Annotated in this window: 92 protein-coding genes and 1 riboswitch (2 of these 93 cut by a window edge); of the genes, 53 read left to right on the forward strand and 39 right to left on the reverse strand. The window is 59.2% G+C overall.

What is annotated here, in order from left to right; all coding sequences use genetic code 11:
• Positions 1 to 1,860, forward strand: the 3' portion of a protein-coding gene (locus tag ACFFT4_RS31595; protein WP_378053187.1) for a glycoside hydrolase family 43 protein. The gene continues 249 nt to the left of window position 1, outside the view; only the last 1,860 of its 2,109 coding nucleotides appear in the window; the start codon falls outside the window, past its left edge; it ends in the stop codon at positions 1,858 to 1,860.
• Between the two features lie 481 nt (positions 1,861 to 2,341).
• On the opposite strand, the gene ACFFT4_RS31600 is transcribed toward ACFFT4_RS31595, so the two are convergent.
• Positions 2,342 to 3,232, reverse strand: coding sequence for an AraC family transcriptional regulator (locus ACFFT4_RS31600; RefSeq protein WP_378053189.1), 891 nt, complete (start codon positions 3,230 to 3,232; stop codon positions 2,342 to 2,344).
• 204 nt (positions 3,233 to 3,436) lie between these two features.
• Between ACFFT4_RS31600 and ACFFT4_RS31605 the strand changes: the two genes are divergently transcribed.
• From ACFFT4_RS31605 to helD, 6 genes are all read left to right on the forward strand, one after another.
• Positions 3,437 to 4,477 carry an alcohol dehydrogenase catalytic domain-containing protein gene (locus tag ACFFT4_RS31605; protein WP_378053191.1) on the forward strand — a complete coding sequence of 347 codons (1,041 nt, stop codon included), beginning with the start codon at positions 3,437 to 3,439 and terminating at the stop codon, positions 4,475 to 4,477.
• Complete coding sequence (locus ACFFT4_RS31610; protein WP_378053193.1) at positions 4,470 to 5,471, forward strand: Gfo/Idh/MocA family protein; 1,002 nt, start codon at positions 4,470 to 4,472, stop codon at positions 5,469 to 5,471. The genes ACFFT4_RS31605 and ACFFT4_RS31610 overlap by 8 nt, the downstream gene beginning before the upstream one ends.
• A 95-nt stretch (positions 5,472 to 5,566) precedes the next feature.
• A complete protein-coding gene (locus tag ACFFT4_RS31615; RefSeq protein ID WP_378053195.1) occupies positions 5,567 to 5,971 on the forward strand; it encodes a ribosomal maturation YjgA family protein in 405 nt (134 codons plus the stop codon).
• A gap of 283 nt (positions 5,972 to 6,254) precedes the next feature.
• Positions 6,255 to 8,012 carry an ABC transporter ATP-binding protein gene (locus tag ACFFT4_RS31620; RefSeq protein ID WP_378053197.1) on the forward strand — a complete coding sequence of 586 codons (1,758 nt, stop codon included), beginning with the start codon at positions 6,255 to 6,257 and terminating at the stop codon, positions 8,010 to 8,012.
• Positions 8,009 to 9,850 (forward strand): ABC transporter ATP-binding protein, encoded by a 1,842-nt coding sequence (locus ACFFT4_RS31625; RefSeq protein WP_378053199.1) that lies wholly within the window; start codon positions 8,009 to 8,011, stop codon positions 9,848 to 9,850. Before ACFFT4_RS31620 ends, ACFFT4_RS31625 begins: the two co-directional genes overlap by 4 nt.
• Before the next feature lie 324 nt (positions 9,851 to 10,174).
• Positions 10,175 to 12,619, forward strand: coding sequence for an RNA polymerase recycling motor HelD (helD, locus tag ACFFT4_RS31630; protein WP_378053202.1), 2,445 nt, complete (start codon positions 10,175 to 10,177; stop codon positions 12,617 to 12,619).
• Between the two features lie 472 nt (positions 12,620 to 13,091).
• Here helD and ACFFT4_RS31635 read toward each other — a convergent pair whose 3' ends face one another.
• Positions 13,092 to 13,715, reverse strand: a complete 624-nt coding sequence (locus ACFFT4_RS31635) for a MerR family transcriptional regulator (RefSeq protein ID WP_378053204.1) — start codon at positions 13,713 to 13,715, stop codon at positions 13,092 to 13,094.
• Positions 13,716 to 13,942: 227 nt separating this feature from the next.
• Here ACFFT4_RS31635 and ACFFT4_RS31640 point away from each other — a divergent pair, with 227 nt between their 5' ends.
• Together ACFFT4_RS31640 and ACFFT4_RS31645 are read left to right on the forward strand one after the other, a co-directional pair.
• The gene (locus ACFFT4_RS31640) at positions 13,943 to 15,454 is read left to right on the forward strand and encodes a protein adenylyltransferase SelO (protein ID WP_378053206.1); all 1,512 of its coding nucleotides are present in this window, start codon (positions 13,943 to 13,945) and stop codon (positions 15,452 to 15,454) included.
• A gap of 173 nt (positions 15,455 to 15,627) precedes the next feature.
• The gene (locus ACFFT4_RS31645; protein WP_378053208.1) at positions 15,628 to 15,957 is read left to right on the forward strand and encodes an L-rhamnose mutarotase; all 330 of its coding nucleotides are present in this window, start codon (positions 15,628 to 15,630) and stop codon (positions 15,955 to 15,957) included.
• A gap of 29 nt (positions 15,958 to 15,986) precedes the next feature.
• Here the strand turns inward: ACFFT4_RS31645 and ACFFT4_RS31650 are convergent, their stop codons facing one another.
• On the reverse strand, positions 15,987 to 17,090 hold the full coding sequence (locus ACFFT4_RS31650; protein WP_378053210.1) for a LuxR C-terminal-related transcriptional regulator: 1,104 nt from the start codon (positions 17,088 to 17,090) through the stop codon (positions 15,987 to 15,989).
• Between the two features lie 127 nt (positions 17,091 to 17,217).
• Here ACFFT4_RS31650 and ACFFT4_RS31655 point away from each other — a divergent pair, with 127 nt between their 5' ends.
• Positions 17,218 to 18,348: a saccharopine dehydrogenase family protein gene (locus ACFFT4_RS31655; RefSeq protein ID WP_378053212.1), complete on the forward strand. Its 1,131-nt coding sequence runs from the start codon at positions 17,218 to 17,220 to the stop codon at positions 18,346 to 18,348.
• Positions 18,345 to 19,604, forward strand: a complete 1,260-nt coding sequence (locus ACFFT4_RS31660; RefSeq protein WP_378053214.1) for an MFS transporter — start codon at positions 18,345 to 18,347, stop codon at positions 19,602 to 19,604. Before ACFFT4_RS31655 ends, ACFFT4_RS31660 begins: the two co-directional genes overlap by 4 nt.
• On the opposite strand, the gene ACFFT4_RS31665 is transcribed toward ACFFT4_RS31660, so the two are convergent.
• The 4 genes from ACFFT4_RS31665 to ACFFT4_RS31680 all read right to left on the reverse strand — a co-directional run bounded on the left by ACFFT4_RS31665 (position 19,546) and on the right by ACFFT4_RS31680 (position 26,148).
• Positions 19,546 to 22,728: a hybrid sensor histidine kinase/response regulator gene (locus ACFFT4_RS31665; protein ID WP_378053216.1), complete on the reverse strand. Its 3,183-nt coding sequence runs from the start codon at positions 22,726 to 22,728 to the stop codon at positions 19,546 to 19,548. The genes ACFFT4_RS31660 and ACFFT4_RS31665 overlap by 59 nt on opposite strands.
• Before the next feature lie 248 nt (positions 22,729 to 22,976).
• Positions 22,977 to 23,855, reverse strand: a complete 879-nt coding sequence (locus tag ACFFT4_RS31670) for a carbohydrate ABC transporter permease (protein WP_378053218.1) — start codon at positions 23,853 to 23,855, stop codon at positions 22,977 to 22,979.
• A gap of 40 nt (positions 23,856 to 23,895) precedes the next feature.
• A complete protein-coding gene (locus tag ACFFT4_RS31675) occupies positions 23,896 to 24,786 on the reverse strand; it encodes a carbohydrate ABC transporter permease (RefSeq protein ID WP_378053220.1) in 891 nt (296 codons plus the stop codon).
• A gap of 90 nt (positions 24,787 to 24,876) precedes the next feature.
• Complete coding sequence (locus tag ACFFT4_RS31680) at positions 24,877 to 26,148, reverse strand: ABC transporter substrate-binding protein (protein ID WP_378053223.1); 1,272 nt, start codon at positions 26,146 to 26,148, stop codon at positions 24,877 to 24,879.
• A gap of 487 nt (positions 26,149 to 26,635) precedes the next feature.
• On the opposite strand from ACFFT4_RS31680, the gene ACFFT4_RS31685 reads away from it, so the two are divergent.
• Entirely contained in the window at positions 26,636 to 28,426 is a 1,791-nt protein-coding gene (locus ACFFT4_RS31685) for an S-layer homology domain-containing protein (protein WP_378053225.1), read from the forward strand.
• 18 nt (positions 28,427 to 28,444) lie between these two features.
• On the forward strand, positions 28,445 to 31,012 hold the full coding sequence (locus ACFFT4_RS31690) for a hypothetical protein (protein WP_378053227.1): 2,568 nt from the start codon (positions 28,445 to 28,447) through the stop codon (positions 31,010 to 31,012).
• An 83-nt stretch (positions 31,013 to 31,095) separates the two neighbouring features.
• On the opposite strand, the gene ACFFT4_RS31695 is transcribed toward ACFFT4_RS31690, so the two are convergent.
• Positions 31,096 to 31,809, reverse strand: a complete 714-nt coding sequence (locus ACFFT4_RS31695; protein WP_378053229.1) for a GntR family transcriptional regulator — start codon at positions 31,807 to 31,809, stop codon at positions 31,096 to 31,098.
• 342 nt (positions 31,810 to 32,151) lie between these two features.
• On the opposite strand from ACFFT4_RS31695, the gene ACFFT4_RS31700 reads away from it, so the two are divergent.
• Positions 32,152 to 33,471 carry a 6-phospho-beta-glucosidase gene (locus ACFFT4_RS31700; protein WP_378053231.1) on the forward strand — a complete coding sequence of 440 codons (1,320 nt, stop codon included), beginning with the start codon at positions 32,152 to 32,154 and terminating at the stop codon, positions 33,469 to 33,471.
• Positions 33,472 to 33,620: 149 nt separating this feature from the next.
• Here the strand turns inward: ACFFT4_RS31700 and ACFFT4_RS31705 are convergent, their stop codons facing one another.
• From ACFFT4_RS31705 to ACFFT4_RS31745, 9 genes are all read right to left on the reverse strand, one after another.
• Entirely contained in the window at positions 33,621 to 34,439 is an 819-nt protein-coding gene (locus ACFFT4_RS31705; protein ID WP_378053233.1) for a carbohydrate ABC transporter permease, read from the reverse strand.
• Between the two features lie 18 nt (positions 34,440 to 34,457).
• Positions 34,458 to 35,429 (reverse strand): carbohydrate ABC transporter permease, encoded by a 972-nt coding sequence (locus ACFFT4_RS31710; protein ID WP_378053235.1) that lies wholly within the window; start codon positions 35,427 to 35,429, stop codon positions 34,458 to 34,460.
• Between the two features lie 14 nt (positions 35,430 to 35,443).
• A complete protein-coding gene (locus ACFFT4_RS31715) occupies positions 35,444 to 36,760 on the reverse strand; it encodes an ABC transporter substrate-binding protein (protein ID WP_378053237.1) in 1,317 nt (438 codons plus the stop codon).
• 76 nt (positions 36,761 to 36,836) lie between these two features.
• Positions 36,837 to 37,622, reverse strand: coding sequence for a tyrosine-protein phosphatase (locus ACFFT4_RS31720; protein ID WP_378053239.1), 786 nt, complete (start codon positions 37,620 to 37,622; stop codon positions 36,837 to 36,839).
• 25 nt (positions 37,623 to 37,647) lie between these two features.
• Positions 37,648 to 38,472, reverse strand: a complete 825-nt coding sequence (locus tag ACFFT4_RS31725) for a metallophosphoesterase family protein (RefSeq protein WP_378053241.1) — start codon at positions 38,470 to 38,472, stop codon at positions 37,648 to 37,650.
• Positions 38,473 to 38,620: 148 nt separating this feature from the next.
• Entirely contained in the window at positions 38,621 to 39,109 is a 489-nt protein-coding gene (locus ACFFT4_RS31730; protein ID WP_378053243.1) for a hypothetical protein, read from the reverse strand.
• A gap of 2 nt (positions 39,110 to 39,111) precedes the next feature.
• Positions 39,112 to 40,377: an AAA family ATPase gene (locus ACFFT4_RS31735; protein WP_378053245.1), complete on the reverse strand. Its 1,266-nt coding sequence runs from the start codon at positions 40,375 to 40,377 to the stop codon at positions 39,112 to 39,114.
• A gap of 102 nt (positions 40,378 to 40,479) precedes the next feature.
• Entirely contained in the window at positions 40,480 to 41,157 is a 678-nt protein-coding gene (locus tag ACFFT4_RS31740; protein ID WP_378053247.1) for a uracil-DNA glycosylase, read from the reverse strand.
• A gap of 17 nt (positions 41,158 to 41,174) precedes the next feature.
• Entirely contained in the window at positions 41,175 to 41,927 is a 753-nt protein-coding gene (locus tag ACFFT4_RS31745; RefSeq protein ID WP_378053249.1) for an exodeoxyribonuclease III, read from the reverse strand.
• 177 nt (positions 41,928 to 42,104) lie between these two features.
• Here ACFFT4_RS31745 and murI point away from each other — a divergent pair, with 177 nt between their 5' ends.
• Positions 42,105 to 42,881: a glutamate racemase gene (gene murI, locus ACFFT4_RS31750; protein WP_378053252.1), complete on the forward strand. Its 777-nt coding sequence runs from the start codon at positions 42,105 to 42,107 to the stop codon at positions 42,879 to 42,881.
• Between the two features lie 463 nt (positions 42,882 to 43,344).
• Here murI and ACFFT4_RS31755 read toward each other — a convergent pair whose 3' ends face one another.
• Genes ACFFT4_RS31755 through ACFFT4_RS31765 form a run of 3 tightly spaced genes read right to left on the reverse strand, consistent with a single transcriptional unit; the run spans position 43,345 to position 46,208 of the window.
• Positions 43,345 to 43,800 (reverse strand): methyl-accepting chemotaxis protein, encoded by a 456-nt coding sequence (locus tag ACFFT4_RS31755; protein WP_378053254.1) that lies wholly within the window; start codon positions 43,798 to 43,800, stop codon positions 43,345 to 43,347.
• The gene (locus ACFFT4_RS31760; protein ID WP_378053256.1) at positions 43,773 to 45,881 is read right to left on the reverse strand and encodes a sensor domain-containing protein; all 2,109 of its coding nucleotides are present in this window, start codon (positions 45,879 to 45,881) and stop codon (positions 43,773 to 43,775) included. The genes ACFFT4_RS31755 and ACFFT4_RS31760 overlap by 28 nt, the downstream gene beginning before the upstream one ends.
• 39 nt (positions 45,882 to 45,920) lie before the next feature.
• Positions 45,921 to 46,208, reverse strand: coding sequence for an STAS domain-containing protein (locus tag ACFFT4_RS31765; protein ID WP_378053258.1), 288 nt, complete (start codon positions 46,206 to 46,208; stop codon positions 45,921 to 45,923).
• A gap of 264 nt (positions 46,209 to 46,472) precedes the next feature.
• Here ACFFT4_RS31765 and ACFFT4_RS31770 point away from each other — a divergent pair, with 264 nt between their 5' ends.
• The 7 genes from ACFFT4_RS31770 (at position 46,473) to ACFFT4_RS31800 (ending at position 57,020) form a co-directional block, all read left to right on the forward strand.
• Positions 46,473 to 47,366 carry an AraC family transcriptional regulator gene (locus tag ACFFT4_RS31770; protein ID WP_378053260.1) on the forward strand — a complete coding sequence of 298 codons (894 nt, stop codon included), beginning with the start codon at positions 46,473 to 46,475 and terminating at the stop codon, positions 47,364 to 47,366.
• Positions 47,367 to 47,401: 35 nt separating this feature from the next.
• On the forward strand, positions 47,402 to 48,949 hold the full coding sequence (locus ACFFT4_RS31775; protein ID WP_378053262.1) for a response regulator transcription factor: 1,548 nt from the start codon (positions 47,402 to 47,404) through the stop codon (positions 48,947 to 48,949).
• 7 nt (positions 48,950 to 48,956) lie between these two features.
• Positions 48,957 to 50,711, forward strand: a complete 1,755-nt coding sequence (locus ACFFT4_RS31780) for a sensor histidine kinase (RefSeq protein WP_378053264.1) — start codon at positions 48,957 to 48,959, stop codon at positions 50,709 to 50,711.
• A gap of 112 nt (positions 50,712 to 50,823) precedes the next feature.
• Entirely contained in the window at positions 50,824 to 52,200 is a 1,377-nt protein-coding gene (locus ACFFT4_RS31785) for an ABC transporter substrate-binding protein (RefSeq protein WP_378053266.1), read from the forward strand.
• An 18-nt stretch (positions 52,201 to 52,218) separates the two neighbouring features.
• Entirely contained in the window at positions 52,219 to 53,175 is a 957-nt protein-coding gene (locus ACFFT4_RS31790; protein WP_378053268.1) for a carbohydrate ABC transporter permease, read from the forward strand.
• Entirely contained in the window at positions 53,172 to 53,975 is an 804-nt protein-coding gene (locus ACFFT4_RS31795; protein ID WP_378053270.1) for a carbohydrate ABC transporter permease, read from the forward strand. The genes ACFFT4_RS31790 and ACFFT4_RS31795 overlap by 4 nt, the downstream gene beginning before the upstream one ends.
• Before the next feature lie 111 nt (positions 53,976 to 54,086).
• Complete coding sequence (locus ACFFT4_RS31800) at positions 54,087 to 57,020, forward strand: glycoside hydrolase family 2 protein (protein ID WP_378053272.1); 2,934 nt, start codon at positions 54,087 to 54,089, stop codon at positions 57,018 to 57,020.
• 34 nt (positions 57,021 to 57,054) lie between these two features.
• Here the strand turns inward: ACFFT4_RS31800 and ACFFT4_RS31805 are convergent, their stop codons facing one another.
• Positions 57,055 to 57,879: a helix-turn-helix transcriptional regulator gene (locus ACFFT4_RS31805; RefSeq protein WP_378053274.1), complete on the reverse strand. Its 825-nt coding sequence runs from the start codon at positions 57,877 to 57,879 to the stop codon at positions 57,055 to 57,057.
• Between the two features lie 197 nt (positions 57,880 to 58,076).
• Here ACFFT4_RS31805 and ACFFT4_RS31810 point away from each other — a divergent pair, with 197 nt between their 5' ends.
• Positions 58,077 to 59,906, forward strand: a complete 1,830-nt coding sequence (locus ACFFT4_RS31810; protein ID WP_378053276.1) for a hypothetical protein — start codon at positions 58,077 to 58,079, stop codon at positions 59,904 to 59,906.
• Positions 59,907 to 60,016: 110 nt separating this feature from the next.
• Here ACFFT4_RS31810 and fabV read toward each other — a convergent pair whose 3' ends face one another.
• Positions 60,017 to 61,213: an enoyl-ACP reductase FabV gene (gene fabV / locus ACFFT4_RS31815; protein ID WP_378053278.1), complete on the reverse strand. Its 1,197-nt coding sequence runs from the start codon at positions 61,211 to 61,213 to the stop codon at positions 60,017 to 60,019.
• A 360-nt stretch (positions 61,214 to 61,573) separates the two neighbouring features.
• Between fabV and ACFFT4_RS31820 the strand changes: the two genes are divergently transcribed.
• Both ACFFT4_RS31820 and ACFFT4_RS31825 read left to right on the forward strand, forming a co-directional pair.
• Complete coding sequence (locus ACFFT4_RS31820; protein ID WP_378053460.1) at positions 61,574 to 62,059, forward strand: M15 family metallopeptidase; 486 nt, start codon at positions 61,574 to 61,576, stop codon at positions 62,057 to 62,059.
• Positions 62,060 to 62,187: 128 nt separating this feature from the next.
• Entirely contained in the window at positions 62,188 to 62,523 is a 336-nt protein-coding gene (locus ACFFT4_RS31825) for a DUF4190 domain-containing protein (RefSeq protein WP_378053280.1), read from the forward strand.
• A 60-nt stretch (positions 62,524 to 62,583) separates the two neighbouring features.
• On the opposite strand, the gene ACFFT4_RS31830 is transcribed toward ACFFT4_RS31825, so the two are convergent.
• Positions 62,584 to 63,336 carry a 3'-5' exonuclease gene (locus ACFFT4_RS31830; RefSeq protein ID WP_378053282.1) on the reverse strand — a complete coding sequence of 251 codons (753 nt, stop codon included), beginning with the start codon at positions 63,334 to 63,336 and terminating at the stop codon, positions 62,584 to 62,586.
• A gap of 227 nt (positions 63,337 to 63,563) precedes the next feature.
• On the opposite strand from ACFFT4_RS31830, the gene ACFFT4_RS31835 reads away from it, so the two are divergent.
• From ACFFT4_RS31835 to ACFFT4_RS31870, 8 genes are all read left to right on the forward strand, one after another.
• Entirely contained in the window at positions 63,564 to 63,953 is a 390-nt protein-coding gene (locus ACFFT4_RS31835; RefSeq protein WP_378053284.1) for a VOC family protein, read from the forward strand.
• Entirely contained in the window at positions 63,946 to 64,701 is a 756-nt protein-coding gene (locus tag ACFFT4_RS31840; protein WP_378053287.1) for a class I SAM-dependent methyltransferase, read from the forward strand. The genes ACFFT4_RS31835 and ACFFT4_RS31840 overlap by 8 nt, the downstream gene beginning before the upstream one ends.
• Before the next feature lie 275 nt (positions 64,702 to 64,976).
• Positions 64,977 to 66,482 (forward strand): argininosuccinate lyase, encoded by a 1,506-nt coding sequence (gene argH, locus ACFFT4_RS31845; protein ID WP_378053289.1) that lies wholly within the window; start codon positions 64,977 to 64,979, stop codon positions 66,480 to 66,482.
• A gap of 16 nt (positions 66,483 to 66,498) precedes the next feature.
• Positions 66,499 to 67,449: an amidohydrolase family protein gene (locus tag ACFFT4_RS31850; protein ID WP_378053291.1), complete on the forward strand. Its 951-nt coding sequence runs from the start codon at positions 66,499 to 66,501 to the stop codon at positions 67,447 to 67,449.
• On the forward strand, positions 67,446 to 68,804 hold the full coding sequence (locus ACFFT4_RS31855; RefSeq protein WP_378053293.1) for a sugar ABC transporter substrate-binding protein: 1,359 nt from the start codon (positions 67,446 to 67,448) through the stop codon (positions 68,802 to 68,804). Before ACFFT4_RS31850 ends, ACFFT4_RS31855 begins: the two co-directional genes overlap by 4 nt.
• A gap of 68 nt (positions 68,805 to 68,872) precedes the next feature.
• Positions 68,873 to 69,805, forward strand: coding sequence for a carbohydrate ABC transporter permease (locus ACFFT4_RS31860; protein WP_378053295.1), 933 nt, complete (start codon positions 68,873 to 68,875; stop codon positions 69,803 to 69,805).
• A gap of 26 nt (positions 69,806 to 69,831) precedes the next feature.
• On the forward strand, positions 69,832 to 70,695 hold the full coding sequence (locus tag ACFFT4_RS31865; protein ID WP_378053297.1) for a carbohydrate ABC transporter permease: 864 nt from the start codon (positions 69,832 to 69,834) through the stop codon (positions 70,693 to 70,695).
• Positions 70,696 to 70,803: 108 nt separating this feature from the next.
• Positions 70,804 to 71,229, forward strand: a complete 426-nt coding sequence (locus ACFFT4_RS31870) for a DUF6157 family protein (RefSeq protein ID WP_378053299.1) — start codon at positions 70,804 to 70,806, stop codon at positions 71,227 to 71,229.
• A 47-nt stretch (positions 71,230 to 71,276) separates the two neighbouring features.
• Here ACFFT4_RS31870 and ACFFT4_RS31875 read toward each other — a convergent pair whose 3' ends face one another.
• The 5 genes from ACFFT4_RS31875 to ACFFT4_RS31895 form a co-directional block, all read right to left on the reverse strand.
• Positions 71,277 to 71,933 (reverse strand): hypothetical protein, encoded by a 657-nt coding sequence (locus ACFFT4_RS31875; RefSeq protein WP_378053301.1) that lies wholly within the window; start codon positions 71,931 to 71,933, stop codon positions 71,277 to 71,279.
• Between the two features lie 21 nt (positions 71,934 to 71,954).
• Entirely contained in the window at positions 71,955 to 72,737 is a 783-nt protein-coding gene (locus tag ACFFT4_RS31880) for a hypothetical protein (protein ID WP_378053303.1), read from the reverse strand.
• Positions 72,738 to 72,938: 201 nt separating this feature from the next.
• Entirely contained in the window at positions 72,939 to 74,078 is a 1,140-nt protein-coding gene (locus ACFFT4_RS31885) for a winged helix DNA-binding domain-containing protein (protein WP_378053305.1), read from the reverse strand.
• Between the two features lie 93 nt (positions 74,079 to 74,171).
• A complete protein-coding gene (locus ACFFT4_RS31890; protein WP_378053307.1) occupies positions 74,172 to 75,008 on the reverse strand; it encodes an aminoglycoside 6-adenylyltransferase in 837 nt (278 codons plus the stop codon).
• Between the two features lie 236 nt (positions 75,009 to 75,244).
• Entirely contained in the window at positions 75,245 to 75,676 is a 432-nt protein-coding gene (locus ACFFT4_RS31895) for a universal stress protein (protein ID WP_378053309.1), read from the reverse strand.
• Positions 75,677 to 75,895: 219 nt separating this feature from the next.
• On the opposite strand from ACFFT4_RS31895, the gene ACFFT4_RS31900 reads away from it, so the two are divergent.
• Positions 75,896 to 77,830: an ABC-F family ATP-binding cassette domain-containing protein gene (locus tag ACFFT4_RS31900; protein WP_378053462.1), complete on the forward strand. Its 1,935-nt coding sequence runs from the start codon at positions 75,896 to 75,898 to the stop codon at positions 77,828 to 77,830.
• Positions 77,831 to 77,837: 7 nt separating this feature from the next.
• Here the strand turns inward: ACFFT4_RS31900 and ACFFT4_RS31905 are convergent, their stop codons facing one another.
• From ACFFT4_RS31905 to ACFFT4_RS31920, 4 genes are all read right to left on the reverse strand, one after another.
• Positions 77,838 to 78,206 (reverse strand): antibiotic biosynthesis monooxygenase, encoded by a 369-nt coding sequence (locus tag ACFFT4_RS31905; protein WP_378053311.1) that lies wholly within the window; start codon positions 78,204 to 78,206, stop codon positions 77,838 to 77,840.
• 63 nt (positions 78,207 to 78,269) lie between these two features.
• On the reverse strand, positions 78,270 to 79,298 hold the full coding sequence (locus ACFFT4_RS31910; protein WP_378053313.1) for a 2,3-diaminopropionate biosynthesis protein SbnB: 1,029 nt from the start codon (positions 79,296 to 79,298) through the stop codon (positions 78,270 to 78,272).
• Between the two features lie 109 nt (positions 79,299 to 79,407).
• Complete coding sequence (sbnA, locus tag ACFFT4_RS31915) at positions 79,408 to 80,391, reverse strand: 2,3-diaminopropionate biosynthesis protein SbnA (RefSeq protein ID WP_378053315.1); 984 nt, start codon at positions 80,389 to 80,391, stop codon at positions 79,408 to 79,410.
• Between the two features lie 11 nt (positions 80,392 to 80,402).
• A complete protein-coding gene (locus tag ACFFT4_RS31920; protein WP_378053317.1) occupies positions 80,403 to 81,635 on the reverse strand; it encodes a phenylacetate--CoA ligase family protein in 1,233 nt (410 codons plus the stop codon).
• Positions 81,636 to 81,808: 173 nt separating this feature from the next.
• On the opposite strand from ACFFT4_RS31920, the gene ACFFT4_RS31925 reads away from it, so the two are divergent.
• The 16 genes from ACFFT4_RS31925 (at position 81,809) to ACFFT4_RS32000 (ending at position 101,703) form a co-directional block, all read left to right on the forward strand.
• Positions 81,809 to 82,588, forward strand: a complete 780-nt coding sequence (locus ACFFT4_RS31925; RefSeq protein WP_378053319.1) for a YheC/YheD family protein — start codon at positions 81,809 to 81,811, stop codon at positions 82,586 to 82,588.
• 165 nt (positions 82,589 to 82,753) lie between these two features.
• A complete protein-coding gene (locus ACFFT4_RS31930; RefSeq protein WP_378053321.1) occupies positions 82,754 to 85,156 on the forward strand; it encodes an S-layer homology domain-containing protein in 2,403 nt (800 codons plus the stop codon).
• A 79-nt stretch (positions 85,157 to 85,235) separates the two neighbouring features.
• Positions 85,236 to 85,559 carry a TFIIB-type zinc ribbon-containing protein gene (locus ACFFT4_RS31935; protein WP_378053323.1) on the forward strand — a complete coding sequence of 108 codons (324 nt, stop codon included), beginning with the start codon at positions 85,236 to 85,238 and terminating at the stop codon, positions 85,557 to 85,559.
• 145 nt (positions 85,560 to 85,704) lie between these two features.
• On the forward strand, positions 85,705 to 86,604 hold the full coding sequence (locus ACFFT4_RS31940) for a DUF2628 domain-containing protein (protein WP_378053325.1): 900 nt from the start codon (positions 85,705 to 85,707) through the stop codon (positions 86,602 to 86,604).
• A gap of 139 nt (positions 86,605 to 86,743) precedes the next feature.
• Complete coding sequence (locus tag ACFFT4_RS31945; protein ID WP_378053327.1) at positions 86,744 to 87,598, forward strand: ABC transporter ATP-binding protein; 855 nt, start codon at positions 86,744 to 86,746, stop codon at positions 87,596 to 87,598.
• Between the two features lie 89 nt (positions 87,599 to 87,687).
• Positions 87,688 to 88,650, forward strand: coding sequence for an AAA family ATPase (locus tag ACFFT4_RS31950; protein WP_378053329.1), 963 nt, complete (start codon positions 87,688 to 87,690; stop codon positions 88,648 to 88,650).
• A gap of 2 nt (positions 88,651 to 88,652) precedes the next feature.
• The gene (locus ACFFT4_RS31955; protein WP_378053331.1) at positions 88,653 to 89,771 is read left to right on the forward strand and encodes a DUF58 domain-containing protein; all 1,119 of its coding nucleotides are present in this window, start codon (positions 88,653 to 88,655) and stop codon (positions 89,769 to 89,771) included.
• Positions 89,749 to 91,032: a hypothetical protein gene (locus ACFFT4_RS31960; protein WP_378053333.1), complete on the forward strand. Its 1,284-nt coding sequence runs from the start codon at positions 89,749 to 89,751 to the stop codon at positions 91,030 to 91,032. The genes ACFFT4_RS31955 and ACFFT4_RS31960 overlap by 23 nt, the downstream gene beginning before the upstream one ends.
• 33 nt (positions 91,033 to 91,065) lie before the next feature.
• Positions 91,066 to 92,085, forward strand: coding sequence for a helix-turn-helix domain-containing protein (locus ACFFT4_RS31965; RefSeq protein WP_378053335.1), 1,020 nt, complete (start codon positions 91,066 to 91,068; stop codon positions 92,083 to 92,085).
• On the forward strand, positions 92,082 to 93,902 hold the full coding sequence (locus ACFFT4_RS31970; protein WP_378053337.1) for a cache domain-containing sensor histidine kinase: 1,821 nt from the start codon (positions 92,082 to 92,084) through the stop codon (positions 93,900 to 93,902). Before ACFFT4_RS31965 ends, ACFFT4_RS31970 begins: the two co-directional genes overlap by 4 nt.
• Before the next feature lie 87 nt (positions 93,903 to 93,989).
• On the forward strand, positions 93,990 to 95,549 hold the full coding sequence (locus ACFFT4_RS31975) for an extracellular solute-binding protein (protein ID WP_378053339.1): 1,560 nt from the start codon (positions 93,990 to 93,992) through the stop codon (positions 95,547 to 95,549).
• 58 nt (positions 95,550 to 95,607) lie between these two features.
• A complete protein-coding gene (locus tag ACFFT4_RS31980) occupies positions 95,608 to 96,519 on the forward strand; it encodes an ABC transporter permease (RefSeq protein ID WP_378053341.1) in 912 nt (303 codons plus the stop codon).
• Positions 96,520 to 96,524: 5 nt separating this feature from the next.
• Positions 96,525 to 97,382 carry a carbohydrate ABC transporter permease gene (locus ACFFT4_RS31985; protein ID WP_378053464.1) on the forward strand — a complete coding sequence of 286 codons (858 nt, stop codon included), beginning with the start codon at positions 96,525 to 96,527 and terminating at the stop codon, positions 97,380 to 97,382.
• Positions 97,382 to 98,842: a sulfatase family protein gene (locus ACFFT4_RS31990; RefSeq protein ID WP_378053343.1), complete on the forward strand. Its 1,461-nt coding sequence runs from the start codon at positions 97,382 to 97,384 to the stop codon at positions 98,840 to 98,842. Before ACFFT4_RS31985 ends, ACFFT4_RS31990 begins: the two co-directional genes overlap by 1 nt.
• On the forward strand, positions 98,839 to 100,119 hold the full coding sequence (locus tag ACFFT4_RS31995; protein ID WP_378053345.1) for a glycoside hydrolase family 125 protein: 1,281 nt from the start codon (positions 98,839 to 98,841) through the stop codon (positions 100,117 to 100,119). The genes ACFFT4_RS31990 and ACFFT4_RS31995 overlap by 4 nt, the downstream gene beginning before the upstream one ends.
• A 78-nt stretch (positions 100,120 to 100,197) precedes the next feature.
• Positions 100,198 to 101,703 carry a sulfatase family protein gene (locus tag ACFFT4_RS32000; RefSeq protein ID WP_378053347.1) on the forward strand — a complete coding sequence of 502 codons (1,506 nt, stop codon included), beginning with the start codon at positions 100,198 to 100,200 and terminating at the stop codon, positions 101,701 to 101,703.
• A 96-nt stretch (positions 101,704 to 101,799) separates the two neighbouring features.
• Here ACFFT4_RS32000 and ACFFT4_RS32005 read toward each other — a convergent pair whose 3' ends face one another.
• Positions 101,800 to 103,065: an outer membrane protein assembly factor BamB family protein gene (locus tag ACFFT4_RS32005; protein WP_378053349.1), complete on the reverse strand. Its 1,266-nt coding sequence runs from the start codon at positions 103,063 to 103,065 to the stop codon at positions 101,800 to 101,802.
• A gap of 97 nt (positions 103,066 to 103,162) precedes the next feature.
• Positions 103,163 to 104,329: a stage II sporulation protein P gene (gene spoIIP, locus ACFFT4_RS32010; protein ID WP_378053351.1), complete on the reverse strand. Its 1,167-nt coding sequence runs from the start codon at positions 104,327 to 104,329 to the stop codon at positions 103,163 to 103,165.
• 334 nt (positions 104,330 to 104,663) lie between these two features.
• On the opposite strand from spoIIP, the gene ACFFT4_RS32015 reads away from it, so the two are divergent.
• Positions 104,664 to 105,665 (forward strand): Rpn/YhgA-type helix-turn-helix domain-containing protein, encoded by a 1,002-nt coding sequence (locus ACFFT4_RS32015; RefSeq protein WP_378053353.1) that lies wholly within the window; start codon positions 104,664 to 104,666, stop codon positions 105,663 to 105,665.
• Between the two features lie 167 nt (positions 105,666 to 105,832).
• On the opposite strand, the gene ACFFT4_RS32020 is transcribed toward ACFFT4_RS32015, so the two are convergent.
• The 3 genes from ACFFT4_RS32020 to ACFFT4_RS32030 form a co-directional block, all read right to left on the reverse strand.
• Positions 105,833 to 106,306: a C40 family peptidase gene (locus tag ACFFT4_RS32020; RefSeq protein WP_378053355.1), complete on the reverse strand. Its 474-nt coding sequence runs from the start codon at positions 106,304 to 106,306 to the stop codon at positions 105,833 to 105,835.
• Between the two features lie 4 nt (positions 106,307 to 106,310).
• A riboswitch (cyclic di-AMP (ydaO/yuaA leader) is annotated at positions 106,311 to 106,450 on the reverse strand.
• 217 nt (positions 106,451 to 106,667) lie between these two features.
• On the reverse strand, positions 106,668 to 107,483 hold the full coding sequence (locus ACFFT4_RS32025) for a hypothetical protein (RefSeq protein WP_378053357.1): 816 nt from the start codon (positions 107,481 to 107,483) through the stop codon (positions 106,668 to 106,670).
• A 13-nt stretch (positions 107,484 to 107,496) separates the two neighbouring features.
• On the reverse strand, positions 107,497 to 109,488 hold the full coding sequence (locus ACFFT4_RS32030) for a M1 family metallopeptidase (RefSeq protein ID WP_378053359.1): 1,992 nt from the start codon (positions 109,486 to 109,488) through the stop codon (positions 107,497 to 107,499).
• Between the two features lie 268 nt (positions 109,489 to 109,756).
• Between ACFFT4_RS32030 and ACFFT4_RS32035 the strand changes: the two genes are divergently transcribed.
• The gene (locus tag ACFFT4_RS32035) at positions 109,757 to 111,424 is read left to right on the forward strand and encodes a glycoside hydrolase family 13 protein (RefSeq protein ID WP_378053361.1); all 1,668 of its coding nucleotides are present in this window, start codon (positions 109,757 to 109,759) and stop codon (positions 111,422 to 111,424) included.
• Here ACFFT4_RS32035 and ACFFT4_RS32040 read toward each other — a convergent pair.
• A complete protein-coding gene (locus ACFFT4_RS32040; protein ID WP_378053363.1) occupies positions 111,421 to 113,514 on the reverse strand; it encodes a HelD family protein in 2,094 nt (697 codons plus the stop codon). The genes ACFFT4_RS32035 and ACFFT4_RS32040 overlap by 4 nt on opposite strands.
• A gap of 234 nt (positions 113,515 to 113,748) precedes the next feature.
• Between ACFFT4_RS32040 and ACFFT4_RS32045 the strand changes: the two genes are divergently transcribed.
• The gene (locus tag ACFFT4_RS32045; protein ID WP_378053365.1) at positions 113,749 to 114,252 is read left to right on the forward strand and encodes a YwhD family protein; all 504 of its coding nucleotides are present in this window, start codon (positions 113,749 to 113,751) and stop codon (positions 114,250 to 114,252) included.
• Between the two features lie 253 nt (positions 114,253 to 114,505).
• Here the strand turns inward: ACFFT4_RS32045 and ACFFT4_RS32050 are convergent, their stop codons facing one another.
• Positions 114,506 to 115,343 carry the 3' portion of an enolase C-terminal domain-like protein gene (locus ACFFT4_RS32050; RefSeq protein ID WP_378053367.1) on the reverse strand. It continues 365 nt past the right edge of the window, so the window shows 838 of its 1,203 coding nt (coding positions 366-1,203); its start codon lies off the right edge, out of view; its stop codon occupies positions 114,506 to 114,508.

The following is a 115,343-nucleotide window of genomic DNA, read 5'->3' on the forward strand; positions in this document are numbered from 1 at the left end:
AAGAATTACTGGGCTCCGGCGGTCGTCTACGAGAACGGCACTTTCTACCTGTATGTCTCCTCCATGCCGGAGGGCGAGGAGGACGTTCACAAGGAATTTCTGCAAGTCGCGGTATCGGAGCGGGCGGAAGGGCCTTTCAAGTACGTCCGCACGCTGTACGATACGTTCTCGCTGGATGCCCACGTCGTTAAGGACGAAGCCGGGGATTATTATTTGTTCTACTCCAACAACGAGTATTCCGGGGTGGACGCCGAGCGTCCGGGCACCGTCATCCTGGCGGACAAGCTGCTGGACATGGTCACTCCGGCGGGCAAGCCTCAGCTGATCGTCGCCCCTACCCTCGACGAGGAGATCTATGAGGAAAACCGTTTCGGAGACAGACGCGACTGGCATACGATCGAGGGCGCGTTCTACGTTCGCCGGGGCGACAGGCATTATATGATGTACAGCGGGAATGCTTATGTGAGACCGAATTATTTTATCGGCTATTCTTCCGCCCCCGTGCGGGATGAAGCTGGGTTGATCGGACTCGATTGGACGAAGCACCCGTCGGACGACCGCTATGAGCCGCTGCTGCGCAAAAACGACGGAGTCGAAGGCGTCGGGCACAACTCGGTCGTGCGCGGGCCGAACAATGTGGACGAATGGGTATATTACCATGGCCGCAATGCGGCGGACGAACTGGATTTCGGCCGCGAGCAGCGCACGATGCGCGCCGATCCCTTGCTCTGGAGCGGCGAGCGGATGTGGATGCCGGGTCCGACCTATGAGGCGCAGGATGCACCCGCTCTGCCGGCTCTTCGCGAGCTGTTCGACTCGGGGGCGGGCGGCAGGCTGTCCTCGGAGATCTGGGAGGAGCTTGCGGGAGAGTGGGCAGTCGGCGACGGCGAGGTCATGCAACGGGTTCCGGCGCAGACGATGTCCGTCGTGACGGCGCGATCGTTCGGAAGCCTCGTGCTGGAGACGAGCGTCAAGTGGCGCTACGATCATCGCGGAGGGCGTTACGGCGTCTATGCTTGTTATGTGGACGAGCGGAATTTCGTGGCGTGCGTGCTGGACGTCGGACGGCGGCAGTTGGAGGCCTATGCGGTCAGCGGAGGCATCAAGCACGGCGTCGTTCGGTCGGCTCTGCCGTTCGAGTTTCGGTTCGACGTCTATCATACGCTTCGCGTGGAGAAAACCGGGGGCAGCTACGTGTTTAAGCTGGACGAAATCGAGCTTGCGGCCGCGTCGTATCCCCATGAGTCAGGACGGATCGGGCTGGTCACCTTCTTCACCTCCGCTTCGTTCGCAGGCGTGGAGGTAACCGAGCATCTCGCGCTGCGACGCGGGACGGAGTCGGGCTTCGTCGCGGCGATGTCGCTCGCGGAAGGCAGCGGCTCCGCCGAAGCTGCGGAGGGCAAGCTGAGCTGCCGTTCCCGCGACGGACGCACCGCCTGGCTGATCGGCTGGGAGCCTGCGCGACGCGGCGGGGCTTACCGGTTTGCGTTTGATCTGAGGTTGGCGGCCAACGCGGCGTATGCGGGCGCTTATGTCGCGTATGCGGCGGACAGCGGCTCAGCGATCGAGTGCAGGCTCGTTCGTTCGGGCGATAGAGCAGGCAGACGCGCCGAAGTTGTTGTCCGCTCTGTCGGGGGAGAGACAACGCTGGCCGTTGTGTCTCTGTCGGCGGATTTCGACTGGGGCGCGGCTCACACGTTCGATATTACGGTGCGGGCAGGACGTCTGTTCGTTCGCTTGGACAATCTGCTGCTGCTCGACGGCGTTCACGAGCTGGCGAAGGCAGACGGCATTCCGGGCTTCGTCTGCTGCGGCGGCCAGGCGGAGTTCAGCCTTGTCTCCCTGACGGGTATCGAGTAATTTGTGGGGTTTTCCGATTGACCTCTCATGAGTGAGCGTATATTTCCAAGCCTAAGCCCTCGTCTGCGCCTATTGGCGCGAGCGGGGCTTTTTGGGTATCCCCTTCAGTCAGGCCCCCTGCCTGCTGATGGCCGATATGCGATTTTCTAGAGTAACGCGTCCCGCTAGAGCCCCATTCGAGAGCCGATGCACGAATTTTTCGAGTAACGCGCCCCGCTAGAGCCCCATTCGGGAGCCGATGTACGAAATTTTAGAGTAACGCGTCCCGCTAGAGCCCCATTCGAGAGCCGATGTACGAATTTTTCGAGTAACGCGCCCCGCTAGAGCCCCATTCGGGAGCCGCTGTACGAAATTTTAGAGTAACGCGCCCCGCCGAGCCCCATTCGGGAGCCGATGTACGAATTCTTCGAGTAACGCGCCCCGCTAGAGCCCCATTCGGGAGCCGATGTACGAAATTTTAGGATAATGGTACTTTTTCCAGCTACGTCGTTCCCCGTTCTCTCCGGCGGTAATCGCTTGGAGCCAGTCCGGTCTCGCGCTTGAATACTTTGGAGAAGTGGGCGGCGTCCGCGAAGCCGCAGTAGTCGGCGATCAGGTCGAGCTTGAGCGAGGTGGAGGCCAGCAGCTCCTTGGCGCGTTCGATTCGCAGCAGCAGCAGGTGACGGTGCGGGGTCGTGCCGAACGAACGCGCGAACAAGGCGGAGAAATGGGATTCGGAATAGCCCGCGTGCTCGGCCATGTCGCTCACCGAGAGCGGAGCCGACAGCCGGAAGGAGAAGAAGGCGTTCATCTTGGCGCGGAACTGCTGCTCGGCGAAGCCGGCGGATACGGGCAGCTCGTGGTCGCCGATCATGTGCAGCAGCAGCTCGAGGGCGAGCTGCTGAACCTGCAGAGCGCTTCGCAGATCGTTGCCTTTGAAATGCTCGATCATCCGGTACAGCGTGTCCCGGCACTCGACGGGCCGCTTCGGCTTGAACTTGACGGGCACCTCGACGCCGGGGAGATCGTTCAGGCGAGGCTGGAGTAGCCCGGAGTAGCCCTCGAGACTCGTCATGCCCGGGGTCGTGACGAAGCTTTCCTCCCGGCGCGGCCGATAGAAGAAGTCCAGGTGCGCGTTCGGCACGATGCACTGTCCGTACCCTCTCGTCGTGAACAGCCAGCCCGGCTGGATCAGCGCGAATTCTCCTTCGAGCAGCTCGTACTCCGTTCCTTCCACCGTCAGGAGGTAGCGGCCCTGCTCCAAATAAAGCACCAGATAGTCAAGCAGCCGTCGCGGCCCCTGGAAGAACGATTCATTAATAAACCGGTAGCAGAGACGAACGTAAGGCAGGGCAAGCTCTTCGCTCCATTCGAAGTCCAATTGTCGGGGCATGGCGTTATCCTCCGTTGTTTTTGACAAGTTTGTTCGTGGGATTAAACAAGCGGAGGGCAGATTCCGCTTCTATAATACAAGTATATCCCAACGTTCATAACGTGGAAATCGACAAGTGGAAAAGGCGTGCGAACCGCCGTCGCTGCGCTGCATCCCGGCGCACGGCGTCCTTGGCGCCACAAGGTGGAATAAGGAGGGTCTCTGATGAGTTTAGCGAATGTGCCTGCCGTAATGAAGTCCCCCGTTTTCGCCGGTCAAGGCCGGGTGGAATGGGTGGAGAAGAAGGTCCCGAATCCGAGGCCCGGACAGCTGCTACTGCAATCGAAAGCCAACGCGTTATGCGGCTCGGAAAAAGGGTTCTATCTGAACGGCTCGGAGGCGCTCACTCTCGGTCATGAGGCGGCGGGCGTCGTCGTTGCGGCCGGGACGGGCACGACAACCGAGATTGGGGCGCGCGGCGTTGTTTTCCTGATGGACTTCTGCGGCGAATGCCGGAGCTGTCGTCTCGGCTATACGAACCAATGCCTGCATAAGCGGGCGGATATGGGATTCACCCACGATGGGGGATACGGCTCGTATATGCTGGTGCACGAAAATATTTTCTTTCCGATCGACGATGACTTGTCTTTCACCGACGCTACGCTGCTGCTTGACGTGATGGGGACCGGCGGTCACGCCGTTCGTCGCGCCAGGCTGGCGAGACCGGACATCGAATCGGTGCTTGTCGCCGGGGCGGGCCCGATCGGGCTGGCGCTGCTGGCGATGTCGAAGCTCATGCTGGGGAAGGACGTTCCGGTGTTCATGACGGACGTGACGGTCTATCGGCTGGAGCTGGCGCAAAAAATGGGCGGAATTCCGATTCGCGCCGACCGGGCCTCCCTGGCGGAAGAGCTGCGGAAGCACGGGCATTCCGAGGTCGACGCGGCATTCGATTCCAGCGGCAGAACCGAGGCGAGGAGACAGGCGATGGACGTACTCGGCAAAAGAGGCGCGCTGGTGTGCGTCGGCCATGGCGGCGGGCTGTCCCTTGACGTCAGTCCGGACTTGATCGCGGCGGAGAGAGCCGTGCTGGGCAGCGAATATTTCGCTTTCGCGGAGCTCGCCGAGAACGCTGCGCTGCTGAAAGAGCATCTGCAGGCGCTAAGACCGATTATTACGCATCGTTATCCGGCGGGAGAGCTTCAAGCGGCAGCTGAGCTGTTTTTCTCCGGGCAGTGCGGAAAAGTGGTGGTGGAGCATGAGTAAAGCGCGGGGAGAGCGAGTGCGGATCGCGTTAATCGGAGCCGGAGGCTGGGGAGAGCAGCATGCCCGCGTGTTCTCGCAGAGCGAGCTGTCGGAGCTGTGCGCCATCGTCGGCAGGACGCCCGAGCGGACGGCCGAACGCGCGGCGAGGTACGGAGCGCGGGCATACACGAGCATCGGGGAGATGATCGCCAAGGAGAAGCCGGACCTGGTCAGCGTCTGCCTTCCGAATCAGGATCATTACGACGCGACGATGGAGGTAATCGAGGCGGGTGTGCCGCTGTTCGTCGAGAAGCCGCTCGTCTTCGATCTGGGGGAAGCGGAACGGCTGCTGGCCGCGGCCGCGGAGAGCAAGCTGTTCTTCGGCCTCAATTTCAATCATCGCTACGCGAAGCCGATGCGGCTGGCGAAGAGCAAGCTCGACGCCGGAGCGCTGGGTGATCCCATATTCGCGACTTGGCGATTCGGCGGAGAAGGGGACGGCGGTCACCCTTACGCCAATCTGATCGAAACCCAGTGCCACGGCTTCGATTCGCTGGAATATTTGCTGGGGCCGATCTCCTCGGTCATGGCGGAGATGACGGAGATGACCGGCAAGGGCTTCAGCACGATGTCGATCTCGCTGCGTTTTGCCAGCGGCGCGGTAGGCAGTCTGGTCGGCTCCTACGACTCCTCCTACGCCTATCAAGACACGCAGCGGCTCGAGGTGAACGGAACCGCTGGCCGGCTCGTGATCGACGATACGGTCAGGCAATTCCGCTTCCAGCAGGCGGGCAGCGAGCTTGCGGAAACGTGGCAGGCGGGCTACTTCAACGACCGGGACAGGGAGTTTCACCGAACGTTCGACACTCATGCGGACGTGATGCTGAAGGCATTCCTGACCGGAGAGGAACCTCCGGTGCACGCCCGGGCGGGCCATCGCGCGCTGAAGCTTGCTTGCGCGGCGATCGAATCCTGCACGGAAGGAAGAAGGGTCGCCGTGCCGGAAGCGGATTGACCGCTGCGGAGCAATCGGATACAGTCGAATTAACGGCGATAACCCCATATAACGGGCCGGTTATCGCCTTTGTTCGATCCGGGGGGCGAAGACGGATGAAACATCGCTTGCTCTATTTGGCAGCCGCGGCGCTGCTGATCGTTCTGGGGCTCGGCGTCCGCAGGTATTCGTCGGGACTTCCACCGCTGATTGCCGACCATGCCGGAGACGCGCTGTGGGCGGCGATGGTCTACTGCGGCTTCCGGGCGCTATTCGTCGGGAGAAGCAGGCGGGCGGCCTTCTTGGCCGCGCTGATTTTCAGCTTCGCGATCGAGTTCAGTCAGCTGTATCAAGCGAACTGGATCAATGGCGTCCGCGCGACGACGATGGGCGCTTTGATTCTGGGCCGCGGTTTTCTGGGGATCGATCTGGTTCGTTATTTGGCCGGCTGCGCGGCGGCCTTCGCGATCGATAAACTGTGCGCGGGAGGCGTCCGGTCGCCGGCAAACCGGCGGAAGTGAGAGAGCTCCGGCCGGTGCTGCCGCAGCCTGCGAGACGGGGTAGAATACGGCTGCGGAAAAGCGAATACACTTAACGGAAAGATCGGCCGACCGCCGTTATGCAGTGCAGCATCGCGCTCCGAGACGCCAGAACCCGGTCAAGCTCTCGTCATGGTATTCCGGTTGATGCGTTCTGCGGATTGACGGCGGCCAAGGATTCGGATACAGTCAAATAAGCGGCGATAACCCCTCTGAACAGGGCAGGTTGTCGCCTTTGTTACGTCTATGCGGGAGGGGGCAAGCCATGGGCAAGACCGCGAAAACCAATTCGTTAGGCCACTATTACGAGATGCTGGGCCGATACCTGCTTCCGCAGCGGAGCTCGCTGATCGGCCTGACGGCGCTGCTGTTCGCTTCGATCGGCTTGCAGCTCGTCAATCCGCAAATCATTCGTTATTTTATCGATACCGCTCAATCCGACCGTTCGCTGGAGCCGCTCTACTACGCCGCGCTGCTGTTCATCGGCTTCTCGCTTGTGCAGCAGATCGTCTCCGTCATCGCCACTTACGTCAGCGAGAATCTGGCTTGGCGCACGACGAACCGGCTGCGGGGCGATCTGGCCGAGCACGGTCTGAAGCTCGATATGTCGTTCCACAAGTCGAACACGACGGGCTCGATCATCGAACGGGTGGACGGGGACGTGAACGCGCTGGCCAACTTTTTCTCCAGCTTCATCATCCACTTGGCCGGCAACCTGCTGCTGATGGCGGGCGTGATCGTCCTCCTCTTCCGGGAAAATGTATGGATCGGCGCGGGTATGCTGCTGTTCGTGGTCGGCTCCGTGTTCGTCATTCAGTGGATTCGCAAGTTCGCGCTTCCGGTATGGACGAAGTGGCGGCAGGTCAACGCCGAGTTTTACGGCTTTATCGGCGAGCATCTGGAAGGGACGGAGGATACTCGGGCCAACGGGGCGACCGGTTTCGTCATGAACCGGTTCTACGGCCTGCTGCGCCGGATGCTGCCGATTCGCACGAAGGCTTTTCTCGGGTTCGCTTCGATGTGGGTGACGACGATTGTCGTGTTCGCCCTGGGCAACGCAATGGCGTTCGCGATCAGCGCCTATCTCTGGAAGCAGGGCAGCATTACGATCGGTACGGTGTATTTGATTTTCTACTATACGGAGCTGCTTGCCAAGCCGATCGAGAAAATTCGCACCCAGATCGAGGATTTGCAGAAGGCGGACGCCAGCCTCGTGCGCATTCGCGAGCTGTTGGGCATGCGCTCGAAAATCGAGGACGGCCCGGGAGCCGAGCTGCCTTCCGGGCCGCTGGCCGTCGAATTCGACAATGTAACGTTCGGCTACGACGACGAGCCGACTCTGGACGGCATCCGCTTGCGGCTCGCTCCCGGCGAAGTGCTCGGGCTGCTCGGCCGAACAGGCAGCGGCAAGACGACGCTTGCCCGCTTGCTGCTTCGCTTCTACGACCCGAGAGAGGGAAGCGTTCGGCTGGGAGGCGTGGATATCCGCGAATGCAAGCTCGGCGAGCTGCGGACGAAGGTCGCGCTTGTCACGCAGAACATCGAGATCATTCAGGGCAGCGTGCGCGACAATCTGACGTTCTACGACGAGAGCGTGCCGGACGAGCGCATGATCGGCGTGCTTCGCGAGCTGGGCTTGGGCGACTGGTACGATTCGCTGCCGGAGGGGCTGGATACGCCGCTGGCTTCGGGCGGCGGGAGCCTGTCCGCGGGAGAAGGGCAGCTGCTTGCTTTCGCGAGGGTGTTCTTGACCGACCCGGGTCTGGTCATTCTGGACGAAGCTTCGTCGCGGCTCGATCCGCTGACGGAGCATCGGCTGGAGCGGGCCGTCGACAAGCTGCTGAAGGACCGAAGCTGCATCATGATCGCGCACCGGCTCGCGACCGTCGAACGGGCCGACAAGATCGTCATTCTGGAGCAAGGCCGCATCATCGAGAACGGACCGAGGAAGGCGCTGGCGGCCGATCCGGACTCCCGCTTTAGCCGCATGCTGGCGGCCGGGCTCGAGGAGGTGTTGGCATGAGTACGTTCTCGTATATGTGGCGATTGATCCGTTATCGCCCGGGCTGGTATGTGTTCAACGCGCTTGTCTGGACGGCGATCTATCTGATGCCGATCGTACCCGGCCTCGTTACGAAGGAGTTTTTCGATTCCTTGACCGGCGATGCGGCAACAGGGCTCGGCATAGGGGCGCTGATTGCGCTGCTGATCGGCTTCGCTTTGGCCAGAAGCGCGACCGTCTATCTGGGTTTCATTACGGATGTGAGCTTCCGTTTCCGCATGGGGATGCTCCTGCGTCGCAACGTGCTTGCGCACATTTTGCAGCGTCCGGGCGCGCGGGCGATTCCGGGTTCGCCCGGAGAGGCGATCAGTCATTTCCGCGACGATGTCGATCAATCGGAGGAGGCGGTCAGCTGGTCGGTGGACGTCTTCGGCATGACCTGCTTCGCCGTCGTGTCGTGCTTTATTCTTCTGCGGATCGACGCCGAAATGACGACGCTTGTGTTTCTGCCGCTCGTCATCGTGATCGTCGCGGCGCAGCTCGCCACGACCCGGCTGCAGAAATACCGCGCGGCAAGCCGGGAATCGACGGCGAAGGTGACGGAAGCGATCAGCGAAATGTTCGGCAGCGTGCAGGCCATTCAGGTGGCCGGCGCCGAGCATCGCGTGACGGAACGGTTCCGGAAATTAAACGACGACCGCCGCAAATCGATGCTGAAAGACAAACTGATGACGGAAGCGCTCGGCTCGATCTTCTCCAATATGGTGAACCTGGGAACGGGTCTGATCCTGCTGCTGGCCGGGCACAAAATGCGCGGAGGCGAGTTCACGGTCGGCGACTTCTCGTTGTTCGTGTACTACTTGACGTTCGTTACCCAGTTCATCTCCAATTTCGGCAATTTTCTGACCTATTTCAAGCAGATGACGGTCGCCAAGGATCGGCTGACCGGCTTGCTGCAAGGCGCGCCGGCGCAAGTGCTGACGGAGGCGAATACGCTTGGCGAGAAGGAGCCGGAGACACCCGCTGCCGGGAGGCAAACGAACGCTTCAGGCAGGAAGGAGCGGGAATTGGCGGCGAATAGGGGAGCGAACAGTGCCGGAGCGCAGTCTGCAAACGTCGAGGACGAACGGTTGGAAAGACTTGACGTAAGCGGCCTGACCTATCGGTATCCGGAAACGGGAAGGGGCATCGAGGACATCCGGCTGCACCTGCGGCGGGGTTCGTTTACCGTCGTTACGGGACCGGTCGGCTCGGGCAAAACGACGCTTGTGCGCACCCTGCTCGGCCTGCTTCCGCAGGATGCCGGAACGGTTCTCTGGAATGGGAGCGAGGTGGACGACGCGGGCCATTTCTTCGTGCCGCCTCGCAGCGCCTATTCGGCGCAATCGCCAAGGCTGTACAGCGACACGCTGCGCGAAAACATCCTGCTCGGTCTCGAGGACCGGGACGGACAGCTGGAGCGCGCGCTGCATACGGCCGTGCTGGAGGAGGATCTGCGGCATTTCCGCGACGGGCTGGGCACGGTCATCGGTCCGCGCGGCGTGAAGCTGTCCGGAGGCCAGGCCCAGCGGACGGCCGCGGCGAGAATGCTCGTGCGGGATGCGGAGCTATACGTGTTCGACGATCTGTCGAGCGCTCTGGACGTCGAGACCGAGCAGAAGCTGTGGGAGCGGCTGTTCGGCGACCGAGGCGAAGCGACCTGCCTTGTCGTCTCGCATCGCAAAGCCGCTCTGGCCCGCGCCGATCATATCCTCGTGCTGAAGGACGGCCGGATCGAGGCGGAGGGGACGGCGGAGAAGCTGCTGGAGCGAAGCGAATCGTTCCGCAGGCTGTGGCACGGAGACGAGAGCGGCTCCTAGAGCCCGCTGCCGACAGCTCAGCCGTCGATCCTAACAAAGAACCCGGGATGCCTCATCCCGGGTTCTTAACGCGCCGTTATTTTATGAAATCCTGAGGCGGACTCGCCATCGCGGCCAATGACCACGGCATTCGGACACCTCGTTATGTGCAAATAAAAAATTGCATGCCAAAGCATGCTGTGTTATGATGGGAACGTCTGCGATTATGTGTGTAGACATAAGTATAACATTTTATTTACACCTTTATCTTACCATGACTGTCTGCGGCATGTCAAGTGCTTTTATCCCTCCGTAATGAACGGACAAAGGAGCGTATGCGTAACGATGACAAATGAACAGGTATGGCAGGCGGAGCAGGAGCGACTGGATTCCGTTGCGGGCAAACTGAGGGCGAGGATTGCCGAGCTCGAGCCGGAGGCTGCCGGGCTGCGGGAACAGGTCACGGACATACGGAAGCGTTTCTGGGAAGAGGTTACGGTGAACACAAGCACGGAAGAGGACTTCGAGGAAACCTTCTTCACGATTCAGCAGCAGGCGGCGGTGTTGTCCGAACGGGAACGCAGTCATCGGCAGTTGGTGCAGCAGTGGCAAAACTTGAACCGGCTGCTGCCGTCGCCGTATTTCGGACGCATCGACTTCCGGGAGGACGGCTCGGACTTGACGGAGCGAATCTACATCGGGGTGGCGTCGTTCCTCGAGGAGGACGGCATGGATTTCCTCGTGTACGATTGGCGGACGCCGATTGCGAGCATGTACTACGATTGCTTGCCGGGGGCGGCCGCGTACGATACGCCGGGCGGCCTCATTGCCGGAACGATGGAGCTGAAGCGGCAATTCCGAATCGAGGACGGGCAAATCCGCCATCTGTTCGACGCGAACGTGACGATCGGGGACGAACTGCTCCAACAGGTGCTGGGCAAGGGCGCGGATGCGCAAATGAAGAGCATCGTGGCGACGATCCAGAAGGAGCAGAACGAAATTATCCGCAACGACAAAAGCAGACTGCTGGTTGTGCAAGGGGCGGCCGGAAGCGGTAAAACCTCTGCCGCCCTGCAGCGAGCGGCTTATCTGCTATACCGGCATCGCAATACGCTCAGAGCCGATCAGATCGTGCTGTTTTCGCCGAATCCGATGTTTAACAGCTACGTGTCCACCGTTCTGCCGGAGCTGGGCGAAGAGAATATGCAGCAGACGACTTTTCAAGAGTATCTGGAGTATTGGCTGGGTTCCTCGTTAACGCTGGAGGACCCGTTCGACCAGATGGAATACATGCTGGCGGAGCAGGCCGGCTCCGGATACGAGGCCCGTCTGGAAGGCATGAAATACAAGGCGTCGGAGTCTTATCTGAGGGCGCTTGGGCAGTACGCCAAACGGCTGGAGACGACGGGAATGCGGTTTAACGGCATCCGGTTCAGAGATCGCGATTTGATTACCGCCGAGCAGATGACGACGCGATTTTACAGCTGCGATCCGTCCATTCGTCTGGCTAACCGCGTCAACCTGCTGCAGGAATGGCTGCTCCGGGAGTTGAGTCTGCTGGAGCGCAAGGAACGGGAAGCGCTCTGGGTGCAGGAGGAGCTTAATTACCTTGACAACGAGCAGTACGCGGAGGTTCATAGCCAGCTTCACAAGGAACGCAGCGTGTTCGATTTCGGCGAGCGGTATGAGGAGGTCCGGGCGAAGCTGACCCATGAGCGCCGGGGAGACGAGGGGGATTTTGATTATGCCGAGCGGGAGGAGGAGCTTCTGCGAGCCGGGATCGTCAAGGAAAGCTTTAAGCCGCTCAGGCGAAGCGTTCGGAAGCTGGCCTTCCTGGACGTGTACGGAGTGTACGCTCAGCTTTTCGGCGATGCGGCCGCTTATCGCGAGATGGTGGGAGAGCCCGCCGTTCCCGCGCTGTGGCCGGACATCTGCAAGCAAACCAGGGAAAAGCTGGCCCGGTTTGAACTGTTTTACGAGGATGCGACTCCGTATTTGTATTTGAAGGAGCTGATCGAGGGCGTACGGACGAACACGGAGGTGCGGCATGTGTTCGTCGATGAGGGCCAGGATTATTCCCTGTTCCAATACGCGTATCTCAAGAGGCTGTTTCCGCGCGCCCGCATGACGGTGCTCGGGGATTTCGGGCAGGCGATTTTCGCCCAGGCGACCGATTTGCGCGAGTCCGAATCTCCGCTGGTCCGCTTGTACGGGGAGTCCGAGACAACGCTGATCCGCCTGGTTCGGAGCTATCGCTCCACGCGAGAAATCGTGGAATTCACGAAAGGGCTGCTGCCGGACGGCGAGGAGATCGTGCCGTTCGAGAGAAGCGGCGGCAAACCGCTGCTCATGACGGTGCGAAACGAAGAGGAGCGGATCGTCAAGATGACGGCGGCTTTGGCGGAGCTGCGGGAAGAAGGATTCGCGACTCTTGCCGTCATTACGAAAACCGCGGCCGAGAGCGCAGAGGCTTACGAGCGTCTGACGGCCCGAGGATGCGAAAATCTGCGGCTCGTTACGAAGGAGACGCTTTTCTTCGAGAAAGGCGTCATGGTCATTCCCGCTTATTTGGCCAAAGGCGTGGAGTTCGATGCAGTGCTGATCAACGACGCTTCGCCGGGCGCTTACGGTCGGGAGAGCGAGCGGAAGCTGTTTTATACGGCGTGCACTCGCGCCATGCATCGGCTTCAGTTGTATTCGACGGGAGCGTGGACGCCTTTCCTATCGGGGGTAGAAGACTCGCTGTACGAGGCGGAACAACAGGTTGAGGGATACCCCGTCAAGGGATAGGAAGCCTGCCGCCGACCCGGAGCGAGACACGAATCGTTTCCAGGACTGCGCATATGTGGCGATGACTAAAGTTAGGCAGTCTAGAGTGGCCCGTTTTTAACGGGGTGGGCTGATCGTGTTCGTGAAAATGCTTGGTTATCGTCCAATACGACTCAGGGTGATACGAATCATAGTGAAATTTCCAGGTGGACTGAGGGTTTTACGGATTGTACTGCCAGTCGTATTCGAATTGAAGGACACGAGTTGCCTCGCCCTTGCGATCGTGAATATATTCGGAGGCATGAAGAATGCCGTCTCCGTGTCTTATTCGAATCGTCTTTCGCACTTGAGGGTATCTCTCGTGTCCTTCATAATTTCCGCTAACAATTTCACCTTGGATAATATCGTCAAACTTCTCCTGCACATAAGACCAATCGGTGGGGACGATAGGCTCATGGGGGGGAGAGTTTTTCGACATAGTCGCTGTACCGGCTCATGAGAGATCATCAAGCCTCATGCGGTAAAAACGCCAGCGCGAGGCATCCTGCTCTTGCTCGGGGCTCGGATCGTCCAAATTAAAAATATCCTCGTAAGCTCTCCCACCGTATTTTTGCCGTAAAGTTTCAATCTCGTTTAGCAGCATCATTTTCTCGTCATATGAGGCAAAGGATTCGTTTTCCTGTTTCAGGCAACGTTCAATAACATGTCCGAGCGGCTCGATTCGCCCGTCCCGATGTTGAAAAGGGGTGTTATGGGGAATCTTGGCGTGCTTGCGAGGCTCTCTCCGATATCCGATGAACCGGCCTTCATCTATCCAATTATTAATCGCAGTTACGGATACGCCAAAATAATCGGCCAATTGACTTGTCTTGTAGTAATCACTGGTTTGCTGCGGTGTCGAGCTTTCGTTGAGGTCGATAAGATTAATCAGTCGCTCGACGGCTTCCGCGACTTCGGTCTCAGGGTCTGTTGCATGCGTAAGAACGGCGTAATCACGCATCAAATGCATCAATCCCTTGATGGTGCGGGCGTTAACGGATACGATCTCGTGATCGGGCTTTCCCAGAACCTCCAAAGCAAGCTCCTTGGCTTGCCTTCTCGCTTCCGTAGTCGTCATAAGTCTCACCTCGTGTTCCACAGCGGTTTCACCTCCAGTTTAACAAACTGCAAGATAAACTACAACTTACTTATGATCATTTTTTGTCTTTAGACCCAGCATTATACCAATCGCGCAAGGTTCTTCATGCACAACTGCCCTCATCCGGCCGTTTCGGGGGTATAATAAGGCTGCAAGCCATGCTAAAGAACGGCAAAAAATCCTATCGGAATCAAGGTGAAAATACGATGGAAGAAAAAAAGAACGAGCGGCGGGGCGCGGGATGGAATTTCGATAACAGCTACGCCGGACTGCCGGAGACTTTATATACGAAGATGAGCCCGGCGCCGGTGCGCGCGCCGAAGCTGGTTATTCTGAACGAGCGCCTTGCGCAGGAGCTCGGGTTGAACGCGGATGCGCTGCGGGACGGGGATGCCGCGGACGTATTCGCCGGCAACCGGATTCCGGAAGGCGCGGAGCCTCTCGCCCAAGCTTACGCGGGGCATCAGTTCGGGCATTTCAACCGGCTCGGAGACGGAAGGGCTTTGCTACTGGGCGAGCAGATCACGCCCAAGGGAGAACGCTTCGACATTCAGCTCAAGGGCTCCGGCAGAACGCCGTATTCCCGCGGGGGCGACGGGAGGGCGGCTTTGGGGCCGATGCTGCGCGAATATATCATCAGCGAAGCGATGCACGCGCTGGGCATCCCGACGACGCGCAGCCTGGCGGTCGCGATGACCGGACAGCCGATCCAGCGCGAGAAGGAGCTGCCGGGCGCCGTGCTGACCCGCGTCGCCGCCAGTCATATTCGCGTCGGCACGTTTCAGTATGCGGCGGCGTGGGGAGGAGACGAAGAGCTTCGGGCGCTGGTCGATTATACGCTGCGGCGGCATTATCCGGAGGCGGCCGCAACAGTCGAAGCGAACGGGAAGATAAGCGACGATGAAGGGGGGAGCGCCCTTCTGCTTCTGCGGGAGGCCATCCGCCGCCAAGCCAAGCTGATCGCCCAATGGCAGTTGGCCGGTTTTATTCACGGGGTAATGAATACCGACAATATGGCGCTCAGCGGCGAGACGATCGATTACGGTCCGTGCGCTTTCATGGATGTCTACGACCCGGCGACGGTATTCAGCTCGATCGATTCGCAGGGGCGATACGCTTACGGCAATCAGCCGCAGATCGCGCTCTGGAATTTGGCGAGATTGGCGGAAACGCTGCTGCCCCTGCTGGCCGACGAGGAGAAAAAGGCGATCTCTGTCGCCGAAGGCGCGCTTGGCGAGTTCGGCGAGCGATATCACGGCCATTGGTTGACGGGTATGAGAGCGAAGCTGGGAATGTTCGGCGAAGAGGAGCAGGACGAGGAGTTGGTCCAAGACTTGCTCGTTCTGATGCAGAAGCATCGCGCAGACTATACGAATACTTTCCGCGCTCTGACTATGGACGCGCCGGAAGGGACGCCGTTTCATGACGCAGAGGAATTCCGCCATTGGCAGGAACGGTGGCGGCAGAGGCTGGAGAGGCAGCCGGCAAGCCGGGAGGAAGCGCTGCTGCTGATGCGGAGCAGCAATCCGGCCGTCATTCCTCGCAACCATCGGGTGGAGGAGGCGCTGGAGGCCGCATCGGAGCGAGGCGATTACAGCGTGATGGAACGACTGCTCGCCGTGCTGGCTCAGCCTTATGCGTATACGCCCGAGCAGGCTTCGTATTGCGCGCTGCCCGAGCCGGCGGGACGTCCTTACCGAACTTTCTGCGGCACTTGAGGGTTCGGGCGAGCCGCTCCGAATTCTGTTGTCACCCGAGCCGGGACTATGATAATTTAGAGGTGCGGTAGCACCAGTATCCCCGGGCAATCGGTTTTACGGCAAACGCGGCGCAGCGCGGAGCGACGGGAAGCCTGGGGACGGACTCAATTATGGGCGTAGGAGTGAGACGGATGGCAGCGCAGCGATACGGCAGCTTGATTCGCGTTAGAGAGGATAAGCTGGAGGAGTACAAGAGACTGCACGCCGCGGCATGGCCGGGCGTGCTGAGGATGATCAAGGAATGCCATATTCAAAATTATTCGATCTATTACAAAGACGGGTTCCTGTTCAGTTACTTCGAGTACACCGGAACGGATTTCGACGCGGATTCCGCCAAGATGGCCGCCGATCCGGAGACCCAGCGTTGGTGGGAGGTCTGCAAGCCCTGCCAGCAGCCGCTTGAAACCCGGGCGGAAGGCGAATGGTGGGCAAGTATGGAAGAGGTTTTTCATCTGGATTGAACGCTGCCGACCGGTCGCCGTCCGAGCCGTCAGGGCTCCTCCGTTGGACGCTTCACGGCGTTCGGCGGGGAGGCGTAACGGGAGAAGAGCCGCCAGATCAGCTCCCTGCGGCTGGATACCCCCGTCTTGGCGAAGATTGACTTGAGATGATCCTGGACGGTGTGGACCGAAATGTGAAGCTCGCGGGAAATTTCGCGGGTCGACAGTCCGCGCACGACCGTCCCAAGCAGCTGCTTCTCGCGCTCCGACAGTCCGTAGGCTTCGGCGATCAGCGGGAGTCTGTCGGCCGGCTGCGCCAGTTCGAAAACGACGGCAAGCTGTAAGGCCGAAGCTTGGCCGACCAGCTTGTCGGCCCGAATCGTTACATACGAGCCGCCCGAAAGCCTGACGCAGGTACGGGCGGCTTTGCCGTTCGCAAGCTCTTTGCCTGTTCCCGTCTCCCCGGCCAGCGCCCGGGTGCAGACCGCCCGAATCGGCCGGGGCAGGATGCCGGCGCCGATCCCCTCGGCCTCGCGGAGCGCGGCCAGCCAGCGTGCGGCCGCGTCGGTTGCGGACAACTCCGCCAGATGAACGCCGTCCGAGACTACGACTAATACGCCCGGCTCCAGCCCGGGCTCCTCAGCGGCATCGGACAGAGCCAGGCTTGTCCGCCGCAAAGCGGAGGCGATCGTCGGCACGAGCGACGTCAGCAGCACCAGCTCCTCCTCCGTAAATGAAGGCCGATCCTTCCCGCGAAGCAGAGTCAAGAAGCCCCAGCATCGTCCCCCGCTCACTAAAGCCGCTCTCATCTCGTCCCCGAAGCCCGCGGGACGCAGCACTTCCCGGAAGCGGGCGCTTCTCTCCGGGTCGCCTTCCGTCGCTATTCCGAGAGCGGCCGCCGGACGGTCCGCTTCGGCCAACTCCTCGAACCGGTTATAATCCCGATATCCGTATTCGTATTCGAACAGGCGATGGTGAATCGCCTCCACGCCGTCTTCGGTAACGGCGCCCGCCGAGAGAAGCGTGCGCGGATCGACGACGGAGCAGCATGCGCCGTCGAAGGGAAACGCTTCGCGCAGCCGCGCCAGCAGCTCCAGTCTGAATTCCCTGGAGGAGACGGCTTGCTCGGCCAGCCGTTCGATCCGTTGCTTCATGTTATCCATATCGTCTTCCGCGGCGGAAATCCCACCTTTCTGGGATGGCGTCGCAGCTCCTTATTCGTCTAGAGTGGGAATAAACCCGTTACCATCTAGAATAAGCAAGGGAGCTGGCAAGAGCAAGATGAACAAGGATCGGATCGTTGTCGTTGGGGGATATGGAGCGGTTGGCCGCGGCGTATGCGAGGAGCTCGGGCGCCAATTTCCCGGCAAAGTGTATGCGGCGGGCAGAAACCTGGAGCGCGCGGAGCGGTTTTGTCGAGGGACAGAGGGGAGGGTTCTGCCCATGCGGCTGGACATTGGCCGGCCCGTCGACCCCGAAGCGCTGGCCGGAGTCCGCTTGGTCGTCATGTGTCTGGATCAGCGGGGCATCGTCTTTATGCGCGCTTGTCTCCTGAGCGGCATCCATTATATCGACGTGTCGGCCAACCTCTCGTTCCTGGCTCGAGCGGAGGCGCTGCGGGAGCTGGCGGAGCGAGGCGGCTCGACGGCCGTTATGAACGCGGGGCTCGCGCCGGGCGTAACGAATTTGCTGGCGCTGGAAGCCCATCGCCGTCTCGATCGAACCGAGGAGATCGAGATTACGATCCTCCTCGGATTGGGCGACCGGCACGGCAAAGCGGCGGTCGAATGGACCGTGGACAATCTGAGAGCCCGCTTCGAGATTACGCGGCACGGCCGCACGGAACTCGCGGGCAGCTTTACGGATGCGAGGGTGGCGGATTTTCGGGGCGCGATCGGCCGAAAGCGCGCTTATCGATTTCCCTTCTCCGATCAGCGTTCTCTGCCGGTGACGTTGGGCGTCCCCAGCGTGTCGACGAGACTGTGCTTCGACCCGGCCGCCGCGACGACGCTGCTCGCGGCGGCGCGCAAGCTCGGCTTGGGTTCCCTGCTCGGACTGAAGCCGGTCCGTTCAGCGGCGATCGCATGCTTCGGTCGGATGCGTCTCGGCTCGGACCGCTTTGTCGTCCAAGTCGAAGCGATCGGGGAGAAGGATGGCAAAGCGGCCGTCGCCGAATATCGGCTGCAAGGCCGTCGGCAATCCGAGCTGACGGCCCGATGCGCGCTCGACGTCGCCGAGGCCGTCTATCGTACGGCGCTGCCGGGAGGCGTTTTCTCGATCGAGCAGCTGCTGGATTGGCAGGGAATGAGCCGTCTGAAGGAAGAGCCGCTGGAGACGGAAATCCGTTCGTTAGGCGATATGGATCGCGGCAAGGGCGCTGCTGCAATAACCGAACGGGGGAAGAGGCGATGACGGAGAGCAAGATAAAGCGGCTTTACCGCAGGACGCTGATCGTCGTCGTTATTTCTCAGATTTTCGGCGGAGCGGGACTTGCCGCGGGGATAACCGTAGGGGCGCTGCTGGCCGGGGAGATGATAGGCGCGGAGGGCTTTGCGGGCATACCCGTGGCGCTCGTTACGCTGGGCTCCGCGGGATCGGCTTACTTGGTGGGCCGGCTGACGCATCGTTACGGGCGCCGGATCGGCTTGTCGTCGGGATTTCTGGCCGGAGGGCTTGGGGCGATCGGCATCGTGATCGCAGGAGCGGCGAATCAACTGGCGCTGCTGCTGGCCTGCATGTTGATCTACGGAGCGGGGACGTCGACAAATTTGCAGGCTCGCTATGCCGGCACCGATCTGGCCAAGCCGGGACAACGGGCAAAAGCAGTCAGTCTGTCGATGGCGGCGACGACCTTCGGCGCGGTGGCCGGGCCGAACCTGGTCGAGCCGATGGGGGACTTCGCCGCATCCTTCGGTCTTCCTCCGTTGACCGGACCGTTCCTGCTGTCGGCGGCCGCGTTCTCGTTAGCCGGGCTGTTGCTGCTTGTTTTACTCCGTCCAGACCCCTATCTCGCGGCCCAAGCTCTCGCCGCCAAGCGGGAAGCCGGCTCGACCGAGGCTTCGGCCGAAGAAGCGGATCGCCCGCCGTCTCCGTTTCGCAATCGCGGCCTGATCGTCGGAGCGACAGTGATGGTGCTGACGCAGGTCGTGATGGTCGCGATTATGACAATGACGCCGATCCATATGCAGCATCATGGGCATGGGCTCGGAGAGATCGGGCTGGTCATCGGCATTCATGTCGGCGCGATGTATCTTCCTTCCTTGGCGACCGGGGCGCTCGTCGACCGGATCGGCCGCCGCGCAATGGCCTGCGCATCCGGAATTACGCTGCTGCTCGCGGGAGTTCTCGCCGCTGCGGCTCCGGCGCATTCGGTGCCGCTGCTGATTGCGGCGTTAGCTTTGCTCGGTCTCGGCTGGAACTTCGGCCTGATCAGCGGCACGGCCCTGATCGTCGACGCCGCGCCGCCGGCCGCCCGCGCCAAGACGCAGGGGACGATCGACGTTCTGATCGCGCTGACCGGAGCTTCGGGAGGCGCGTTGTCCGGCATGGTCGTCGCCGAATCCAGTTATGCGGCGCTATCCTTCGCCGGCGGAGCGGTGGCCCTATTGCTCATTCCCGTCGTGCTCTGGGCGCGGGCGCCCGGGTTTCGGCGCGCTCGTCAGGAATAACGAACGACACCGTCGTTCCCTGTCCCGGCAGGCTGAGAATGGACAAGCCCTGCCCGAACTGCTGAATCAATCGCCGATGCGTATTGGCGATGCCGATGCCTCCTTTGTCGTGAAGGGAGGAGTTCAGCAGCAGATCGATCTGCTCTTGTTCCATGCCCTGTCCGTCGTCCGCCACTTCGACCCGTACGGAATTTTCCAGGCGAACGATACGCACCCGGACGGTGCCGCCGATATTCCGGCCAAGCGCGCCGTGCTTCACGGCATTTTCCACGAGCGGCTGAATGGACAGCGGAGGAACGAGCGGATCGAGGCCCGGTTCCACCTCCCACGCGATCTTCAGCCTTTCCTCGAACCGCGCCTTCTCGATTTGCAGATAGGCCTGGACCAGATCGAGCTCGTGAGAGAGCTCGACAAGCTCCCCCGTATTCAGAAAGTCGAAGCTGATTCGCAAGAAGGAGGCGAAGGCGGTGCCCAGTCTGCGCATTTCCTCCGTATCGATCTCGCTCAGCGCCATAATCGAATTCAGCGTATTGAACAGAAAATGGGGGTGGATCTGCGCTTGCAGGTAAGCGGCCTCCATCCTCAGGCGCTCGTTAATGGATTGCTTAAGCGAGGTTAACGCCCGAATGCGGTATTTCAGCTCCAAGGCGTCCACCGGCTTGGTCACGTAATCGCTGGCGCCCGACAGGAAACCGGTATAGATGTCGGCGGGCTGGCTGCGCGCGGTGAGCAGCAGCACCGGAAGCTCGGACATCGAATAGCGCTCCCGGACTTTCTGCGTCAGCTCGTAGCCCGACATCTGCGGCATCATCACGTCGGCGATCAGCAGATCCCACGGCCTGGTGCCGAGCAGATCAAGCGCTTCGCGGGCGGATTGCACCGTGGCGATGCGATAAGGCTCTTGCTCCAGAATGCCGACCAGCACGCTCAGATTGACGGGGTCGTCGTCCACGGCCAATATATAAAGCTCCTTATCGTTCAGAAGAGGGGGAATCGGCAATGCCGCCGCCGCTTCGTTATGGGCGATGTCCGGCATCGTCAGCCCGGCGAACCGCCCTTCCGTCTCGTCCGATAACCGCTGAGGCGTAAGCGGTGCGGACGAAGCATGAACGGACCGGGAATCCGCGAGCGGCAGATCGAAGCTGAAGACCGAGCCTTGTCCCGGCGCGGAGCGGACGCGCAAAGTCCCTCCGTGCAGCTCCACGAGCTGTTTGCAGATGCTCAGCCCCAGCCCGATTCCCCGTCCGTCGTTGATTCCGTAGGCGCCCTGCTCGTAAGGGAGGAATATCCGCGCCTGCGTCTGCTCGTCCATGCCGACTCCGGTGTCGGCCACATGAATGACGGCCCGTCCGTTCCGCAGCTCCGCGGTGACGGAGATCGTTCCTTCCTCGGTATATTTTATGGCATTGTGCAGGAGGTTGTACAAAATTTGCACGAGCCGTTTCTCGTCGGCCAGCACCGGCGGCAGCGTCTCGGGAATATTCGTATCCAGTCGAACGCCTTTGCCTTGAATCATGAATTGCAGCATGCCGATGACGCCCGGAGCGATCGCCTGCGCGTGCAGCGGCTCCTGCTGCAGGACGATCCGGCTCTCCTGCAGCCGCGCGACGTCGAGAAGATCGCCCAGCATGTGGGACATTCGGCGGCTTATCGTGATCAGCAGCTCCATATTTTTCAGACTGCCTTCTTCCAGCCTGGTCTTCTCCTTGGCCACTACGTTCTGCGCGATATTCATGATGCCGTGCAGCGGCGTCCGCAGCTCGTGGGACGTATTGGCGAGAAATTGATCCTTCAGCTTGTCGGCTTTTTTTAACTGGTCGTTGAGCACGCTGTTCTGGTTCGCCTGCCGAAAATACTTCTTGAACCAGTAAGTGGAGAAACCGGCCATCGTGATCAGCAGGTCGATCGGATAATAGACGGTCGTGACGTCGATGTCGGATTCGAATACGCTCCAGGTCAAGTTCGAGATAATGCCGGCCGCGGTCAATAACAGGAACGCAACGTCCTTGTCGTTCCGACGATTGACGATCATTTGGCCCACGATGTAGAAGAGCCAGAAGAACGGGATCGAATAAATGCCGATAAAAACGCTAAAATCGACGAAGGCGTTGGCCCAGGAAGCGGGAGCCACAAGGAGGATCCCCGTCAAGACGGCCAGCAGCGCCCCGTAGGCTCTCAGGAAGGCGTTGCGCGGCGGCGCCGAGATCAGCCTGCGGAACAGGGCGATCATGAACAGGTTTTGCCACAGCAGGGAAATCAGTCTGATCCGCAGCAGTCCGGTATACGGAATCGGGATCACCGTTTGCAGCAGGTTGTCCTGTCCCGACAGCAAAGCCAGTCCGACGGACACGGTCAACAAGGCCATCGTCGGTAAAGCCCGCTCGCGCCGGTTAAACAAGAAGAGAATAAAAGCGTACAAGCCGTGCAGGAACAAAATCATAATCGTAACCAGCTGCGAACCGATCGAAGTCCATCTCACCTGATCGATCGCGGCTTGCGAGCCGAAACGAATGGAACGGACGATTCCGCCGTAGAACGGTTCGTCGTAGTTGGCCACGCGAATCAGCACGTCCAGCTCGGTCGTTCCCGCTATCGTGTAGGAGGAGGTGTACGATATGTTGCGCGGCTTATATTCCCCCGCGCTTGCGGCGGGATTGCCGATGCTGCCTTCCGATAAGCCATTGATTTCGACGTCGGAGGAGGCTTCGATATTTTTGATCCACATTGCGACCGGCTTCCTGAGCGGATCGATCAGAATGCGCAGCCTGTACGTCCCGTAGCCGTAAGACAAGTCGGACCCGAGCGTTTCCTTCCAGTCTCCCGGAACCTCGATCGTGCGGGACGGCTTGTCCCCCGATTCAAGGTCGGCGTGCGACAGAAGCTGATCGGGGTAAAAGAGCCATTGGCCGTTCAGAAAAAAAGGAGGAGAGTTCTCCAGATCGACACCGCGCATGTCCAGTACGCCGTCGACGGGACGAGGAGCCTCCAGCGTATAGAAGGTCTGAGACCATACCCATCGGAGGCAGAGAAGAATCCCCAGAATGGCGATCATAAGGGCGGTATATTTCAGGGCGCTTCGGTTGAATCCCGGTTTTTTTACCGTAAGGGGTCCGATCTGCTGCATCCAGGGTCTGGCCTCGTTTCGCGCGTTATCGTTCTGGCATTCGGTAGATACCCGATTTGACGCTCTGATTCTACTATACCAAAACTGTTATAGCCGCGGGAGGCTTCTTTTTATCCGCTCGTTCCGCCCTTCGGACTTCCGTTCGGATCGCGAACAATCGTCGATTTCGTTTCCGGCGGGACACAAATGGACCGGGCCTTTCTCCAAGGAGAGGCCCGGTCCATTTTCGCCAAGTGCGGTATTCGCTCCTACTTCAAAGAACCTTCCGTCAGTCCGCTGACAATTCTTTTGTGGAAGAGGACGTAAGCCAGAATCATCGGAATGGTGATGAGCGCCAGCGCGGAGAACAGCAGCTTGTAGTTGGTCACATAGCGGCTGGAGAACGCGAGCAGACCGACGGGCAGCGTCTTCAAGTCGTCGTTCTGGATGTACAGCATCGCCAGCAGCAGCTCGTTCCAAGCGTTCAGGGACGAGAAGATCGCCACGGTCGCCAGACCCGGAGCCAACAAGGGGACGATGATGCGCACGAACAGCACGCGATTGTTGCAGCCGTCGATTCGGGAGGCCTCGATCAGATCCTTCGGCAAGGAATCGAGGAACGACTTGAGCAGGAACACCGCCAGCGGCAGTCCGACGCCGATGTAGGGCAGGATGAGACCCAGAGGGGAATCCTTCAGACTCAATCTCTCGAAAATGTAGCTCTGCGCGATAAAAAACGATTGCAGCGGCATGAACAGCCCGACAACGAACATCAGGAGCAGCGCTTTGCCGCCTTTGAACGGCAGCTTGCTGAAGGCGAACGCCGCCATGCTGGCGAACAGCAAAATGCAGACGATCGTCAGGGAGGTTACGATGACGCTGTTTCCGGCATATTTGCCGATGTGCCCGATGCGCCACGCCTCCGACCAGTTGCCGAAGTCGACCTGCTCCGGCCAGCGAAAAGGGCTTGTAAAGATCGCCTGGTTTTCCCGGAACGAGGAGAGCACCAGCCAGATCATCGGGTAAAAATAAAAACACGAGAGCACGATCATGAAAACATAGTAGGAAACGCGGGACAATCGGCGCAGCGGGGCGCTGCGTTCCTTGCCGGCATTCGCGCCGTTCGCGCTCCAGGCGGCAGCGGCCATGGACGGCACCTCTTTTCTTCTCTGTCTGGGCGGCGCTCTCTTAATATTCGAGAGAGCCGCTTTCTTTTTTCTTCAGCTTGTTGGTCAGGATGCCGAGAATCGCGATAACGATGGACATAAGCACAGCCAGAGCCGAGCCGTAGCCGACGCTCATATTGCTGAATACGACCTTCACAATGTAGGTCGTCACGATTTCCGTAGAGTTGTAAGGTCCGCCGTTCGTCATGACATAGAACAGGTCGAAGGCCTGGAAGCCTCCCAACACGCACAGCATGATCGCGACGTCGACGAGATCGCGGATCATCGGGATTTTGATTTTGAAGAAAATATCCCGGTCGGTCGCCCCGTCCAAATAAGCGGATTCGTAAATATCGTTCGGAATGCGTTGAATACCCGCGTAGAAAATGGTCATATAGTAGCCGGCGTACACCCATCCGGATACGAAGGTGACCGCGTACAGGGCGATTTGCGGATCTCCGAGCCATACCCGGGTCCAGCTCTCCAGGCCGATGCCGGAGAGGAGGGCGTTGATCAAGCCGAAGTCGGAATTGTAGACGAACTTCCACAAGTAGGAGACGACGATCATCGGCAGCATGACCGGAGTGAAGAAGGCAACCCGGAACAGGCCGCTGCCGCGCCTCTTCATCGTGATCAATCCGGCGAGCAGCAGCCCGCAGAACACCTCGAGAACGACGGTCAGAACGATGTAAATGAAAATATGCCAGTAAGACGCCAGGTACACGCGATCGTGAAACGCTCGCGCGTAGTTGTCGAAGCCGACGAACTTCATCGCGCCGAAGCCGTTCCAGTCATAGAAGCTGAACGCGAACGTCAGCGCGATCGGAAGGATGATCGTCAGGCCGAACAGCAGAGCGGCCGGGGCGACAAACAGGTAAGGAGAAAGACTGAATGTTGTTTTGGAGCGATTCACGGTTCCACCTCCATCATGCGAATGCTGCGAGAGGGACGATCCGGCGGGCGGAGGGAGCCTCCCTTGCTGCGGATCGTCCCTGTTTGCCGGTTATTTTTTCAGCGGCGCGATCGTGCCGTCCAGCTCGGCGAGCGCTTCCTCGGCCGTCTTGACGCCTCCGAGCACCTGCGAGACCGCCATGTTGAAGGCGTTCGCCACTTCGACGTTGTAACCGATGTCCGGAGGGGATACGACCGTCGACGACGATTTCATCATCTCGATCAGGCTGAGCGACAGCGCGTCCGTGTGCTCCGGATCGACGCCGCCCTTGGCGACCGGCATCGCGCCCGCATCGGCCAGCAATCTGGACGATTCCGGCGAGCTGTATTCGGCCATAAAGTCGACGGCCTCCTGGAAATGGGCCGACTTGGCGTTGATGACGAAGCCGTTCTGAACGCCGAGAACGCTCGTCTGATCGCCTTTGCCTCCCGGCATGGCCGGCAGATTGAAGTATCCGAGCTCCAGCTCGGGCGCGCTTTCCATCGCGCCGGAGACGAGCCAGCTTCCGATCGGATGCATAGCCGCCTGACCGTTAAAGAACAAGGAGTCTCCTTCGTCGTCGGCGATCGCGTTCACGCTGTCGTTCAGATATCCTTTGTCCCACAGCTCTCGCGCATAGCCGAAGGCGGTTACAAAATCGGGGGAACTGAACGGCTGCTCCAATTGCAGCGCGTCTCCGTAAGCTTGCTCTCCCACGACTCGGGAGACGAGGTGGGCGATCCAGTTGCCGCCCGGCCACAAATCCTTGTTGCCGGAGACGAGCGGCTTAATGCCCGCGGTCTTCAGCTTCTCGGAAATCTCCAGAAATTGCTCCCACGTCTGCGGAGGCTCGACGCCGGCTTCGGCGAAAAGCTTCTTGTTGTACCAGATCACGTTGGAGACGTCGCTGGCCGTCGGAATCATGTAGGTTTTACCGTCGAATGCGATGCCTTTGAAATCTCCTTCGGAGAAGGCGTCCTTAAGGCCGTCCTGCTTCAACGCTTCGGTCAGATCGGCCGCATAGCCGCCCTCGATCCGGTTGCGAAGCCGTTCGCCGGCCCATTCGAAGTAAATGTCCGGAGCGTTCGCTCCGTTCAGCAGGTTGGGCAGACCGACGGATTGATAGATCGCGTCCTCTTGATAGTTCAGCTCGACTTTAACGCCGGGGTGGTCGGCTTCGTATTTGTCCCGGATTTGCTCCCACACTTTAATGACGCCTTCGCCAGGGGACACCATGGCGATTCGAAGCGTAGTTTCGTCCTTGTTGGAGGAGGAGCCGGAGCATCCGGCGAGCGCGGCCGACGCCAGCAGTGTCGACGCGAGTACGGTAAGCGTTTTCTTCATGTGTGATGATCTCCCTTTTTTATGGAATTGGCTTCATGTCAACCTCTGTCAACCTCTCCGGAGGAGGGCGTTCACCGGCAAAGCCCGATGTCGAACAGGGGAATGGCGCTCACCACCTTAACAAGTTCATGTTGTCTTACAAATCACCCTTACGGCAAATTTGTAGTAACAATATAATTGCATTGTATAGATCGTAACAACATATTGTCAATGGAATTATTCCGTTTTTCCGCGAATTTTAACGTTTTCATAGGGGGCGCACCGCCGAAAGAGAGAGAAACGCTAAATCCCTTTTTTGTTTGTAACAAAATAAATAGGTTGACAATTTGTTATAATCATAAATAATTAAAGTTGAAATGTTACTACAATATTTTTCAACGGGAGGAAAGGGGAGACTCGGAACTGCAACCGCTTTCGGATACATTGGCCGACTGCGGCGCGATGCAAGCGGGGCTTGCTCCGGTATAAAGCCAAAGGAGGAACGAATGTGAGAACAAAATTGCAAAAGGGGATTGCCGTCGTCATGACGTCGACCATGATTTTTGCTTGCGGGCAATGGACGAGCGCATCCGCGACGAAGGAGCCGATTCCGGCCTGGGCTTCCGCGGAACTGAACTACTGGGTGGAAGCCGGATTGTTGAAGGGAGACGGCAACGGTCTGCTTCGCCCGCAGCAAACGATCAACAGGGCCGAGTTTCTGGCTTTCGTTAACCGGGTGTTCAACTACCGGGCCATGAGCGACAAGACATTCGCGGATGTTGACGCTTCGGCCTGGTATGCCGCGGAGATCGCCAAAGCCCATGCCGCGGGCATTCTGCAGGGCGACACCCGGGGCAACGCCCAGCCCTTGGCCGCGCTGACCCGGGAAGAGGCTGCGGTGATTCTGAGCCGCGTGTTCGACGTCGCGTCCGCGAACAGCCCGTCCGGAACGTTCACGGACGACGGGGCGATCGCCTCATGGGCGTCGACGGCGGTCTATGCGCTGAAGGAAGCCGGTTACGCGCAAGGGGCCGGGGGAGGGGCGTTCCTGCCGAAAAAAGGAATGTCCCGCGCGGAGGCCGTCAAAATGATCAGCAACATTATGGGAAGCCTGATCAACGATTCTTCCGTCCACGAGAATGTAACCGGGCGCAATGTCGTGGTCAACACGGCCGGCGGCGTTCTGAAGGGGGCGAAAATTGCCGGCGACCTGTATCTCGCTCCGGGGATCGGCGAAGGCGGCTTCACGCTTGAGGATTGTATCGTCGAAGGCACGATCTATGTGCTCGGAGGCGGGACGGAAGGCCTTGTCCTGAAGAACTCGCAAGCAGGCGCGGTTAAGATCAACAGCCCGCAAAGCGAACCCAAGCTGATTCTAAACGGAAGCTCTTCCGTGAAGAAAGGGATCGAAGCGCTGACCGGCGCGGCCATCGTCAACGAGACGAACGCCCCGATCGGCAGCCTGAACGTTCGCGCCGGCGCATCGGGAACAATTTCCGTAACCGGCGACGTTACGCTTCTAACGGTCGATTCTTCGGCGACCGTCAACGTGGGGGCTTCCGCAATCGAAACGCTGATCTTCACCGAGCGGGCCGGCGGCGCGCAGGCCAAGCTGGACGGCCAGGCGCAAATCGGACGGGTGATCGCGGATGCGGGCGTAACGCTGACCGGCTCCGGCGACATCGGCGAGGCCGTCATTAACGCGGAGGGCGTCGCTTTCGAGAAAGCGCCGGACAAATGGTCGTTAAACGCGAAAAGCGCGACCATCGCCGGCAAATCCGTCGCGGAGAGCTCTGTCGGCAGCGGGAGCGCCGGGGGAGGCGGAACAGGCGGCGGAGGCTCCGGCGGCGGAACCGTGGATATGAGCACGAAAATTTACAGCTACGATCAGGTGCTCGGCGGATTTGCGGAGACGGGAACGTACGGGGACGTCAAGCAGTATGTGCGCTTTCTGGGCGATCCAACCTATGATCCGCAGACGGCGAACGCCGTCGTGGGATCGACGCTGCCGAATTTCACGAACGCTCGCACGTTCGTCAATGCCGATTACGAAGTGAAGCCTTCCATTTTCGCTTCTCTGAGAGGCGTCAACACCTCCGTGCTGGACGCCAGACGCGACAACCTGTGGATCGGCACGGACAACGGCGTCACGAAAATCAACCTGGCGACGAACGCGATGACGGAATATACGGCGGAGAACAAGCAGCTTGCAGACAACAAGACGCTGCTTCTGATCTCGGACGGCGGTACCGGCGTCTTTGCGATCACGGAGCACGGCGTATCGTATATTCGAAAATAAGGAAAGGGGATTGAATCCATGTTCAACACGACCAAACGGACCAAGCTGGCGGCGGGCGCGTTGGCGGCGGCCATGCTCTTCTCGCTTCCCGTCGCCCAAGCGTTCGGGTCGGCCGGTAAGCCGGCCGGAGCGAAATATCAAGCGTACCAACTGGAAGCGACGCCGACGAAGCACGTTTCCTACTACAAAGCGGGCGCGGCTCTGCCCGAGACGATCGATTGGGTGACCGCCAAGGAGGATTTGACGTTCCTGCCGACCGCGGTGACCGGGGACGTGACGAGCGCGCTCAAGGATGCCGACGGCGTCTACTGGATCGGCACGACGAACGGGCTGCAGCGCGTCAACTTCAAGGAGAAGGACGCAAGGGACATCGTCCAGTACATGGCGGGCCCCCGATATTTGTACGGCGGCGACGACGTCGTAACCGGGCTGGCCAGCGACGGCAAGGGCGGCGTATGGGTGCGGACGGCCAGCGGCGTTACGCATATCGAGCTGCGGGTCAAAACGATTTACGAGAAAACGCATGTCTACGAGATGCTGAACGATGCCGTGCAGGATCGCCGCGGCATGGTGACGGGGACCGAGTATACGTTTACGCCGAATCCGGGCGAGACGGGCATCGATTTCGACAAGGGGACGTTTACGTCCAATCCGAAAACGGACGACAACGACGGCTTGTGGACGGCCATGTATGCAATCGGGGAAATTTTCCGCTATCAGACGCTCAAGACCGAGGGCGCGAAGCAGAGCGAGATCGATGCGGCCAAGGCGGACGCGATTCGCGCGACGAAAGCGGTATTGCTGCTGGATTACGTCTCGGGAAGGGGCAACGGCTTCCCGGCTCGCTCTTATATGTTGACGTCAGAGAATGCGGCTCAGACTTCGACGGGCGACGACTACGGGTATCAGAGCCAGAACGGTTTCTGGTTCCATCACCGCGTCAGCGTGACGGACGCCGTGTATGCGGCTTCCAATCCGATCATTCCGACGATGCAGCGGAGCGACGGCGCGCAGCCGATCGGCTATTCGATCGTTCGAGTGACCAAGGACGCGATGAGCAAAAAAGGCGACACGCTGTTCCCCTCCGGAGGAACGAACGTGATGAACTACAACGGTCTGGGCCTAAGCCAGGAGGCGATCGACGAGCTGAACGCAGTGCGCCCGGCCGGGCAGAAGCTGGGCAGCGACATCAAGACCAGAGTGGATACGGTGGACGGCGTTGACGTGTATCAAGTCATGCCTGTCATCACCGCCCAGACAAACAACAATAAAGCCGGGGAGGATACGAGCACCAGCGCGAGCAATCCTCCGCTGTTCCAACTGACCGTTCCGGTATACGAGCAGATTCCGACCTTCTTCAACGATTTGTTCCCGGCAAGCGCCATCGGCCCGGACAATTATATCGATATGAACCAGATCGTGTATAAAGCGGATACGTCCTCCGACGAAGTAGCGGGTCACTCCGCGCTGTTCTTCACGGCGTACAAATACTTATGCGACGATACGTCGGATCCGCAGCTTGCCGAGCTGAAGAATTATGTGACCGAGGCGGCTCATCGGATGGCCGATCTGATTCTCAAGAACGATAACTATTACATCGAAGACGCCACAGGCAAGTCCACGCAGTGGTCGCGCTGGCTGGCGAAATATTTCAACGACGGCAGAGGCGCGATGGAAAGCCAACCCCAATGGGCCTCCAAGGTCGGCGTGGACGCCAACGGAGACGATGCGCTGTCCTACGGCTTCGAGGACGGTCCGCTGAATGCCCTGCAGCTGATGGCGTTCCTGAAAACGGCGTCTTACGTGACGGCGGAAGCTTATCCGCTCGATTCGGCCAGATACCAGACGGCTTACGATCAAGCCTTCGAACCGGAATACAGCAAAGCCGAGCCTTACGCCAACGGCAAAGGCTACATCCATCTGGCTCAGGAATATATCGAACGACGGCTGATCCGCCAAGCGACCAACGCCTACAACGTGCTGGACAACGAGATCGTAACCCGGGATAACTACCGTCATACCGGCGACGAGCAGGAGGACAGCAATATCAATGCCACCCTGCACAACGACTGGACGCAGTACATCAACTATTCGGACGAAGAGCTCGGATGGTTCCCGGTGTATCAGCTGATTTTGCTGGAGCAGAACCCTGCGAGACGCGCGGAGATCGTCGCCGCCTACGATCAATGGTACGAGAATGAGGTTCGCGAAGAGAATCCGTTCTACACGTTCCTCTATCAACTGGCCCACCCGGAGGACAAGACCGTGGACATCGCCTCCGCCGTACGCTATATGTACCGCATGCCCGAATATTTGATTTCTGTTCCGGCACAGTACAACCGTCAGGATGTTTTCTTCATCGAGAACGGGGACAGAGACAAGAAAGACAAGCAGGTGAACTACGCTCTGCCCACCGACGAGCGCCGGGTTATGAAAAACAACGGCAATCCGTTCCGTACCGATAACGGCGCGTACAGCGTCGACCCGAACTACAACTACACGTACAAGACGATGGAGAGCGGCACGATCGTTACGCTGCCTTACTGGCTCGGGCGTTACTTCGGCATTATTGAAGAAGCGCGGTAATACGCCGGAAAAAGGCGCGCGGACGCACAAAAAAAAGAGGGGGTCGCCCCTCTTTTTTGCGGCTCCGGGCCGCGCCCGCATCGCTAGAAAAATCTCTCGATCGTATAGTTGGGAAAATCGCCGCGGAAGACGCCGAAGCTGTATTCGAGCGGGGTGTTGTCGGACAGATAAGTGAACGTCTTGATCTGCAGACACGGCGAGCCTTCCTTGACGTGAAGCAGCTTTTTGGCCGTTTTGTCCGCGAGCACGGGCTTTAATTGTTCGACGGCGCGATGCACCTTCAGGTTGTACTTCGATTCCAGAAAGTCGAACAGGGAGCCGTCCTTGTAATCGTTAATAAGGCCGGGGGCCATGCTCCAAGCGATATGGGTCCGTTCGTACAGCAGCGGCTCGTTGTCCGCGTAGCGCACTCTCAGAAGCTGGTTGATGGGCGCGCTGGGAGGAATATGAAGAAATTCGTCCAGCGGCGTTTCGGCCGGGATAACCTTCGCTTCGAGCAGCTTGCTGCGCGGTTCCTTGCCCTGCATAAGAACGTCCTCGGTAAAGCTGCGGGTCTGGATAAGCTGAAGCTCCTTCCGTTTGACGAACGTGCCTCTGCCTTGGACCCGTTCAAGGATGCCCTGGAACTCGAGCTCGTTCAGAGCGAGGCGGATCGTCGTGCGGCTGGCGTTGTACATGACGCACAGCTCGGCTTCGGTTGGCAGCTTTTGTCCAACGCTGTAAATCCCTGTTTGGATTTGCTTGAGCAGCTTCTCTTTGATGTTATAGTACAAGGAACTGTTCTGCCTCTTTGTCACAACAAATTTCCTCCACACATTCTTTTGGAATTAGTATAGCATAGACAAATATTATAAAAAAGAGCACAGTTTTCCGTCAATCGTTCCAGACGAAAGGTTATTACAAATTGATGAATTTCTAAATTATGGTCCATCGCATTTTGAGGACAAATTTCGAGAGGGAAGGTGCAAAAATCTATCGTTATTCGACAATATACGTTGACTAAATGTTACGACAAATAATATAATTTTTATATTGTTACTACAAATAAAGAGTGAAAAGGCGGAAGCGGGAAACCGAGCGGCGCAGCGAACAGAGAGAGCCGGCGTATTGTCCGGCGCAAGCGGAGAGGAGCAAGGGAAATGGCACGGAAGGAACAATTGAAGGTAGCCGTTATCGGAGGAGGGTCCTCCTACACGCCCGAATTGGTGGAGGGCCTGATCAAGCGCGGAGCCGAGCTGCCCGTCAAGGAGCTGTATCTGGTCGACGTCGAAGCGGGCAGAGAGAAGCTGGAGATCGTGGGGGCGCTTGCGAGGCGCATGGTCGAGAAGGCTGGGGCGGACATCCGGATTCATCTGACGCTCGACAGGAAGGAGGCGATCCGGGGGGCGGACTTCGTGACGACGCAGCTACGGGTCGGGCAGTTGGAAGCGAGGGGCCGGGACGAGAGGATTCCGCTGAAATACGGCTGCATCGGACAAGAGACGACGGGGGCGGGCGGCTTCGCCAAGGCGCTGCGGACGATTCCCGTCATTCTCGGGATCTGCCGGGAGATGGAGGAGCTCGCTCCGGAAGCGTTCCTGCTGAACTTCACGAATCCGGCGGGCATCGTGACGGAAGCCGCTCTGAAATACAGCAGGGTCCGAACAATCGGCCTGTGCAATCTGCCGATCGGGCTGCGCATGCAGATCGCGGAATTTTACGGCGTTGACGCGTCCAAGGTTCAACTCGAGATGGTCGGCATCAACCATCTGAACTGGACGACGAAGATCGTGGTCGACGGATCGGACGTCACCGCTTCGTTCCTTGCCAAGGCTGCAGGGGCGAAAGGGCTGACGATGAAAAACATTTCCGATCTGGAGTGGGACGGCGATTTCCTCCGGTCGCTCGGCGCTCTGCCCTGCAGCTATCATCGTTACTACTACATGAGAGACGAGATGCTGGCCGAGCAGTTGGAGGACCTGAAGACGGAGGGGACGAGAGCGGACGTCGTGAAGCGCGTCGAAGCGGAGCTGTTCGAGCTGTACAAGGACCCTGATCTGGCGATCAAGCCGCCGCAGCTGGAGCAGCGCGGAGGAGCGTATTACTCCGAAGTGGCCGTAAACCTGATGTCTTCAATCTACAACGACAGGAAGGACATTCAGACGGTCAACGTTCGCAACGGCGGCCTGCTTCCGTTCCTGCCCGACGACGCATCGATCGAGGTCAACTGCGTCGTCGACGCCGAAGGCGCACATCCCGTGCAGCCCTCCAATCTCGTTGGCCCGGAGATCCGCGGTCTGATGCAGCTTGTTAAAGCGTACGAAGAGCTGACGGTCGAAGCGGCCGCGCACGGCGACCGCGACAAGGCGTTGCAGGCGCTGGCGCTGCACCCGCTCGTCGGCACCGCCGATCTGGCGCGCAGCATTCTGATGGACATTCTGGAGGAGAACAAGCCTTATTTGCCGCAGTTCCAATCTTAAATCTCTTCCCGGCTCGACTCGAACACCCCGCCAAGCGCGTAATCGTGCGTTTGGCGGGGTGTTTGTCGTTCGTGCGCGTTCGGCTGCTGCAGCATGTAGGGCACAGCATTCAGCAAATCGCGAATCGTATTGGAGAGTGCAGGTCGTCGTTATTTGATGCCGAAGCGAACGAACGAGTCGACGATCTGACGGCGCAGAACGAGGTAGATGAGGAGGATGGGCAGACACGATACGGCGGTCGCCGCCATCAGCGAGCCCCACATGTTCGTGTCCGAATTGACGAACATTCGGAGGCCGATCTGCAGCGGGGCATTCTCCATCTTCTTCGTGATCAGCATCGGCCACAAGTATTCGTTCCAGCCGTTGATGAACAGGATAATGCCGAGCGAAGCCACGGTGGATTTGATGTTGGGCAGAATAAGCCGCATGAGAATGCCGAAGTCGCTCTGTCCGTCGATACAGGCCGCCTCGATAAGCACGCGAGGGAACGAATTGAAGCTCTGATAGAGCGACAGAATCGCGAATGTGGAGACGGCGAACGGCAGCACGATTCCGATCATCGATTCGTTGAAGCCGAGCTGATTAACGAGCACGTAATTGGGAATCATGACCGCTTGAAACGGGATCAGCCAGGTTAAGCTAAGCAGGGCGAAAATAAATCCCTGCCCGCGGAATCTCCAGCGAACGAGCGCATAGGCAGCCAGCATGCCGGTGGCCAACTGGGAAAGAGTCAGCAGGCTGGCGACGCCGAACGAATTGAACATCATGCGGACGATCGGCATCTGCTCGAAGGCATATGTGTAGTTGCTGAAAATCGGACTATGCGGAATCAGAGAGGACGTGAAAATCTCCGATTCGTTCTTGAACGAGGAATTAACCATCCAGTAGATCGGGAACAGGGCGATCAAGCACATGACGACAAGCACCGCATGCTGCGCGATCACGAGTCCAGAAAGCTTTTTCTTCATCGGGGAGCTCCTCCTGTCCTAGTTGTCGTAAAAGGAATACCTTCTGGAAAGCTGATTCAGCGTCAGCGAGATGATCCCGAACACGATGAAGAAGAGCAGGGCCGCCGCGGCGCTGAAGCCGGCGTTCAGGTTGGAGAAGGCATACTTGTACATCTCGTAATAAATGTTGGTCGACGTGCCGTACGGACCGCCCGTCGTCAGAATGTCGATATAGGCGAACGTCCACTGGCTGGAGAACAGAATGCTCATCGTCAGCATGAACAGAATCATCGGCGACAGGAGCGGAACCGTCAGGCGGTAAAACTGCCGCAGGCTGCTGGCGCCGTCGATCGCCGCCGCTTCGTAATATTCCCGGTTAATGCCGGTGAGCGCCGCGGAGAACATAATCGTGCTGAAGCCGACCATCTTCCAGCCGGTGATGAGCAGGATCAGCCATTTCGCGAAGCTCGGGTCCGAGAAATAGGCGATCGGCTGGCTGATCGCTCCGAGCTGGAACAGCACGTCGTTAACCAGGCCGTTGGACGGGTGGAACAGCCAGCGCCAGATCGCGCTGACCGACACGGGCGCGAGAATCATCGGCACGAAGAAAAGCGCGCGGTAGACATTTTTCATTCGGCCTTCCATCTGATGGGTAACGGACGCCAGCAGCAGCGGGATCAGAATGGAAAAGGGCAGCAGGCCGGCCGTATAGAACAAGGTGTTGCCGATCGAGCTGATAAAGCCCTTGTTCTCCGCCAGTCGCGTAAAATTATCGAAGCCGACGAATTCCGGCGTCGTTCCCGGAACCATGCCCCACTTGTGGAATGCCAAATAAAAAGTGTTCAACAGCGGGCGGTACATCCAGATGCCCAACAGCAGCAACGCGGGCAGAAGGTATAGATAAGGCTTCAGCTTGCGCCGGAGCTTCGTGCCGTTCAGGCTTCTCTTCCGCGCGATCGACGGCTTCCCCGCCAAGGGGGGTGCATAGGAGGTTTCTAGTGCTCGGTTCATCGCAGTTCCCTTCTTTATTGAATCATCTTGTTAATTTCGTCTGCGGCTTTCTGCAGCGTCTCGGCCACGTTGCTGTCCGAGATTACCGATTTGCTGATGGCGTCGGAGAACAGCGTCGTAATCTCCGAAGCGTATTCTCCCGGCCAGATCGCGACGGGATGGATATGCTTCAACTGTTCGAGGTTGATCCGGTAAAGCGGATGCTGATCGATAAAGTCCTTCAGCCCGTTCGGATCGTCCGCCAGCGCCGTGCGCAGAGGCAGGTAGCCGACCTCCGAAGTGATGATCGTGTAGCCGCGGTCGCCGGTGACGAACTTGATGAATTCCCAGACGGCGGAGTTCTTCGTCGGATTGTCCGGGCGAACGGCCAGCATGCTTCCGGAGTTGACCGGAATCGACGGCTTGTCGCCGAATTGCGGCAGGCCTGCTCCGTAGACGTCCCAGCCGCCGGCTTCGGAGGCTTTGCGAATGCCGCTGTACAGCGCCGTCGAGGTGATGTACATGCCCATGTTGCCGGCCATGAACTGCTCCGCCAGCTCGCTTTCCCCGCCTACCGCGTGGGCGCCGTTCTTGTACAGGTCCTGCCACATTTCGATCGCTTCGACGGATGCCGGCTCGGCGAACTTGACCGTTTTGCGATCCTCCGCGAGCACTTCTCCGCCGTTGCTCAGAATCAGGCCTTCCGTCGTCCAGCCGTTGTTCGGAGCGAGGCCGAAGCCGTCCTTGCCCGTGGCGGCCTTGATTTTCAAGGACGCGTCCTTGATCTCGGCCCACGTCTTGGGCGGGCTGGTCGGGTCAAGCCCGGCTTCGCGGAACAGCTTGCCGTTCATGAAGACGATCGGGGTGCTGAACGTGAAGGCGAGACCGTACATTTTGCCGTCGATCTTGCCCAGCTCGAGCGCGTTCGGCTCGATGCCCTTCAGATGCTCTTCGAGCTGATCCTTCGGAAATATATCCTCATAAGCTTTGAAGCCCAGGTTTAATCTGGACGCGTCCAGCGTGCTGAACGTATGCTGCACAATATCGACCTGTTTGCCGGCGGAAATATCGGCCTTAAACTGCTGGTACGTCGGATCGGCTACCGCTTCGACGACAACGCCTTTTTCTTTGCCGATCGTGTCGTTGAACTCCTGGATGAGGTGTTCCATGCCGGCCTTCATCGTCGGCGAGCCCAAGCTGTAGGAATAGAATGTGATCTTGGTCGGGTTGGCGGGGTCCAGCTTGCCCTGCTCGGCCTGGCCAGAGGAGCCGGCCGCCGAACCGCAGGCGCTGAGGCCGACGGCGGTTGTCAACGCCAGCAGCACGGAAATTCCCTTTTTCACTTTTGTCATGGTCGAATTTTCCCTCCGGGGATAAGCTTTTCTATGTTCACGACGAGGGCTTTCGAGTGAAAGCCCGGCCGCAATTTTATTCCAGGCAATAATCCTGAATGCTCCGGCGAAGCTCGGCGTCGATGCCGAACTCGGCCTCCAGATAACGCTCGAACGATTCGTAATGTTGGATAATGGCGGCCATGGAAGCGTCGAGATAGCGCGGCTGCAGCTCCATGGCGGTACGGAAGACGTTCATGTCGGACGGGTCCAGATAGGCGGAGGCGGAATTATACATGTCTTGATGAAATTCCGTCAACGTGAGATTGGACAGAAGATAATCCTCCATGACGGTCTCGTACGGAACGCCAAGCGTCAGCTGAATGAGCATGCTGCCGATCCCCGTTCTGTCGCGTCCGCCCGCGCAGTGCTGCACGAGAGGAAGGTTGGCTTCGGGTTCTTTAAGCAGTCCCATCAGATGTTGGTAAGAGGCGTTGCGGATCGGGAGCTCCTCGTACATGTTAAGCAGCATGTCTGCTGTAAAATGCTTGTGCATCCCGCTGGCGAACAGCTGCTCCATCGACACATGAGGCTTGTCCTCCGCCGCGGCGTTGGCCGGCACGCGAATCAGGCTCGCGCTGCCGATCGCCGGGTCCGGCTTCTGGCCGGCTTCCTCGCGGTTTCTGTAGTCGAAGACGGTTCTGAGACCGATCGGCTCAAGGAACCGCATGTCTTCGGCGGTAAGGCCGGTCAACTCGGCGGCGCGGAACAGAAGTCCCTTCTTGATCGCGCGTCCGTCGGAGGCGCGAATCCCGCCCATGTCGCGGAAGTTGAACGCGCCTTGCAGCGGAAGCAGGCAGTCGGGCATAAGCTGTTGAGTCATCTTGCGTTCTCTCCTCGGTTGTCGATTAGTGTTGGGCGGCCAGAGCCTTCATCGGGAATCTGAAATATTCGGTTCCGCTGGTCGGCAGGGAGAGCGTCTGAACGGACACGCCTTCTCCCGGAGTGACGGAGACGACGTTAAAGCTGCAAGCGTCGATCATGCGGAAGTTCTCCTCGGCGTCGGCTTTGCCGATAAAGGCGGTTCCGGCGGCGGCGACGTTAACGACGCCCAGGTACGAGCCGACATTGTCGGAGTGGACGTGGCCGGCGAATACGCCTACGACGTCGGTGCCGGCGAGCGCTTCTCCGATTTCCCGGCGGTTCGTCAGGATGTGGTCGCCCAGCATGCCGCCGATGCCGAGCATCGGGTGATGCAGCGCCACGACCGTACCGTTCGGAGCGGCGGTGCTCAGCTCTTGCTTCAGCCAAGCCATCTGCGTTTCGTCGACCGTGCCGTTGTGATCGCCCGGAACCTGGGAGTTGAGGCCGATAAGACGCAAGCCGTCGATCGTATGCGAGTAGTAGTAAGGCTCTTCCGAAGGCTGTTCGCCGAGGTAGCCTTCGCGGAAAGGTCCGCGGTGATCGTGATTGCCGAGCACGACGTGTACGGGAGCGCCGATCAGGCGGGAGCCTTCGTCAAGCACTTGGCGGATGTAGGCATAATCTTCCGCGTCGCCTTCGTGAGTCAAATCGCCGGTGATGAGGACGAAGGCGGGCGCGATTTTGGTTTCTTCGATATAACGGAACACTTGGGCGACTTTGTCGGCGAGCTGGAATTTGGCGAGCAGTCCGTCCTTGCCGGGAGCGTTCATGTGCGTGTCGGTCAGGTGTACGAATTTAACGGTTGTCATAAAAGGTTCAGCCTCCAATGAGTTTGTGGTTGACGTCTTGTACACAACCATTATCGATCTTGTATGTAAGTTGGGTATAAACGAGATTGCTGAAGTTTGTAAAAATAAAGAGACGCAGCCCATGGGGCGCGTCCCTCGCTTCAACTCTTTATTGATCTCTTCTTCTGCGAAGTGATGGCATTTCTTCGTAATAAGATTGCAGATGCTTGTCCAAACTCCAGATTCTAATCGATGCGATCGGGATAACAGAATCCTTATATTTTTTATATACTTGAACGATGGATAAATCGCCGATACCTATTTTCATCACTGCATGTTCGACTACCGCGTCAGATATAGCTAACAGATCCTCTTTTTCAAACTCCCTGCCGTAATAGGACCACGGAGCCTGTTCATTCACCGTTCTTTTTATCAATTCAGCCATAGTTTGAGCGCGGCTTCTTCTAAGATTGCCATCGGCTATATGTGCAATGTGATTGCCAGTTTCTATAAGGGTTGCCAAGGGCAGAATCAACGTTTGCTGTCGATCTTGTTGCAATAAGGCCAGATCTTCAATAACTTCCTTATGATTCTGATTCATATGAGGAATATTTACAATGTTGCATAGGATGGAAGTATCGATAATACTTACGTGCATATCTACACCCCCAACCAGCCCAAATCCATATTATTTTGATTCGGATTCTTTAGCGCTTTGACAAGCTCGTTCCTCACAGTCAGATCGCCCAAATTTCCTTTGGACAATAAAGCAGGCAAAAACTCTATGTCCGGCAGGGAATAAAACTTGCTCGAACCATCGCTTGAATCTCTGTAACATAAAACAACGCCTAACAATTCTTCTCTTGTAAGGGCATTAAGCAAAGTGGGGTTATGTGTGGTGATAATTACATCTAATTGTCGTTCCCTGCTTAGCTTCGATAGAACTTGGATTAAGCGTTTAATTCTGCTCGGATGAATGCCGTTGTCTACTTCCTCTACCACGATCATGCTGCCTGGTTTTTCACTAATAAGCGAAGACAATATGGCTAAATACCTGAGTGTGCCATCCGAAAGTCGCTTTGCCTCAACAAACTCCGAGCGTTCGCCATACTTTTCTTTCAGGGAAAACATAACATCGCCAATTGAAGTTTTGATAAATGAAATATCCAGAATTTCATTTTCCGGTAATTCTTTAAGTGCTTCCAGCAGCTTTTTTTTATAATCTTTGTTCTGACAAAGCTCATAAAGCACGGAAGAGATATTATCGGCCGTTGGCCGCAGTTCATGATCGCTCATTCTGGAGTAATCTCTCATAAGGCTAGGCAGCGGGTCCAGAAACAAAATTTTCCCCAAGTGATCCAAAACGAGATTAATGTAAGCCACATTTTTTTTATTATTCTCAGTTGTCGTAGGCAGCTTAGAGGCGAGTTGAGCCAGCACCGATACAGAACGAAGGCAAGTAACCTCGGGGTTCCTGCCCTTTCTGCCATTATTGTATTCCACATTAATGTCGCTAAAGTCGTCAGAGGTATCTTTTGTTTGAAAAATCAAAACGGGTTTGGCGTTAGGCGAAAGCTTAAACAGATGCTCGGCGAGTATAAATACTCGATTGCTGACTTTGATTGTAATTGAATACTCCAGATCGTAATCTTCGTCGATATCTACCAAGCAGCCCAATGTAAAAGTATCGGCGCCGATTCGGGGACACCCGATACTTCCGCCTCTGATTTCACTGTCCACGTTCTTAGAACCGTCAAGGATAACCGCCAATTCTCGTCCCGTGGATATTTCGGAAAGGATTTTAATTCCCTCAATAGCATTGGTTTTCCCGCTCGCGTTGGTGCCGATCAATGCTGTCAATTTCTCTATTTCTAATATGGATTGATCAAAACTTTTAAAGCTTCGGAATGAAAAGTTTTTAAGCATTGCAATCCCCCCTTCGTACCTCCGGATGGAATGTAACCTTATATTGCTCAGTATACCTGGTTACGTTCATAGTAATACTAGAAATCTTGCATCTGGATACAGCTATACCGAAGGAATTTGCCAATCGATTTCCGTCTGTCCCGTCTCGCGGAGGAAGGCGTTGCTCTTCGAGAAGGGCTTGCTTCCGAAGAAGCCGGCGTGAGCGGACAACGGGCTGGGATGGGCGGAGCGGATGACGCAGTGGCGCTTCCCGTCGATGAAGGAAGCTTTCTGCTGCGCGTGACGGCCCCACAGAATAAACGCCATCGGCTTCTCCCGTTCGTTCAGGCACTCGACGATGCGGTCGGTGAATTTCTCCCAGCCAAGGCTCTTGTGAGAATTCGCTTCGCCCTGCCGCACGGTCAGCACGGCATTGAGCAGCAGGACGCCCTGCTTGGCCCAGTGCTCGAGATTGCCGTGGTTCGGAATCTCGCAGCCGAGGTCCGCCTTTAATTCCTTGAAGATGTTCTGAAGCGAAGGGGGCTGCCTGACGCCCTGCTGCACCGAGAAGCTGAGCCCGTGGGCTTGTCCCGGGCCGTGGTACGGGTCCTGTCCGAGAATGACGACCTTCACTTCCGAGTAAGGCGTCCAATGCAGCGCCTGGAAAATCTGATAAGGATTCGGGTAGACGACCCTCTCCCGGTATTCCGACGCCAGTCGTTTCCTTAATTCCTGGTAATACGGCAGCTCCATCTCGGGAGTCAACAGTTCTCCCCAGTCGTTGTGAAATTGAACGGCCATGCAAGCTTGTCTCCTCTCTAGAAAATGTCCAGCGCGACCGGACAATGGTCGCTGCCCAGAATGTCGCAATGAATGGAGGCGTCCTTGATCGCGGGAGCCAGACGGGCCGAAGCGATGAAGTAGTCGATTCTCCAGCCGACGTTGCGCTCCCGGACGCCCGGCATGTTCGACCACCAGGAATAGACGTCGATCCGGTCGGGATGCAGATGCCGGAACGTATCGATGAAGCCGGCGTCCAGCAGCCGGGTCATCTTCTCCCGCTCTTCGTCGGTGAAGCCGGAATTGCCGCGGTTCGACCTGGCGTTCTTGATATCGATCTCCTGGTGGGCGACGTTCAGGTCGCCGCAGGCGATGACCGGCTTGCGCTTGTCCAGCTCGGACAAATAATCGCGGAACCGATCCTCCCACTCCAATCGGTAATCGAGCCGGGACAAATCCCGCTTGGCGTTCGGCGTATAGACCGTCACAAGGAAAAATTCCTCGAACTCGAGCGTAATGATCCGCCCCTCCGGCTCGGAATCCTCTTCAAGCCCGTAGCGCACGGACAACGGCTTGATTCTCGTCAGAATCGCCGTGCCGGAGTAGCCCTTCTTCTCCGCGTAATTCCAATATTGTTCGTACTCGGCGCCGACGGCAAGCTGGAGCTGGCCTTCGGACAGCTTCGTCTCCTGCAGGCAGACGATATCGGCGTCGACTTCCCGGAAGTAGTCGAGGAAGCCTTTGTTCACGCATGCCCGCAGTCCGTTTACGTTCCAGGACACCAATTTCATAGCACCTTCCGCCCCTTTGTCGAATCCTTTTTTACCAGTGTATCACAGATTGTCTTTGGGACGTCTTGCGGATTGTTTTTTGTCCGGAAACTGGCTATCCTTAAAGAGGATTCAATCGAACGAAACGGGCGGATAAGAACTTATGCATTCAATATATCGACTGGGAAAAGATGACCTATGACTATCGGTTTTTTCGATTCGGGGATCGGCGGATTAACCGTGCTGGAGGAATCGCTGAGGCGGCTTCCCGCGCAGGACTACGTTTATATGGCGGATACGCTTCATGTGCCCTACGGGCCGAAATCGCAAGAGGAAGTCCGGGGTTACGTGCTGGACGCGGTCAAGACGATGATGGGCGAAGGGATCGAGGCGCTCGTGATCGCTTGCAACACCGCGACGAGCATTGCGGTGAACGAGCTTCGGGAGCTGTACGACATTCCCATCATCGGCATGGAGCCGGCCGTCAAGCCGGCGGTGGAGATGAATCGGGCGACGGGCAGAAGGGTGCTCGTCTTCGCGACCCAACTGACGCTCAGCATGCCGAAGTATTACGCGCTCGTCTCCCGGGTGGACGAGGAGGGAATCGTCGATTCTCTGCCGCTCCCGGAGCTGGTTCGCTACTGCGAGGATTTGCAATTCGACAGACGGATTCTCAAGGATTACTTCCTCGGGAAGCTGGCGGATTACGATCTTGGCCGCTACGGCATCGTCGTTCTGGGCTGCACTCATTACCCGTATTATCGCAACATTCTTCGCGAATTGCTCCCGGCGCATATCGAGATCGTGGACGGCAACGCCGGGACGATCCGCAGATTGGCTTCTCTGCTCAGCCGCTACGGCGTCATGTCGGGACGGGGCAGCGGGGACGTCAAGCTGATGTGCACCGGCAACGATCCGGCGTACATCGTTAAGATGCAGAATGCTCTGCAATGGCTGCGCGACAATTATTCTTAGGATATAGCTTACCAGCTTCTGCGATACGCTATAAACGCAAATAGGCCGCCCCCGTCAAAGGTGATGCGGCCTGCTTGTGTTTGATAAGGACATTGTCCGATTCCCTATGTCGACGTTAGGGTTGGGAGGTAGGATCGCTTGAAAAGAATCTTATTGCTTCTTAGCATTCCCGCTGCTCTGATTAACTCGGCTCTCTGTATTTATTTCATATTCTCGGGTGTCGGAATGGCAAGTGTTTTGATCGTTCTTTTCATGCTTTTTTTGCCTTCAATTATGGCATGTTTTTCAATTGTTTATTCAAACAGGTTGTTCCTTGTCGTTTCTTTGCTTTGGTCTCTTCCACTAACTGCGTATTTTTCGCTGGCGCCAAATTACGTTAAATTAAGCGGGTTGGCATTTATCGTTAATTTATTGTGTTTCTTCCTCATCACATTTAACCAAAAGGTTAGATCGTAAATTACAGCTAAAATTGTTCCCTTTCCCCGATTGTCCGAAGCAGCGATTCCAGCTCCGTCTCGACAGCGGCAATCTCGGCGATGCAGCCCTGGAGCGCATCCAGAAGAGGAGTCAGCGCCGCGAGCGTTTGCTCGGATTGGGGGGCGAGCTTGTCGCTCCCATCCTTCGAACGGAGCGCTTCATCGGCCACGGCATGGAACTGCCGGCCGAGGGCCTCGATCTGCCGGGCGGCGATTGCGGCGTCCTCGGATAGCGATTCGGCTTCGCGCGATACGGACGCAAATCCGGCGCCTCTAGGTCCCGCGCGGGCCGCCTCGACGGCGACGTTCCGCGACAGCTCCTTTGTTCGTCCGCCGAGGCTCCGAACAAGGAGCGAGATCGTCCGGATCTGTTCGGAGGCTTGCGCGAGCAGGGACGCAAGATCCGGACGTTCGTTTAAACGCCGATCGGCTTCGAAGGCCATAGGGGCTGCTCTCCTGTCAAGTATCGGGATTCCAATCGGTCCGAAGGCATCGGCGGATCGATCATAAAGCCTTGCACGATATCGCAATTCATCGCCCGCAGCGATTCCAACTGCTCGGCGGTCTCGACTCCTTCCGCAATGACGCGAAGGTCCAGGCCGTGGGCCATATCGATGATCGTTTTCGTCAGGACGGCGCTCTTCGCGTCGCTCGTGAGCTCTCTCACGAAGCTTCTGTCGATCTTCAAAATGTCGATCGGAAATTGCTTCATATACCCGAGTGCGGAATAGCCTTTGCCGAAGTCGTCGATGGCGATCTGGAATCCGAGCGCTTTGAACTTCCGCAAGATGGGAAGCACCTCCTCGATATCGTCCATGCTGCTGCTTTCCGTAATCTCGATCACAAGCTGCTCGGGGGCGCAGGGCATGCGGCGAAGGAGCTCCTGAATGGAAGAGACGAGATCCGGCGCGCGAAATTGTCTCGCGGACAGGTTAACGGCCACCGAAGGAACCGTCCGGCCTTCGATCTGCCACCGGCTGAGCTGCCCGCAGGCTTCCGCGAGCACCCACTTGCCGATATCCAGAATGCTTCCGGTTTCCTCCGCGATCGGAATGAACTCTCCCGGAGACACTTCGCCGAGCGTCGGATGCTTCCATCTGAGCAAGGCTTCCATCCCCTCCATCCGGCCCGTAATGGCGTTGACCTGGGGCTGATAATGCAAGCGAAGCTGGCCCTTGTCGATGGCCCATCGCAGCTCGTTCTCCAGGACAAGCTTGCGCTGGAAGGTGTCCCGAATGCCGGAGTTGAACAGCCGGCAGCCCGTCTTCCGAATTTTCGCCTCGTACATCGCCAGATCGGCATGCTTCACCAGCGTTTCGAAATCTTCTCCATGCTCGGGCGACAGGCTGATTCCGATGCTGGCGCTGATATACAGCTCGTTGTCGTCGACGACAAAAGGAAGCTTCATGGCGGAGATCAGGCGCTTTGCATAGGCGAGGGCATCGCCGGGAGAACTCGGGTTCCGCTGGACGAGGATGAACTCGTCGCCTCCGAGCCGGGAGAAGATGTCCCGCTCGGCGGTGACCGACTTCAGACGTCCCGCCGCCTGCTGAAGCAGCTTGTCCCCGACGCTGTGGCCCAGAGAATCGTTCACCTTCTTGAACCGGTCCAGGTCGATGAAGAAAACGGCCATTTTGCGTTCCGCCGCCCCCGGCTCCGCGTCCGTCTCCCGCACCAGCTCGTGCAGCAGCGTCCGGTTGGGGAGCCCGGTCAGCTTGTCGAAATGGGCCAAATATTTCAGATGTTCTTCGGATTGCTTGCGCTCCGTGATGTCAGTGAACATGCCGAGGTAATTCGTGATCCGTCCGTGCTCGTCCCTGAGCGTCGTAATGGAGAGCCATTCGGGGTAGATCTCGCCGTTTTTCCTGCGGTTCCAGATTTCGCCTTCCCAATGGCCGGTCGAGTGGATTCTTTCCCACATCCGAATGTAGAAATACGGATTTTGAACGCCGGAATTCAGCAGATGGGGAGTATGTCCGACCGCCTCGGCTTCCGTATATCCGGTCACGGACGCGAACGCCTGGTTGACGGACAGAATCCGAAGCTGCTCGTCCGTAATCATGATGCCTTCGCTGGCATTGCTGAATACTTGGGCGTGCAGACGAAGCTTGGACAGCGTGTCCTTGCGCGTTGTAATGTCGGAGAACATGCCGACGTAATTGATGAGCCTTCCGTGATCGTCCTTCACCGAGCTGATGGACAGCCATTCGGGGAATACTTCTCCGTTTTTTCTGCGGTTCCAAATCTCCCCCTGCCAATTGCCGTCCTTATGAATGGAAGCCCACATATCGACATAGAAATCGGGATCCTGCACGTTCGACTTCAACAGGCTCGGAGTGCGGCCGATCACCTCCTCCTCGGCATAGCCGGTTACGGCGGTGAAGGCCGGATTGACGCTGACGATTCTGGAGAAGCAGTCGGTGACCATAATCGCTTCCTGCGAATCGCGAAAAATTCTGGCGAAAGGCAGCGCCAGATGCTCGGGTATCGTGCGCAGCTTGCGGGTATAAGAGTGTCGAGTCATGATAGAGCCCCCCTTCTGCGTTCTCTCCTTGGCAGCCGATCAGCCCCAAATTCCGGTCAGGCGGAAACGTTCTCTCAGCGAATCCGGAATGTCGTGGAAGATGACGTTCGCGCGATTGTCGGAGGCGATCTTCTTGACGGCCAGCAGCAGTCCCAGTCCCGAGCTGTCCATGTCCGTTACTTGGCCGAGTTGAAAGGAGATGTCGACAGAGCTTTGCCGGATCAACGGGAACAGCTGCTGGCGAATCCCGGCCGCTTCCTTGACGCCGATCGCTCCGGACAGCAGGACGGTAATTCGTTCTTCCTGAGAGGTCATTTCAAAGCACATTCGCGCACCTCCAAATAAGGGAAAACGGGTATACCTACCTATACCGTATATACCATTATTTTTCTGTGATAAATCTCACATCCTGTCGAACCGCGGCGAACGTTCGCAATTGCCGAAGCCGAGGACGAGGATGAGGGACATGCGCAGGGGACGATAAGCCGGTCTGACGGATGCCGCCGACGCCCGGTGCTTGGTCAAGGTTGACGGAATGCGGATCGTGATGGATGATATTCTTATTTATGGCGAAAAAGAGGAGGGTTCCCCGTGGAGGAGCTGCTGAAGCCGGACGGCTTCGAGAGCGAGCTGCTGCTCGTGCTTCCGGAATATTTGCAGAGAGAATTGGCGGAGGCTGAGCTGACTCGTCAGCTGTTCGTGAGCGATATCGGCTATTTTCCGAGCGCGCGTTACCATTATCGGGAAAGGGACGAGGGCAGCGACGCGCATATCGTCCTGCTCTGCGCCGAAGGAGAGGGCGAGATCGTGCTGACGGGCAGCGGCGTCAGAACGAAGCTGACCGCCCGCCATCTGTACGTAATCCCGGCCGATACGCCGCATCGCTATGGAGCCTCGGAGAGAGAGCCATGGAGCATATACTGGTTTCATGTCAAAGGAGAGCACGCCGCGGCGCTGATCGCGCAGTACGAGCTGGATCGCGGCCCTCTGCCGCTGCCGATCGGGGTGTACGGAAGCTTCGTCGAGACGTTCCGGCACTGCTACGACATGCTGGCCGAGCGCGCTTACGCGACCGGCGCGCACGTTCACGTCAGTCAGGCGGTTCGGCATCTGCTTAGCGGAATCGGCATCGCCACGGAGTCTGCGGCGCGCGGGAGAAGGAAGGACAGCGGCCTGGAGAAGGCGCTGCGATACATGGCGGACCATGCGGAGGAATCGATCAAGCTGCCGGAGCTCGCCAAGCAGGCGGGCGTATCCAAGCAGCATCTGATCTATCTGTTCAAGCAGGAGACGGGCTTTCCGCCGATCGAGTATTTTCTGCGGATGAAGATGCAGCGCGCCGCTCGGCTCCTCGACCTGACCGACCTGGGCATCAAGCAGATCGCGGCCTCGGTCGGTCTGTCTGACCCGTATTATTTTTCCCGGCTGTTCAAGCAGATGATGGGGCTGTCCCCCACGAAGTATAGGCAGATCCCGAAGGGTTAGGCGGCTCAAGATAGCCAAAGAAGGGGGATAAGCGAATGAATCCGGTAAAGGTAATGCTGGTGGACGACGAGGTGCTGGCGATCGAGCATATGCGCGGGCTGATTTCCTGGCAGAGCCTCGGCTACGAGATCGTCTGCACGGCAACAAGGCCGGCGGAGGCGCTGCGGCTGGCCAGGGAGCACCGTCCGGAGCTGGTGATCGCGGACATCGTCATGCCCGGCATGGACGGGCTGGCGTTGAGCAAGGCATTGCTGGAGGAAGGGACGGCGCCGAAAATCGTGCTGCTCACCTCCTACAAGGAGTTCGAATACGCCAAGGAAGCGCTCAAGCTGGGCGTGGCGAACTACTGGATCAAGCACGAGATGGACGCCGAGACGGTCAAGCGCGAGTTGGGCGGCTTGCGGGAGGAGATCGAAGGCGAGCGCCGGGCGCGCAAGCACGACCGGGGCAGGCTGCTCGTCGATTGGCTGGGCGGACGGACGCTGACGGACGAGCAGTGGCGGAAGGCGACGGCCGGGGCCGGCGAGAGGTACGACCGGCTCCAGTTAACGGTGCTGCAGCCGGATCGGCCTTTTCCGGTGCTGCCCATAGCGGCCCGGCCAGCGGACGAGCTGCCCGCGGAATGGACGGAGGACGAAGCGGACGGATTGCTGGCGGCGGTCCGGTTTCTGGGCGGCTATTACGTGCTGGTGTACGGTGACAACGCGGTCCGGGGCGAAGGGAAGATGCGGGAGGAGCTGGAGCGGAAAACGGCGGAAGCCGTGCGGACGCTGGAAAGGTTGACCGGCACGACCGTATCGGCGGCGTTGGCCTACGGCTTGGCGAGCCGGACGGAGGCGCCCGGCAGGCTGGGCGAAGCGATGAAGCAGCTGGAGCGGGGGTTCTTCCATGGGCCGCGCTTTCTTGTGCGGCTCAACGATCTGCGGCTGGGAGAGGCTAAGGAAGCATTCCCGTGGGCGTGGGAAGATGACGCGGCGGCGGTTCGGGGGCTGCTCGCGGAACGCAAGACCAAGGAGGCCGCCGAAGCGTTGGCGGCTGCGTTCGAGCGGGCGGCGAAGACGCGGGATGGCGACGGCTTCGCCGATCTGTGCCGGCAGACGGTCGCCGCGCTGAACCGGAGCCGCGCCCAGGCCGGGCTGCCGCCGCTCGCGGAGGCGCGTGAGGAAGAACGGGCGGAATGGACTTCGCTCGAAGGCATTCTCTCCTGGTTCCAAGCGGAGCTGGGCCGACTTCCGGCTGCGGATGCGGAAGGGCCCGCCGTGTCGCGGAAGGTGCGCCAGGCGCTCGATTATTTGGAGATGAACTACGCCGACCCGGACGTCGACGCCGACGCGGTCGCCAGGGAGATCGGAATCAGCCGCGACCATCTCCGCCATGTGTTCAAGGAAGAGACGGGCAAGACGGTGCTCGACCGGCTGACGGACATTCGGATGGAGCGGGCCAGGCGGCTGCTCGACGAAGGCGCGCTGAAGGTGTACGAGATCGCCGAGCGCGTCGGCTACCGCAACGGGCAATATTTCAGCCAGGTGTTCCGCAAGACGACGGGCATGACCCCGCTCGATTATATGGAGAAGCGCAGGTGAACCGGCGATGCGCATGAAAATTCGCACCAAGATTATCGCCAGCACGGTGCTCGTCGTCTCGCTCTCGCTGATCGTGAGCGGCTTTTTCATCTACGATTACGCCAAGGGCATCATTCGCGAGCAGTCGATCAAGGACAGCCGGACGAAGCTGGCGCAAATCTCGTTCCAGCTCAAGAAAATCCAGGAGCAGGTCGTCAAGACCGCCGAATACATCGTTTCCGACGAGGAGATGACCGAGCTGATCTATGCGCCGCCGAGCGCGAGCGTGGAGGAGAATTATTTTCGCAAGCAGGCGGTTCAGGAGAAGCTCGGCCGGTTCGTGGCGCTCAGCAACTTTATTCTGAACGTCGTCATCGCTCCGCCGAACGGGGAAACCTACTCGAATTACGCCGGCTACGAGGACTATTTCGCAGAGTACCTGAAGCAGGATTGGTTTCTGAAAATGAAGGGCGTCCGCAACGGGTACAGCGAGCCTCATCCGTTCTTCTTCATCAGCGGCAATCGCCAGGCGTTCAGCTACGTGGTCAAGTACCGCCCCATCGGGCAAAACGCGGCCGAGGAGAGCTATCTGGTCATCGACATCGCCTACTCGGAGCTGGCCAACGTGTTCCTGCAGAGCGCCCGGGACTTCGAGCAGATCGAGCTGTTCACGGGCGCGGACGAGCTGCTCCATGCTTCCAACGGCAGCCTGCCGGAACCGGATCGCGTCTTCATGGCCGAAGCGCTCGCCTCCGGAGAGACGTTCGCCGAGGACGGCAAGCGGATCGTGCTGACCGAAGAAGCGATGAACCAGGGCTGGCGGCAGGCGGCGCTGCTGTCCAAGAGCAAGCTGTTCGAGAAGATCAACCGCGTCTTCTTTTTCTACCTCGTCATTATCGCCACGGGCATCGTCGTGACGCTTATCGTCATGCTGCCGATTATCGTCAATCTGACGAAGCCGCTCATTCGGCTGACGAACGCGATGAAGCGGGTCGCCGTGGGCGACCTGGGGACGAGCGTGCGCATTCGCAGCGGCGACGAGCTGGAGATTCTCGGCAGCGGCTTCAACCGGATGGTCGAGGATCTGAAGGGGCTGATGGAAACGTCCGTGCGGAACGAGGCGGTGAAGCGGCAAATGCAGATCGACCTGCTGATGGCGCAGATCAATCCGCATTTTCTGTACAATACTTTGAATACGGTCATCTATTTGTCCCATGCCGGCCGCGGCGGGGAGGCGGCCGAGGTGACGCAGGCGCTCATCGCCATTCTCCAGGACACGATCAAGACGGGGGAAGGGGCCGTTCGGGCGCCGCTGGCCGAGGAGAAACGGATCGTCGACAAGTACGCGGTTATTCAGCAGACCCGCTATCCCGGCCGGTTCCGGCTGGATTGGGAGATCGAGGACGAGCTGCTCGGACGATCGGTTCCCCGGATGGCGCTGCAGCCGCTCGTCGAGAACGCGATCGTCCACGGCATTATCCCGTCGGATCGGGAAGAGGGAACGATCGTCGTACGTGCGTATCGGGACGGAGAAAGATTCTGTCTGGAAGTGGAGGACAACGGGCGGGGGATGGACGTTCCCGAGGAGGAGTGGACGGTGCGCGTCGGCCAGGGACCGGAACGCACGCGGGGCATCGGCCTGTCCAATATCCGGGAGCGGCTGAAGACGCATTTCGGCGCTTCCGCCCGGCTGGAAGCGCTCGGAGAGCCCGGACAGGGCACGCTCGTGCGGATCGCGCTCCCCTGGAGCGAGACGGAGGAGGCCGGCGGGGAGACACCGTGATCGCCGGATTTTATACGAAATCGCCGTTTTGACCGATTACGGAGCGGAAGGCCCCCGGGGTACGATAACGGTGCAAGTACTTACAACATCTTTCTTGGGGGGACTCACCATCGTGAACAACAGAAAGCTTGGCAAATGGGTGGGCGGTTTCACATCTTTCGCATTGCTGGCGGGGCTGCTCGCGGCTTGCGGCGGCAACGGCAATGAAGCGTCTCCGTCGGCTTCTTCGCCCGCGGCCAGCGGCGGCGCTTCTCCGTCCGCTTCGGCTCCGGCCGATCCGACGCAGCTCAGCGGCACCGTCAAGGTATGGGATTGGGACGAAACGTTCCAGAACGGCATGATCCCGGAGTTTAACAAGAAATACCCGAACATCAAGGTCGAGGTCACCGTCGTCAATCCGAACGATTACCTGCAGAAGCTGCAGAGCGGCATCGCCTCCGGCTCCGACGTGCCGGACGTGATTCTGGGCGAGGAAGCCTACCGCGGCAAGCTGTTCGATCTGGACGTGCTCGACAATCTGGAGGGCGCGCCGTACAACTTCGACCGGAGCGGCGTGCTGGACTACACGATTCCGTTCATCTCCAACTCCAGAGGCGAAGTGGTGGCGGTCGACCAAGCCATTACGCCGGCCGGCTTCGCTTACCGCCGCGACCTGGCCAAGCAATATTGGGGCACCGACGATCCGGCGGAACTGGCGAAGCTGCTGTCCAATTGGGACGACTTTATCGCCAAGGGCGTCGAGCTGAAGGAGAAAAGCGGAGGCAAGGCGCTGATGTTCCCGGGACTGGGGGACGCGTTCCTCGTGCTGAGAAACCAGAACACGGTGAACTACGTGAACGGCAGCGAGGTCGATCTGACCGCGAAGCTGCAGCAGCCGATCGAGACGCTGTTCAAGATGCGCGACGCGGGCATTCTCGGCAAGAACGAGCTGTGGACGCCGGCTTGGTCCGCATCGATGGCCAAGGGCGAGTTCATGTTCTACCCGATGGCGCCATGGGGACCGAAATGGCATATTTCCGCGAACGACCCGGAAGGCTCGGGCCGCTGGGGACTCGTCAAGGCGCCGGAGGTCGGCTTTGCCCGCGGCGGCACCGCCGTCGGCATCTACAAGGACAGCAAGGCGAAGGAAGCGGCGTGGGCGTTCGTCCAATTCGCTTACCAATCCGAGGAAGGCTCTCTGTACAATTTCCAAACATTCGGCAACATGACGAGCAACAAGGCGTTTTACGAGAAGCAGAAGGCGCTGTTCGAGGCGCCGGGCGCCTACGACGAGTTTTTCGGCGGACAGAACCTGTCGCAATACTTCCTGCAGGAAATCATTCCCGACATGAAGGGGCAGCCCCAATCCAAGTACGATTCCGTGGTGGACGGCGTGTTCAACGCGCTGTATCCGCTCTGGACGAAGGACGCTTCCATTACGGCCGACGCCGCGCTCGAGAAGTTCAAGACCGAGTTCAAGAACAAGGCGTCCGACGCGACGGTCAAGTAATTGACGGGAGAACGGGGGATGAACGTGAACGCGGAACGCATCGACGCCATGCCCGCCGCATCCCGCAAACGCAGATGGGGGCCACGCATGTGGCCCTATCTTTTCGCCCTGCCGTTTGTGCTGACCTATGCGGCGTTTCAACTGTATCCGATCCTGTACTCCTTCGTGCTCAGTCTGCATGACTGGAACGGCATAGGGGCCAAGACGTATATCGGCTTCAAAAACTACGTCCAGCTCTGGACGAACGATCCTTTATTTATCAAATCGCTCTGGAACACGCTGCTGATGATGCTGATGTTCATCCCGCTGACGCTGATCCTCGGGCTCGCGCTGGCCTATTGGACGTTCCAGCTGACGCGCGGCAAACGGTTTTTCCAGACGATCAACGTGCTGCCGTACATTACGACTCCGGTGGCGATCGGGTTTATTTTCTCCTACATGTTCGATTGGCAGACGGGACTGGTCAACCTGCTCCTGACGAAGTTCGGCATTCTGGAAGAAGGCTTTTACTGGCTTCAGGATCCCTGGGGCTCCCGGGCGATTATCGCGCTGATGGTGATCTGGCGCAATCTCGGCTATTTCATGATTATTTTCATGGCCGGCATGACGGTCATCCCGCAGGACGTGTACGAGGCGGCGAAGGTGGACGGCTCCACGGGGCTGCACACGTTCCTTCGAATCACGATGCCTCTGCTGCGGAACATTACCGTGTTTCTCGTCGTGACGTCGATGATCGGCGGCTTGCAATTGTTTGACGAACCGAAGCTGCTCTACGGCGGCTGGTCGGGCTCCGCCCAGGTAGGCGGTCCGGACAATACGGCTCTTACGATGATCTGGAAATTCGTGGACGAATCGTTCATTTCCAATACCCGTTTCGGCTATGCTTCGGCGATCGCGTATTCGCTGTTCCTGCTGATCGTGCTTTTCTCGGTCGTTAGCTACCGATTGACGGCGCCGAAGGAGGACAAGCGATGAAAGCTCTCATGTGGATTTGTTTGGTTGCCATATCGCTGCTCTCGCTGTTTCCGTTTTACATTATGATCGTGATGGGAACGCACTACAACGAGGATTTGTTCAAAGGCATTCCGATCTTCCCGGGCAGTTACCTGCAAGAGAACCTGAAGACGGTGCTGAAGGCCGACTTCCTGCACATCTACGGCAACAGCCTGATGGTGTCCGTCGCTTCCGTCGTTCTGGCGACGCTGACGAGCACATTGATCGGCTACGCGGTGGCGAAGTTCGAATTCAAGGGCCGCAAATGGCTGCAGACGTTTGTCATCCTGACGATGATGGTGCCGACGCAGGTCGGTCTGATCGGCTACATTATCGAGATGCGGCACCTCGGCGTCGGCAACACGCTGTGGCCCGTCATTCTCGTCTGGGCGGCGTTCCCGTTCGGCGCGTTCTTCATGATCCAGTTCATGCGCGATTCGATTCCGAACGACCTGCTCGAGTGCGCGCGCATCGACGGCTGCTCGGAGCCGGGCATCTTCGTCCGGATCGTGCTGCCGATCATGAAGCCCGGCCTGGCGACGCTGGCGACGCTCGTGTTTCTGTGGTCGTGGAACAACTATCTGCTGCCGCTGGTGACGATCAACAAGTCGGAGTGGTATACGCTGCCGATCTTTATTTCGAATCTGGGCATCGTGCACAGAACCGATTACGCGGCGAGGATGGCGGCGCTGACGATGACGACGATTCCGGTGCTGATCCTGTTTATCCTCGGCTCCAAAACATTCATGAAAGGGCTCACCGCCGGGGCGGTCAAGGGCTGATCCGGAGGGCGGCGCTTGCGCCGCCTTCTTGGCGTATTTGGGGTGTCGTTGGACGGATGAGGCCGCACAGCAAGGCAGGAAGGCAAGTACATTGGACCAGGGGGAGAAAAAATGAGCAGACGGGAGACCGTGCTGGACGGGGAATGGGAGTTTCTGCTGGACCCGGAGGATCGGTATAAGGACGCGCCTCCGAACGCTTCCGCTTTCGGGAGCGGCAGTATCAACGTGCCCGGCTCGTGGGAGGAGCAGGGGTACGGCGCAGAGCCGGCATTCCCGCAGATCGATACGTGGACGAAGCTGCGGGAGTACGTCGGAGCGGGCTGGTATCGCAAAACGGTTCGAATCGAAAGGATGGACGGTGGGACGCAGTGGGCTCTTGAGCTGGCGGGCGTTCGCTGGACGACGGAGGTGTGGGTGAACGGCATATTCGTCGGGCTGCGGGACAGCTTGTCCGCGGTTCATCGTTACGAGCTTGGCGACGAGTTGTCCGAGGGTGACAACGAGCTGATCGTTCGCGTAGACAATCGAATGCGGCTGCCGCTGGCGGACAGCCACATTCATACGAGGCATACGGCGACGGAATGGGGCGGCATTACCGGCGGAGTCGCGCTCGTCGAGCTTCCCGCTGTCGGGTTGGGGCGGTTGAGCTTGACGCCCGACCCGTCCGCGGGAGCGTTCCGCTGCCGGATCGAGGTGCCGGCCGGGGAGAAGGAGCGGGCGGGCTGCGAGATTCAGGTTCGCTTCCGGGCTCCGAACGGCGAAGTGTTTTCGGCGCTTGCGCCTGTGGCCAGGGATGGAGAGACGGAGCTGGTCTGCGCGCTGGGCGACGCTCCGGCGTTCTGGTCGGATCGGAATCCGCAGCTGTATGAAGCCGAGTTTCTGCTGAAGCGGGGGGAGGAAACGCTGGATCGCGTTACGCGGCGGACCGGCCTGAGGCTGCTGACCGCCTCCGGCAAGCGGTTGGAGCTGAACGGCGGAGCGGTATGGCTGCGCGGCTACGTCGATTGCTGCGTATTTCCGCTTACCGGTTATCCGGTCTGGGACAAGGCGCACTACGAGCGGCAGTTCCGCATTGCCCGGTCGTACGGCTTCAACCACGTGCGGCTGCACGGCTGGAATGCGCCCGAGCCGTTCTGGGAAGCGGCGGACGAAGCCGGCATGCTCGTGCAGACGGAGCTTCCGCACTGGTCGGCGCACTATCAGCCGCGCGGCGGGAAGCCGCCGGAGGAGGTGGATGCCTTCCTGCAGGCGGAGCTGGAGCGTATCTACGAAAGCTTGAACGCGCATCCTTCGTTCGTTCTGTTCTCGATGGGCAACGAGCTGACGGAGGATAACGGGCACGAACGGCTGAACGAGCTTGTGAGGTATGCCAGGAAGCTTGACCCTGCTCGGCTCGTCACGGACAATACCGGCTTCGGGCAGCTTCCCGAGCAGGATCGCGAAGGCGACTTCTTCATCCCGTCCTTCAACTGGCATGTGCCGCTGAAGACGGAGGAGATTGCCCTGCCTGAGACGAACCGCGATTTCTCGGCGGTTGCCCGGCTGACGGACAAGCCGGTGCTCGGGCATGAGCATGCGCAGTTCACGATGTACGCGAGGCCGGAGGAAAAGGCCAAGTACACCGGCGTGCTTCGGCCGACGTGGCTGGAGACGATCGAGGAGACGCTGCGGGCGAAAGGGCTGGAGGAGCGGGTCGAGGAGTGGATCGAAGCGACCGGCGTTCACCAGGTCCGAGCTTTGAAGGAAGCGATGGAGCGGGCACGCCGGACGCCGGGGGCGGCGGGCGTGCAGCTGCTCGACATCCGCGACTTCCCGGGCCAGGGTCATGCGACGACGGGGCTGCTCGACGTATTCTGGGACAGCAAGGGGACGATCGAGCCGGAGCGGGCGCTCGACTTCAACGGTCCGACTGTGCTGCTGATGGCCTGCGAGGGCCGCACGCTGTTCGCGGGCGAGACGATGGACGTTCGCGTGCTGCTGTCCCATTACGGCGAGGAGCAGGAGCTAAACGGGCGCGTCGGGTGGCGTCTTCTTCGCAAAGCGTATGCTCCGGATGCGGACGAATGCGGCACGATAGCGTCGGTTCGCGATGCTGCGGATAAAGAACGGGGCGCTGCCGCGCCGGTCGCGGGAACCGTCGTTAAAAAAGGCGGTCGGGAAGAAATTCTCCTCAGCGAAGGAGAACTGGTCGTCGCCAGTGCGGCGCGCGGCAGCGTGGAGGAGATCGACGCGATACGAATCGGCCTGCCCGCGGGAGCGGCGGCGTCCGAACTCGTGCTGGAGGTGTGGTGGGCGGATCGGGAACGGCTCGCCGAGGATCGGGAAATCCGCAACGTCTGGTCGTTCTGGTCGTTCCCTCGGGTTCGCTACGAGAATGCCGAGTCGGTCTGGAGCAGCGCGCCCGCCCTGAAGACCGCTCTGTACGGCGCTTCCTTCGAACCGAACGCCAAATTCGATCCTTTCGTGTATCCGTCGCGCAAGGGCGTGAAGCTGGCTATCGTCGAACGACTGACGACCAACGTGCTTCAGTACTTGAACGGCGGAGGCCGGGTGTGGCTGCTGGCGGGAGAAAGCGAGCTGTACGATGCGCCGATGACGAAGTATTTGCCGGTGTTCTGGAACTATCTGATGTTCTCCGAGCAGGCCGGGGGCACGATGGGCGCGGTCGTCCGTCCGCATCCCGCGCTCGGACGGTTCCCGCACGACGGCCGTTCGGATTGGCACTGGTATCATCTGTTCAACGGAACTCCGGCTATCTGCCTCGATACCGTTCCCGAAGTCGAACCGATCGTCGAGATCGTCGACAACTTCAACCGGGTCAAACGGCTGGCGAGCGCGTTCGAAGCCCGGGTCGGCCAAGGCAGGCTGTTCGTCACGACATTGGCCTTCCGTTCGCCGCCCGACTGGAAACGTCCCGAGAGCGCGTATCTGTTCGGCGAAATGCTGGCCTATCTGCTCGGCGATGACTTCCGGCCTTCGGCTCGCATAACCGTCGGCCAGGTGCTGGGCTTGTTTCGCCTGCGTGGCATTCATTCGTTTCTGTAACACCGCTGCTAAGCCGGATCCGCAGCCGTGAACGTTACCTTTCTCGCGTATGCCAATAGCTGCGGAACTGCTTCGGCGAAATTCCCTCATGTTTGCTGAACATACGCGAGAAATAGGACGGATCCGGGCAGCCGATCTTGAGCGCAATGTCCTGAATCGGCAAATCCGTATTTTTGAGCCATTCCTTCGCCTTCTTCATGCGATGGAGAGTCAGAAATTCAAGCGGGGCAAGACCCGTCTCCCCGTGGAAAACGCGGCTGAAATAATATTTGCTAAGCCCCACCTTGCGGCAAATCTCGTCCAGACGCAGCGGCAGATGGACGTTCTCCTCCATATAGGCGATCGCGGCCGCGGCGTACCGGGACGCGTCGCCGTTCTCCGGCGCGGGCTCGGTGCCGTTCATCAGCAGCTCGGTCAGCATCTCGACCAGCATGCAGGAGGCGACGATATCGAGCCGTCTTTCCCCGTTCCTCAACAGGTCGACGATGCGCAGAAGATGACCCGGAATGACGCTGTCCGCCGGCAGCTTAAACAGCGGACCGGCCGTCTTCAGAATCTGCTGCGCATACCCTCTGCTCTCGCTGCCGAGAAAATGCACCCAGCTTTTTTCCCAGATCCCTTCTCCTGCGTTCCCGTACTCGTAATCCTCCAGACAATCGATCAGATAGCCTTGTCCCGGCTTAACCTCGTACTCGGTCCCTCTATAGACGAGACGCCCTGTACCCTTTATCCCGTAAACGAGCTGAATGCTGTCAAAGCCCTTATGACGGATGAGATAGTTCGGCTTGCAGTAATAATGTCCCGCCACCTGTACGTAATAAAACATTTTTCTGGCCAGCATGCCCGGAGAATTGAACAACCGTTCCGAATCGTCCGTGATCGAGATAGCGCAGCCCTCCTTGCGATCAGAGCAAGAATGTCCTGGTTTTCGGCAATATCGGTTAATCTCATTGTAAATTACTGCGTATATAATAAAGCATAATTGTCCGATTGTGAACTTCACGGCGGATATCACCATCAACCTGCAAGCGCAATCGCGAGAGGAGTGCATGGCAAATGAGCCTGTGGATCGACAATGGCTTGGTCAAGCCCGGGGAGGAAGTGCGCATTGCCGTCTCGGAGCGGTCGTCAAACGAGAACAAGCCCGAGACGCTGACGATCTACCCCTTGTATCTGGAGACGGGACGAGCGATCCGGGAAACGGTCGCCCTGGAATGGCGCGCCAAATCGGACGCGCAAGCCGAAGCGGTGGTCGTCTATACGCCGACCCGGCCCGGCAATTATTATGCCGAAGTCGTGACCGAGGACGGCCCGCGGAGCGCTTATTTCTCCGTATGGGAGCCCGGAATGACCATCGTCAGCTTCTGGTCGGCTTTCGCGGACAGCTTCCACTCCCGAGGCAATCACAAGGACCTCTATATGAAGGAGGCGAAGGCCTATAAGCTGCCGCTGGATTTCGAGCTCATGCTCGTCGGCGACAATACCTTCATCAGTACCTGGTACCTGCACCGGAAGCTCAGAACAGCGCAGCAAGAAGTCGCGGCGGATGTCGTGCCTTTCTTCGATGGCGCCTACTTTCACAGGGTTCACCCCGATTTCCAGGATCGGTTCAACTACGACGAGGAGGGCCGCGTGCCGGATCCGACCTTCCATGGCTTAACCGCAGAGCGGTGCGGGAAGCTGATCGAGGGAGCGAGAAGCTATTGGAAGAAATGGGGCTATCGCGAGTTTACCGGCATCTCGACATACAGTCCCTCCAACTCGCTGATGCTCGCGTGCAGACAAGCAGGCGTACGCTGGGTCTCCGGTCTGTTCCCGGAGTACGATTTCACGGATGGCAGAGCGCTCTGGCAATCCGCATGGGTGCAGCGGCACGCCGGTATGCCGGAGTTTCCCTACTATCCGGGTACGGACGATTTCCGCAAGGCGGGAACCCGGGGCGAGGACGCGCTCATGATCTTCCCCGCCGATCGGCGCAACCCGGTGCTGAACCATGCCGGCTTCTATGCACACGGCACCGATACGCTGAATTGCATCCGCCATTATGGAGACGGAGCAGCCGACAAGCTGATGGAGTATGCCGAGGTGTTCATCCGCAACAACCGGCTGACCAGAGGAGAATCTCCCTTCGCCATTTCGTATACCCTGCAGATGGACGACCTTGAGATGGACGGGCAAGTCGAGGTCAATCGGGAGATGCTGAGCCGCTTCGCGCAGCGCGCCAGGGCCGGGGACGTGATCTTCGCGCACAAGCGCCATCTTCAGCAATATTATGCGCGGCATGAGCCCGCAACGCCGGAGATCGCCTGCTGCGTCGGGGATTTGCTGGCCGATGCGCCTCGCGATACGGTCAAGAAATTCCATTTCTCGCGGGGACACGAGGACTCGGCGGGGACGGGGGGAGAGGCGAGCCAAGGCCAGTACGACCTGTTCGGTCCCGATTACGTCAAGGAGGATCCCTTTCCGGAAGTGGTCTGGTGGGAAGGCGCCGAGGGAAAAGCGGCCTTCGTGGAGCGCGTGCCGGACGGGGTGAAGGTCGATTACGACGGTTCGCCGCAGCTGCCGTTCTGGTGGTACGATTACCGCCGACCGTATGCTTACGGAGACCGGGACCAACCCGAACGCGTCAAGCTGGCGGGCGTCTCCTGCCGGGTCGAGATGGAGGAGAGCGGCGAGCGCTGGCTCGTCATCGATTCTCCGGCTGCGTTCTCGGAGCTGCCGGTCTGCCTGTGGGGACACAGCCGCCCGGACGACGTGACCGGCGCCGGAACAGGCACCTTCGCCGGACATCCGGCGAAGATTGCCCGCTCGCCTTACACCGAGGCGGCATATACGCTCGTTCGCGTTGATGTCGCTCCCGGGTCGAACCGCATTAAACTGGATTAAGTTGCGCGACGCCTGCCGGGGGGAATGCGGCCGGCCGTTCAATGCGGCGGTGATATAAAGCCCCCTATCCGCTAATGTTAACGGATAGGGGGCTTTGGTTTGGTCCGCAATTAAACGACATTCGGAACGCCGACGTTCGGATCGACGTCCGCTTCGTAGTCGACGCCGTCCGTCTCGAAGCCGAACAGCTGGAAGAACTCGCGCCGATAGCCGGCCAGATCGGTCAGCTCGTAAATGTTGGCCGTCTCGATCCGGCTCCAGATGTCGGCCACTTCCCTCTGAACGTCCGCTCTCATCTCCCAATCGTCGATTCGGATGCGGCCTTCCTCGTCCACCGGAACGCTGTCCGCGCTCGCGGAGTACAGGCGGTCGGCGAACAGGCGATACATCTGCTCGATGCACCCCTCGTGGATGCCTTTCTCCTTCATGACTTTGTACAGCGCCGAGATATAGAGCGGCACGACCGGAATGGCCGAGCTGGATTGCGTCACGAGCGCTTTGCCGACCGTGACATAGGCGCGGCCGCCGCCTGCCGCGAGCTGTTCGTGCAGGCGCTTCGCCGTCGCTTCCAGATGGTCCTTCGCCCGTCCGATCGAGCCTTGGCGGTAGATCGCCTGCGTCAGCTCCGGTCCGATGTAGGAGTAGGAGACCGTCGTCGCGTCCGGCGCCAGCACGCCGCCTTCCCGCAGCGCGTCGATCCACATTTGCCAATCGTCGCCGCCCATCACGTCGACGGTTCCTTGAATTTCTTCCTCCGTAGCCGGCTCCAGGGTCACCAGGCTTACCTCGCCGTCGTGGAAGTTGACGGTTTTGTTCGTGTAGGGCTGTCCGATCGGCTTAAGCACCGACGTCGACGGCTCGCCCGTGCGCGGATTCGTCCGGCGGGCGGTGGCCACGCTATAGATAACCAGATCGACCTGGCCCAGCTCCTTGCGAATCAGGTCGACCGCTTTGGCTTTCGTCTCGTCCGCGAAGGCGTCTCCCGTGACGCTGAACGATTTCAATCCGGCCTCCAGGGCTGCCTGTTCGAAGGCTGCCGAATTGTACCAGCCCGCGGATGCGGTTCTTCCTCCGGAGCGTTCTCCCGGTCTGTAGACGCCTACCGTATTGGCGCGCGCCCCGAAGGCGGCGACGATGCGGGCGGCCAGGCCGTAACCCGTCGAAGCGCCGATAACAAGCGCGTTGCGGGGGCCTTGGATCCCCGGTCTGGCTTGTACGTAATCGATTTGCCGCTGGACTTGCTCGGCGCAGCCTTGCGGGTGCGCGGTCGTGCAGATAAAGCCGCGAGTTCTTGGTTTGATGATCATTGTGCGTCTTATTCCCTTCTATGCTCGATTGCCATAACGTCTATTTTAACGAATTTTCGCGCAAACGGAAACTCCGCGGGCCGAACCCGTCCGGCCTTGCATTCTCCCTTTTCCCGTCGAAAATGAAAGATTAAGAGAAAATTAAGGATAACGCGGCCGCGATTGGTTACCCTAATAAGGGAACCCAACGAAATAAAAGCCACAATTCGGGAGCGGGAAAACGAGATGAACGCTATAAACAGGGAAGTCGGAGCCGTAAGGGCTCGGCCCGGAATCCGGGCAAGAAAACGCGGAAAAGGGAGAATTCTGCTGGCGGCCTTGGGGGCCGCTGCGGTTTTCTATGCGCTGATAGAAGTCAAAATGATAGAGAGACTGCTGCCGGTCGAATGGTTCCGCGAGGTGCCGCCCGTGACGGGCCTTCACCCGGTCGTCGCAGAGAAGCGGGATCGGCTTGTCGAGCAGAGCAAAGCCATCGGCATCGACGTCGTCATTACCGACGATTTTCGCAGCGCAGAGGAACAGAACGCCCTCTATCGGCAAGGCCGCAGCGAGGAAGGCGCGATCGTCACGCAGGTGAAGGGAGGCAGCTCCTATCACAACTACGGCTTGGCCATCGATTTTGCGCTGCGGGTTCCCGGAGGAGACGTAATCTGGGACCTGAGCTACGACGGGAACGGCAACGGCAAATCGGATTGGATGGAGGTCGTGTCCATCGCCAAGAAGCTCGGATTTTCTTGGGGAGGCGACTGGAAGTCGTTCCCCGACTATCCCCACCTGCAGATGGACTTCGGCTATTCGATCGGCGAGCTGCAGCGGGGCTGGCGTCCTCCGCAGCAGCCGGAATAAGCTCCGTGAACAAGGGCCGCCGGGATAACCTGGCGGCTCTTGTGCCGACGTTTTGCAAATTTTCGAATGCTCCTTCTCCCCGGGATCGGGTATAATGGATATATTCATTTGAACAGGGAGGATTTGTCTTGGATCTTCATAAGAACGATTCCCAGAATTACGATTATATTCCACCGCCGCCGCCGTACTCTCCGCCGAAGACGAACGGCAAGTCCATCGCGGCTCTCGTATTGGGGATTCTGGCGATCGCGATTCCTTACGTCGGGTTTCTGATCGGAATTATCGCCATCATATTCGCGTCTCTGTCTCTGAAAGAGATCAAATTGACCCACGAACAGGGGCGGGGAATGGCGATTGCGGGGCTTGTCTGCGGAATTGTCGGTACGGCGCTTTACGCGATTATTATACTGTTTGTTTTGATTGCTTTTATCACCATTGCCGGGACGGGTTTTTCTCTCGCATAACGGCGAACACGGAAGGGCTATTCCCGGTCATCGGCGGATGACGAGGAATAGCCCTTTGTTTCACTGTTTCTTGTCCAGCTCGGAGTGGAAATAATCGCGGAGCTCGGCCGCTTTGCGCGGATCGGTCAGCGGAATTTTCTCGCCGAGATAGCTCTCGACGAGAGCCTCCCAGGTTTGCGGTTTCTTCTGCGCGAGCATCGTGCGAACCGCGTTTTTGACCAGTCTTCGTTCCTTCGAATTGGAGAACTGATCCTTGTATTGCTGCTTCAATTCGAAATCCAGGTCGGGGAAAATTTTGCGGAACACCTCGGAGGTCATCCGGGCGTCGTCGAGCGCGCGATGAGCGGAGCCTTCGGCCGGGATGTCCAGATCCAGCAGCGCGGCTTCGACGCTGACGTCGTTCGTCACCTTTTTATAGCGCAAATACCCCTTCAAGAGATCGAAATAATGGAGACCGGTCCAGTAGGTTTCGTTCAGCTTGTGCATACGCGTATCGAACACGATCCGTTTGACGTCTTCGCCGCCCCAGGTGACCAGCAGGAACGAGCCGGCGTCTCCGAGCCATGCCTCGAAATCCGCGATGACGCTGGGGAAACCCGGAGCGACGTCGATTTCGTCCTGGGGAATTCCTGTTTTCTTCTTGATAAAATTGTTCAGCTTGGAGAAGTAGACCGGCTTGACCAGCGACGAAAATTCGCTCACGGCGTTCAGCGACGCATCCAGCCGCACGGCTCCGATCTCGATGACTTCCATCGGCAGCTCGCTGGCGAACTTCCGCCCGTTAAATTCGATGTCGAGAATAATATAGTCCAAATTTCCACAACCCCCGCTCTCTGATTCGCGATCTCCATTTTACCAAAAACCGGGCCGCTTCGCTCGTTTTATCGACGGATTAGTGGAGGGTTTGGATAACACGCCCACGACGGCGGTCCGGATGGGCGCGGGCTTAGGCTGGATTATTCATGGAACATCGGGTATGATATTGAAATAAAATGAAACTTAATTTCATCAGATGGAACGAAAAAAAGGGATGAACAGTCATGTCGTTCGTTTTCCTGGGTTTGGATCATGTGCAGCTGGCGGCATACGAAGGATGCGAGACAGAGGCCAGGGCGTTCTATGGCGGCGTACTCGGCTGGTCGGAGATCGAGAAGCCGGAAAGCCTGCGCCCGCGCGGCGGAGTCTGGTTTCAATGCGGCGCCCATCAGGTCCACATCGGCGTGCAGAAGAATTTTGTTCCGGCGGTCAAGGCGCATCCGGCGTTCGAGGTGAACGGCCTTGATGCGCTGCTCGCGCGTCTGGCGGATCGAGGCGTGGCGATTGCCCCGGACGACAGCCGCGACGCGGAGAACGTGCGGCGGGCGTTCGTTAACGATCCGTTCGGCAACCGGATCGAATTTCTGGAATGGGGGAGAAGCGAAGATGAATAGCAAAGAAAGGTTTTCCAGCCGGGTCGAGACGTATACGAAATACCGGCCCAGTTACCCGAAGGAAGCGATCGATTACTTGTACGAGACCGTAGGATTGAGCGAATCGTCGGAGGTGCTGGACGTCGGGGCGGGAACGGGAATTTTCTCCAGACTGCTGCTGGAGAGAGGAAGCAGCGTGACGGCGGTGGAACCGAACGAAGCGATGCGGGAAGCCGCGCTGGCGGAATCCCGGGACAATCCGCGCTTTAAGACCGCATCCGGTTCGGCGGAAGAGACGGGGCTGGAGGACGCCTCGTACGATTATATCGTGTCCGCCCAGGCCTTCCACTGGTTCGATCGGGCGGCGGCTCAGCGGGAATTCCGGAGGGTGCTGAAGCCGGGCGGCAAAGCGATTCTCGTATGGAATACGCGCCTGACCGGCGGAACGCCGTTTCTCGAAGGCTACGAACGGCTGCTTCAAGGGCTCGGAACGGATTACGGGCAGGTGAACCATCGCAACATTTCACATGAGATGCTGGTCGATTTTTTCAAACCGGGAAATCTGACGGAAGCGCGGTTCGACATTCGTCAAGTGTTCGATTTCGACGGGGTGGCGGGACGGCTGGTGTCCTCCTCTTATGCCCCGCAGCCCGGCCATCCCAACTACGAGCCGACGATGCGCGAGCTTCGCGAGCTGTTCGACCGCTGTCAGGAGAACGGCACGGTCAACTTCGATTACGTCACCGAGATTTATTGGGGCGAGGTGTGAGTTCAACCGGTGTTAAGGGAGCCGTCAACAGGCCGATCATCGGCGGAATCGCTGGAGCAGCGTTCCGCCGAGTCGCAAGGAGGTATTCCCAATTTTGTTATTGACATAACAAAGGGCAGAGCCTAGAATAAGACATTATAATTACGACTAAACCAATCGGAATATGATAAATATTAAATATCGACCAGACCGCTGGAGACCAAACAAGCTAGAGGTTTGGTCTTTTTTTGTTTTTGTAAGCCCGATTGGCAGAGAGAGCAGGCGATGACAAGCAAGTGGGAGAGCGCGAGAAGAAGGAAGAGGAAGAGGCTGTCGGCGGGTTCTACGCCAAGGCGATTCTTGAGCCGATCTATCGGCAGTCTCAGGAGGAACTGCTCGCGCCGATGAACGCCGTCAACAAGGCGCATCTGATCATGCTGGCGGAGCAAGGGCTGATCGGGGAGGAGGAGTCGCGCGCCGTGGCGGCGGCTCTGCTTGAGCTCGATCTGGGGAAGCTCGGAACGAACCGCTATACGGGAAGATTCGAGGATCTATTTTTCGAGGTCGAGCACGAGCTGACGAAGGCGGCGGGAGAGGCAGCGGGCAACTTGCATCTGGCCAGAAGCCGGAACGATATGGGTATCGCCGTTTACCGGATCGCGCTTCGGGAGAAGCTGCTGCGAACGCTGGATGCCGGACTCGAGCTGGGATGCCGGTTGATCGAGTTTGCGGGAAAGCACGTCGATACGCTGATGCTTGGTTACACGCACACGCAGCAGGCTCAGCCGACGACGATGGCGCATTACGCCGCGGCCGTGTCCGATTCGCTCGCCCGCGATTGTCGTCGGCTGTGGGCCGCCTATCTCAATTGCAATCGCAGCAGCATGGGCGCCGCCGCCCTGACCGGCTCGGGCTTCGCGATCGACCGGTTGCGAACGGCGGAGCTGCTCGGTTTCGGCGATGTCATCGAGAACACGTACGATGCGGTCAGCGGGGCCGACTACGTCGGCGAGGCGACAACCGCGGCGTCGCTGGCCGCGATTAATCTGGGCCGATTCGCACAGGAACTGCTGCTCTGGTGCACGCAGGAATTCGCGGTCATCCGGGTAGCCGATCCGTTCGTGCAGATCAGCTCGATCATGCCGCAGAAACGCAATCCCGTATCGATCGAGCATGCGCGCTCCTTGCTGTCGAGCTGCGCGGGAGATGCCGCCACAGTATTGACGATGATCCACAATACGCCGTTCGGAGATATCGTCGATACCGAAGACGATCTCCAGCCTTACGCCTGGAGATGTCTGCGTACGCTTGAGACGGTCTATCGCCTGCTCGCCGGCATCGTCGACACGCTGGAAGTGAACGCGAACGCGCTGCGCTCCCGGGCCGAAGCAAGCTTCGCCGCGACGACGGAACTGGCGGACACGTTGGTCCGCAAGGAGGGCCTTGCGTTCAGGACCAGCCACGGCATCGTGTCGAGACTGGTCCGGGATGCAGCCGCCGAAGGGCTGGCCGTTCGCGGGCTGACGCCGGGACGTTTGAACGCCGCGGCGGAGGCCGTCCTGGGGCGACCGCTTCGCCTAACCGCCGATGAACTGGCGGAGGCGCTCGATCCCGGGCATTTCGTCGCCGTGCGCCGACTGCGGGGAGGACCGAGCCCGAAGGAGGTCGAGCGGGCGCTGAGCGAGCAGAAGCAAAGGCTGGACGGGGAGAGGACGCGGTTCGAACGGGAGCGGGAGCTTCAGAAGGACAGAGCCGCCGATCTGGACGGAATATTGGCCGCCTGGCTGCGGCCGCGCGGATAGGAAGGAGGAACGGTCGATGTTCAGGGACGGATTCAAAGTGTTCGATATTCACGGTCACATGCCCTATCCTTTCCCGAAGCTGTACGAAGCTCACGAGCAGATCGCGGAATACGGCAGAGCGCGGGCCGAGCGGATGAGGCTGACCTGGGATTTCGATTCCGCCAAGGAGGACCCTGCGGAGAAAGTGAGACCGCTGGCTGACCGCTGGAAAGACGAGCTGGACAAATACGATATCGGGGGCATGAATTTCCTGACCGGTCCCACGAACGACGAACTGGCCGAGCAGATCGCAAGAGCTCCCGACCGGTTTACGGGCTTTGCTTCGCATCCGATCGAAGGGCCAGACGCTCTGGCAGAGCTGCAAAGGGCGGTCGACGAGCTCGGACTGAAGGGCTACAAGCAATTCGGACCGCTGACGCCAATCTCGTACGACGATCCGTCGCTTCGCCCGATCTGGGCGTTCCTCGCGGAGCGGGGGCTGCCGGTGCTGATCCATTTCGGGATGCTGGGGCACGCCGGCGGCATCGTCGAGCATCGGAATATTAATCCGCTCGCGATCTTTAACGTGGCGCGGGAGTATACCGACATTCCGTTCGTCATCCCGCATTTCGGGTGCGGCTACTTCCGCGAGCTGCTTCATCTGTGCTGGAGCTGTCCGAACGTGTACGTGGACACGTCGGGTTCGAATCAGTGGACGAGGTGGATGCCGTACGAATTGAATCTCGAAATTCTGTTCCGCAAAACCCGCGAGCTGATCGGCGCGGAGCGGATTATTTTCGGAACCGATTCGATGGGGTTTCCCAGAGGATATCACTACCGCTATTTGCAGGATCAGGTTCGCGTCGTTCGCGAGCTGCGCTTCGCGGAGGAAGAAATAGAGGCGATCTTCGGCAACAATGCTAGAAAGCTGTTAAGCCTGCCGAATGTATCGACCATTTCGGATAAAGAGGAGAGGATAGGAAAATGAATCAACCCTTGCGTCACGGTACAAAGCTAGCGTCGGCTCTTGCCGCCCTTCTGGTCGTATTGACGGCTTGCGGAGGCGGCAACGGCAAAGGGGACCAGGCTTCGTCGTCCCCGTCAAGCGCGGCGGCATCCCCGCAGGCTTCCCCTGCCGCCAGTGCGGAACAGGTGACGATCGAATACTGGCAATACGAGTTTCCGGCCAAAGTAGAACTGATCGACGAGCTCATTCAGGAGTTTCAGACGCTTCATCCGAACGTTATCGTCAAGCAGACGAATTTCCCGTACGATCAGTACAGCCAGAAGGTCGCGACGCTCGTTCCGGCCGGCAAAGGGCCGGACGTCATCAACCTGTATTACGGCTGGCTGCCGCAATACGTAGCTTCCGGTTATTTGCAGCCTCTTCCGGAGGATGCTTTCCCGCCGGCGCAGATCGAGAGCGACTACTATCCGCTCGTCAGCGCCGCCAAGCTGGACGGAGCCTATTATGCCATTCCGACGGCGGTGCGCACGCTGGCGCTGTTCTATAACAAGGACCTGTTCGCCAAAGCGCAGATCGCGGAGCCTCCGGCGACATGGGAGGAGCTTGTCGACGCGGCCAAGAAGCTGACGGAGAAGGACGCCAAAGGGCAATTCGTCGTCGAAGGCTTCGCATGGGAACCGGGAGCGCAGCTCCATCACTGGTTCCGCGACGGTTTGCTGCCTCAGGCGGGCGCGCAGGATTTGAGCGACGACCGCAGGAAGGTGCTGTGGGACGAATCCCCCGCCGGTCTCGAAGCGTTCCAATATTTGCTTGATTTTGCGATTACGCACGAGACGGGCATTAACGGATTTTACAACGACGACATCAACGCCTTCAAGACGGGGCATGCCGCGCTCAACATCGACGGGTCGTTCCGGCTCGGGGCGCTTAAGAACGACGCTCCCGATCTCGTCTACGGCATCGCGCCGCTTCCGTCCTACAAGGAGAAATCCGCTCCGGCTTCCTTCTGGGCGAACGCCATTCCGAAGAACGTCCAGGGCGCCAAGCTGGAGGCGGCCAAGGAGTTTTTGAAATTCCTGACGAGCAAGGAGGTTCAGGAGAAATGGGTGGAACGGGTCGGGGAGCTGCCGGCCCAGAAAGCGGTCGGTTCCCAGGACAAATACGTAAACGACGAGAAGCTCGGTCCATTCATCCGGCAGCTCGACAACAGCAAAGCGCACTTCTTCATCGACGAGAATCAGGAGCGCACGCTGATCGTGAACGCGACGAACGAGGTGCTGCTCAACAACGTGCCCGTGGAGCAAGCATTCAAGGAGCTTGTAGCCAAAACCCAGAAAATCTACGACGACTATTGGGCGAAGCAGGATAAAAAATAAACGCGGGAGGGCCGGCCCGGGCGAGCTGCCCGGAGCCGGCTTCCGCCGAACGGAGGCGATAATTCGCCATGATCGCGCAGGCCATTCGACTGACCGCCCGCAAGAGCAAGGAGCTGCTTGGCTTCCGCTTGCCGTACCGGGCGCAGCGTTACGTCTTCATCTACCTGGTGCTGGCGTTTCCTCTGCTTTATTTTCTGGGGACGAGACTGCTGCCGATTCTCTATGCTTTTAACGTGAGCGTCCGGGAGTGGGACTTGCTTTCTCCGGAGAAGCCGTACGTGGGTTTCGACAATTTCGCGGCGTTGTTCGGCGACGAGGTGTTCCGCAAGTCGATCGTCAATACGCTGATTTACGTGGGGGCCGGCGTTCCCGGACAGCTTGCCGTCGGCCTCGCGGTGGCGCTGCTGCTGCATCGCGTTCGGAGGTTTCGCGGCTTGTTTCGCACGATCTATTTTATCCCTTACGTGACGAGCGCGGTCGCCGTCAGCTGGGTGTTCCGCTGGATTCTGATGCGCAACGGCTGGCTGAACCAGACGCTGTCGAGCCTGGGGTTGGAGCCGCAGCTGTTCCTGCAGTCCCATCGGCAGGCGATCTATCTGGTCATCCTGGCGATTATTTGGCAGAGCATAGGGTTCCAGATGCTGGTGTTCCTTACCGGACTGGAAGGCGTGCCCCGTATGTATTACGACGCCGCGGCGATCGACGGCGCCGGTTCCTGGCGCCGGTTTCGCCACGTGACGCTGCCGCTGCTCAACCCGGTCATCGTCTTCTCCGTCGTCATCGGCGCGATCTCGTATTTGCAGACGTTCGGACAGGTGCTGAGCATGACCAACGGCGAGCCGCTCAATTCGACGAGAACGATCGTGCTCCACGTCTACGCGCTTGCTTTCCAGCGCTTTCAGATGGGCAGCGCCGCCGCTGCAACCGTCATTTTGTTCGTCATGATTCTGGCGCTGACGCTGCTTCAATTCAAGCTCGTCGGACGCAAGGTCGAATACTGACCATGATCGAAGGGAGGTCGACGAATGTGAGCACGCGGACCGCTCTCCATGTCTCTGCGCGAGGCCGGCCGTCGGGAAGCCGATTGGGCTCGCTCGCCAGCTATGTTTTGTTGGCGCTGGGCACGCTTGTTGTCATTTTTCCTTTTCTCTGGATGATCGCCACTTCGTTTAAGCTGCCTCAAGACCTGTACAGCCTGCGGCTTATTCCGGCGACGGCGACGCTCGGCAATTACGCTGAAATTTTCCGCAGAGCCCCGTTTTTCTCTTGGATCGGCAATACGGTTCTGCTTGCGCTTATTGCGGCGGTCACCGTCATCGTCTTCGATACGATGGTCGGCTACGTGCTCGCCAAATTCTCCTTTGTCGGGAAAAGCGTTATTTTTCTGCTGATCATCAGCACGCTTATGGTGCCTACGGAGATGCTCATCATCCCCTGGTATCTGATCGCGACGGAGCTGGGATGGTCGGATACGTACTGGGGAGTACTCTTCCCCGGCGTCATGACCGCCTTCGGCATCTTCCTGATGCGGCAGTTCATGGAAGCTTTGCCGTCCGAGCTGCTGGACGCGGCCCGCATCGACGGTCTGAACGAATGGAGAATCATGGTCCGAATCGCGGTCCCGCTGGTCAAGCCGGCCATTGCCGCCTTGACCATCCTGACGTTCATCGGCAATTGGAACCAGTTTACCTGGCCCCTTATCGTGCTTCAGACGGAAGAGCGATTTACGCTTCCGGTAGGCATTCTCTACTTTTCCAGCGAGCTGAAGGATTCCAGCAGCTGGATTCTGATCATGACCGGAGCGACGGTCTCCATTCTTCCTTTGATCGCTTTATTTCTCGTATTCCAGAAGCAGATCATTCGGGGAATAGCCCTGAGCGGCATGAAGTGAGAGGCGTTCGGCAACCATAAATCGGAGGACCGCAGACAATCACTGACCGGATTTGTCAGCGACTATCCTGTATAATGGAGGGGAGAAAAGAAGGAGGAGCAAACGGCGATGGAATGGAACTATTACGACACGTTTATTACGGTAGCGCCCGATTGTCCCGCGGAGCGCGGAATCATCCCGCCGGAGAAGAAGGGCGGCAGGACAAAGCCGGGCATCGAATACGATCTCGTCGCGGACCATCCGTACAAGTATACGCAGGAAGAACTGCTGTTTCGGACGCATCTTCTTCATAAGGGAATTTCGCAAGAGGAGCTGGAGACTCGGGAAGCGGAGCTTCGCGGCGCATTCTTCTCCAAGCCGACGGCCTGCCTGCGCGCGTCAATGCTGCCCAAGAAGTACGGCTGGGGACTGCACTTCGATTCGCAGGGCCGACTGGCGCTGGTCCCTAGAGAATCGGCGGAGTACGATCGGCTGGCCGGCGGCGGAGAGCCCGGCGTGAAGGTGCTTGCCGCGATGCGGAGCAGCCGGAAGTGAAGCCGTTCCGGCTCCTGCCGCGCGCTTTCGCCGCTTGACGGGGCCCGTCAGGCCCGGGCTTCGAAGGGAAGTTCCGGGGGCGTCCCGGAGAATTCGTCCAGGTCCGGCGCGTGAGAGACTGCTTGGCGAGCCGATCGGGTCAGCGCTTTCGAGATCAGCAGGCAGAGCGTCAGATACGAGGCGTACAGCGCCGTGGTCAGAACGCCGGATACGAGCAGCAGCGTCGTGCTCACTTCAGTGTCGAGCGCGTTAACCAAGCGGTTAACGACGTTGGCCGAAATCTGCAGAAGGATTAGCGGCGCTACCATGCCGATAATGAACCTGCCCTGCCTCGAGGTGGAGGGAGCGCCGTCGAATTGTCGGCCGATGCGGATGAATACCGACGGAATTCCGTAGACGTTAAAGAACGGAATCATGTTGCAAGCCAGCGCCATGCCGGGAGAGCGGGAGAAGAACGGGAACAAGCTTCGCATATCCATATGTATGCGATAGATCCAGACCAGGTAAACGACCAGCACGATGTAATATAGAATTGTTGCGAACAGGTAGACAAACGTGTCCAGGTTGTAGACATAATCGAAATAGGTTGTCTCGCTGACGCTATATACGATCGTGCCCAGCGGGTCGATCGCGGATAACGCGACGAGCACCGCCAGCAAAATTTTGAATACGTTCGATAAAACCTCGGAATGCAGCTTCTTCATAGATAAGGTTCCTCTCTCCGATCATCCGTTTAGTCGTTTCAGGAAATCGATCGCTTCTTCCAGCGTATCCACGGGCACGACTTCCAGCCGCAGTTCCAGCTCTTCAGCCGAGCGCAGCGCTTCTTCCTCGTTGCTCGGCCCTTCGTAGTAGAATCTGTCCAGATCGCCGGGCACGAAGAAATAATCGGCTCCGTACCGTTCCGCGGTCAATAGCTTGTCCCGGATAGCGCCCACGGACCCAACCGTATGATCCGCTTCCATCGTTCCGGTTCCGGCGATGACGTAACGTCCTCCGTCGGAGAAGTCTTCATTCCTCGATTCCTCGAACAATCCGATCGCAAGCATCAGCCCGAGCGAATCGCCGTAATACTCGCCCGCCCTCTCTATCAGCTCTTCCAGCCGGCTTGTCTTCTCTTCTTCGGCCCACGGCTCTTCGTCCGCTTCTTCTACGACCGCTAGCGCATGAAGGATCGTCTCGTCGCGCAATTCCTCGCCGATCTCTTCCGACCATTCGAGCTCGTCCAGCGCCGAGGCGTCCGCGGACGCGAATACCGCATCGGGAAACGTCCGCCGGACGTCCCATCGTTCATACAGATTGCGAACGACGCCCTCGCGAACGTAACAGAAACGAACGCTTCCGTTTACGCCGAGCTCCTGTACCGGCAAAATCTCTCCCAGCGCGGAGAACGTGGCGTAGCGGGGCAGGAAGCAGTAGGTCGCCGTTCCTAACGGGATAAGCAGCAGCAAACTGACGATGACGTATTCGGGACGAATTCGCCTTCTTCGCGTTGTGGATACTTCCATTCTCTGTTCATTCCATTCTTGGTAAAAAGTCCTGATCTTCTCTGGAGATTCGACGAATTCCATCATTTTCCTTCCGGTGGGCAAAAAAATTGGCGGGAAAGGGGAGGGGGAGGAGAGGCGGTCTAAAGTTAACGCGTGTGCCGATCCGCATAGTTGGCGAACGAATCGGCTTTTGCCCGGCTGGCTCGCCGCGACGTTCGGTTAGCGGAAGCGGATCTCCCTCCGCTCGCACTCCGGGGCGGCGAAGCCCAGCAAGCGTTCGCCTTCTTCGGCGAGACTGTCCCGATCCGCCGCGCGCAGCGGACGAAAGGGCTCCACGACGAGCGAAGCGGCGGCGCGCTCGCGAACGACGCTCCATATTCCGGCGACGAATCCGTCGATCAGGAACGTCGGGCGAATAATTCCGTTGATCGTGAATACGCGCTTGCGGTCTTCCTCGGCGATGATCCGCGTCCGGTCGGCATGCGACAGCAGCACATTGTCGAATTCGGCGACATAACGCGGCGGAATGGGAGTGTCTGCGGCGGGAAGCGGCGAATCCGGCGTGTCGAACAGCTCGCGGCCCTGCTCGTCGCGGAAAACCCGCAGGCGGGGGCGCATCCGCCGGACGACTTCGCCCAAGCGAGTCAGTCCGCACCACGCCTGCATATCCTGAACCGTAGCGGGGCCGAAGGCGGCCAGATAACGCTCCAGCATAGACTCAAGTACATCCGGTCCGGTCGAAGCGCTCTCGCTTCCGAGCCAAGTCTTTACGGTCGTATGGGCGGCCGGCCCGCTTGCGCCCCATAGTCCCCGCGGCGGCACCTGCACCAACGGGAGCAGCGCGCGCGCTGCGGCGCCTAAAGCGGGCGTATCGCGTCCGCGCCAGCGCTCGTCCGAGGCCAATCGCTCGCCGATCTCCTGGAAGGTCATCGGACGTTCTTCGGTTAGCTCGCGGGCGGCGGCCGTCAGGGCGGCCAGATCGATTCCTTCAAGGCGCTTGCCGAAGGTCGACTTGAGTCCCCGTTCCATAGACGGCTGCATGAGCGGCCGCAGCGCCAGGGCGTCGCGGGCGGAGACCAGATGAATCGTCGCGCGCATCAGCGCAAGCCGCACCGCCTGCCGCGATTCGATCAGCTGCGCCAGCTCCTCCTGACGAAAATCCTCGAGCCGGGTCCACAAGCCGAAATAGGGCGGAGTCGGAGCTTGCGCCTGCAGGGCGACAAGATGTTCGATGGCCTCGAGAGCGGGCAAGCTCCGGCGGCGAATCAGCATTTGGCGTTCGAGCAGCGCCCGGTTGAGCCGGCGCCGGTCCAGCACGGGCTCGCGGGCGGCGGGGAACGCGGCAGAGGGATTGAGCATAAGTCGAACCTCCTGTTCGGTCGGTAGCGGTATCCCCAGTATAAAACGTCAACCTTGACAACAGACTGTCAGGGTTGCCGACGCGAGCGGGAATTACGTCTCCCCGCGAAGCTGCCGCATATAGGCCGTTACCTTCCGGTCCTCCTCCAGCGGATACGCGCAGCCGAGCTCGTCCGCCACTGCCAAGCCAGCGATCCGGGTCAACCGCCCCGTCTCGAACAGCGCCTCCCAGATACGCTCCGGGTCGCCGTCCGCGTAGGTGCGGACATAAGACGTCCACAGCTCCTCCGGCAGAAACCGCTCAAGCCAACGCCCCGCCTTGCCGACGTTTACCGACCACCCGTTGTTCATGCCGACATGCCAGCTCAGCACCTTCACGAGCGCGTCCCGCACGATGACGTCAAGCATGAACTTGGCGTAAGGAAGCTCGTTTCTTCGCAGCCCCTTCGCCACATTCGTCGAGCACCACCAGATTTCGTTAAACCCCTCTTCAACCTCCCGCCCGCCGGGCTTCGTCGTGATATAGGACCGGTCGCTGGGCGGGGGCAGCTCTCCCAATCTTCCGTCCTTGTCCAGCAGCACTTTCGTTAAGCTGTCTTCGATCTGCGCAGCTTCGTCCGCGCAGCGGAAGGAAAGATCGATGCGAACCCCGTCGGCGAACAGCATCAGGAAAATTTCCCAGTCCTCGCCGTCTTCCTCGGCTTGATTGTGCTGCATGATCATCAGCTCGCCGAACTCGGCGGCGATCCAGCTCTGGTCCCGCGAGAACGAAGCGATGTCCGTCACCCCGTAGATAACGTCGTAGTCCCGCAGCTCGTCCTTCGCGACGTTCGGGTTGACGCGGGAGCCGTTCAGCAGCACGACGCGCACTCGCGAATCCCTCCGGGCGAAGTCGAGCAGCCGTCCGATCACTTCTTGTTCCTCTCTCATGGAGCCCTCCGCAATCGCTTTATTTTCTCCAGTCTATCGAAGCTTGCTCTATTTTCCAACCGTCATCTTCATTAGAAAGCGCTTACAAAATTATTGAGAAAAAAGTCATGAGAGCGATTCTTTCCATGATGCGCAGCGGCGTCGCACCCCTGTTAGCCCGCAGGAGCTGCCCGGCAATCGAGCAGGCCCTGCGGGTAAGGTAAGAATACTGGGGTCGTTCGGGCGGACAGCGGAAATTATTTCATGACCATAACCGGGATGGGCGAGTGCAGAATCACGTTATGGCTGACGCTGCCGACCATCAGCTCCCGGAACGCGCCGAGACCTCTGCTGCCGATAATGATCAGATCGCAGGCGGAGCTCTCCGCATAGTCGAGAATAGCCGAAGCCGGCGATCCGGCCAGAATAACGACATCCGAACCGGGAAGCTCACCGACCTGCTGCTTTACGTTTTCGATAATTTGCTCTCCCTGTTTCCTGACCTCTTCCTGATAGGATTCCGGCTGGGCGAAGGTCATATCGCCGATCGCTACGGGCAGCAGATTGATGACATGCGCTACGGTGATCCGCGTTCCGGTATCCCTGCGAGCCAGCTGAATCGCTTTGTCGAGCGCTCTGCCCGCGGGCTCCGAGCCGTCGTACGGAACGAGAATATGGTTGAATATCATATACAGTCCTCCCCGATCGTGATAAAGGTTGTGCGAATCTTTTGCGCCTGTTCGTTCTATTGTCCAAATTACTCCGATCAGAAACAATAGTCAAATTCGTCCGCGTTCCGGAAGCGAAAAAATCGGGAGGACGTACGTCGCTTCGCCGAACGATGAGCCGAACTGTGATATGATACGGTTAGCGAATTTATCTTAACTATGAAGAGAGCTGATGTGGGCATGCATCTGATGTCCGTTGAAAATATTTCCAAGAGCTACAGCGACAAAATATTGTTCGAAAACGTCACGTTCGGCATCGAAACCGGGGACAAGGTCGGCATTATCGGCGTGAACGGCACGGGAAAATCGACGCTGCTGAAAGTAATTGCCGGCCTGGAGCCGCCCGATTCCGGCCAGGTGGCGATCGGCCGCTCCGTCGTGCTGCGCATGCTGGCCCAGGATCCGGCGTTCGGACCGGAGGAAACCGCGCTTGAGCATGTGCTCGGCGGCGATTCGCCGCAGCTTCGGGCCGTGCGGGAGCATGCGGCGGTGCTGGAGGAGCTGGGGCTGCGTCCGGGCGATTCCGGTCTGCAGGAGAGGCTGATCGCCGTTAATGCGAGGATGGACGAGCTGGACGCCTGGCAGCTGGAAAGCGAGGCGAAAACCGCGCTCACGAAGCTCGGCATCGCCGACGTGCACGGCAAGGTGGCGACATTCTCCGGCGGGCAGCGCAAGCGCGTGGCGATGGCGGCGGCGCTGCTGCAGCCGTCCGACATACTTATCCTGGACGAGCCGACGAACCACATCGACAACGATTCCGTCGCCTGGCTCGAGGGAATGCTGCAGAAGCGCAAAGGCGCGCTGCTGATGATTACGCACGACCGCTATTTCCTGGATCGGGTCAGCAACCGGGTGATCGAGCTGGATCGCGGCTCGGCGTATTTCTACGAAGCGAACTACAGCCGGTTTCTGGAGCTGAAGCTGGAGCGGGAGGAGCGCGAGGCCGCCTCCGAGGCCAAGCGGCAAAATTTGCTGCGCAACGAGCTGATCTGGATCCGCCGCGGAGCGCAGGCCCGTTCGACGAAGCAGAAGGCGAGGATCGACCGCTATGAAGCGTTGAAGGCACAGGGGACCAAGGGAGCGGCGGGCAAGCTGGACGTGTCGGTGGCTTCGACGAGGCTGGGCAGGAAGATTCTCGAGATCGAGCATTTGCGCATCAGCCTCGGAGGCCGCGAGCTGATCCGCGATCTGAGCTATATCGCCGTGCCGGAGGACCGCGTGGGCATCGTCGGGCGCAACGGAAGCGGGAAGTCGACGCTGCTCAGGCTGATCGCCGGGAAGCTGCAGCCGGACGGCGGGCGCGTGGAGCTGGGACCGACAGTCAAGCTCGGCTGGTTCAGCCAGGAGCACGAGGAGATGGACGAGTCGCTGCGGGTGATGGAGTATATCCGCGAAGAAGCCGAGCAGGTGAAGATCGCGGACGGGACGACGATCTCCGCGGGGCAGATGCTGGAGCGGTTTCTTTTTCCGCCTGCGGTGCAGTGGTCGGTCATTTCCAAGCTGTCCGGCGGGGAGAAAAGGCGGCTGCAGCTTTTGCGGGTGCTGCTGAGCGCGCCCAACGTCCTGCTGCTGGACGAGCCGACCAACGATTTGGATATCGCCACGCTTGCGGTGCTGGAGGAATACTTGGACGATTTTCCCGGCGTAGTGATCGTCGTATCGCACGATCGTTATTTTCTCGATCGGACGGTGGATCGCGTTCTCGCATTCGAGGGGGAGGGCGTCGTTACCGAGCATACGGGCAACTATTCGGAGTACCGGGAGCATGCCGAGCGGCGGGAGGCGGAGAAGCAGTCGGCCGCTCCGGCGAAGGCGTCCGGATCATCGGCGGCGGGAGCTGCCGAGCAGGAACGCAAAGAGCGGCCGCAGCTGAAAATGTCCTACAAGGATCAGAAGGATTTCGAGCAGATCGACGGATGGATTGCCGAGACCGAGGAGTCGCTTGCCGCCGTAGCCTCCCGTATGGAGGAAGCGGCGAGCGACTCGGGCCGGCTGCAGCAGCTGATGGAGGAGCAGACGGCGCTCGAGGCCAAGCTCGACGCGCTGCTGGAGCGGTGGACGGAGCTGAACGAGCTGGCCGAGCAGATCGCGGCCAACAAGAGCGGACGAGGATAGGGCCGGACTATGGCTTATCCGGATAAGTAAACACGACCTCGTGGACGCTTAGCTTGGCGCCGAGCATGATGCCTGCGCCGGGCTTCGGCTGCCCGCCGTGAGCGGCTTGTCCTTCGGCCGGTCCGCCTTCGGGCTTCGGGCGCGAGTGGGCGTGAGCCTGCTTGAAGGCGTCGCTGTTCACCCACCCCTGGAAAGCCTCCTTGTTTTCCCACGTCGTGCACACCTTCAATTCGTCATGCTCCTCCAGCGACTCGGTCAGCAGCTCCATACGGATAAAACCGGGAGCGTGCTGGACGCCTTTCGGATTTTGGAAACGCTCGGCAGCTTCGCCGACATGGCCGGATTTGACGCGAATCGTATTGACGGCAACGATCATCATCGCCACCCCTTTCGAGATATAGGTACAGCTCCAGTGTACCAAATCCCGGCTTTCCCCGCTCTATGCCTCGAGCCGGATTCCGATATCCCGCCGCACGGCCTCCCGCCAATAGCGGGCCGCCACGGCGATGTCGAAAGCGGCCATGCCCATCGGATTAAAGAAAATCGGCACCTCCGGCTCCAACGAGCGAAGACCGTCGCCGGCGATCGCTTCCCGAAGCGTAAGCGCATCCCGTTCCTTCAGGCCTTCCTCAAGATGCATCCGTTCGACGTCGGTATTTTCCCGGCACACCTCCCGCCAGTCGTCGACGACAACCCGGGTTCCGGTTGCGCTCGACGGCTCATAGTCCCGCAGCGAGACGTTCAGCAGCAGCGACCCGGGTGCGGGCCGCTCGTCGATATATCGCGAAGGCGAGACGGTGCACGTCGCGACGATGTCGCTCTCCCGGTAAACCTCCTGCCACGAACCGCATACGACCGTCTCCCTTCGCGATAAGCCGCCTGCCGAAGCCTCGCCTTGCCGCGACTCGCTTGCCATCGTCTCCGGCCGCCGCGGATCGCCGCCGAAGGTTGCCGGATCGATCCCGCGAACGTCGAACAGCCTGAAGCATTCCACTTGATCTCCGAACATGGCCGCGATCATGTCGTAGTGCGCTTTTCCGATCGGCCCCCAGCCGATAATTCCGACCCTGCAGCGTTCCCGCCGCCCCAATTGCAAATAGGACCGAAGCATCGCCGCGCTCACGGCCGCCGTGCGAAGTTCGTTAAGCCGACTGCCGCACAGGAACGCCTCGGGCGCGCCCGTCGCCGGATCGTTCAGCACGATCGAGCCGTGCGCCCGCGGAAGTCCGCGTTCGACGTTGCCGGGGAAGCTGGCGATCCACTTGATGCCGCTCATCTCCGTCTCTCCTCCGACAAAAGCGGGCATGGCGATGATCCGGTTGCCCGGCTCCCGAAAGCGCAAATACGGCTTGAGCGGCTGGACCGCTTCCGAGGTGCCGAGCAGCGCGGCCGTCCGTTCGACAAGCGTCGCCAGCGAAGGCCAATCCGCGCCGATCGCCCGGATATGTTCGTCGTTCAGATAGAGCATGTCAATCTCATCTCCCGTCCGTATTCGGCCCGCGACCCAAGGCGCGCGAACCGCGGCTCTCCAAGCGCGCGGCCGCAAGGCCGACATTCCGGGCCAGCGCGCCCGCAGGCTACAAGTTGTTCGCCGTCCATTCGTCATCGTAAACCGTGTCCAAGTAGCGATCGCCGCGATCCGGAAGAATGGCCGCGCAGACGGCTCCGGGCGGAATCTCGCCTTGCAGCGAGCGGATCGCGGCCAGCACGCCGCCGGAGGACGCGCCGGCGAGAATCGCCTCCGAGCGCAGCAGTTCCCGGCATGTCTCGACGCACTCCCGTTCCGTCACGTACACGATCCGGTCGATCAGCTCCGCCCGCGCGATCGGAGGGACCATGGCCGCGCCCAGCCCCGGAAATTTCCGTCCGCCTCTCGCCCCGCCGAAAATCACGCTGCCCGCCGCGTCCACCGCAACGATCGTCGTCGGCTGCCCGACCTCCTTCAACCGCTCGGCGCAGCCCCGGATCGTGCCGCAGGAGCTGACGCCGCAGAACAAATAATCGATGCGGGGAAGCTCCTGCAGAATTTCCGGCAGGGTCGTCTCGTAGTGCGCCAGATAGTTGTGCGGATTGCCGTACTGGTTCGTCCAGTAGCAGTCGCCGATTTGCCGCTGCAGCCGCTTCACCCGCTCGATCCGGGCGGGCAGGAAATCCCCTGTCGCCGGGTCCGGCTCCGCGACCAGCTCAACCTCCCCGCCCAACAGCCGAATGAGCCGCAGATGACTCCCGGTCGTGCGGGGGTCCACGACGCTGATAAAACGCAGCCCCAGCCCCCGGCAGATCTGGGCCAGGCTGATGGCCATATTGCCCGAGCTCGATTCGATGACGGTCGTCCCCGCGCGAATGTCCCCCGAACGGATCGCCTCCCGCACGATGCGCAGCGCCGGGCGGTCCTTGGCGCTGCCGCCCGGGTTCATCATCTCCAGCTTGCCGTACACGCGAAACGCCGCATCGCGGAACAGCCGGCGAAGCGGCACGAGCGGCGTTCGTCCGATTGCGTTGCCTATGCCGTCAAGCGCGTCCGCGGGGCTCAACAGGCCCGGGCCGTGTTCCTCCTCCATCGCCGTTCCCCTCAGTCGTAAAAGATTTTTTTGCGCTTGATCGCCGGTCCGCCGTCGGGAGCTTCCTCCGGCACGACCCGGATCGCCTCCAAAATGCCGCCCCGAATCATGGCGCCGATTTCGGGAATCCGCTCGGCCAGCTCCCGCTCGATGCTCTCGTAGACGGAAGCCTCTGCCGGGGCGCGGCTGCCGATATGCACGGTCAGCTTGTTCCCGCGCACATGAATGCCCACGTTGGCATCCTTCAAGCGGCGATAAACGACGTTCTCGATATCGTACACGCTGATTTTCTCTCCGTGCTTAAGCTCCGGGCCGATGCGCCGCACGATCGCCTCGAAGCTCTGCCGCCACTGGCCGTTCACGAGAATCGGGCGCAAATCCCGGACGACGTCGTAGGTGACGAAGCGCAAAGCCGGAAACAGCTCCCGCGCGAACGAGGTCAGCACGAGCACGGATTCCCCCTCCCGCAGCGGCTCCCAGTCTTCGCCCAGCGCCTCTGCCGGCACGCCCTCGGCTTTGATGCCCTCGGCGAACAGGTAACGTCCATGCTCGTGCGAATAGAAGGCGATCGTACCGATCTCGATCGAGCCGTACGTATCCGTGACGCGCGCCTCGTCCAGACCGAGCCTCTCCGCTGCGCTGCGGCGCCATGCGGGAGCCGCGATCTCGCCGACCAGAATGACGCCGCGGATTCCGTAGGAGGCCGAGTCGTCGTCGGCCGCCGCCAGCAGACGGTCGAGAATCGACGGCATCGTGTACAGAACGTGGGGCCGCAGCGTCCCGAGACGCTCCAGATGCCGGGCGATCGGCTGTTCGAACGGGATCGAGTCGGCGGCGACGCCGATTCTCGCGAAGACGTCCGGCGCGGTGCTTGCCGCGTGGCCCGTGCCCATGTCCGAGAGCGCGGTTGCGGCTCCCGTCGGCCCGATTATTTGCCGGAACAGGTCGGCCTTGATGCGAACGTAGCGTTCCTCGTCCTCCGAGGAATAGAAAATCGTTTTCCGCCGGTTCGCGCTTGTTCCCGACGTCCGGTAAGACGTTGCGCGGCCGACCGCTTCCTCCTCCGTATAGGGCAGCTCGCGGCTGTAATAATGCCGTTCCAGCAGCTCCGCCGTCATCAGCGGAAGCTGCCCGATCGTGCGGACCGCAAACCGGTCGATATCCGCATCCGCGAGAAGCTGCCCGTACCACGGAAACCGGCGCACGGTCCGGTCGATTTTGTCGTGAAAGGGCGACGTGCTCATGGCGATCCCTCCGCTTCCGCCTTCGCAGGCCGTTCATTCAATATATGTTCGGGAGCGGAACGCGTTCTTCGTTTCTCGAATAGGCCCCCGCCCTGCCTTCCGGGGAGCGCGGCCCATATTGTAATCGCAAGAGGGATACCCTGACGGGAAAAGGAAGGGAGCTGACGAGGAAATTGAACAGGAAGACGAAGGTGACGAGCAAGTGGATCAAGACGAAGCTGCTGAAGGGTTCCTCCGTATTGGCCCGGCATATTCCGGCCACGCGGCGGCTGACGGCCGCCTCGCTTCGCCGGATGCTGGGCAGGCACGGGATGGTATACATCAAGCCGGTCTCCGGCTCCTGCGGCGTCGGCGTCATGCGAATCGACCGCGCGTCCGGCAGATGGACCGTTCGCGACGGCGTGAAGCGCCAGGTTTTCCGCAGCTACTCGGCTTTGTACGGATGGGTTCGGACGCGGATCGGGAGGAAGCCTTATTTGGTGCAAAGGGGCATCCATATGCTGCGGCTGGGAGGCCGGCCGATCGACTACCGCGTCATGATCCAGAAAGGACGCAAAGCCGGCTGGAAGGTGACCGGGGTAGCCGCCCGCGTCGCTTCTCCCCGCAAGGCGGTCACGAACGGCAGCCAGGGAGGGAGCATTCACGAGGCGCGCGGACTGCTGCGGCGCACGGCGGGGAAGAAGCGGGCGGCCGGGCTGCTGACGCAATTCGACCGCTTGGCGTATGCGACTGCCAGGCGCTTCGGCCGAGCCTATCCCCGAATGAGGGAGCTCGGTCTGGACATCGCGGTCGACCGGCGCAAGCGGGCGTGGATTATCGAGGTGAATACGCGGCCGGACCCTTGTCCGTTCACGAAGCTGGCCGATCAAGCCATGCTGCGGCGCATCGTCCGATACGCCCGGGGGTACGGGCGCTCGTACGTCCTGCGCTGCATGAAGGCAAGACGGGGGTAACGGGCGGCCGGCAGGTCCCGAAAATCGCGCGCGCCCGTTCCCGCGCGGTTTCCGGGATTTCGGCGCGGTCCTTTTTATTATTCTTTCATTAGCATTCATTATTCTTTTATTGGCATTTATTAAAGTGAATAGAGAGACTTACATTTATATCATGGGGTGAACGGAATGGACAAGCTGTCCGAAAGCGCGAAGAAATGGTGGATCGCGATGTTGATTGCGGGTTTGTTGGGCGCTTCTTTTCCTTATCCTGCCGCGCATGCGGCTATGGCGGAGGGCGGGTACAGCCAGCCGCCGTGGAAGGAGGTCGATCATTCGTCCCCCGGACCGGAGGCGCGATTCGCTTCGGCCATGGCCTACGACGAAGATAGCGGGAACACTTTGCTGTTCGGCGGGGTGGACGTTAACCACGACGATTTGGACGATACGTGGATGTGGGACGGACGGAATTGGACGGACGTCACTCCGGCCGATCCGGGCGATTCTCCCGTGTCGCGCATATACGCGGAGATGGCCTACGCCGGTCCGGGCAAAGGCATGCTGCTCTTCGGAGGAAACATCGGCCCCGACATCTCCAACGAGACCTGGGTATGGGACGGAACGAAATGGCATAACGCGACCCCCGCGGATACGACCGCGAACTATCCCCCGGGCCGGACCGAGTTCAGCATGGCGTACATCGGGGGCGGCGAGATTCTGCTGTACGGCGGGTGGGGCGAGGGCGGCGACCTGAACGACACCTGGATATGGAACGGAACGAGCTGGCGGGAGGCGACCCCGGCCGATCCGAACGATTCTCCGACGACGATTAATCGGACGAGCATCGCATACGATCAGAAAAACGACCAAGTCGTTCTTTTCGGGGGATATACGAATAATGCTCCTTATGTTTCGAGCACAACGTGGATCTGGGACGGACTGAAATGGAACCTGCAGACGCCTGCGGTCTCGCCACCTCCGCGCGTCTTCGCCAGCATGGCTTACGATTCGAACCTCGAAAAGGTCATCCTCGTCGGAGGAGAAGCGGGATACGTCCCCAAAGACGACGTATGGTTCTGGGACGGAACGAATTGGACGGAGCAGACGGAAGCGAATCTTCCGCAGCTCAGCCTGTCCAATATGGTCTTCGACAGCCGAAGAGGACAATCCGTTCTCTTCAGCGGTTACAGCGAATACTACTTGTTCGAAAAGACGTGGACACAGCGAATATCAAGCGTGGCAAACGTCGGCGTTGTCGGCGGGTCCAATGCGGCAGAAGCGGCGGCGGATTGGATCGTCGAGTTCGAGACGGGCGTTTACGGAGAGCTGGCGGGAGGCTCGGATACGATTACCCTGCACGCGCCGACGGGCACGATTCTTCCGGCTTCGAGCTTGAATTACGCGATTAACGGCGCTGTCTCGGCGTCGGTCCTGCAAAATACCGCCGAAGAGGCGACGATTGCGCTGTCGCAAAACGTGCCTGCGAATACCCGGGTGTCCGTCGCGGTAAAGGGCGTTATCAATCCCCCGGCGGGCAGCTACGCTCCGGGAGATTTTACGATGGCTACGAGTCAGGACATCGTTGCCGCCCCGGCCGCGAGCGGGCTGCGCTTCCTTGTGCCTGACCATATCGCGGTCGAAACGACGCCCGTCTCCGCCTGGACCCGGAGCAGCGTGTCCGTTACGGGAGTCGTCTACGACAGCGCCGAGCTTCCGGTCTCCGGCGTGGAGGTCGAGTTCGCGGCTGCGTCGGGCAGTTTCGGGACCGCGAGCGCGACAACGGATGCGAACGGCCGTTTCAGCACGGTCTATACGACGCCGGCCGCTGCCGGAGACGTGACGATAACGGCTGCCTTGCACGCCGATTCCTCCGTGGCGGGAACGGCCCTCGTGCGCGTGAACGCTCGTCCGGGCGGCGGAAGCGGAAGCGGTTCGGGAGGAGGAACCTCCGGTTCCGAAGACCCGCCGACAACCGTCGAAGATCCGGTCGATCCTCCGGGCACGCCGGATATTCCGGATATTCCGGGCACACCGGACGTTCCGGGACCAGGTTCCGCCTTCGTTGACATTGCCGGTCATTGGGCCGAAGCCGCGATTCTGGACGCCGCCCGGAAAGGGATCGTTACGGGTTATCCGGACGGGACGTATCGGCCCGACCGCGCCGTGACGCGCGCCGAGTTCGCGGTGATGTTGGCGAAGGCGCTGCAGCTTCGCAACGAAGCGGCGGCTATCCCCTTCCAAGATGCGGACCGCATCGGGCTTTGGGCCCGGGCAGCCGTCGCGCAGGCCGTAAGCGCGGGACTGATCCGGGGCAATCCGGACGGCAGCTTCCGCCCGGACGCTCTCATAACGCGATCGGAGATGGCTGTGATGCTGGCGCGGGCGCTAACCGTTGCGGCCGACGCCCGCTCCGCCGGCTTCGCGGACGATCGCGACATTCCGGAATGGGCCGTCGGGGCGGCGGCCGAGATGAAGCGGCTGGGCATTATGCGGGGGAAGGGCGGCAACGGCTTCTTCCCGAAGGATGCTGCCACGAGAGGGGAAGCGGCGGCGGTTCTGCTGAAGACGCTGGCAGCCATGGCTCGGGAATAGAGCAAACCGTGCCGGAAGAAACCGTAGGGAGAATTCGACGTAATAAGGAGGAGGACACGCCAAACAAGGAGGAAGAGGGATGAATTGTCCGGTTTGCGATAATACCCGCATGAGGGAAGTGGAGAAAAACGGAATTCTCGTTGACGTCTGCCCGGCATGCAAAGGGGTGTGGCTGGACCGCGGAGAGCTGGAAAAGCTGATGCAGGACGTCAGAGAGGTTCGCGAGGACTACAACGACTGGTATTACGGCCAGGCTCCGGGAGGATACGAACAGCAGAGAGGGAACCCTCCCTCCCAGCCGCACTATCCTCCTCCGCAGCAGCCTTACCCCCAGAACGGCCGCTATCCGTACAAGAAAAAGAAAAAAAGCGTCATGGATCTTTTCGGCGACCTGTTCGATTAAGCGCCGCGAGTCCCCGTTATTTCAAGCCAACCGGGAGCAAATCCGGGTTGGCTTTATTTACGTCTCCATTTTCCAAGGAAGGAATTTCCTCCCGCGCTGTCGAAAAAGGGAAATATCTATCGAAAAAGCAAAGGTTGTGTTGACGGTGTTTTGTACGCAGTGCGGGAAGGAAATGCCCGATAACGCCCGGTTTTGCGGCGCTTGCGGGGCCGAATTCTCCGATCGGGGCGAGGAACGGCCGGCTGTCGCGGAAGATTCGGGTCCGCCAAGCGATCCCGATGAAGAAACGAAGGTCTTCGTAGGTCGGAATGCGGATTATTATCTGCGCAAGTGGGGCAAAAGCGTCGTTCCGGAAAAGGCGATCAGTTGGAATTGGGCCGCGTTTTTTCTTGCCTTCTTCTGGCTCGGGTACCGGAAGCAATACGGAGTTATATTCTTTATCGTAGGCCTATGGCTGGCGATTGATGTCGTCGATCTAACCGCCGATTTGGAACTGAACGACAGCAGCGTCGGCATGGCCCTGTCGATGGGATTCGGATTGGGCGGCAACGCGCTGTATTACAAGTATGCGAACAAGCAGATCGGGAAAATCAATCGCGATTTCCCGGATCGCCCCGCCAAACTCAAAGCGTTGGCCGACAAGGGCGGGACGAGCCGGGGCGGCGTATTTCTATCGATCGGATTGGTCGTCGCATACGTCGTTATTTACTTTTTCATCTTGTTTCCGATCCTGGGGAAGACGGAGGTCGAGTTCGGGCGTTCCGTATCCGACGGAATCATCGGGGAGCGTACGAGCGTATTCAATGAAAGGGATTCGATTCATTATATGTTCGAATTCCCGGGAAGCGGCGGAGACGTCGAAGTCGTGCTCGAATCCAGGGGAGGCTCCGTCAACGGGGTCGTGGAACGCTGGCCGCTGGACGTTCCTTCGGATTGGCCGGGGGTAAGCCATAACTTCGGCGCTCCTGAAGCAGGGGAATATATCCTTAAGGTTTTTAAGGGCGACAGGGTGATTTCCAAAGGGGAATTTACGGTAAAGAACTAACTTCGCTTTCCCGAGATTAAGCATTTTTCAGCCGCGAATTGCTCATCTTCCATTGACATTAAAAGTGAGAACGATTATCATTCAAGACATGGATATTTAATGAGAATCGTTTTCAACATACAAAAGGGTGGATGAGAGCATGTCCCGATTAAGCACGAGTCACCTGTCTCTGGCCTACGGCAGCCGGAGCATTGTCGAAGAATTGAACCTGCACGTCCCGGACGGCCTGATCACGGCGCTCGTAGGAGCGAACGGATCGGGCAAATCGACCATACTCAAATCGATGGCGCGCATTCTTACCCCGTCTAACGGCGGTGTATATTTGGACGGCAAGCTGATTCATCGCCAGCCGACGAAGGAAGTGGCCAAGAATCTGGCCATCCTGCCGCAAAATCCGACCTCTCCGGAAGGGTTGACGGTGCGCGAGTTGGTATCGTTCGGACGTTATCCTCACCAGAAGGGCTTCGGCATCTTGTCCTCGGAAGACAATCGCATGATCGACTGGGCGCTGCAGGCGACCGGGATGACGACGTTTACGAACCGTCCGGTGGACCATCTGTCCGGCGGCCAGCGGCAGCGCGCGTGGATCGCGATGGCTCTTGCGCAAGGCACGGAAGTGCTGCTGCTCGACGAGCCGACGACATTCCTGGACATGGCTCACCAGATGGAAGTCATGATCCTGCTGGAGAAGCTGAACAAGGATCAGAAGCGCACGATCATCATGGTCGTTCACGACCTTAACCATGCCGCGAGATACGCCCAGCACCTCGTGGCGCTGAAGGATGGCACGGTGATGTACGAAGGCCGCCCGGAGGACGTCATGACTCCGCAGATGCTGCGCGACGTGTTTAATATCGACGCCGACGTCATTCCCGATCCGCGCACGGGAGCGCCGATGTGCCTGCCCTATGGGCTGGCGGACGAACCGGCCGACCAAGAGGAAGGCGCCGAGCAGGCGGAATACGAGGACAGCCGGGTTCAGGCGATGGCCTGACGACAACCGAATAGTTGTGAATTCTCACAGTTCACACCCTTCTCCGCGATTGCTAGAATATAGGAAACGGAGGAGGGTGTTTTTGCGTCGTGAATAAACAAGCGGTCGAGAACAAGCTGTCGTCTCTAATCGAAAATGTAGGTTCCGTCGTCGTAGGGAAAGAAGCGGTGCTGGAGCAGCTGCTGATCGCGCTGTTCGCGAAGGGACACGTCATTCTGGAGGATGTTCCCGGAACGGGAAAAACGCTGCTCGCCAAGTCGCTCGCGCGTTCGCTCGCCTGCGAAATGAAGCGCATTCAATTTACCGCCGACCTGCTCCCCTCGGACGTCACGGGCATTAACGTATTTAATCAGCAGGCGGCCCGGTTCGAGCTTCGCCGGGGTCCCGTCTTCGCCAACATCCTGCTGGCGGACGAGCTGAACCGCGCCACTCCGCGCACCCAATCCAGCTTGTTGGAATGTATGGAGGAGCGGCAGGTTACGATAGATGGCGAGACCTATTCGCTGGATTCCCCTTTTATCGTCGTCGCCACGCAGAACCCGATCGACAACCACGGCACGTTCCCGCTGCCGGAAGCGCAATTGGACCGGTTTATGCTCTGCGTCTCGATGGGCTATCCGACGGATGCCGAAGAGCTGGCGATTCTGAAGCGGTTTACGGCCGACAATCCGCTGGACGGACTGCAGGCCGTGCTGAGCCGCGACGAGATTCGGGAATTGCAGGCCGAGGTGCCCAAGGTTCACGTCTCCGACGCCGTATACGGCTACTTGCTGGCCATCGTTGCCGCGACCCGAAGCCATGAGGACATCGCGTTCGGCGTAAGTCCGCGGGGCAGCCTCCAACTGCTGAAGGCGGTGCAAGCCCGCGCTCTGCTGCAGGGCAGGGATTACGCGCTCCCCGACGACGTGAAGGCGCTCGTAAAGCCGGTGTTCGCTCACCGGCTCATTCTGAAGGATTCGTTCGGAGGCGAGGCGAATCGGGCTCACCCGCTGCTGGACAGTCTGCTCGCGGGCATCCCCGTCCCGACGGAAGCCGCTCTGGAGTCGAGATAACGATGGCGGCGATCGTCTGGGTCGTTCTTTTGATGACGGTATTTTATTCGGTTCAGCGGCTGGTCTTTAACCTGCTTGGCTTCAAGGCTCTGACGTATTCCCGATCGTTCAGCGCGCTCCGGGTTCACGCCGGGCAGTCGGTCTGGATGAACGAGACGATTGCCAATCGCAAACGGATGCCCCTGCCCTGGCTGCGCGTGGAATCGATGCTTCCGGCGCAGCTCGTATTCAGGCAGCGGGAGGCGGACATGGCGATTCATCGCGGGGACCGGCTGCAGAACCACGCCAGCCTGTTCAGCGTACCGTCCTATACGGAAATCGTGCGCAAGCACGAAATTATATGCCCGCAGCGGGGAAAATACCGGATGGACAGCTACACGATTACGGTCGGCGATTGGATCGGCATTCCGGGCAAGTCGGCAAGCCACCAATCCGGCGGCGAGCTGGTCGTCTATCCCGCGGTCAAGGACATTCGCGATTTTCCTCTGGACGCGCGGAAGTATTTGCAGAGCGTCAGAAGCATGGCGAGTCCGATTATGGAGAATCACCCGCACGTCGCGGGAATCCGTCCTTACCGGGAGGGGGATTCCTTCCGGATGGTCAACTGGAGCGCGACCGCGAAGACGGGCCAGCTTCTGGTGCATAAGCGGGAGACGATGAAGGACAACGACTTGACGATCATTTTGAACGCCGAGCTGCTGGATCAAGAGCATAACCGCCGCATCACGGCCGAGCAATTCGAGGAAGCGCTGAGCTACGCCGCGTCCGCCGCGCATTACATCATTTCGGGCGGGGGCAAAGCCGGGTTTATTTTTAACGGGCTCAGAGGAGAAGGAGTAACGGAAGTGTACCGCGCGCCGGCAAGGGCGGGGGCCGCGCAGATGGAGGCTCTGCTCGAGGCGATGGCGGAGTTCCGCCCCGTCACGGCGCTCGGCTTGACTTATCTGCTGGAGCAATTGATTGCGGAGCGAAAGAGCGGTATGAATTATTTGCTGATTACGGCGTTCGCGGACCGAAAGCAGACGGGGCTCGTCGCCGCGCTCAGAAGCCAGGGCAATACGGTCCAGCTGCTCCGCACGTGGAAGGAGGAGACCGCCCATGGCCGGAAGACTGGGGCTTAGAGCGCTGGCCGAATGGTTGGTCTGGCTGCCGTTGACGCTGATCTTCTCCGCGAACATGGGAGCGGCGGGCAAGATCGGATTGGCGGCGGCCGTGCTGCTGTGCGCCGCGGCCGGGCTTGGCCTGAACGGACTGTCCGCCGTGCGGCGAAGACTGGCGCTGATCGTGCTGGCCGCGCTGCTGGTCGGGATCGGGATCGCCCGCTTCGCGGATCACCTTCCGATGCTGATTTGGCTCTGCGTCGTTCTCTGGAGGGGGCGGTACGTCCGGTTCGGGCATCGGCAATTCGGCTTGGCGTTCGGCGTAAGCGGCTTCGCCTTGTTCGCGATTGCGCTGAATGAGGCGTGGGCGGTTTATCGCCCGGCGATTATCGTGCTGGCCATCCTGTGGATGTGCGGCTGGTTCATCGCGTTAAACGGCAATCTGGTCAATCGGGCCGGACTCGGCGACGGCATCGTGACCCGTCCGGTCGCGCAGTCCAGCCGCAAGTACGCGCTTGTCTTCGTCGGCATCGGGATCTTGGCGATCGCCTTGACGGTCGGCTACGGCGAGCAGCTGCTGACGCCCAAGAAAATCGCCGATTCGGGCAGCCGCTGGATCGATCCGGAGCAGTTTATCCCGCCGGCTCAGCCGATGGAACGGCCGAACCTGCTGGGGGAACTGGGCGAGGACCAGGGAGAGCCGTCGCCGATTTGGGACTATTTGTTCTGGATTATCGCGGGGCTCGCGGCCATCGGAGTCGTCTGGTTCGCCCGGCTGCTGTGGAAGGACCGGTCGTGGACGTGGAGCGGCCTGCTCAAGACGCTGCGAGAGTGGTTCCTGCGCGAGCGGAGAACGGAGGCGCTGCCTTACGTCGAGGAACGGCGCAGTCTGCGCAAGGAAAAGAAATCCGGTCCGGGAAGGCTCGCGTCGATGCTGCGGGGCTCGAATTCCCGGCGGGAGTGGGAACGGCTCAGCAATCCCGAGAAGGTGCGGCTGCTGTACGAGGACGCCGTGGCGGCGGGCATTCGCCAAGGCTACGGATTCAGTCCCGCCGATACGCCCGCCGAGGCGCTCGCGGGACTCGAACGCTGGCATGCGGAGCGCGCGGCCGGCTCGGACAAGGAGCGGCAAGCCGAATATTGGACCTGGTTCCGCCGCGTACGGAGCGCGCTTGCTGGCTTGTACGGGAGGGCCCGGTACAGCCCGCACGACATTGCGTCCGAGGAAGTGGAGGAGCTGCGCGCAGGTGCGCCGCGGGGAAATTCCGGTTATCATCGATAGAGAGAACACCTTAGCTGCCGGGAGATGAAGGACATGTACACGATCGTCATTGCGGAAGACGAGAATTGGCTGCGCAGCGAGTTGGCGGAGATGGTCGCGCGCATCGGCGGCGAGTTCGCCCTCGCCGGCGAAGCGGTGGACGGAGAGGACGCTTGGCATATGCTGAACGAGCTCTGGCCGTCGATTCTGCTGACCGACATTCGGATGCCGCGCAAAGACGGACTGCAGTTGATCAAGGAAATCGACGAGGCCGGCATGCCGATCGTGCCGATCATTATAAGCGGGTACGATGAGTTTACCTATGCGCAGCAGGCGGTGCGGTACGGCGTCTCGGAGTATCTGATGAAGCCGGTAATGCAGGAGGAGCTTCAGGAGGCGCTCAAGCGCTCCATCAACCGGATGGCGATGCTGAGCGAGCTGAACGATTGTCTGAAGCGGATCAATACGTTTCTGGAAGCTCTGCCGGGATGGGATTCCCGCAGCAGGCAGAGCGAGCTGGACGACCTGCTGCGCCACATCTGGAATACGCCGACCGCCCATCCGCAAAGCCGGCACTCCATTTTAGCGCTGTTCGAGCGCAAGTGGATTGAACTGATCCAAGGGATGGACCCTTCGTTCCGGCCAGTCGAATCGAGTGGCTGGGGCGAGCGGGCCGAGGCCGCGGAAGCGTTCCGGAAGCTGCTGGAAAGCTGGTCGTTCACCAGCGTGTCCCAGTCGGGGCAGGATACGAGGCAAGCGATGGTCAGGGCGTGCGAATATATCGACCGGCACTACATGCAGCCGCTGACGCTCGGGCAGATGGCGCAGCGCGCCAATCTGAGCCCGTCCTACTTCGGCCAGCTGTTCAAGCAGCACACCGGCGCGTCGTTTATCGCCTATTTGAACGATACGCGCATCGATAAAGCGAAAATTTTACTGCTGGAAGAGGACATCAAAATTTACGAGGCGGCCGAGATGGTCGGCTTCGTCTCGCTTCCCCATTTTAACCGGATGTTTAAAACGCTGACCGGCAAAACTCCGAACGACTACCGCAAAGGCATGGGTTTGAAATGAACATCAAGTTTTTGACCTCCTATCGGACGCGAATGACCATCGGCTTTCTGCTCGTCATTATGCTGGCGCTGATCGTGGCGCTGGCGATCGCCGACCGTCAGGTCGGCCGCGTGATCGGGCGCGACGTGCTGCAGCTGTCCAGCGACGCGGCGGCGCGCTTTAATTACGACATCGACTCGTACGTGGAGCAGCTGGCCGAATCCGCCGCCCCGCTCGCCGCGGGCGAGCAGCTCCAGCACTTCCTGAGGGACCGCGAGGCGGCCAGGCCGGAGGAGACGGAAGCGATCGAGAAGGAGCTGCGCAAATACGTAGCCACCAACCGCCCCGAAATCGCCGGCATGTTCCTGATGTCCAGTCACGACAAGCTGATCTCGATTTTCAGCTATTATTATTCGCAATCGAACTTCTATTCGAACGAGCCCTGGTTTGCGCTGCCGTTTGGCGAAGACATCGAGCTGTATCCGACCCACTATACGAAATATCCGAATCAGGCGCCGTTCCCGGTATTCTCGGTTATTCTGCCGATCTTCGACGTCGAGACGGTAGAGGCGGCCGGGCACTTCGTGCTGGACATTATGCCGGAGAAGGTGATCAACAAGTTCGGCGATACCGGCCTGGGGCGCACGGGCTACCATTTCGTCGCTTCGTCGGACGGCATCGTCGTCTACCATCCGAACAAGGACTGGATCGGCAAGTCGATGTCGGAAACTCCGCTGGACAAGCTTCAATACGCGCTGTCCGACACGGCCAGCAAAGTCAGCTGGGAAGGCGAGGAATGGTACGTCTCCGTCAACCGCTCGAACCGGATGAACTGGAACATCTTCTCGATCGTTCCGTCCGCGGAGATGGAATCCGGGCTGCGGGCGGTGCGGATGTCGATCGTCTGGACGTTCGCCATCGTCTCCCTGCTGATTCTGATCGTCGTGCCCGTGCTTACGAACCGTTTTACAAAGCGGATCATCGTCCTCAAGAACGTGATGGCCAAAGCCGCGACCGGAGATCTGGAGGTCCGCGCGGAGGTCCACGCCCGGCCCGACGAAATCCATTATTTATATCGCGGCTTTAACCAGATGATGGACCGGCTGGAGAAGCTGGTCGGGGAAGTTTACGAGCTCGAGCTCAAGGAGATGCAGCTGTCGATTCGCCAGAAGGAGGCCGTCATCCGCTCGCTCCAGAACCAGATCAACCCGCATCTGCTCTATAATACGCTCGGCATTATCAAGAGCATGGCCTACCTGGAAAATATGCCGAAAATCGAGAAGATCGCCAAAAGTCTGGCGGACGTGTACCGGTATACGGCACGCTTCGAGAACGAAGAGGTGACGCTGAAGGACGAGCTGGACATCGTCTCCAAATATTTGGAGATCGTACGCCTGCGTTTTCCCTCCAGCTTCACCAGCATGCTGTCGGTGCCGGACAAGTTCCTTGCCGTTCCCTGCATGAAGCTGACGCTCCAGCCGATCGTCGAGAACGCGGTCAAGTACGGCATCGAGCCGCGCGGCGGCGACGGCGCGGTTATCGTGAGCGCCTACAGCGAGGGAGAGGACCTGCTCGTCGAGATTGCCGACAACGGCAAAGGCATACCGCAGGACCAGTTGGACGGGCTGCGGGCGATGCTGGAGCAGGCGACGGAAGAGCCGGACAAAGCGCCCAGCGGCGAAGGCTCGCTCGGACTGCCGAACGTGCACGCCCGGCTGGTTCTCCGCTACGGACGGGAATACGGCGTGCGGCTCGATTCGTTCGTCGGCCAAGGCACCGTCGTGACGGTGCGCATTCCGTTCCGGCACCCTGCGGCTCAAGATCGTGAAAATGAGTAAGAAATCGGGAATCCGGATAAGGCGGTCGCTGACCGCCTTATTTATACTTGGGAAACAAACAAAGAATAGTCCCAAGGAGGAGTCGAAATGAAAAAGATCAGTACGCTGCTGTGCGCATTCACCGCGTTTGCCCTGGTTCTTGCAGGCTGCGGCGATAAGGGAGGAGGGGCCTCGTCCTCGTCGCCTTCCCCGTCCTCGTCATCCGCTCCGTCGTCGTCCGGCGAAGCCTCGCAGGCGACCGACGACATCTCGAAGAAGCTGACGCTGACGATGATGGTCAGCACGGCGGCCGGAGGCGGCTGGACCGACGATCACCCGATGGTGAAGTATTTGAACGACAAATTCAACATTGACTTGAAGTTCCAATGGGTGCCGGGAGACAGCTACAACGAGAAGCTGAACGTGCTCGCCGCATCGAACAATTTCCCCGACGTGTTCCAGATCTGGGATGCCGCCACGTACAGCAAATGGATGCAGAAAGGCGTGTTCCTCGACCTGCAGCCGCTGCTGGCCGACTATCCGAACCTTGTCGGCAACGTGACCGACGAAGCGATGGCGATGATGAACCCGAAGGGCAAAGTATTCGGTCTGCCGATGTACGCGCCCGCCTTCCGCAGCAACCTGTCGATTCGTCAGGATTGGCTGGACAAGCTCGACTTGAAGGCGCCGGGAACGGTCGACGAATTTTACGAGGTCGCCAAGGCGTTCACGACGCAGGACCCGGACGGCAACGGCCGGCCGGATACGATCGGCTTCAGCATGTCGGTGTCCAACAGCGGCGATATTCTGGGCATCGATTACTTGAAGGGCGCTTTCGGCCTGGCTAACCGCTGGAAGGACGATAATGGCACCTTGGTGGCTATGCAGACGCAGGCCGAAGAGTGGAAAGCGCTGGCGACCTATTTGCGCCAAGCCTACTCGGACGGCGTGCTGGACAAGGATTTCCCGGTGAACAAGGAGCGCGATCCGTGGAACAAGCTTGAAGGCAATACGAACGGCATCGCCGAGGTTAACCCGAACGAGGTGTACAAGCAATCGGTGCCGACGCTGCAGAAGCTGGCCCCGGAAGCCGACATCGTTCAGCTCGACCCGCCTGCCGGACCGACGGGCCTGCGCTTCGCAAACACGATCACGAGCACGACGAAAATCGTCCTGAACGCCAAGCTGGACGAAGAGAAGCAGAGACGCATTCTGCAGGTCATCGATTTCATGTTCTCGGACGAGGGCTATATTTGGTCGAAAAACGGCATCGAAGGCGTGCACTACACCAAAAACGGCGACACCTACGAAAAGCTGGACGCCTTCGACAACGATCGTCCGCAAATTTTGTCCACTTGGTTTATCCGCCGGTTCGATCCGAGCATTCAAATCCGCCTCTGGGACGATAAAGCCTACGTGGACAAAGTGCTGGCCTGGTTCGAAAATACCGAGCCGTACGCCTGGACGAATCCCGCGGCCGGACTGATCTCCGAGACGTTCTCGAAGAGCGGCATTCAGCTCGACCAGAAGTTTACCGCGGCCATCGTCAAGGTCATTACCGGCAACGCGCCCGTGGAATCGATCGACGACGCGGTGAAGGCGTGGAGAAGCGGCGGCGGAGACAAAATCATCGAAGAAACGAACGCCCTGTACGCAGATTTGAAATAAGGCCGGAGGAGAGAGAGCCGTATCCGCTCTCTCCCTCTTCTCATTGGAGGTGCAACGAATGCCGACGTCCGATATTCGCAGAAGGCTGCGCCGCGGCCTCCCGCTGTATGCTCTCATTTTGCCGGGGGCGCTCTTCTTCCTGTTGTTCCGTTACTTGCCGATGGGCGGCATTCTGATCGCGTTTCAGGACTTCGAGCCGTTCGACGGCTTTATGAAGAGCTCGTGGGTAGGCTTCGACCATTTTGTCCGCTTGTTCGGCGATCCCGATTTTTGGGTGCTGTTCCGCAATACGCTCGTGCTGAGCGCGCTCAACCTGTTTATTTTCTTCCCGGCTCCGATTATTCTCGCTCTGCTGCTGAACGAAGCGCGCATCCGCATGTTCCGCCGGGCGGTGCAGACGATTACGTATATGCCCCATTTTCTATCCTGGGTGGTCGTCGTCGGCATTTCCGTGCTGCTGTTCTCCACACAGGAGGGCGCGATTAATCAGCTGCTGGCCGCCAACGGCTGGGGACGGATCGAGCTGCTGACCGATTCGAGTTATTTCCGCCCGCTGTACGTGCTGATGAACATCTGGAAGGAATCGGGCTGGAGCGCGATTATCTTCCTCGCGGCGCTGGCATCCATCGACCCGACGCTGTACGAGGCCGCGGTCATGGACGGAGCCAGCCGGTGGAAAACGATGCTTCACGTCAGTCTGCCCGCCCTGCGCAACGTCATTATCATTTTGTTTATTTTGCGGCTGGGACAGACGATGGAGACCGGCTTCGAGCAAGTGCTGCTGATGCAGAACTCGCTTAATCTGGACGTGTCGGACGTGTTCGATACGTACGTCTACCGAAACGGCGTTCTGACGGGCGAATACAGCTACACGACGGCTGTCGGGCTGTTCAAGTCGGTCATCGGGCTTGTCCTGATCGTCGCGGCGAACGGCTGGGCCAAGCGCAAAGGCGAGGAGGGAGTCTATTGAACCGAATGTCAGGATCGGACCGCACGTTCGTGGCGGTCGTGTATGCGGTGCTTATCGTGGCTACGCTTGTCGTCGCCCTGCCGTTCCTATACGTCGTCATCGTCTCGTTCGCGACCAAAGCGGAGGTGCTGTCCCGCGGCTTCTTCCTTGTTCCGAAAACGTGGTCGCTGGACGCTTATCAATACTTGTTCCGGGAGCGCAACTTCCTGCTGTCCTTCCGCAACTCCCTGTGGATTACGCTGATCGGAACGCTTGTCAACATCGCGCTGACCAGCATGATGGCTTACGGCTTGTCGAAGCCGTGGGTCGTCGGACGCAAGACGATGAACATGCTCGTGCTGTTCACGATGCTGTTCAACGGCGGCATTATTCCGACCTATCTCGTGGTGAACCAGTTCGGCCTGCTGGACAGCTACTGGTCGATCTGGCTGACGGCCGCGATCGCTCCGTTTAACTTGATCGTCATGAGGGGCTTCTTCCAGAGCTTCCCCTCGGAGCTGGAGGAGGCGTCGCGCATCGACGGCTGCGGAGAGCTGTATCTGTTCCGTAAAATCGTGCTTCCGCTGTCGATGCCGGCCATCGCGACGTTCACGCTGTTCTACCTGGTGCAAAATTGGAACACGTACTTCAACGCCTTGCTCTATCTGAACGACTCGGCGAAATGGCCGCTGCAGGTGTTCCTGCGGCAGATGCTGATCGAAGCGGCGGATTCCTCGATGACGCTGGAGATCGAAGGCTTCGAATTCGGCCCGCCGGTCAAGATGGCGACGGTCGTGGCGACGGCGCTGCCGCTGCTGATCATTTATCCGTTTTTCCAGAAGCACTTTAATCAAGGGATGCTGTTGGGATCGGTGAAGGGCTGATGAGCAAGCGGCCTTCGATTGTTTTTCTGATCGCCGACGATCATCGGCATGAAGCGTTGGGGTCGTCGGGCAACTCGGTTGTGCGTACGCCGGTGTTGGATGAATTGGCTGCCGATGGGGCGGCGATGCAGGGCGCTCACATTTTCGGCGGCTTGACGGGCGCGGTATGCGCTCCAAGCCGCGCCTGCATCATGACGGGACGCTCGATCTTCCGCTCGATGATCGGCTGCGATCCGGCGGAGTGGACGCACTCCACCGATATTCGCCCGGAGGTGCCATTGCTGCCCGAGCGTCTGCGCGGCGCCGGGTATCAAACCTATGCGGTCGGCAAGTGGCACAACGACAAGGCAAGCTTCGCCCGCAGTTTCGCGGGCGGGGACAAGCTATTCTTCTATGGCATGAGCGATCATTGGCATGTCCCGGTGCAATCGTTCGACCCGGAGGGCCGGTACGGCAAGGAGCGCGAGTACGTGGAAACGCGGCACTCGTCCGAGGTTTTCGCCGATGCGGCGATCGATTATCTGCGGCGTCAGGACGGCGAACAGCCGTTTTTCTTATATGTCGCCTTCACTGCGCCGCACGATCCTCGCACCGCTCCCGAGCCGTACGCTTCGATGTTCCGGCCGGAGGAGCTGCCGCTGCCGCCGAACTTCGCCGCGGAGCATCCGTTCGATAACGGAGACCTGGGCGTGAGAGACGAGCGGCTGGCTTCCGTTCCGCGCCGCGAAGAGGAAATCAGGCGGCATATGGCCGACTACTATGCGATGATCGCTCATTTGGACGCTCAGGTGGGACGCATCGTCGACTGCTTAAAAGCGAAAGGGCTGTACGACGACACCTTGCTCGTCTACACGGCCGATCACGGCTTGTCCGTCGGGCAGCACGGCCTGATGGGCAAGCAGAACGTGTACGATCACAGTGTGCGGATTCCGCTGCTGCTGCGCGGGCCGGGCGTCGAAGCGGGCGCGAAGCCGCCGGGGCTGCTCAGCAACATCGACATTGCGCCGACTGTGGCCGAGCTTGCCGGTCTGCCGGAGCAGCCGGATGCCGACGGCGTCAGCTTTGCCGATCTGCTGCGCGGCGAGAGGGCTGCAAGTTCGGACGCAGGTGAGCGTGCGAGTACAAGTGCAAGCGAAAGTGAAAGCGCGGCTGAGCCGTTCCAGCCGAGAACATACGTATGTACGGCCTATCAAGACCTGCAGCGGATGGCGAAGGATCGCCGATGGAAGCTGATACGCTATTATCGCAGTCTGGCAAGCGAAGCGGGTGCCGACCGCGTTCAGTTGTTCGACATGGAGGCCGACCCGTGGGAAACCCGCGACGTAAGCGGAGATCCGGCCAATCGCCATGAGATGGAGCGAATGGCGCGGCTGCTGCGGGATTGGATGGACCGTCACGACGATATTTTGCGCCATGTTCCTATTCTTGGCCCGACTATTCCCGGAGGTGACTCTGTATGACAGCAATGCCCGATTCCGTCGTTCGGCTGTTGGCCGAGGCCGACGCCCGGCTGGCGGATCGCCCGAAGCTGCTGGCGATGTTCAAAGCCTGCTTCGTCAATACGCTGGAGACGACGACCAAGGTGCTGGAGGACGGCACCACGTTCGTGTTTACCGGCGACATTCCCGCCATGTGGCTGCGCGATTCGAGCGCGCAGGTGCGACACTACTTGCCGCTTGCGGGCGGGGACCCGCAGCTGCAGCAGCTGATCGAGGGGCTGCTCCGCCGTCAGTTTCATTTTATCGGCATCGATCCGTATGCCAACGCGTTTAACGAGGCGGCCAACGACAACCGGCTCGATTGGGACGAGACCGAGCTGAACCCGTGGATATGGGAGCGCAAATACGAGGTCGACTCGCTCTGCTATCCGCTTCATCTGGCTCATCTTTACTGGAAGGAGACCGGGAGAACGGCCGTATTCGACGATACGTTCCGGGAGACGGCGCGGCGGATTATCGCGCTCTGGACGACGGAGCAGCGGCATTTCGAGCAGTCGCCTTATCGCTTCGCGCGTCACACGGGGCCGAAATCGGACACCCTGCGCAACGGACGGATGGGCATGCCGGTCAATTACACCGGCATGACCTGGTCCGGATTCCGGCCGAGCGACGACGCCTGCAAGTTCGGTTATTTGATCCCTGCGAATATGTTCGCGGCGGTCGCGCTGGGCGGCGTCGCGGAAATCGCGGCCGAGGTATGCCGCGATGAGGAGCTGGCCGAACAAGCCTTGAAGCTTAAGGAAGAGATCGAGTACGGGATCGAAACGTACGGCACGACGATTCACCCGCAGTTCGGCCGCATCTACGCCTACGAAACCGACGGCTTCGGCAACTACAATCTGATGGACGACGCCAATGTGCCGAGTCTGCTGTCGATTCCGTATCTCGGATACAAGCCGGCGGACGACGAAACCTACCGCAACACCCGTCGTTTTATTCTTAGCGAGGCCAACCCGTATTTCTATCGCGGCCAAGCGGCGCAGGGCATCGGCAGTCCGCATACGCCTCATCGCTATATCTGGCCTATCGCGCTGAGCATGCAATTGATGACGGCCGACAACGACTCCGAGCGGGAGAAGCTGCTGGAAACGCTGCTGTCGACGGATGCCGGAACCGGCTTTATGCACGAAGGCTTCGACGCGGACGACCCCGCCCGATTTACGCGGCCGTGGTTTGCCTGGTCGAACAGCCTGTTCGCCGAAGCGGTCCATAGGCTGATGTCTGAGGGACGATTATAATCGGCCTAGCCGTCTGTCATTCGCCGGGAAACGTCCATGGATTCAGATCACAGATTGCGCCGAAAGGAGAATGCGATAATGGCGGAGGAAAACAAGGCGGCTTCGCGCCGTCCCAACATTTTATTCATCCAGACCGATCAGCAGAGGACGGATACGTTGGCTGCGTATGGAGGGAGCATCTGCCGGACGCCCCGCTTGGACCAGTTGGCGGAGGAAAGCGTCGTGTTCGACAACGCATACACCAGCTGTCCGGTATGCACGCCCGCGCGCGCCTCGATTCAAACCGGCTTGTACCCGTTTAAGCACGGCATGCAGACGAACGGATACGGCATGGGAAGCATGGTGCAGGAGCTTCCGGATACGCCGCGGCTGCTGAGCCGCCGCTTGGAGGAAACGGACTACAGCCTCGGCTATACGGGGAAATGGCACTTGGGAACGTCGGGACCGGAGGAGCGGTATGCGAACGGTAATCTCGCCTATGTTCGTTTTCCCGAGTTGACGGCAGGGATGCGCTCGCTGCCGACCGATGTCGGCTATGAGGGAGACGACTTTGGAGGGCACGGTCTTGGCGGCATGCATTATGCTGCGTTTAAGGAGTATTTGCGGGAGAGAGGGCTGGAATGGAACCTGATCAACAAGGTGTCCGGCCATTTCGAAGGGCACTTCTCGGCCGAACTGACGACGCCGGTCGAAGGAACGGTCGAATATTACTTGGTCGACCGCGCCATCGAGCACATCGACCGTTTTCGCGAACGGGAGAAGCCGTTTTTCTTCTCCTTGAATTTCTGGGGTCCGCACGAGCCGTACATCGCGCCGACGAAGCATCTCGACATGTACCGGGACGTCGAGATTCCGCCGTGGCCGAATTTTGACGACGACGGGACCGGCAAGCCTTCCATTCATCGCATCAAGCAGGGCAGCAAAGTATGGGAGGACTTCGTTCCGCACATTCGCCATTATTACGCGTTCATGAGCAGCATTGACGAGCAGATCGGCCGCTTGCTCGACTACTTGAAGCAAAACGGGCTGTACGACAATACGATTATCCTGTTCACCGCCGACCACGGCGAGTCGCTGGGCATTCACGGCGGGCTGTGCGACAAGTCTTTTTACATGTATGAAGAAACGTGCCGCATTCCGCTGCTGGTCAAGCCTGCGGCAGGAACGGGCCGACCGGGCCGGGAAGCGAGTATGGTCGGAACATGCGATATTCACGCGACGATTCTGGATCTGGCGGGAGCGGGAGAGCCGGAGCAGGGCAGCGACGGCAGATCGTTCGCGCCGATGCTGGAGAACAAAACGATCGAGGATTGGCCGGACTGCATCGTGACGGAGGGCGCAGGCCTGGAGAGCGTCATGTACACGCAGCGGATGATCCGCAAGGGCGGCTTCAAGTATGTGTTCAACTGCGGAGATACGGACGAGCTGTACGATCTCGATCGCGATCCGCACGAGCTGCGCAATGTTATCGACGACGGCGAATACGCTGCGGCTGCGGACGACATGCGGCAGGCTCTCGTGGCCTGGATGACCAAGCATGAGGACGGACTGCTGAAGCAGTTCAGACGTCTTCGTCCGGTGTAGATCGCAGCAGCGGATACGCAGGCTGAGCTGCATATCGGTGAGTGCAAAAAAAGTCGCGAGCACGGCGGTTGCCGTTGCTCGCGACCTTCTTTCGTTTTATTTCTGCTTCGGCTTAATCGCCAAAGTTCCAAAGTCGGTGTCTATCAGATAAAGCGTTCCTTTTCCATCCACCAAAATATCGCTTATTGAATTTTTGTTTTTGACGATGAGAACGAACCGTTCGTTCCCCGCAGGATCAAGAGAGAATACGCTGCCTCCATTATCCTTGATATATACGTTTCCTTTGCTGTCGCTCAGCATGGCTCCTACGGTGTAGTAGCCGTTCAGCCGCAGCGGATATTCCCATAATGTTTTGCCTGAGGCGTCGATCTGGACAATGCCGCGTTTGGCCTCTACATAATATTTTCCTTTGCCGGCTTTCGTCAACACCAAATCAAGCTGGGCGGTTGTCGGTTTGTTCACTTTGGTCAGCTTTCCGCTCTTCAGATCCAAAATTTCGACACGCGGGCTTGGGTTGCCGTATGCGCGAACCCATTGGTCGGTTGCCGGAATAAATCCGGAAGCGCTCCAATCCTTCGAGCTGCGGTCGAGCTGCTTCTGCCAGAGTAATTCCCCGTTCCGGCTCAAGTAATAAGCGTAATCCGAATCGGTCAGCGCGAGCACGTTATCCCGGGAGTCTACGATCAGTTCCGTGAGACTGGTTTTATACCAGGTAAACGAATAATCCGCTATCTGAGTAATTGTGGCGGTCCACTCCCCTATGTCCGGGACGGCCCAGTTCAGCTCGCCCTGCGGAGACAGGGAAATCAGGTTTCCGCTGGTTACCGTGATCAGGTTGTCCCGCGAGTCCATTGCAGAAGAGGTGGTGAATTCCGGGAATATAAACCGATCGTACGGGAGAGTGTAGGTGGATTTCACCTTGCCGCTGCGATCGATCAGATCGATTCTGGGATCGACAGTTTTATCCAAAACGCCCTGACGGATGGTGAAAAGAGTTCCTTGTGCCGACAGCCCCCAATCTTTCAGGAAGAGTGCATTTGAAGCTTTGTAATCATGCTTCCATAGTTCGCGGCCATTCGATCCGGAGACGGCTTTCGTAAAAGCGCCGTCGAGAAGCAGCAACCGGTCTCCGTCCAGCTTCGCTTGCCACGCATTACTCGCGGCGTCGCTCCAATCGACCTCGAAATTCTGGTAGCCGCGAAGTTGGATTTTCTTCCCGTTGTCGTTGACATAAGGAAGCTGCAAGTAATCGTTAGAAGGAAGCAGCTTCGGTTTCACGGCTGCTGCAGACAGGTTATGTACGCCGACGAAGCTGAACAGAAGTAATAGACTTACGGCAAACCCGAACCATTTTTTTCGCATCCGATATCCCCTTGTCCTCTTTATAAATAGAAAATGATGAAAGGTATAATGTGACACCTTCCACCATTTTACTACAATAGGGGGTACATAGCAGGGGTTATTTTACTTTAAGAGATCTAAAATAATCCGAGAAAACATCGGCAAACGCCTCCGCCGCCAGCCGGCTCTCTTCCAGCGTGTTATTGGCGCCCCCGATTTCGAGCAGCAGGCTGCCGGGGGACAGCGACTGGTTATATTCCCCGTTGCCTTGGTGGGCGCTCTTGGAGATCACTCCGCGGGACAGGCCCGGATATTTCTTGTTCAACCGCTTGTTCAGCTCTTCGGCCAGCTTTTGGTTGGCGGCGTGGTTCGCATGGGCGGTTCCGATAACGAACAAGATGCGCGCGTAGCTTTTGCCCTTGATCGTAACGGTCGTATTTTTGCGCGGAACATCCGCGTCTCTATGAATATCGAAGAAATAGGACAGCGAAGGGTTGGCGTTCATCGCTTGGACGACGGCTTTCTTGGATTCCGCGTAGGATTGGGAGAACGCCAGCTTCTTGGCATTCAGCCTTTCGGCAAAATCCGCGGTTTCTACCAAGGAACGAATCCCCGCCTTGTTCAGCTTCTCTCCCAAATGCTTGCCTACCAGCGTGATGTTGGTTTTCGGATCGTCGACGGACGAGCCTTGGACGCTGCGCGCGACGTTTTTCCAGGATTCCCGGTTATGAGTGTGATAGATGTAGACCTTCGGCGCTTCGCGTTCGTCGAGATTCGTCCGGACCACCCAATTGGCCACATAGGCCTGTTTGCCGCCCGACAGCGTAACGCGGTACCAGTCGCCTTCGACTCCGGCGATCGGCAAAGTGTCCCCCGACACGGCTTTGCCTATGACGGCATGATCCAGTCCGGGGCCGCTGCGTAAATTGGTCCTGTCCGTGAACACGACGTAGCGAAGAGGCGTCTCGGTCTCGACCACCCAACTGGCGACGTAGGCTTGATCTCCGCTCGGCAGCGGCACGACGTACCAGTCTCCCTCCGTCTTGACGATCGGCATCGTGACTCCCGGCACGGCTTTGCCTACGATGTCGTAATCGAGGCCCGGTCCGCTGCGGAGGTTGGTAACATCCACGATTTTGACGACGTTTCCCGATGCGGCGGATGAATTCTCTTTGGCCGCCGCGATAGATTGATCGCCCCGGAGAGCTTCGTAAGCGGGAACGAAAGCGACGAATAGAAGCAGGACGACTACGGCTGCGCGGGTTGCGATTTTACGAAAAAGCAAAGCATCCTCTCTCCTTGTTCGGTATTTCGTTCCTACTTTTTTCGACAGGATGGAAGTAAAAGCCTGCTATTTGTCGGAAAAATATCACGCGGGAGTTCGCGGATGGCGTCAGATAACGGCGAGGCAGACGGTTGGCGGTCCGGAAACGCAGGGGCAGAGGAATAACGGTGCGCAGGTCTCCTATTGATGCTTCCCATCAGAACGTACGTTTGGTATAATGAGTCAAAATGAATAAAACGGCGAGTGAAGCACACTCCGGTAAGCGCCTGTGAAGGCGCTCGGAGTGTGCTTTTTTGCGTTTGCGAAGGTCGCCGAAGGGAGGATGTGGTGTATAATGAAGGTATCGGATCGGCGGAAGAAGGAAAAGCTGAAGCTCGATCAAATGATGCGCGTGCTGTTCCGGTTATCGAAGCGGCTGATGGTGCAACTGATCAACGGTTTGTTCGAAGAGCAGTTTGCGACGGAGGACGTAAAATCGATCCATTACGGCAATGCCGAGTTTATCATGGACTCGTACGAACGGATCGTCGGCGATCTGTTCCTGACGCTGGATACGCGCCGCGGCCTGTTTCATTATCATGTCGAGTTTCAGACGCTTAACGATCAGTCAATGGTGATACGCATGTTTCGCTACGGCTTCGAGAAGGCGCTGGAGCTGGCCGCGGGGAGCGAAGACAACGGCCTGCCGCTGCTCGCCTTTCCCAGGCAAATCGTCATTTTCCTGGAGGAAAACGAAGCGATCGGCGAAGAGCTCGCCTTCCGAATGCGGCTGCCGGATGGAACGGAGACGGTCTACACGGTACCGGTGCTGCGTTACTGGACGCTGTCGCCCCGGGACCTGCAGGAGCGGCGTCTGTTCGCTCTGCTGCCGCTGCAGGTGTTCGGCTCGCGCAAGAACATGCGGCTCATTGCCGCCAGCACGCGTCCGGACGACGAGAAGCGTCGGTTATTCGCGCGGGAGTTCGCGCGCTTGAAGACGAAGATTGAGGAGACTCTGGCCGTCATCCGGGACCTGCACCGGCAGCGATTGCTGCCGACCGGAGACATGGATCGGATCTTGCAGGTGCTGGGCAGCATTCTAAACTACCTATACCGACATTACGGCGAATATAAGCAAACGGAAGAGGAGGTAAGCCGCATGATCAAAACGTTTATCCCTGAAGCGCTGAAAAAAGGCAGGGAGGAAGGCAAGAAGGAAGGGGTAAAGGAGGGCGTAAAAAAAGGTCAGCTCAAGGTCGCACGCAATTTGCTGAAGCTGGGCGTCGACATGGACACGATCGTTGAAGCGACGGAGCTGACTCCCGAGGAAGTGACGAGTCTGGAAGCGAAAAAATGAAGTTTCGCGATCGTATAGCGATGGAAGGGCAAATTCATCATTTTTATACGAATGTACATCAAGGCGTTTAGGAACATTAATACAAATAGAACGAAGACCCGCTATAGGCGGGCCTTCGTTCTATTTGTTCCTGGGTGGATACAAGACTATTTCTTAGCGGCTTCCTCTTACTCGATGTCCGTTGCGATCTTCTCGTAGGTCTCGTCGCTGAGGAAACGGCGGGCTCCAAGATAGCGCTTGGCATAGTAGCTTTCGTCGAGCGAGGTGATCGTCACGCCCTTGGAAGCGGCGTGGGCGAACTTGTTCTTGCCGATGTAGATTCCGACATGAGAAACGCCGCTGCCGCTCGTATTGAAGAATACGAGATCTCCCGCGCGCAGCTCGTCGTCGGAAATCTTCTTGCTCTTCTCCCAGCCGTACAGATCGCGCGAAGTGCGGGGCAGGTCGATGCCGAGCTGATCGAATACGTACCCGGTAAAGCCGGAGCAGTCGAATCCTTTCGGTGTCGTTCCTCCGTACTTGTAATCCGTTCCGATCAGCGGCTCGATCGTCTTGTCGAGCTTGGAATCCGCGAACACGCTGCCGACCTGGAAAGCCAAGAGCAAAGCAAGGCCAAACAAGAAGACTGAAACTTTACGCAAAACCGGCGACTCCTTCCAATGCCTACGAGGTTAGCTTAAGGGTTCGGTAGAAGGTTCCCCTATGGCTCCTGTGAAGCAAGCCAACTCACCCGAAAAGATGGTTCCCCCGTTCCCCGTTTCCCGGGAACTCGGCATTTTATGATTTCTTTAGGTTTAAATATTCGGAGATTATGACGAATTTCCTGCATCTTCTATATTAGAATTCCTTAATCTAGGGACGCCCATTTGGTGCGAAAACTCCTCCTTTCGTCCCGGATTTATCCCGCCGATAATAACGCCAAACCCCGGTTGCGGCCTTTTAAAAGGCGCAACCGGGGAATGTCCCGGGAAGAATATTGTCGATTTGTCGGGACGGATAAGCCTACAATTTCGCGTCGCTCCATACTTGATGCTGGGATGCGGACGTCCACAGCTTCAGCAGGGAGCGCACGAAGTGAAAAGCTTGATGCAGCGCCACGGCAAGAAAACCCGACCAGAGCAAGGAGACTGCCCAGGCTGCGGCGGACACCGCCAGACCGATGCCGAGCAAGACGATCGTGATGCCGAGCAGGGGGAGCGCTTGGCGGAACGCCGCTCCCAGACTTTTGACGATGCCTTCCCGCGCGGCCGCTCCGAACTGCATGAACAGGCAGGCCAGATGAACGGCGAATCCGTACAGCAGCCATGAGCCTGCATAAGGAAGCAGGTCCAGCAGCCAATTCGCCAAGGAGGGCTCCGAGTAGAAGCGATCCGCGGCCAGCGGCAGCAGCCATACGGCGGGAAGCAGGATAAGCGCGTTCTCCATCCAATAGAGCAGGGCGACCGGTTTCCATGCCCGCCTCACCCCGGATAATACCCGCGTTCCTTCCTCCTCGGCGGAATGGCGGAAGGAGTAGAACAGGCCGGCGTGAATGAGGGGGGTCAGCACCATCCGCAGAAGGAGCAGCCCGCCGAGAAGCCAGAGCACATCGTCGATGAGGTCGGTCTTCATCAGGCGAAACTGGGCCTCGATCAGGAACAGGCGGGGGGCGTCGGAATTCGGATGTTCGTCCGGATAACGCGCGAGCACGGGCGTAACGACCGAATCGACGAACCGGTACAGGAAAAATCCCCACAGCAATCGGTACAGGAACAGGAGAACCAATACATATTTATGCCTCACGGTCATGTCCCATCCCATTTTTAATCGTTCGCGCATGTTCTTGCCTCCCTTACCAGGCCAAAGATCCGATCAATTCCTCGAGGAATCGCGCAATGCCGGTCGCATACCGGGTGCGCTGCTCGGGCGGGACCTCCGCTTTCAGATAATTGTTGTATCGGCGATTGTCGAGCACGATGCGGTTGCCGGGATCGATCGCCGCGTACAGCAGCGGGGAGTCCGATTCCAGCTTGAGCTGGACGCGGGGCTGGGCGCCGTCCCACTGTTTGCGCAGCGATTGGCCGTCCCGGAATTGCAGCCAGACCGATACGGGCTCGGGGCTGCCGCCGTTGCGTCCGAGCAGGACGACGGTTTCGTAGCCGCTATCCGTCTTCCGCGATTGAATCGACTCCACGGAGAAGTCCGCCATTTCGCCGCCCTGCACGTAGGCCCGGAAGAAGTCGGACCATTTTTCCTTGGTCACCGTCTCCACGACTTTCTGGAAGTCCGAGAAGGAAGGGTGCTTAAACTTATGCTTCTGAAAATAAGTCCGCATGATTTTGCTCATCGTTTTGTCCCCGACCTGCTGCTCGAGCGCGGAGAGCACAAGCTTGCCCCGCATATAGACGTTCTCGGCGTAACCGTCCGAGGAGCTGAATTTCCAGGAAGAGAGATTCAGCGGCTCGGGATGGGTCATGTAGCTCGCTTCGATCGGAAGATTGGGCAGAACTCCGTAGATGCTGGACATGAGCTTGTCTTCGGTATAGGACGTAAAGCCTTCGTCCAGCCAGGCCTCTTCGAATTCGTTGGAGGCGACGAGCCCGTACCAATACTGATGCGCGATCTCGTGCACGAGCGTCCGTTCCAGCTCGTAGCCGGGATTCTCGTCATGGGCGGCCGCCGCGGTGACGAGCGTCGGATATTCCATGCCGCCGGCGCCGTTGCCGCTTGCCGGGGGGACGACGACGGAGAGCGTGGAATAGGGATATTCTCCGTACCACTGCCCCAGCTTGGCGAGCGCCGACTTGGCGGCGTGCATGTAGCGGTCTTTCAAGTTTTGGTGGAGCGGGTCCAGGTACAGCTTGATCCGGACTCCGGGAATGCCGGGAGAAGAAAACGATTCTTCCACGTACACGAAGTCCGGGGAAGCGGACCAGGCGAAGTCGTGCACATCGTCGGCATAGAACTGGAAGCTCTTCCGTTCTCCCGACACGGCGGGGGTTTTCGTAAGGAAACCGGTCGCCGCCACCTTGTAATCTTTCGGAACCTCGATGCGCACGCTGTAGATGCCGAAGTCCGAGTAGAACTCGGAGTCTCCGTGATACTGGTGCAGGTTCCACCCTTCCGAAGAGCGGCCGCGCATGCCGACCGTCTCGTAGACGGGAATCTTGGGAAACCATTGTCCCGCCATGACGAAGCTGTCGGCTTTGCCCATGCGCGCGAACACGTCGGGAAGCGAGACGGTGAACTTCATGCGCAAGGTGACGGACTCTCCGGGCTTGACCGGTTCGGGCAGGCGGAACGTCACCAGGGTGCGATCGCTGCGGTTGCCGTCGTCGGGCTGGACGTAATGGACTCTGGGCAGCAGCGTTTCTCCCTCTTCGGTCGTCAAGGCGGTAAGCTCCATTCCGCCATAGCCGCCCTCCTTCATGCGGTCGCCCCTGAGCTTTCCGCCGGATTCGCGAAGGAACGTGCTTCCCGGCGAGAACGCGTTGGGATATAGATGAAGATACATATCGGAGACGGCTTTGTGCCCGGGGTTTTTCCAGGTCACGATTTGCTCTCCCTGCAACGTTCCGTTTTTCTCGTCGAGCGAGACGGCCATATGGTATTCCGTTATGCGATTGCTGAGGATGGCGGCCTGCGGTTTCTGCGGAACGTCGGGTCCGGGTTCGGATTTGGCGGCGACCGCGGGCGGACCGGCGGCGGGCAGCTCGGACAAGGAGGACGCGGGCAGGGCGTATTGATCGACCCAAGCGTCGGCAAACCCGAATCGGACGGACATGACAAGTACGGCAGCGGCGGCGACGAATAGCAGCATTCGCAGCGAACGGCGCTTAGGCATACGGATAACCCTCCCGTTGACAAGCATCTACGAGATATATATGTGGGTTGTCCGCGGATTATATCTGGAGTTTTCGGGCCAAGCTAGGGCGGTAATGCGCAAACGATGGGCACAAGACGGCGAAAGGTTTTACCGATTGTTCGGAGGCTTTATGCCCTACGATGCGGCATGCTCCGGGAAGAACAGTTGACAGAGATTTCGCAGGCATTTTAATATGAAGGTAATGTGCAAACGTTTGCTCAAAAATGAGGATAGAGGTGCCGGCGTCATGGACGGAAAATGGTGGAAGGAAGCGGTGGCGTATCAAATTTATCCCCGCAGCTTTATGGACGGGAACGGAGACGGAATCGGGGATTTGCCCGGGATTGTCTCGAAGCTGGATTATTTGAAGGAGCTGGGCGTCGACGTCCTGTGGATTTGTCCGATCTACCCATCTCCCAACGATGACAACGGGTACGATATTTCGGATTATCAGGACATCATGGCCGAGTTCGGCACGATGGCCGATTTCGACCGGCTGCTGGACGAGGTTCATTCCCGCGGGATGAAGCTGATTATGGACCTGGTCATCAACCATACGTCCGACAAGCATCCTTGGTTTATCGAATCGCGTGCGAGCCGGGACAATCCGAGGAGAGACTATTATATTTGGTCGGACGGGAAGGACGGAGCGGAGCCGAACAACTGGGAGAGCATCTTCAGCGGTTCGGCGTGGCAGTACGACAAGGCTACGGGGCAATATTACATGCACGTCTTTTCCGCGAAGCAGCCGGATTTGAATTGGGAGAACCCGCAGGTCCGTCAAGATCTGTACGCGATGATCAACTGGTGGCTGGACAAGGGCATCGACGGCTTCCGCGTGGACGCGATCTCTCATATTAAGAAAGCTCCGGGCTTCCCGGACCTTCCCAATCCGGACAAGCTGCGTTACGTGCCTTCTTACGACGGGCATATGAACCGCGAAGGCATCCATGTTTTCTTGCAGGAGCTGAAGCGCGAGACGTTCGACAAATACGATATTATGACGGTCGGGGAAGCGAACGGGGTGTCGGCGGACGACGTGGAGCTGTGGGTCGGAGAACGGCAGGGCGCGTTTAATATGATTTTCCAGTTCGAGCATCTGGGATTGTGGCAGAAGACGGCGGACGGCTCCGCGGATATTCCGGCGCTTAAGCGGACGCTCACCCGCTGGCAGAAAGGGCTCGAAGGAGTGGGCTGGAACGCGCTGTTCCTGGAAAATCACGATCAGCCGAGATCGGTGTCGACGTGGGGGGACGATCAGACCTATCGGGAGCAGTCGGCCAAAGCGTTCGCAACGATGTATTTTCTGATGCAGGGAACGCCGTTTATCTATCAGGGCCAGGAGATCGGGATGACGAACGTTCGATTCCCTTCGATCGACGACTACAACGACGTAGCCGGCAAAAATCTGTACCGCACCGAGCGCGATAACGGCAAAACCCACGAAGAGATCATGCGGGTCATCTGGAAAACCGGCCGCGACAATTCCCGGACGCCGATGCAGTGGAACGACCTCGACCAGGCCGGCTTTACGACCGGCACGCCTTGGCTGAAGGTTAACCCGAACTACAAGGAAATCAACGTCCGCAAGGCGATAGCGGAGCCGGATTCGATCTATCATCATTACCGGAAGCTGATCGCGCTGCGCAAAAACAATCGGACGGCGATCTACGGCGCCTACGATCTGATTTTGCCGGAACACAACCAGATTTACGCTTATACGAGAACGCTCGGGGAAGACAGGCTGCTCGTGATCGCCAACCTGTCCGCCGAAGCCGCCGAGAGCCGGCTGCCGGATTCGGTCGCGGATTCCGCGGCGGCCGAGCTGCTGCTGATCAGCGGGGAGTCGGGAGACCGCGGTCTGCGCGATCTCCGGCTTGCTCCCTACGAAGCGCGGGTCTACAGTCTCGGTTAAGCTTCGGCAATCAGCGGGGTCGGCCGTCCTTGATACATCAAGGTCAGCCGGTGAAGCGCACGCGTGCAGGCGACGTAGAGCAGCTTGGCGTCCTGCGGCGCGGCCGCATAGCGGCGGTCGTCCGCATCCGCGACGAGCACCGCGTCGAACTCGAGGCCTTTGGACAGATACGCGGGGACGACGGTAAGGCCGCCGCGGTACTGCGTCTGGTTCTCGGAGATCAGGTTCGCTTCGAGGCCGGCTTCCCGAAGCTGCTCGGCCAGCCTGGCGCAGTCTTCGTCCGTGCGACAGACGATCGCGATCGTCTGCATGCCGCGCTCCCGGTTGTCCCGGATGAACCGTTCGATCCGCGGCAGCCGCTCCGTCTCGGCGTCCAGACCGGCAACCTCTACCGGATCGCCGCTGCGGAAGACGGGGACGGCGGGGGGGAGTCCCGTGCCGGTATGCGGCAGGATGCGGTTGGCGAATTCAATGATTTCCAGCGTCGAGCGGTAGCTCTGCTGCAGGGCGTGATAGGAGCGGTATTCCTCCGCGAACACGTCGGACAGCTCCTCCCATCGCTGCACGCCGCGATAGGCGTGTATGCCTTGCGCCAGGTCGCCGAGAATAGTGAACGAGGGTTCGTTCATAAATGCGTTCAGCAGGGCAATCTGGAGCGGGGACACGTCCTGGGCTTCGTCGACGACGACGTGATCGAAGGCGAGATTTTCCGCTCCGTTGAAGACGTAGTGAATCCAGACGAGCGCGGGCAGGTCCTCCTGCCGCACCTCGCTCTTTTTCAGATAAGCCTTCGTGCTTTGGACGATGTGTTTCGGAATGCCCGCTGCGTCTTCGGAGGAGAACAAGCGTTGGTAGAAGCTCAGGGCGTCGGCCTTCGGCAGCTTGTTCGCGTATGCTCTCAGCCGCTGCTTGCCGGTCTTGGCCTTCTCCTTGCGGATCTTCGGATCGCCGATCTCCCCGAGCCGCATTTCCAGCCAGCGGTTAATGCGGGCCTGCAGCCGTTCCAGGCGAGGAGCGAGCGCGTAGTGACGGTATTCCACCTCGAACCATTCGCGGATTTGGGCGGCAGACAGGATGCGGCCCTCCCAGGGCTCGAACGGCAGCGGCTCGAGAAAATGCGTTTCCAGACGCTTCAGCTTCTCGTCCAGCAGCGCTTTGAAGGCCAGCGAGCCCTTGTATCTGCCGGGCGTCTCGTCGTCGATTCGCGGCCGCGCGCCTTCGAGGGAGAACCACGGCTCGTCGCCCGAGGCGTCGCCGGCCAGCTTGACGCTGCCGCTTAACCGATCGAGCGCCCAATCCGCGAACGTCGTTTGCTTGACGTCGCCGACACCGAGCTCGGGCAGCACGCCGGAAATGTAATCGAGGAACATCGTGTTCGGCGCGAAAATAATCATCCGTTCCGCGCGGATCTGCTGCTGGTATTGATAGAGCAGGAAGGCGAGCCGATGCAGCGCGACCGTCGTTTTTCCCGAACCCGCCGCCCCCTGGATCACCAGCGCCTTGTGGCGCGGAGCGCGAATGATGCGGTCCTGCTCGGCCTGGATCGTGGACACGATGTCCCGCAGCTTGTTGTCTTTCTTGTCCCCGAGCTTGTAGAGCAGGAATTCGTCGTTCAGGCCGATATTGTCCCCGCCCCGCTCGTAGCTGTCGACGATGCGCCCCAGCTTCCGGTCGCGGATCGACAGGTTGCGCTTGCGGTGGATTTCCCCCTGGATCGTGCCGTCCGGCGCGTCGTAGGAGACCGGCGCCTCGCCCCCGGTGAACGAGTAGAAGAGGCTGGCGACCGGCGCTCTCCAATCGATAACGTACGGCTCGCCGGTATCCTGGCGGTCCATGCCCCTCTTGCCGATATACAAAGGCAGCGTCCCGGCTTTCCCGTCTTCCTTAAAGTCGAGCCGGCCGAAATAAGGCTCTTGGCCGAGCAGGTCGAGCCGGCGGCGGCTTTCCTCGCGCTTCTCTTCGAGCAGCTGCTCGGTGAAATCCTGGCCCCGGTAGACCGGGCCGATGCCGGACCTCTGCCGGTCGATTTCCCGGAACGTGTCCTGCAGGCGTTCCTGTTCCTCCCGAAAAACCGGGCTTTGCGTATCCATGAGTGCGCTTCCTCCTTGCATGGCATATTGACTTCACCTATTGTGGCGCATTTTCGAGAAAAACAATAGACTTATGTTTTCCGTTTTGTTATGATGTTGAGTACAGAATTACCTAAAATAGACGGAACAAATGTTCGCGTCGATAGACGTCGCATAAGAAGCGGGCGGGACTTGAATTTTCGGGGTCTCGGTCCCGGTTTTTTCATATGTAACGGCATTTACGGGAGGCTGAGCATGGATAATCCGAATCAACCGACGGAGAAAAAGAAGCTGTCGCTTAACGTTGTAAGCAACAAGCCGCACAGAGGCTTCGGCGCGGGCTCGATCGACTTGAGCCAGGTGGCGTGCGTCATTATCGACGAGGGAGTCGCGTATATCGACGTGGGCGCAATGCATGCCAAGAGCAAGATCGAGAAGGGGATCCGCTTCTCCCCCGACAAGGCCAACGTGCCGAACGGACGCCCGGCATGGATCGTATGGGTGGCCGTCGACCGCAACGAGAGCGGCTCGTACTATGCGGGGGCCGCGTCCTGCGAGATGCTGATCGACACGGAGGCGAGGAGGGGCTGGAAGGTGCTGCCCGAACACGTCAACCGGCTCGACGCCTCGATCAAGCGCAAGTACATGCTGGACAACATCGGTCCGGCGGAGAAGGAAGCGCTCCGCAAGCTGCTCGTCGAGCACAACGAGGAATGGTGGAACAACTCTCCCGAGACGCTGAAGGATCTGCTGGCATAACTCCCGACAGAAGCAAGGGGCTGTCCCCATAAGCAGAGTTGCTTGAAATAATCGATAAAACAAAGAAGGCGTATGTATCTCCCCCGGAGACTGCCTCATACGCTTCTGAAATCACCTTGCAACGGGTTTACCCATTCGGATTTCAGGAGCGTATAGCAGCGGAGGGAGGTACATACGCCTTGTACCTTGTTCATCGATGATCTTTCAAAGCAACTGGGGTCGCTTACGGAGACAGCCCCTTTGTCTTAAAAAATTAAGGAGTCATCGGCGATCCGTCCGGCAATCGCGCGTTCGTCCAAGTCGGCAGAACGTTCTCGCACGGATATTTCGCGGCGAGCTTCTCGTCGATGTCGATGCCCAGTCCCGGCTTGTCGTTCGGATACACGTACCCGTTGCGGACTTCCGGGCAGCCGGGGAACACTTCCCGGATCGCGTCGTTAAAGCCGTTCCACTCCTGAATGCCGAAGTTGATCGTGCTCACGTCGAGATGGACGTGGGCGGCGTGTCCGACCGGCGAAGTGTCGCCGGGGCCGTGCCAGGCCGTTCTGACGCCGAACGAGTCGCAGAGCGCCGCCAGCTTCCGGGCCGGCGTAATGCCGCCGATCTGGCTGATGTGGACGCGAATATAGTCGATGAGCCGATTTGTGATCAGCGGCATCCATTCGTTCGGGTTATTGAACAGCTCGCCCATGGCCAGAGGGATGGAGGAATGCTGGCGGATCAGGCGGAACCATTCCACTTGCTCCGGAGGCAGCGCGTCCTCCAGGAAGAATAGCTGGAACGGCTCCAGCTTCTTGGCGAAGTTGACGGCGTCGATCGGCGTCAGCCGCTCGTGGATATCGTGCAGCAGCTCGATGTCCCAGCCGACCTGCGCGCGCAGATGCTCGAACAGGCCGACGATGCTCTTCATATAAGCTTTAGGATCGTAATAAGCGCCTGCGGGAGCGCCTTCCGGCGAGACGATCGACTGGCCTACGCCGCCGTAAGTGCCCATCTGGCAGCGAATGTACCGATAGCCTTGCTCCATATAGGCGCGCACGTTCTCTTCGACTTGGCCGACGCTGCCGCCGTCCGCATGACGGTATACCGCC

The organism is Cohnella cellulosilytica, from assembly GCF_042431195.1.
Lineage (GTDB): Bacteria > Bacillota > Bacilli > Paenibacillales > Paenibacillaceae > Cohnella > Cohnella cellulosilytica.

Excerpts from the sequence above, each read along its gene's own strand:
- ACFFT4_RS31680 (WP_378053223.1), bottom strand. The coding sequence starts at position 26,148 with ATGAAGAAAACGCTTACCGTACTCGCGTCGACACTGCTGGCGTCGGCC.
- ACFFT4_RS31820 (WP_378053460.1), top strand. The coding sequence starts at position 61,574 with ATGATAGAGAGACTGCTGCCGGTCGAATGGTTCCGCGAGGTGCCGCCC.
- ACFFT4_RS31795 (WP_378053270.1), top strand. The coding sequence starts at position 53,172 with ATGAAAGCTCTCATGTGGATTTGTTTGGTTGCCATATCGCTGCTCTCG.
- ACFFT4_RS31615 (WP_378053195.1), top strand. The coding sequence starts at position 5,567 with ATGAAACATCGCTTGCTCTATTTGGCAGCCGCGGCGCTGCTGATCGTT.
- ACFFT4_RS31740 (WP_378053247.1), bottom strand. The coding sequence starts at position 41,157 with ATGGCCGTTCAATTTCACAACGACTGGGGAGAACTGTTGACTCCCGAG.
- ACFFT4_RS32035 (WP_378053361.1), top strand. The coding sequence starts at position 109,757 with ATGGACGGAAAATGGTGGAAGGAAGCGGTGGCGTATCAAATTTATCCC.
- ACFFT4_RS31780 (WP_378053264.1), top strand. The coding sequence starts at position 48,957 with ATGCGCATGAAAATTCGCACCAAGATTATCGCCAGCACGGTGCTCGTC.
- ACFFT4_RS31875 (WP_378053301.1), bottom strand. The coding sequence starts at position 71,933 with ATGAAGAAGCTGCATTCCGAGGTTTTATCGAACGTATTCAAAATTTTG.
- ACFFT4_RS31605 (WP_378053191.1), top strand. The coding sequence starts at position 3,437 with ATGAGTTTAGCGAATGTGCCTGCCGTAATGAAGTCCCCCGTTTTCGCC.
- ACFFT4_RS31890 (WP_378053307.1), bottom strand. The coding sequence starts at position 75,008 with ATGAGAGAGGAACAAGAAGTGATCGGACGGCTGCTCGACTTCGCCCGG.
- ACFFT4_RS31920 (WP_378053317.1), bottom strand. The coding sequence starts at position 81,635 with ATGAGCACGTCGCCCTTTCACGACAAAATCGACCGGACCGTGCGCCGG.
- ACFFT4_RS31705 (WP_378053233.1), bottom strand. The coding sequence starts at position 34,439 with ATGAAGAAAAAGCTTTCTGGACTCGTGATCGCGCAGCATGCGGTGCTT.
- ACFFT4_RS31760 (WP_378053256.1), bottom strand. The coding sequence starts at position 45,881 with ATGACTCGACACTCTTATACCCGCAAGCTGCGCACGATACCCGAGCAT.
- ACFFT4_RS31720 (WP_378053239.1), bottom strand. The coding sequence starts at position 37,622 with ATGACTCAACAGCTTATGCCCGACTGCCTGCTTCCGCTGCAAGGCGCG.
- ACFFT4_RS31975 (WP_378053339.1), top strand. The coding sequence starts at position 93,990 with ATGAAAAAGATCAGTACGCTGCTGTGCGCATTCACCGCGTTTGCCCTG.
- ACFFT4_RS31985 (WP_378053464.1), top strand. The coding sequence starts at position 96,525 with ATGTCAGGATCGGACCGCACGTTCGTGGCGGTCGTGTATGCGGTGCTT.
- ACFFT4_RS32000 (WP_378053347.1), top strand. The coding sequence starts at position 100,198 with ATGGCGGAGGAAAACAAGGCGGCTTCGCGCCGTCCCAACATTTTATTC.
- ACFFT4_RS31775 (WP_378053262.1), top strand. The coding sequence starts at position 47,402 with ATGAATCCGGTAAAGGTAATGCTGGTGGACGACGAGGTGCTGGCGATC.
- ACFFT4_RS32015 (WP_378053353.1), top strand. The coding sequence starts at position 104,664 with ATGAAGGTATCGGATCGGCGGAAGAAGGAAAAGCTGAAGCTCGATCAA.
- ACFFT4_RS31610 (WP_378053193.1), top strand. The coding sequence starts at position 4,470 with ATGAGTAAAGCGCGGGGAGAGCGAGTGCGGATCGCGTTAATCGGAGCC.
- ACFFT4_RS31980 (WP_378053341.1), top strand. The coding sequence starts at position 95,608 with ATGCCGACGTCCGATATTCGCAGAAGGCTGCGCCGCGGCCTCCCGCTG.
- ACFFT4_RS31995 (WP_378053345.1), top strand. The coding sequence starts at position 98,839 with ATGACAGCAATGCCCGATTCCGTCGTTCGGCTGTTGGCCGAGGCCGAC.
- ACFFT4_RS31885 (WP_378053305.1), bottom strand. The coding sequence starts at position 74,078 with ATGCTCAATCCCTCTGCCGCGTTCCCCGCCGCCCGCGAGCCCGTGCTG.
- ACFFT4_RS31620 (WP_378053197.1), top strand. The coding sequence starts at position 6,255 with ATGGGCAAGACCGCGAAAACCAATTCGTTAGGCCACTATTACGAGATG.
- ACFFT4_RS31765 (WP_378053258.1), bottom strand. The coding sequence starts at position 46,208 with ATGTGCTTTGAAATGACCTCTCAGGAAGAACGAATTACCGTCCTGCTG.
- ACFFT4_RS31710 (WP_378053235.1), bottom strand. The coding sequence starts at position 35,429 with ATGAACCGAGCACTAGAAACCTCCTATGCACCCCCCTTGGCGGGGAAG.
- ACFFT4_RS31945 (WP_378053327.1), top strand. The coding sequence starts at position 86,744 with ATGTCCCGATTAAGCACGAGTCACCTGTCTCTGGCCTACGGCAGCCGG.
- ACFFT4_RS31715 (WP_378053237.1), bottom strand. The coding sequence starts at position 36,760 with ATGACAAAAGTGAAAAAGGGAATTTCCGTGCTGCTGGCGTTGACAACC.
- ACFFT4_RS31870 (WP_378053299.1), top strand. The coding sequence starts at position 70,804 with ATGGAATGGAACTATTACGACACGTTTATTACGGTAGCGCCCGATTGT.
- ACFFT4_RS31965 (WP_378053335.1), top strand. The coding sequence starts at position 91,066 with ATGTACACGATCGTCATTGCGGAAGACGAGAATTGGCTGCGCAGCGAG.
- helD (WP_378053202.1), top strand. The coding sequence starts at position 10,175 with ATGACAAATGAACAGGTATGGCAGGCGGAGCAGGAGCGACTGGATTCC.
- ACFFT4_RS31645 (WP_378053208.1), top strand. The coding sequence starts at position 15,628 with ATGGCAGCGCAGCGATACGGCAGCTTGATTCGCGTTAGAGAGGATAAG.
- ACFFT4_RS31800 (WP_378053272.1), top strand. The coding sequence starts at position 54,087 with ATGAGCAGACGGGAGACCGTGCTGGACGGGGAATGGGAGTTTCTGCTG.
- ACFFT4_RS31735 (WP_378053245.1), bottom strand. The coding sequence starts at position 40,377 with ATGCTTAAAAACTTTTCATTCCGAAGCTTTAAAAGTTTTGATCAATCC.
- ACFFT4_RS31725 (WP_378053241.1), bottom strand. The coding sequence starts at position 38,472 with ATGACAACCGTTAAATTCGTACACCTGACCGACACGCACATGAACGCT.
- ACFFT4_RS31850 (WP_378053291.1), top strand. The coding sequence starts at position 66,499 with ATGTTCAGGGACGGATTCAAAGTGTTCGATATTCACGGTCACATGCCC.
- ACFFT4_RS32030 (WP_378053359.1), bottom strand. The coding sequence starts at position 109,488 with ATGCCTAAGCGCCGTTCGCTGCGAATGCTGCTATTCGTCGCCGCCGCT.
- ACFFT4_RS31880 (WP_378053303.1), bottom strand. The coding sequence starts at position 72,737 with ATGGAAGTATCCACAACGCGAAGAAGGCGAATTCGTCCCGAATACGTC.
- murI (WP_378053252.1), top strand. The coding sequence starts at position 42,105 with ATGACTATCGGTTTTTTCGATTCGGGGATCGGCGGATTAACCGTGCTG.
- ACFFT4_RS31625 (WP_378053199.1), top strand. The coding sequence starts at position 8,009 with ATGAGTACGTTCTCGTATATGTGGCGATTGATCCGTTATCGCCCGGGC.
- ACFFT4_RS31990 (WP_378053343.1), top strand. The coding sequence starts at position 97,382 with ATGAGCAAGCGGCCTTCGATTGTTTTTCTGATCGCCGACGATCATCGG.
- ACFFT4_RS31790 (WP_378053268.1), top strand. The coding sequence starts at position 52,219 with ATGAACGTGAACGCGGAACGCATCGACGCCATGCCCGCCGCATCCCGC.
- ACFFT4_RS31930 (WP_378053321.1), top strand. The coding sequence starts at position 82,754 with ATGGACAAGCTGTCCGAAAGCGCGAAGAAATGGTGGATCGCGATGTTG.
- ACFFT4_RS31655 (WP_378053212.1), top strand. The coding sequence starts at position 17,218 with ATGAACAAGGATCGGATCGTTGTCGTTGGGGGATATGGAGCGGTTGGC.
- ACFFT4_RS31640 (WP_378053206.1), top strand. The coding sequence starts at position 13,943 with ATGGAAGAAAAAAAGAACGAGCGGCGGGGCGCGGGATGGAATTTCGAT.
- ACFFT4_RS31700 (WP_378053231.1), top strand. The coding sequence starts at position 32,152 with ATGGCACGGAAGGAACAATTGAAGGTAGCCGTTATCGGAGGAGGGTCC.
- fabV (WP_378053278.1), bottom strand. The coding sequence starts at position 61,213 with ATGATCATCAAACCAAGAACTCGCGGCTTTATCTGCACGACCGCGCAC.
- ACFFT4_RS31895 (WP_378053309.1), bottom strand. The coding sequence starts at position 75,676 with ATGATATTCAACCATATTCTCGTTCCGTACGACGGCTCGGAGCCCGCG.
- ACFFT4_RS31635 (WP_378053204.1), bottom strand. The coding sequence starts at position 13,715 with ATGACGACTACGGAAGCGAGAAGGCAAGCCAAGGAGCTTGCTTTGGAG.
- ACFFT4_RS31970 (WP_378053337.1), top strand. The coding sequence starts at position 92,082 with ATGAACATCAAGTTTTTGACCTCCTATCGGACGCGAATGACCATCGGC.
- ACFFT4_RS31660 (WP_378053214.1), top strand. The coding sequence starts at position 18,345 with ATGACGGAGAGCAAGATAAAGCGGCTTTACCGCAGGACGCTGATCGTC.
- ACFFT4_RS32040 (WP_378053363.1), bottom strand. The coding sequence starts at position 113,514 with ATGGATACGCAAAGCCCGGTTTTTCGGGAGGAACAGGAACGCCTGCAG.
- ACFFT4_RS32025 (WP_378053357.1), bottom strand. The coding sequence starts at position 107,483 with ATGCGCGAACGATTAAAAATGGGATGGGACATGACCGTGAGGCATAAA.
- ACFFT4_RS31840 (WP_378053287.1), top strand. The coding sequence starts at position 63,946 with ATGAATAGCAAAGAAAGGTTTTCCAGCCGGGTCGAGACGTATACGAAA.
- ACFFT4_RS31670 (WP_378053218.1), bottom strand. The coding sequence starts at position 23,855 with ATGGCCGCTGCCGCCTGGAGCGCGAACGGCGCGAATGCCGGCAAGGAA.
- ACFFT4_RS31810 (WP_378053276.1), top strand. The coding sequence starts at position 58,077 with ATGAGCCTGTGGATCGACAATGGCTTGGTCAAGCCCGGGGAGGAAGTG.
- ACFFT4_RS31650 (WP_378053210.1), bottom strand. The coding sequence starts at position 17,090 with ATGAAGCAACGGATCGAACGGCTGGCCGAGCAAGCCGTCTCCTCCAGG.
- ACFFT4_RS31860 (WP_378053295.1), top strand. The coding sequence starts at position 68,873 with ATGATCGCGCAGGCCATTCGACTGACCGCCCGCAAGAGCAAGGAGCTG.
- ACFFT4_RS31600 (WP_378053189.1), bottom strand. The coding sequence starts at position 3,232 with ATGCCCCGACAATTGGACTTCGAATGGAGCGAAGAGCTTGCCCTGCCT.
- ACFFT4_RS32005 (WP_378053349.1), bottom strand. The coding sequence starts at position 103,065 with ATGCGAAAAAAATGGTTCGGGTTTGCCGTAAGTCTATTACTTCTGTTC.
- ACFFT4_RS32045 (WP_378053365.1), top strand. The coding sequence starts at position 113,749 with ATGGATAATCCGAATCAACCGACGGAGAAAAAGAAGCTGTCGCTTAAC.
- ACFFT4_RS31960 (WP_378053333.1), top strand. The coding sequence starts at position 89,749 with ATGGCCGGAAGACTGGGGCTTAGAGCGCTGGCCGAATGGTTGGTCTGG.
- ACFFT4_RS31855 (WP_378053293.1), top strand. The coding sequence starts at position 67,446 with ATGAATCAACCCTTGCGTCACGGTACAAAGCTAGCGTCGGCTCTTGCC.
- ACFFT4_RS31835 (WP_378053284.1), top strand. The coding sequence starts at position 63,564 with ATGTCGTTCGTTTTCCTGGGTTTGGATCATGTGCAGCTGGCGGCATAC.
- ACFFT4_RS31900 (WP_378053462.1), top strand. The coding sequence starts at position 75,896 with ATGCATCTGATGTCCGTTGAAAATATTTCCAAGAGCTACAGCGACAAA.
- ACFFT4_RS31905 (WP_378053311.1), bottom strand. The coding sequence starts at position 78,206 with ATGATCGTTGCCGTCAATACGATTCGCGTCAAATCCGGCCATGTCGGC.
- sbnA (WP_378053315.1), bottom strand. The coding sequence starts at position 80,391 with ATGGAGGAGGAACACGGCCCGGGCCTGTTGAGCCCCGCGGACGCGCTT.
- ACFFT4_RS31955 (WP_378053331.1), top strand. The coding sequence starts at position 88,653 with ATGGCGGCGATCGTCTGGGTCGTTCTTTTGATGACGGTATTTTATTCG.
- ACFFT4_RS31755 (WP_378053254.1), bottom strand. The coding sequence starts at position 43,800 with ATGGCCTTCGAAGCCGATCGGCGTTTAAACGAACGTCCGGATCTTGCG.
- ACFFT4_RS31730 (WP_378053243.1), bottom strand. The coding sequence starts at position 39,109 with ATGCACGTAAGTATTATCGATACTTCCATCCTATGCAACATTGTAAAT.
- ACFFT4_RS31690 (WP_378053227.1), top strand. The coding sequence starts at position 28,445 with ATGTTCAACACGACCAAACGGACCAAGCTGGCGGCGGGCGCGTTGGCG.
- ACFFT4_RS31910 (WP_378053313.1), bottom strand. The coding sequence starts at position 79,298 with ATGCTCTATCTGAACGACGAACATATCCGGGCGATCGGCGCGGATTGG.
- ACFFT4_RS31745 (WP_378053249.1), bottom strand. The coding sequence starts at position 41,927 with ATGAAATTGGTGTCCTGGAACGTAAACGGACTGCGGGCATGCGTGAAC.
- ACFFT4_RS31665 (WP_378053216.1), bottom strand. The coding sequence starts at position 22,728 with ATGCAGCAGATCGGACCCCTTACGGTAAAAAAACCGGGATTCAACCGA.
- ACFFT4_RS31935 (WP_378053323.1), top strand. The coding sequence starts at position 85,236 with ATGAATTGTCCGGTTTGCGATAATACCCGCATGAGGGAAGTGGAGAAA.